The 112,445-nt window shown below is 58.5% G+C and carries 108 protein-coding genes, 2 tRNA genes, 2 other RNA genes and 3 pseudogenes (2 of these 115 running past the window's edge); 57 read left to right on the top strand and 58 right to left on the bottom strand.

Going from position 1 to position 112,445, the window contains the following annotated elements; genetic code table 11:
- Window positions 1–124, top strand: partial view of a cob(I)yrinic acid a,c-diamide adenosyltransferase gene (cobO, locus tag MC269_RS08375; RefSeq protein WP_239954821.1) — the end only. It extends 467 nt beyond the left edge of the window; only the last 124 of its 591 coding nucleotides appear in the window; the start codon falls outside the window, past its left edge; it ends in the stop codon at window positions 122–124.
- Between the two features lie 643 nt (window positions 125–767).
- Here cobO and rluB read toward each other — a convergent pair.
- On the bottom strand, window positions 768–1,649 hold the full coding sequence (gene rluB, locus MC269_RS08370; protein WP_239954820.1) for a 23S rRNA pseudouridine(2605) synthase RluB: 882 nt from the start codon (window positions 1,647–1,649) through the stop codon (window positions 768–770).
- A gap of 284 nt (window positions 1,650–1,933) precedes the next feature.
- Between rluB and MC269_RS08365 the strand changes: the two genes are divergently transcribed.
- Both MC269_RS08365 and MC269_RS08360 read left to right on the top strand, forming a co-directional pair.
- Window positions 1,934–3,280 carry an MFS transporter gene (locus MC269_RS08365; protein WP_239954819.1) on the top strand — a complete coding sequence of 449 codons (1,347 nt, stop codon included), beginning with the start codon at window positions 1,934–1,936 and terminating at the stop codon, window positions 3,278–3,280.
- Between the two features lie 635 nt (window positions 3,281–3,915).
- On the top strand, window positions 3,916–4,563 hold the full coding sequence (locus MC269_RS08360; protein ID WP_239955094.1) for a serine protease: 648 nt from the start codon (window positions 3,916–3,918) through the stop codon (window positions 4,561–4,563).
- Between the two features lie 8 nt (window positions 4,564–4,571).
- On the opposite strand, the gene MC269_RS08355 is transcribed toward MC269_RS08360, so the two are convergent.
- Both MC269_RS08355 and MC269_RS08350 read right to left on the bottom strand, forming a co-directional pair.
- Window positions 4,572–5,192, bottom strand: coding sequence for an L-threonylcarbamoyladenylate synthase (locus tag MC269_RS08355; RefSeq protein WP_081138085.1), 621 nt, complete (start codon window positions 5,190–5,192; stop codon window positions 4,572–4,574).
- Between the two features lie 13 nt (window positions 5,193–5,205).
- Window positions 5,206–6,108, bottom strand: a complete 903-nt coding sequence (locus tag MC269_RS08350) for a PHP domain-containing protein (RefSeq protein WP_239954817.1) — start codon at window positions 6,106–6,108, stop codon at window positions 5,206–5,208.
- Window positions 6,109–6,369: 261 nt separating this feature from the next.
- On the opposite strand from MC269_RS08350, the gene MC269_RS08345 reads away from it, so the two are divergent.
- From MC269_RS08345 to MC269_RS08320, 6 genes and pseudogenes are all read left to right on the top strand, one after another.
- Complete coding sequence (locus MC269_RS08345) at window positions 6,370–7,932, top strand: anthranilate synthase component 1 (protein ID WP_081138081.1); 1,563 nt, start codon at window positions 6,370–6,372, stop codon at window positions 7,930–7,932.
- Window positions 7,932–9,526 (top strand): annotated as a pseudogene (trpD, locus tag MC269_RS08340) (bifunctional anthranilate synthase glutamate amidotransferase component TrpG/anthranilate phosphoribosyltransferase TrpD). Before MC269_RS08345 ends, trpD begins: the two are co-directional and overlap by 1 nt.
- Before the next feature lie 2 nt (window positions 9,527–9,528).
- Window positions 9,529–10,890 carry a bifunctional indole-3-glycerol-phosphate synthase TrpC/phosphoribosylanthranilate isomerase TrpF gene (gene trpCF / locus MC269_RS08335; RefSeq protein ID WP_239954813.1) on the top strand — a complete coding sequence of 454 codons (1,362 nt, stop codon included), beginning with the start codon at window positions 9,529–9,531 and terminating at the stop codon, window positions 10,888–10,890.
- Between the two features lie 42 nt (window positions 10,891–10,932).
- A complete protein-coding gene (gene trpB / locus MC269_RS08330) occupies window positions 10,933–12,123 on the top strand; it encodes a tryptophan synthase subunit beta (protein ID WP_081138072.1) in 1,191 nt (396 codons plus the stop codon).
- Window positions 12,123–12,929 carry a tryptophan synthase subunit alpha gene (gene trpA, locus MC269_RS08325; RefSeq protein WP_239954811.1) on the top strand — a complete coding sequence of 269 codons (807 nt, stop codon included), beginning with the start codon at window positions 12,123–12,125 and terminating at the stop codon, window positions 12,927–12,929. Before trpB ends, trpA begins: the two co-directional genes overlap by 1 nt.
- Window positions 12,930–13,072: 143 nt before the next feature.
- Window positions 13,073–13,387: a BON domain-containing protein gene (locus MC269_RS08320; RefSeq protein WP_081138067.1), complete on the top strand. Its 315-nt coding sequence runs from the start codon at window positions 13,073–13,075 to the stop codon at window positions 13,385–13,387.
- Between the two features lie 44 nt (window positions 13,388–13,431).
- Here MC269_RS08320 and ompW read toward each other — a convergent pair whose 3' ends face one another.
- Window positions 13,432–14,064, bottom strand: coding sequence for an outer membrane protein OmpW (gene ompW, locus MC269_RS08315; protein ID WP_239954810.1), 633 nt, complete (start codon window positions 14,062–14,064; stop codon window positions 13,432–13,434).
- A gap of 253 nt (window positions 14,065–14,317) precedes the next feature.
- On the opposite strand from ompW, the gene MC269_RS08310 reads away from it, so the two are divergent.
- The 7 genes and pseudogenes from MC269_RS08310 (at window position 14,318) to yciA (ending at window position 18,446) form a co-directional block, all read left to right on the top strand.
- The gene (locus tag MC269_RS08310; protein WP_239954809.1) at window positions 14,318–14,722 is read left to right on the top strand and encodes a YkgJ family cysteine cluster protein; all 405 of its coding nucleotides are present in this window, start codon (window positions 14,318–14,320) and stop codon (window positions 14,720–14,722) included.
- Window positions 14,723–14,955: 233 nt separating this feature from the next.
- Window positions 14,956–15,648 (top strand): hypothetical protein, encoded by a 693-nt coding sequence (locus MC269_RS08305; RefSeq protein WP_239954808.1) that lies wholly within the window; start codon window positions 14,956–14,958, stop codon window positions 15,646–15,648.
- A gap of 238 nt (window positions 15,649–15,886) precedes the next feature.
- On the top strand, window positions 15,887–16,366 hold the full coding sequence (locus tag MC269_RS08300; protein ID WP_239954807.1) for a type VI secretion system tube protein TssD: 480 nt from the start codon (window positions 15,887–15,889) through the stop codon (window positions 16,364–16,366).
- Between the two features lie 113 nt (window positions 16,367–16,479).
- Window positions 16,480–16,608 (top strand): annotated as a pseudogene (locus tag MC269_RS08295) (YkgJ family cysteine cluster protein); the annotation flags it as partial.
- Between the two features lie 27 nt (window positions 16,609–16,635).
- Window positions 16,636–17,370 carry a YciC family protein gene (locus MC269_RS08290; RefSeq protein WP_239954805.1) on the top strand — a complete coding sequence of 245 codons (735 nt, stop codon included), beginning with the start codon at window positions 16,636–16,638 and terminating at the stop codon, window positions 17,368–17,370.
- Window positions 17,371–17,421: 51 nt separating this feature from the next.
- Window positions 17,422–17,961: a septation protein A gene (locus MC269_RS08285; protein WP_239954803.1), complete on the top strand. Its 540-nt coding sequence runs from the start codon at window positions 17,422–17,424 to the stop codon at window positions 17,959–17,961.
- Window positions 17,962–18,023: 62 nt separating this feature from the next.
- The gene (gene yciA, locus MC269_RS08280; RefSeq protein WP_081138049.1) at window positions 18,024–18,446 is read left to right on the top strand and encodes an acyl-CoA thioester hydrolase YciA; all 423 of its coding nucleotides are present in this window, start codon (window positions 18,024–18,026) and stop codon (window positions 18,444–18,446) included.
- A gap of 29 nt (window positions 18,447–18,475) precedes the next feature.
- On the opposite strand, the gene tonB is transcribed toward yciA, so the two are convergent.
- Entirely contained in the window at window positions 18,476–19,219 is a 744-nt protein-coding gene (tonB, locus tag MC269_RS08275; protein WP_239954801.1) for a TonB system transport protein TonB, read from the bottom strand.
- Between the two features lie 202 nt (window positions 19,220–19,421).
- Between tonB and MC269_RS08270 the strand changes: the two genes are divergently transcribed.
- Window positions 19,422–19,718 carry a YciI family protein gene (locus tag MC269_RS08270; protein ID WP_033790364.1) on the top strand — a complete coding sequence of 99 codons (297 nt, stop codon included), beginning with the start codon at window positions 19,422–19,424 and terminating at the stop codon, window positions 19,716–19,718.
- Here MC269_RS08270 and MC269_RS08265 read toward each other — a convergent pair.
- The 10 genes from MC269_RS08265 to MC269_RS08220 form a co-directional block, all read right to left on the bottom strand.
- A complete protein-coding gene (locus MC269_RS08265; RefSeq protein WP_239954799.1) occupies window positions 19,715–21,592 on the bottom strand; it encodes a PglL family O-oligosaccharyltransferase in 1,878 nt (625 codons plus the stop codon). The two genes, MC269_RS08270 and MC269_RS08265, sit on opposite strands and share 4 nt — an antisense overlap.
- Before the next feature lie 54 nt (window positions 21,593–21,646).
- On the bottom strand, window positions 21,647–22,486 hold the full coding sequence (locus tag MC269_RS08260) for a hypothetical protein (protein WP_239954797.1): 840 nt from the start codon (window positions 22,484–22,486) through the stop codon (window positions 21,647–21,649).
- A 33-nt stretch (window positions 22,487–22,519) separates the two neighbouring features.
- Window positions 22,520–23,056 (bottom strand): fimbrial protein, encoded by a 537-nt coding sequence (locus MC269_RS08255; protein WP_239954796.1) that lies wholly within the window; start codon window positions 23,054–23,056, stop codon window positions 22,520–22,522.
- A gap of 9 nt (window positions 23,057–23,065) precedes the next feature.
- Entirely contained in the window at window positions 23,066–23,551 is a 486-nt protein-coding gene (locus tag MC269_RS08250) for a fimbrial protein (protein WP_239954794.1), read from the bottom strand.
- Window positions 23,552–23,562: 11 nt separating this feature from the next.
- Window positions 23,563–24,099: a fimbrial protein gene (locus MC269_RS08245; protein ID WP_239954792.1), complete on the bottom strand. Its 537-nt coding sequence runs from the start codon at window positions 24,097–24,099 to the stop codon at window positions 23,563–23,565.
- 64 nt (window positions 24,100–24,163) lie between these two features.
- Entirely contained in the window at window positions 24,164–24,922 is a 759-nt protein-coding gene (locus MC269_RS08240) for a fimbria/pilus periplasmic chaperone (RefSeq protein WP_239954791.1), read from the bottom strand.
- 5 nt (window positions 24,923–24,927) lie between these two features.
- A complete protein-coding gene (locus tag MC269_RS08235) occupies window positions 24,928–26,823 on the bottom strand; it encodes a fimbria/pilus outer membrane usher protein (protein ID WP_239954790.1) in 1,896 nt (631 codons plus the stop codon).
- A 24-nt stretch (window positions 26,824–26,847) separates the two neighbouring features.
- A complete protein-coding gene (locus tag MC269_RS08230; RefSeq protein WP_239954789.1) occupies window positions 26,848–27,456 on the bottom strand; it encodes a FimD/PapC N-terminal domain-containing protein in 609 nt (202 codons plus the stop codon).
- Between the two features lie 41 nt (window positions 27,457–27,497).
- Window positions 27,498–27,998, bottom strand: coding sequence for a fimbrial protein (locus tag MC269_RS08225; RefSeq protein ID WP_239954788.1), 501 nt, complete (start codon window positions 27,996–27,998; stop codon window positions 27,498–27,500).
- 54 nt (window positions 27,999–28,052) lie between these two features.
- The gene (locus MC269_RS08220) at window positions 28,053–28,586 is read right to left on the bottom strand and encodes a fimbrial protein (RefSeq protein ID WP_239954787.1); all 534 of its coding nucleotides are present in this window, start codon (window positions 28,584–28,586) and stop codon (window positions 28,053–28,055) included.
- Between the two features lie 855 nt (window positions 28,587–29,441).
- On the opposite strand from MC269_RS08220, the gene MC269_RS08215 reads away from it, so the two are divergent.
- Window positions 29,442–29,612, top strand: a complete 171-nt coding sequence (locus MC269_RS08215; RefSeq protein ID WP_239954786.1) for a hypothetical protein — start codon at window positions 29,442–29,444, stop codon at window positions 29,610–29,612.
- A gap of 28 nt (window positions 29,613–29,640) precedes the next feature.
- Here MC269_RS08215 and MC269_RS08210 read toward each other — a convergent pair whose 3' ends face one another.
- On the bottom strand, window positions 29,641–29,814 hold the full coding sequence (locus tag MC269_RS08210) for a YciY family protein (RefSeq protein ID WP_094078491.1): 174 nt from the start codon (window positions 29,812–29,814) through the stop codon (window positions 29,641–29,643).
- A gap of 161 nt (window positions 29,815–29,975) precedes the next feature.
- On the opposite strand from MC269_RS08210, the gene cls reads away from it, so the two are divergent.
- On the top strand, window positions 29,976–31,436 hold the full coding sequence (gene cls, locus MC269_RS08205; protein ID WP_239954785.1) for a cardiolipin synthase: 1,461 nt from the start codon (window positions 29,976–29,978) through the stop codon (window positions 31,434–31,436).
- Window positions 31,437–31,475: 39 nt separating this feature from the next.
- Window positions 31,476–31,805, top strand: coding sequence for an HI1450 family dsDNA-mimic protein (locus MC269_RS08200; RefSeq protein ID WP_201789474.1), 330 nt, complete (start codon window positions 31,476–31,478; stop codon window positions 31,803–31,805).
- Between the two features lie 634 nt (window positions 31,806–32,439).
- On the opposite strand, the gene oppF is transcribed toward MC269_RS08200, so the two are convergent.
- The 7 genes from oppF to MC269_RS08165 all read right to left on the bottom strand — a co-directional run bounded on the left by oppF (window position 32,440) and on the right by MC269_RS08165 (window position 41,015).
- A complete protein-coding gene (gene oppF / locus MC269_RS08195) occupies window positions 32,440–33,441 on the bottom strand; it encodes a murein tripeptide/oligopeptide ABC transporter ATP binding protein OppF (protein ID WP_239954784.1) in 1,002 nt (333 codons plus the stop codon).
- Complete coding sequence (locus tag MC269_RS08190; protein ID WP_239954783.1) at window positions 33,438–34,451, bottom strand: ABC transporter ATP-binding protein; 1,014 nt, start codon at window positions 34,449–34,451, stop codon at window positions 33,438–33,440. Before MC269_RS08190 ends, oppF begins: the two co-directional genes overlap by 4 nt.
- A gap of 11 nt (window positions 34,452–34,462) precedes the next feature.
- On the bottom strand, window positions 34,463–35,371 hold the full coding sequence (oppC, locus tag MC269_RS08185; protein WP_239954782.1) for an oligopeptide ABC transporter permease OppC: 909 nt from the start codon (window positions 35,369–35,371) through the stop codon (window positions 34,463–34,465).
- A 14-nt stretch (window positions 35,372–35,385) separates the two neighbouring features.
- Window positions 35,386–36,306, bottom strand: coding sequence for an oligopeptide ABC transporter permease OppB (oppB, locus tag MC269_RS08180; protein ID WP_081138032.1), 921 nt, complete (start codon window positions 36,304–36,306; stop codon window positions 35,386–35,388).
- A gap of 93 nt (window positions 36,307–36,399) precedes the next feature.
- On the bottom strand, window positions 36,400–38,037 hold the full coding sequence (oppA, locus tag MC269_RS08175; RefSeq protein ID WP_239954781.1) for an oligopeptide ABC transporter substrate-binding protein OppA: 1,638 nt from the start codon (window positions 38,035–38,037) through the stop codon (window positions 36,400–36,402).
- 148 nt (window positions 38,038–38,185) lie between these two features.
- Window positions 38,186–39,802: an ABC transporter substrate-binding protein gene (locus MC269_RS08170; RefSeq protein ID WP_239954780.1), complete on the bottom strand. Its 1,617-nt coding sequence runs from the start codon at window positions 39,800–39,802 to the stop codon at window positions 38,186–38,188.
- A 565-nt stretch (window positions 39,803–40,367) separates the two neighbouring features.
- Entirely contained in the window at window positions 40,368–41,015 is a 648-nt protein-coding gene (locus MC269_RS08165) for a YchE family NAAT transporter (RefSeq protein WP_081138227.1), read from the bottom strand.
- A gap of 429 nt (window positions 41,016–41,444) precedes the next feature.
- On the opposite strand from MC269_RS08165, the gene adhE reads away from it, so the two are divergent.
- Window positions 41,445–44,123, top strand: coding sequence for a bifunctional acetaldehyde-CoA/alcohol dehydrogenase (adhE, locus tag MC269_RS08160; RefSeq protein ID WP_239954779.1), 2,679 nt, complete (start codon window positions 41,445–41,447; stop codon window positions 44,121–44,123).
- A gap of 62 nt (window positions 44,124–44,185) precedes the next feature.
- Here adhE and tdk read toward each other — a convergent pair whose 3' ends face one another.
- Window positions 44,186–44,803 (bottom strand): thymidine kinase, encoded by a 618-nt coding sequence (gene tdk / locus MC269_RS08155; protein WP_239954778.1) that lies wholly within the window; start codon window positions 44,801–44,803, stop codon window positions 44,186–44,188.
- Window positions 44,804–45,238: 435 nt separating this feature from the next.
- Between tdk and hns the strand changes: the two genes are divergently transcribed.
- On the top strand, window positions 45,239–45,646 hold the full coding sequence (hns, locus tag MC269_RS08150; protein ID WP_081138020.1) for a histone-like nucleoid-structuring protein H-NS: 408 nt from the start codon (window positions 45,239–45,241) through the stop codon (window positions 45,644–45,646).
- A gap of 84 nt (window positions 45,647–45,730) precedes the next feature.
- Here the strand turns inward: hns and MC269_RS08145 are convergent, their stop codons facing one another.
- From MC269_RS08145 to rssA, 5 genes and pseudogenes are all read right to left on the bottom strand, one after another.
- The gene (locus tag MC269_RS08145) at window positions 45,731–46,738 is read right to left on the bottom strand and encodes an NAD-dependent epimerase (RefSeq protein ID WP_239954777.1); all 1,008 of its coding nucleotides are present in this window, start codon (window positions 46,736–46,738) and stop codon (window positions 45,731–45,733) included.
- A gap of 14 nt (window positions 46,739–46,752) precedes the next feature.
- The gene (locus tag MC269_RS08140) at window positions 46,753–48,093 is read right to left on the bottom strand and encodes a UDP-glucose/GDP-mannose dehydrogenase family protein (protein WP_081138016.1); all 1,341 of its coding nucleotides are present in this window, start codon (window positions 48,091–48,093) and stop codon (window positions 46,753–46,755) included.
- Window positions 48,094–48,115: 22 nt separating this feature from the next.
- Window positions 48,116–49,024, bottom strand: a complete 909-nt coding sequence (galU, locus tag MC269_RS08135; RefSeq protein ID WP_033746712.1) for a UTP--glucose-1-phosphate uridylyltransferase GalU — start codon at window positions 49,022–49,024, stop codon at window positions 48,116–48,118.
- A 193-nt stretch (window positions 49,025–49,217) separates the two neighbouring features.
- Entirely contained in the window at window positions 49,218–50,234 is a 1,017-nt protein-coding gene (gene rssB, locus MC269_RS08130; RefSeq protein WP_239954775.1) for a two-component system response regulator RssB, read from the bottom strand.
- A 99-nt stretch (window positions 50,235–50,333) separates the two neighbouring features.
- A pseudogene (gene rssA / locus MC269_RS08125) lies at window positions 50,334–51,238 on the bottom strand (patatin-like phospholipase RssA).
- A 93-nt stretch (window positions 51,239–51,331) separates the two neighbouring features.
- On the opposite strand from rssA, the gene MC269_RS08120 reads away from it, so the two are divergent.
- From MC269_RS08120 to xthA, 7 genes are all read left to right on the top strand, one after another.
- Complete coding sequence (locus MC269_RS08120; RefSeq protein WP_239954774.1) at window positions 51,332–51,787, top strand: YchJ family protein; 456 nt, start codon at window positions 51,332–51,334, stop codon at window positions 51,785–51,787.
- 54 nt (window positions 51,788–51,841) lie between these two features.
- Entirely contained in the window at window positions 51,842–52,690 is an 849-nt protein-coding gene (gene purU, locus MC269_RS08115) for a formyltetrahydrofolate deformylase (protein ID WP_081138008.1), read from the top strand.
- Between the two features lie 145 nt (window positions 52,691–52,835).
- Window positions 52,836–52,920 (top strand) — tRNA-Tyr (locus MC269_RS08110).
- A 45-nt stretch (window positions 52,921–52,965) separates the two neighbouring features.
- Window positions 52,966–53,050: transfer RNA gene (locus MC269_RS08105), tRNA-Tyr, on the top strand.
- A gap of 42 nt (window positions 53,051–53,092) precedes the next feature.
- A non-coding RNA gene (locus tag MC269_RS08100) (RtT sRNA) lies at window positions 53,093–53,221 on the top strand.
- Window positions 53,222–53,263: 42 nt separating this feature from the next.
- Window positions 53,264–53,392: non-coding RNA, RtT sRNA (locus tag MC269_RS08095), on the top strand.
- Between the two features lie 190 nt (window positions 53,393–53,582).
- On the top strand, window positions 53,583–54,389 hold the full coding sequence (gene xthA, locus MC269_RS08090; protein ID WP_239954773.1) for an exodeoxyribonuclease III: 807 nt from the start codon (window positions 53,583–53,585) through the stop codon (window positions 54,387–54,389).
- Between the two features lie 29 nt (window positions 54,390–54,418).
- On the opposite strand, the gene MC269_RS08085 is transcribed toward xthA, so the two are convergent.
- The 3 genes from MC269_RS08085 to MC269_RS08075 all read right to left on the bottom strand — a co-directional run bounded on the left by MC269_RS08085 (window position 54,419) and on the right by MC269_RS08075 (window position 57,370).
- Window positions 54,419–54,697 (bottom strand): YnjH family protein, encoded by a 279-nt coding sequence (locus tag MC269_RS08085; RefSeq protein ID WP_239954772.1) that lies wholly within the window; start codon window positions 54,695–54,697, stop codon window positions 54,419–54,421.
- Between the two features lie 26 nt (window positions 54,698–54,723).
- Window positions 54,724–56,643 (bottom strand): DNA topoisomerase III, encoded by a 1,920-nt coding sequence (locus MC269_RS08080; protein WP_081142642.1) that lies wholly within the window; start codon window positions 56,641–56,643, stop codon window positions 54,724–54,726.
- Between the two features lie 175 nt (window positions 56,644–56,818).
- Window positions 56,819–57,370, bottom strand: coding sequence for an NAD(P)H nitroreductase (locus tag MC269_RS08075; protein ID WP_081142640.1), 552 nt, complete (start codon window positions 57,368–57,370; stop codon window positions 56,819–56,821).
- Window positions 57,371–57,542: 172 nt separating this feature from the next.
- On the opposite strand from MC269_RS08075, the gene sppA reads away from it, so the two are divergent.
- The 3 genes from sppA to pncA all read left to right on the top strand — a co-directional run bounded on the left by sppA (window position 57,543) and on the right by pncA (window position 61,126).
- The gene (sppA, locus tag MC269_RS08070; protein WP_239954771.1) at window positions 57,543–59,402 is read left to right on the top strand and encodes a signal peptide peptidase SppA; all 1,860 of its coding nucleotides are present in this window, start codon (window positions 57,543–57,545) and stop codon (window positions 59,400–59,402) included.
- A gap of 84 nt (window positions 59,403–59,486) precedes the next feature.
- Window positions 59,487–60,500: an asparaginase gene (gene ansA, locus MC269_RS08065; RefSeq protein WP_081142636.1), complete on the top strand. Its 1,014-nt coding sequence runs from the start codon at window positions 59,487–59,489 to the stop codon at window positions 60,498–60,500.
- 17 nt (window positions 60,501–60,517) lie between these two features.
- Window positions 60,518–61,126 (top strand): bifunctional nicotinamidase/pyrazinamidase, encoded by a 609-nt coding sequence (gene pncA, locus MC269_RS08060; RefSeq protein ID WP_239954770.1) that lies wholly within the window; start codon window positions 60,518–60,520, stop codon window positions 61,124–61,126.
- A 38-nt stretch (window positions 61,127–61,164) separates the two neighbouring features.
- Here pncA and MC269_RS08055 read toward each other — a convergent pair whose 3' ends face one another.
- Window positions 61,165–61,446: a YeaC family protein gene (locus tag MC269_RS08055; RefSeq protein ID WP_081142632.1), complete on the bottom strand. Its 282-nt coding sequence runs from the start codon at window positions 61,444–61,446 to the stop codon at window positions 61,165–61,167.
- A gap of 2 nt (window positions 61,447–61,448) precedes the next feature.
- Window positions 61,449–61,859, bottom strand: coding sequence for a peptide-methionine (R)-S-oxide reductase MsrB (gene msrB, locus MC269_RS08050; RefSeq protein WP_081142630.1), 411 nt, complete (start codon window positions 61,857–61,859; stop codon window positions 61,449–61,451).
- Window positions 61,860–62,200: 341 nt separating this feature from the next.
- Between msrB and gapA the strand changes: the two genes are divergently transcribed.
- Together gapA and MC269_RS08040 are read left to right on the top strand one after the other, a co-directional pair.
- Window positions 62,201–63,196, top strand: a complete 996-nt coding sequence (gapA, locus tag MC269_RS08045) for a glyceraldehyde-3-phosphate dehydrogenase (RefSeq protein ID WP_081142628.1) — start codon at window positions 62,201–62,203, stop codon at window positions 63,194–63,196.
- 73 nt (window positions 63,197–63,269) lie between these two features.
- Complete coding sequence (locus MC269_RS08040) at window positions 63,270–64,145, top strand: D-hexose-6-phosphate mutarotase (protein WP_239954769.1); 876 nt, start codon at window positions 63,270–63,272, stop codon at window positions 64,143–64,145.
- Between the two features lie 56 nt (window positions 64,146–64,201).
- Here MC269_RS08040 and MC269_RS08035 read toward each other — a convergent pair whose 3' ends face one another.
- Entirely contained in the window at window positions 64,202–65,053 is an 852-nt protein-coding gene (locus tag MC269_RS08035) for an aldo/keto reductase (protein ID WP_239954768.1), read from the bottom strand.
- 72 nt (window positions 65,054–65,125) lie between these two features.
- On the bottom strand, window positions 65,126–65,875 hold the full coding sequence (locus MC269_RS08030) for a MipA/OmpV family protein (RefSeq protein ID WP_239954766.1): 750 nt from the start codon (window positions 65,873–65,875) through the stop codon (window positions 65,126–65,128).
- 420 nt (window positions 65,876–66,295) lie between these two features.
- On the opposite strand from MC269_RS08030, the gene yeaG reads away from it, so the two are divergent.
- The 6 genes from yeaG to MC269_RS08000 all read left to right on the top strand — a co-directional run bounded on the left by yeaG (window position 66,296) and on the right by MC269_RS08000 (window position 75,040).
- The gene (yeaG, locus tag MC269_RS08025) at window positions 66,296–68,230 is read left to right on the top strand and encodes a protein kinase YeaG (protein ID WP_081142620.1); all 1,935 of its coding nucleotides are present in this window, start codon (window positions 66,296–66,298) and stop codon (window positions 68,228–68,230) included.
- A gap of 90 nt (window positions 68,231–68,320) precedes the next feature.
- Window positions 68,321–69,598: a YeaH/YhbH family protein gene (locus MC269_RS08020; protein ID WP_081142618.1), complete on the top strand. Its 1,278-nt coding sequence runs from the start codon at window positions 68,321–68,323 to the stop codon at window positions 69,596–69,598.
- A 249-nt stretch (window positions 69,599–69,847) separates the two neighbouring features.
- Window positions 69,848–71,575 (top strand): potassium/proton antiporter, encoded by a 1,728-nt coding sequence (locus tag MC269_RS08015; protein WP_239954765.1) that lies wholly within the window; start codon window positions 69,848–69,850, stop codon window positions 71,573–71,575.
- A 75-nt stretch (window positions 71,576–71,650) separates the two neighbouring features.
- Entirely contained in the window at window positions 71,651–71,884 is a 234-nt protein-coding gene (locus MC269_RS08010) for a DUF1480 family protein (RefSeq protein ID WP_081142614.1), read from the top strand.
- Window positions 71,885–72,266: 382 nt separating this feature from the next.
- Entirely contained in the window at window positions 72,267–73,733 is a 1,467-nt protein-coding gene (wbaP, locus tag MC269_RS08005) for an undecaprenyl-phosphate galactose phosphotransferase WbaP (protein WP_081142612.1), read from the top strand.
- 113 nt (window positions 73,734–73,846) lie between these two features.
- Entirely contained in the window at window positions 73,847–75,040 is a 1,194-nt protein-coding gene (locus tag MC269_RS08000) for a multidrug effflux MFS transporter (protein WP_239954764.1), read from the top strand.
- Here MC269_RS08000 and dadX read toward each other — a convergent pair.
- Complete coding sequence (dadX, locus tag MC269_RS07995) at window positions 75,033–76,103, bottom strand: catabolic alanine racemase DadX (RefSeq protein WP_239954763.1); 1,071 nt, start codon at window positions 76,101–76,103, stop codon at window positions 75,033–75,035. The two genes, MC269_RS08000 and dadX, sit on opposite strands and share 8 nt — an antisense overlap.
- A 17-nt stretch (window positions 76,104–76,120) precedes the next feature.
- Window positions 76,121–77,422 (bottom strand): D-amino acid dehydrogenase, encoded by a 1,302-nt coding sequence (locus MC269_RS07990; protein WP_239954762.1) that lies wholly within the window; start codon window positions 77,420–77,422, stop codon window positions 76,121–76,123.
- Window positions 77,423–77,928: 506 nt separating this feature from the next.
- Here MC269_RS07990 and MC269_RS07985 point away from each other — a divergent pair.
- Window positions 77,929–79,464: a SpoVR family protein gene (locus MC269_RS07985; protein WP_081142605.1), complete on the top strand. Its 1,536-nt coding sequence runs from the start codon at window positions 77,929–77,931 to the stop codon at window positions 79,462–79,464.
- 222 nt (window positions 79,465–79,686) lie between these two features.
- On the opposite strand, the gene fadR is transcribed toward MC269_RS07985, so the two are convergent.
- On the bottom strand, window positions 79,687–80,406 hold the full coding sequence (fadR, locus tag MC269_RS07980; protein ID WP_081142604.1) for a fatty acid metabolism transcriptional regulator FadR: 720 nt from the start codon (window positions 80,404–80,406) through the stop codon (window positions 79,687–79,689).
- Between the two features lie 203 nt (window positions 80,407–80,609).
- On the opposite strand from fadR, the gene nhaB reads away from it, so the two are divergent.
- Both nhaB and dsbB read left to right on the top strand, forming a co-directional pair.
- Window positions 80,610–82,139 carry a sodium/proton antiporter NhaB gene (gene nhaB, locus MC269_RS07975; protein ID WP_239954761.1) on the top strand — a complete coding sequence of 510 codons (1,530 nt, stop codon included), beginning with the start codon at window positions 80,610–80,612 and terminating at the stop codon, window positions 82,137–82,139.
- A gap of 117 nt (window positions 82,140–82,256) precedes the next feature.
- Complete coding sequence (gene dsbB, locus MC269_RS07970; RefSeq protein WP_239954760.1) at window positions 82,257–82,787, top strand: disulfide bond formation protein DsbB; 531 nt, start codon at window positions 82,257–82,259, stop codon at window positions 82,785–82,787.
- A 35-nt stretch (window positions 82,788–82,822) separates the two neighbouring features.
- On the opposite strand, the gene MC269_RS07965 is transcribed toward dsbB, so the two are convergent.
- The 3 genes from MC269_RS07965 to MC269_RS07955 all read right to left on the bottom strand — a co-directional run bounded on the left by MC269_RS07965 (window position 82,823) and on the right by MC269_RS07955 (window position 84,579).
- Window positions 82,823–83,269, bottom strand: coding sequence for a YcgN family cysteine cluster protein (locus MC269_RS07965; protein ID WP_239954759.1), 447 nt, complete (start codon window positions 83,267–83,269; stop codon window positions 82,823–82,825).
- A 67-nt stretch (window positions 83,270–83,336) separates the two neighbouring features.
- The gene (locus MC269_RS07960) at window positions 83,337–83,996 is read right to left on the bottom strand and encodes a fumarylacetoacetate hydrolase family protein (protein WP_239954757.1); all 660 of its coding nucleotides are present in this window, start codon (window positions 83,994–83,996) and stop codon (window positions 83,337–83,339) included.
- A gap of 307 nt (window positions 83,997–84,303) precedes the next feature.
- Window positions 84,304–84,579: a YcgL domain-containing protein gene (locus tag MC269_RS07955; RefSeq protein ID WP_081142600.1), complete on the bottom strand. Its 276-nt coding sequence runs from the start codon at window positions 84,577–84,579 to the stop codon at window positions 84,304–84,306.
- Between the two features lie 154 nt (window positions 84,580–84,733).
- On the opposite strand from MC269_RS07955, the gene minC reads away from it, so the two are divergent.
- From minC to minE, 3 genes are read left to right on the top strand one after another with little or no spacing between them, the layout of a single operon-like run.
- A complete protein-coding gene (gene minC, locus MC269_RS07950) occupies window positions 84,734–85,438 on the top strand; it encodes a septum site-determining protein MinC (protein WP_081142599.1) in 705 nt (234 codons plus the stop codon).
- 33 nt (window positions 85,439–85,471) lie between these two features.
- Window positions 85,472–86,284, top strand: a complete 813-nt coding sequence (minD, locus tag MC269_RS07945; protein WP_033746633.1) for a septum site-determining protein MinD — start codon at window positions 85,472–85,474, stop codon at window positions 86,282–86,284.
- A gap of 3 nt (window positions 86,285–86,287) precedes the next feature.
- Window positions 86,288–86,557 (top strand): cell division topological specificity factor MinE, encoded by a 270-nt coding sequence (gene minE / locus MC269_RS07940; protein ID WP_081142598.1) that lies wholly within the window; start codon window positions 86,288–86,290, stop codon window positions 86,555–86,557.
- A gap of 53 nt (window positions 86,558–86,610) precedes the next feature.
- Here minE and rnd read toward each other — a convergent pair whose 3' ends face one another.
- The 5 genes from rnd to MC269_RS07915 form a co-directional block, all read right to left on the bottom strand.
- A complete protein-coding gene (rnd, locus tag MC269_RS07935; protein ID WP_239954755.1) occupies window positions 86,611–87,732 on the bottom strand; it encodes a ribonuclease D in 1,122 nt (373 codons plus the stop codon).
- 99 nt (window positions 87,733–87,831) lie between these two features.
- On the bottom strand, window positions 87,832–89,508 hold the full coding sequence (gene fadD, locus MC269_RS07930) for a long-chain-fatty-acid--CoA ligase FadD (protein ID WP_143806333.1): 1,677 nt from the start codon (window positions 89,506–89,508) through the stop codon (window positions 87,832–87,834).
- A 208-nt stretch (window positions 89,509–89,716) separates the two neighbouring features.
- Window positions 89,717–90,307, bottom strand: a complete 591-nt coding sequence (locus MC269_RS07925; RefSeq protein WP_081142594.1) for a Slp family lipoprotein — start codon at window positions 90,305–90,307, stop codon at window positions 89,717–89,719.
- 59 nt (window positions 90,308–90,366) lie between these two features.
- Entirely contained in the window at window positions 90,367–91,065 is a 699-nt protein-coding gene (gene tsaB, locus MC269_RS07920) for a tRNA (adenosine(37)-N6)-threonylcarbamoyltransferase complex dimerization subunit type 1 TsaB (protein WP_239954754.1), read from the bottom strand.
- A 53-nt stretch (window positions 91,066–91,118) separates the two neighbouring features.
- Window positions 91,119–93,026, bottom strand: a complete 1,908-nt coding sequence (locus MC269_RS07915) for an ATP-dependent DNA helicase (RefSeq protein ID WP_239954753.1) — start codon at window positions 93,024–93,026, stop codon at window positions 91,119–91,121.
- Between the two features lie 123 nt (window positions 93,027–93,149).
- Between MC269_RS07915 and MC269_RS07910 the strand changes: the two genes are divergently transcribed.
- Window positions 93,150–93,494 carry a RidA family protein gene (locus tag MC269_RS07910; RefSeq protein ID WP_081142588.1) on the top strand — a complete coding sequence of 115 codons (345 nt, stop codon included), beginning with the start codon at window positions 93,150–93,152 and terminating at the stop codon, window positions 93,492–93,494.
- Window positions 93,495–93,509: 15 nt separating this feature from the next.
- On the opposite strand, the gene MC269_RS07905 is transcribed toward MC269_RS07910, so the two are convergent.
- Window positions 93,510–93,698 (bottom strand): YoaH family protein, encoded by a 189-nt coding sequence (locus tag MC269_RS07905; protein ID WP_239954752.1) that lies wholly within the window; start codon window positions 93,696–93,698, stop codon window positions 93,510–93,512.
- Between the two features lie 109 nt (window positions 93,699–93,807).
- Between MC269_RS07905 and pabB the strand changes: the two genes are divergently transcribed.
- From pabB to MC269_RS07885, 4 genes are all read left to right on the top strand, one after another.
- On the top strand, window positions 93,808–95,169 hold the full coding sequence (pabB, locus tag MC269_RS07900) for an aminodeoxychorismate synthase component 1 (protein ID WP_239955093.1): 1,362 nt from the start codon (window positions 93,808–93,810) through the stop codon (window positions 95,167–95,169).
- The gene (locus MC269_RS07895) at window positions 95,166–95,732 is read left to right on the top strand and encodes a CoA pyrophosphatase (RefSeq protein ID WP_239954751.1); all 567 of its coding nucleotides are present in this window, start codon (window positions 95,166–95,168) and stop codon (window positions 95,730–95,732) included. Before pabB ends, MC269_RS07895 begins: the two co-directional genes overlap by 4 nt.
- Before the next feature lie 189 nt (window positions 95,733–95,921).
- The gene (locus MC269_RS07890) at window positions 95,922–97,286 is read left to right on the top strand and encodes an L-serine ammonia-lyase (RefSeq protein WP_081142582.1); all 1,365 of its coding nucleotides are present in this window, start codon (window positions 95,922–95,924) and stop codon (window positions 97,284–97,286) included.
- Window positions 97,287–97,492: 206 nt separating this feature from the next.
- Entirely contained in the window at window positions 97,493–99,055 is a 1,563-nt protein-coding gene (locus tag MC269_RS07885) for an EAL domain-containing protein (RefSeq protein ID WP_239954750.1), read from the top strand.
- Between the two features lie 78 nt (window positions 99,056–99,133).
- On the opposite strand, the gene MC269_RS07880 is transcribed toward MC269_RS07885, so the two are convergent.
- Window positions 99,134–100,702: a TerC family protein gene (locus tag MC269_RS07880; RefSeq protein ID WP_081142578.1), complete on the bottom strand. Its 1,569-nt coding sequence runs from the start codon at window positions 100,700–100,702 to the stop codon at window positions 99,134–99,136.
- Window positions 100,703–101,204: 502 nt separating this feature from the next.
- On the opposite strand from MC269_RS07880, the gene manX reads away from it, so the two are divergent.
- The 4 genes from manX (at window position 101,205) to MC269_RS07860 (ending at window position 104,415) form a co-directional block, all read left to right on the top strand.
- The gene (manX, locus tag MC269_RS07875; protein WP_239954749.1) at window positions 101,205–102,173 is read left to right on the top strand and encodes a PTS mannose transporter subunit IIAB; all 969 of its coding nucleotides are present in this window, start codon (window positions 101,205–101,207) and stop codon (window positions 102,171–102,173) included.
- Window positions 102,174–102,233: 60 nt separating this feature from the next.
- Window positions 102,234–103,034, top strand: coding sequence for a PTS mannose/fructose/sorbose transporter subunit IIC (locus MC269_RS07870; protein WP_033747932.1), 801 nt, complete (start codon window positions 102,234–102,236; stop codon window positions 103,032–103,034).
- A gap of 15 nt (window positions 103,035–103,049) precedes the next feature.
- Complete coding sequence (locus MC269_RS07865) at window positions 103,050–103,895, top strand: PTS mannose transporter subunit IID (protein WP_081142574.1); 846 nt, start codon at window positions 103,050–103,052, stop codon at window positions 103,893–103,895.
- A 61-nt stretch (window positions 103,896–103,956) separates the two neighbouring features.
- A complete protein-coding gene (locus MC269_RS07860) occupies window positions 103,957–104,415 on the top strand; it encodes a DUF986 family protein (RefSeq protein ID WP_081142572.1) in 459 nt (152 codons plus the stop codon).
- On the opposite strand, the gene rlmA is transcribed toward MC269_RS07860, so the two are convergent.
- From rlmA to MC269_RS07835, 6 genes are all read right to left on the bottom strand, one after another.
- Window positions 104,412–105,209 carry a 23S rRNA (guanine(745)-N(1))-methyltransferase gene (rlmA, locus tag MC269_RS07855; protein ID WP_239954748.1) on the bottom strand — a complete coding sequence of 266 codons (798 nt, stop codon included), beginning with the start codon at window positions 105,207–105,209 and terminating at the stop codon, window positions 104,412–104,414. The two genes, MC269_RS07860 and rlmA, sit on opposite strands and share 4 nt — an antisense overlap.
- Window positions 105,210–105,346: 137 nt before the next feature.
- Window positions 105,347–105,556 (bottom strand): transcription antiterminator/RNA stability regulator CspE, encoded by a 210-nt coding sequence (gene cspE, locus MC269_RS07850; RefSeq protein WP_003852684.1) that lies wholly within the window; start codon window positions 105,554–105,556, stop codon window positions 105,347–105,349.
- A gap of 81 nt (window positions 105,557–105,637) precedes the next feature.
- Window positions 105,638–105,712 (bottom strand): DUF2627 domain-containing protein, encoded by a 75-nt coding sequence (locus tag MC269_RS07845; RefSeq protein WP_370661853.1) that lies wholly within the window; start codon window positions 105,710–105,712, stop codon window positions 105,638–105,640.
- Window positions 105,713–106,036: 324 nt separating this feature from the next.
- Window positions 106,037–106,168 (bottom strand): hypothetical protein, encoded by a 132-nt coding sequence (locus MC269_RS18775; protein WP_256461759.1) that lies wholly within the window; start codon window positions 106,166–106,168, stop codon window positions 106,037–106,039.
- Window positions 106,169–106,235: 67 nt separating this feature from the next.
- Window positions 106,236–107,246 carry an MBL fold metallo-hydrolase gene (locus tag MC269_RS07840; RefSeq protein ID WP_239954746.1) on the bottom strand — a complete coding sequence of 337 codons (1,011 nt, stop codon included), beginning with the start codon at window positions 107,244–107,246 and terminating at the stop codon, window positions 106,236–106,238.
- A 27-nt stretch (window positions 107,247–107,273) separates the two neighbouring features.
- Window positions 107,274–107,537 (bottom strand): YebO family protein, encoded by a 264-nt coding sequence (locus MC269_RS07835; protein WP_239954745.1) that lies wholly within the window; start codon window positions 107,535–107,537, stop codon window positions 107,274–107,276.
- A 209-nt stretch (window positions 107,538–107,746) separates the two neighbouring features.
- Between MC269_RS07835 and MC269_RS07830 the strand changes: the two genes are divergently transcribed.
- Entirely contained in the window at window positions 107,747–107,983 is a 237-nt protein-coding gene (locus MC269_RS07830) for a YobH family protein (protein WP_239954744.1), read from the top strand.
- 292 nt (window positions 107,984–108,275) lie between these two features.
- Here the strand turns inward: MC269_RS07830 and kdgR are convergent, their stop codons facing one another.
- Complete coding sequence (kdgR, locus tag MC269_RS07825) at window positions 108,276–109,067, bottom strand: DNA-binding transcriptional regulator KdgR (protein ID WP_081142722.1); 792 nt, start codon at window positions 109,065–109,067, stop codon at window positions 108,276–108,278.
- A 189-nt stretch (window positions 109,068–109,256) separates the two neighbouring features.
- Here kdgR and MC269_RS07820 point away from each other — a divergent pair, with 189 nt between their 5' ends.
- A complete protein-coding gene (locus MC269_RS07820) occupies window positions 109,257–110,636 on the top strand; it encodes an MFS transporter (RefSeq protein ID WP_239954743.1) in 1,380 nt (459 codons plus the stop codon).
- Between the two features lie 55 nt (window positions 110,637–110,691).
- Here MC269_RS07820 and htpX read toward each other — a convergent pair whose 3' ends face one another.
- Entirely contained in the window at window positions 110,692–111,573 is an 882-nt protein-coding gene (gene htpX / locus MC269_RS07815; protein ID WP_081142720.1) for a protease HtpX, read from the bottom strand.
- A 198-nt stretch (window positions 111,574–111,771) separates the two neighbouring features.
- Window positions 111,772–112,445 carry the 3' portion of a carboxy terminal-processing peptidase gene (gene prc, locus MC269_RS07810; protein ID WP_239954742.1) on the bottom strand. The gene runs 1,363 nt beyond the window's last position, so only the last 674 of its 2,037 coding nucleotides appear in the window; its start codon lies beyond the right edge, outside the window; its stop codon occupies window positions 111,772–111,774.

The raw sequence follows: 112,445 nt of genomic DNA, 5'->3' as shown, positions 1-112,445 counted from the left end.
GATCCTTACCGGACGCGGCTGCCATCGGGCGCTGCTGGAGGCTGCGGATACCGTAACCGAGATGCGCCCGGTGAAGCACGCCTTTGACGCGGGCATTCAGGCGCAGCAGGGCATCGACTGGTAGGCAAAAAAAAACACTGCTCGAGACCGTATAATGCTTGTCAGTTAGGCACAGGGTGCTCACGCAGTCTGGTGCCGTTCAGGGACGGGCGGTCCTCGCGCCGCTGACGCGGTACCTTCACGCCATTCGTCTGCCTCACGGACCGGTGGGGATGGAACATCCCTGTTCCAGCCCCACCTTTCGCCCGCTTCCCTGCTGGCTCTCCTGGCAGCCTCATTCTGTTCAGCGCTGCGAAATGCCCGCCCCTGAGCGGCACCAGCCTGCTGGCCAGCTTTTGTGTGCGCTGCTGGAAAAGAACAGCAGCGTTTCTACTGCTACAAAGGGCACCCTGTCTGAGGCCACCGCACCTCCTCTGCTGTAGAGGGCTATTCGCAGCGCTGAGGCGGAAACGTTGTGCCAGGAGCCTGTCGCAGGGAGGCGACAGGCAGTTCGGGTAGGCCTGGATGGCCGTACCCGAACGGTCCGTCCGGCACGACGTTGCAGCCGAAGGCACCGCGCAGCGGCGCGAGGACGGCCCGGCAGCAGAGGAGGTGCAGTGGCCCGCACCAGCATGCTCACACGCGCATAAGAAAAGGCCGCTATTTAGCGGCCTTACCTGAACATGATCTTAACTGACAAACATTAAGCTCGAGAGCTGCGTGTTTTATTAGCCGCGTTTGCTGCCGCCGCCGCCGCTGCGTCGGCCATTGCCGCTCACCTGCGTGTGGCGCTTCACGGCGCGACGGATCTGATTCGCCTTGGTGCGGCGACGATCTTTCTCTACCGCCAGCTTAGTGACCGTTTCGTCATCCATGCCTACCAGCGAGCGCAGGTAGTTAACGGCTGCCAGATCCATTTCCATCCAGCCGCCGCGCGGCAGGCCTTTCGGCAGATTGATGTCGCCATAGCGCACGCGCATCAGACGGCTGACCTGCACACCGACCGCTTCCCACAGACGGCGCACTTCACGGTTGCGCCCTTCGGTCAGGGTAACGTTGTACCACTGGTTGACCCCTTCGCCGCCGGCGAAGCGCAGGGTTTTAAAGGCTGCCGGGCCATCTTCCAGCTGCACGCCTTTGCTCAGCTGGCGAATTTTATCATCATCCACCTGACCAAATACGCGTACCGCATATTCGCGCTCAACTTCGCGGCTCGGGTGCATCAGGCGGTTCGCCAGTTCGCCGTCGGTGGTGAACAGCAGCAGGCCGCAGGTGTTGACGTCGAGACGCCCAACCGCGATCCAGCGCGAGCCGCGCAGGCGCGGCAGACGGTCGAACACCGTGGGGCGACCTTCCGGATCGCTGCGGGTGCAGAGTTCGCCTTCGGGTTTGTAATAGGCCAGCACGCGGCACACTTCCGTCGCCGACTCGGCGATAGAAACCAGATGGCCGTCGATACGGATCTTCAGGGATTTGTCATTTTCAACGCGGTCGCCCAGCGTGGCGAGTTTGCCGTCGACGCTGACGCGGCCGGCGGCGATTTTTGCTTCGATTTCACGACGGGAACCGTGGCCTGCACGTGCCAGGACTTTCTGTAACTTTTCGCTCATAGCGGCCTCACTGTCGCCTTCCCAGGCGTCATTTGGGTTAAAATTCTTTAAAATCAATAGCTTAAGTTATGATGTTCCGCTCATTATACCTTTAATTTACTGATTTGTAACCTGCTTTATCAGCGCCTCGGCGGCTGGCTGGCTCAGCGGAATAACAGGCGAGGATAGCAGCTCTCCCTCATGTTTACACCACTGCTCGCTTTATTAACAACTGTGATCATCTTCGCAACAACTTTTCGTGCAGACTTGTATGGTAGCGCATCCTCTGACAATACGGATAGCTTATGACTGCCTTCACCTCTTCCTCCGCGCAGGCCACCGCCGACGCGGACAGCAAACAGGTCATCCGCCGGGTCGCCAGCGCCTCTGCTATCGGCACCGCAGCGGAATATTACGACTTCTTCGCCTATGGCACCGCCGCGGTGCTGTTTTTCGGCCACCTCTTTTTTCCCAGCGATAATCCGCTGGTCAGCACGCTGGCTGCCTTCGCCACCTACGCCGTCGGCTTTCTGGCGCGGCCGATTGGCGGCATTATTTTCGGCCATATCGGCGACAAGGTGGGACGCAAAAAGGCGCTGGTCGCCACCATTCTGATTGTCGGCCTTGGCACCTTTTGCATCGGCTTACTGCCTACCTACGCGACCATCGGCATCTGGGCGCCGGTCTCGCTGATCGCCATCCGCCTGCTGCAGGGATTCGGCGTTGGCGGCGAGCAGGCGGGCGCGGTGCTGATGACGGCAGAATATGCGCAGCCGGCGCGGCGGGGATTCTACGCCAGCTGGGTGCAGGTGGGCGCACCGGCCGGCTTTTTGCTGCCGCTGGCGCTGTTCGCGATCCTCAACGCCCTGTTGAGCGCCGATCAGATGATGAGCTGGGGCTGGCGCGTGCCTTTCCTGCTGAGCGCGCTGCTGGTGATCGTCGGCCTGTTTATCCGTCTGCGCATTGACGAGTCACCGGTTTTCGCCGAGATCCGCGCCACCAAAGCGGCGGAGTCGCGGCCGTTAAAAGAGGTTATCCAGGCGCATCCTGGCCTGGTGATCAACGGCGTGGCGGCAAAGCTGATCGAAGCCTGCGCCTTTGCACTGTTGACGGTGATTATTCTGGCCTGGGGCAAGGCGAATCAGCTCGACAGCACTCTGCTAATGGAGAGCATGATTGTCGCGGTGATACTGGAAATTTTCGCTATTCCGCTGATGGGGGCGCTCTCCGACCGCATCGGCCGCAAGCCGGTCTATCTGATGGGCGCGCTGCTGATTGTGCTGTCGATCGTGCCTTTTTTCCTTGCGCTGCAGCAGAACAGCTACTGGCTGACGCAGATCGCCATGATCGTGGCGCTGACGCTGGGCCACAGCATGTGTTACGCGCCGCAGGCCTCGTGGTTCCCGGAGCTGTTTCCCACCCATATCCGCTGCAGCGGCATCGCCGTTATCTGGCAGACCGGCTCGCTAATCGGCAGCGGCATTCTGGGTCTGGCCGCCGTGAAGATTTTGCAGCTGACGGGCGGTCACTGGTATGGACTGGCGATCTATGTCGGCGTGCTGGGCGTGATTTCGCTGGTCGGGCTGGCGCGTCTGCCGGAAACAGCCCCCGCAAAACGCCGCGGGGAGTATCACAGCTGGCAACGCCGCTAAGTTTTTCTTTCCTTTACCTTTGTTGCCGTCCGCCCGGGCGGCAACCCGCGCGCCCTTCTCGTCCGGTTTGTTGCCTGTTTTATCGCCAACCTGTTGAAGCTAAAATGCTTTTTCCAACAGCGCTCAGGTGCCTGCCGCTAATATATCGCGCTCGCCCGCCATTGATAAGGCAAATGCAACAGTTTAAAGAAGGTTAAGCTTAATCGCGCTTTTTTCGCTGTTTTTTTATCTGTCCCGGAAGAATCCTACAGTATCAAATGCTGCATGTTTGCCTTTGAATAAGTCATTTATCGCGCAAACACGCTCAACGCCTCTTTTTTTAAGCGCAGATTGCATTACCACCCTATTTATCCGCCTTTCCTTTTAAGATTAATCTTAATCGATTGTCGTCAGATGAATTATGGGTAAAATCAGAGCCAGAAACGCAAAATATAACTTTCGTATTATTAATCTTAATTAGGGATTAGCGCGAAAGTTATTAACAATGCCTTAACTCAATTTTTGCAGTTTCTTTAAAATATAAACCGGCGCTACCGGAACTGCAGCGTTAATACGGCTTAGTGATGAGCCTGAAATTGCATGTCAAAAGTCTTCACCAGGGATTTTCCGACATGCCAGCCAAAAAGATACTCACCATGAGAAAACTGTTCTTGTGGCCGGCGTTTGCTGCGCTGGCGCTGAGCGGTTGCTCTGTGGGCCATACCGAATACAGCCGTTCGGCAATGCAGCACGTGGACATGAGCTTCACGGGCATTCCAACGATTCTCGGTCTCGGCACGCTGGGCAGCAGCATCCCTATTACGCCTGAATACAGTCTGACCGCGGCGCACGTGGCGAAATTTGCCGTGCAGCGCGTTAAGGCGTATCACCCCTATTGCGACCTGGCAATTATTTATCACAAAAACGACGCAGCGACTCTGGCTAAATTCCGCAGCGGCAACGTGGGCGACCCGGTAAAAATGTACGGCTACAGTTTTATATCCGCTATGCCGGTGGAGTCGTCGGGCACCAATTTAGCGCGCACCGCTATTCGCAACAGCTGGAATAAAAAACCCTGTATGGCGATGGCGTCTAATGCGGGCGTCATAAAAGGCATGTCGGGCGGTGCGGTCTATAACGCCGACAATACGCTTGGCGGCGTTATTGTCGGCTTCAGCGACCAGATAAAAAGCAACCGCAGTGGCAAAACCGTATTAAAGGATGTGTCGCTCTATATCCCTTATTCCGATTTTCAAAACTGGCTAAAACAGAATATCGGCCAGGCGGCGCAGCGCGGCGCCTGACCCGAGAGTTACAGGAAAGGTCGGGTATCGCCTGACCCTTCGCGCACGATGGTCGGCGCGTCGCTGGTGAGATCGACCACCGTGGTCGGCTGCTGGCCCAGCGTGCCGCCGTCGATGATTAAATCGACCAGCTTGCCGATGCTGTGCTGGATCTCTTCCGGATCCGACTCGGTAAAGTCGTTGCCTGGCAGGATCAGCGAGGTCGACATCATCGGCTCGTTGAGCGCCTCCAGCAGCGCCAGCGCGATAGGGTTCGACGGCACGCGCAGGCCAATGGTTTTGCGCTTGTCGTTCATCAGGCGGCGCGGCACCACTTTGGTCGCTTTCAGAATAAAGGTGTAGCTGCCTGGCGTGTTGTTTTTCAGCAGGCGAAACGCGCTGTTGTCCACCTGCGAGTAGTTGGAGATTTCCGACAGGTCGCGGCACATCAGCGTGAAGTTGTGGTTACCGTCCAGCTGACGAATACGGCAGATGCGCTCCAGCGCGTTTTTCTCTTCCAGCCGACAGCCCAGCGCATAGCCGGAGTCGGTGGGATAGACGATCACGCCGCCCTTATTGAGGTAGTCGACGGCCTGAGAGACCAGGCGCGGCTGCGGATTGTCCGGGTGAATGTGAAACAGTTGACTCATAAAAAACCTCGTATCACCTGTCGGTGTCTGAGCCTGCGGGCGCCAGCGCCGGGAAACGTTCCCACACCGGCTCAACGCCGGCCGGCAGCCAGAGTTTGCGGCCCAGCTCAATCCACGGACAGGGTTGATGAAAATCGGAACCTTGTGATGCGGCCAGGCTGGCGTCGCGGGCGTACTGCGCCAGCTGCGTGCGCTCGTTCGGCGCCTGCTGACACTGCGCCACTTCCATCGCGTCGCCGCCCGCTTCGCGAAAATGCGCCACCAGGCGCTTCAGCCATTTTGCCGACAAACCGTAGCGGCCTGGGTGCGCCAGCACCGCGCAGCCGCCAGAATGATGAATGGCATCAATGGCTTGTTTAATTGTACACCATTGTGGCGGCACATAGCCGGTTTTGCCGCGCGCCAGATAGCTTTTAAACACCTGCGCCACCGTGTCGGCCTTGCCCTGTTCGATAAGAAAGCGGGCAAAGTGGCCGCGTGTGATCACGCCGCCATCCGCCAGCCGGGCGGCGCCTTCCAGCGCGCCAGGGATGCGCGCCTTCTCTAGCCGTTCGGCGATCAGCTCCGCGCGCGCCTGACGGCAGCGCGCCTGCTCCGCCAGAAAAGCAGTGATGGCCGGATGATCGATGTCGATGTTCAGCCCGACGATGTGGATCTCATGGTTTTCCCATAGCGTCGAGGCCTCTACGCCCGCCAGCACTTTCAGCGGCAAGGCCTGCTCCGCCACGGCGCGCTGCGCCGCCGCGACCCCCGCCACGCTGTCGTGATCGGTGATCGCCAGCACGCCGACGCGCATGGCGACGGCGCGCTGCACCAGCGCCTCCGGTGTCAGCAACCCGTCGGACGCGCGCGTGTGGCTGTGTAGATCGTAAAGCGGAAAACGGGCTATCTCGTTCAAAAAATACCTCTGCTGCATATTGGCGCGGCCAGCATGATAACGATTTTCGGCGCGGGTGAAAAAGCGTATTGACTTTTCCGCGCTGAACCCGTTAACTAGTACACAAGTTCACAACTAAACGGGTTCTCTCTCATGGCGACGATTTTGATGCTTTCTGCAGGCTGGTGGCGCGATGTTTCCCCTGACGGGCGACGTCGAGCACCTCATGCGTAACGCTGTGCAGAGACCCGAGCCCGCTTAAAGCGGGCTTTTTTTTAGGCGAATTTCAGAGAGACCACCATGCCAAATGCGAAACCTACAGTGAAGTTGATTACCGGCACCGCGCCCTACCGCGAAGATCCGGCCGCAGTGTTTCATCAGTTATGCGGCGCACGTCCGGCTACCCTGCTGCTCGAGTCGGCGGATATCGACAGCAAACGTAATCTGAAAAGCCTGCTGATCGTCGACAGCGCGCTGCGCGTCAGCGCCATGGGCGCCAGCGTCACGGTGCAGGCGCTGTCAGAGAATGGCCGCGCGCTGCTGCCGCTGCTCGACGCGGCGCTGCCCGCCAGCGTCACCATCGCGGCACGTCCCGACGGTCGCGAACTGACTTTTCCCGGCGCTGACGCCGTGCAGGATGAAGACTCCCGCCTGCAGGCGCTGTCGGTGTTCGACGCGCTGCGTCTGATCCCGCAGCTGGTCAACGCGCCGGCCGACGAACGCGAAGCGGTGCTGCTGGGCGGCCTGTTTGCCTATGACCTGGTGGCCGGTTTTGAGGATCTGCCAACGCTGGAGAATCAGCAGCGCTGCCCCGACTACTGCTTCTATCTGGCGGAGACGCTGCTGGTGCTCGACCACCAGACGCGCAGCGCGAAATTACAGGCGAGCCTCTTCTGCCCCTCCACCAGCGAATTCCAGCGCCTGCAAAGCCGTATCGAACAGCTGCACGGCCAGATGCTGCAGCCCGCGCCAGCGCTGCCGGTGCAGAAGGTCGAGCAGATGGCGCTGAGCGTCAGCCAGAGCGATGAAGACTACTGCGCCACCGTGCGCCAGATGCAGGAGGCGATCCGCATCGGCGAGATCTTCCAGGTGGTGCCGTCGCGCCGCTTCTCGCTGCCCTGCCCGTCGCCGCTGGCCGCCTATGAGACGCTGAAGAACAGCAACCCCAGCCCCTATATGTTCTTTATGCAGGATCAGGATTTCGCGCTGTTCGGCGCCTCGCCGGAAAGCTCGCTGAAATATGACGCCACCTCGCGTCAGATTGAGATCTACCCGATTGCCGGCACGCGCCCGCGCGGCCGCCACGCCGACGGCTCGCTGGACCGCGACCTCGACAGCCGCATCGAGCTGGAGATGCGCACCGATCACAAAGAGCTGGCCGAACACCTGATGCTGGTGGATTTGGCGCGCAACGATCTGGCGCGCATCTGCGTGCCGGGCAGCCGCTACGTCGCCGACCTGACCAAAGTCGACCGCTACTCCTTCGTGATGCATCTGGTGTCACGCGTGGTCGGCACGCTGCGCGAAGATCTCGACGTGCTGCACGCCTACCGCGCCTGCATGAATATGGGCACCCTGAGCGGCGCGCCGAAGGTGCGCGCCATGCAGCTGATCGCTGCGGCAGAAGGCACGCGACGCGGCAGCTACGGCGGCGCGGTTGGCTACTTTACCGCGCATGGCGATCTCGACACCTGCATCGTGATCCGCTCCGCCTGGGTAGAGGACGGCGTCGCCACGGTTCAGGCGGGCGCGGGCGTGGTACTCGACTCCAGCCCGCAGGCCGAAGCGGACGAAAGCCGCAACAAAGCGCGCGCCGTGCTGCGCGCCATCGCCACCGCCCATCACTGCAAGGAGATTTTCTGATGGCCGATATCCTGCTGCTCGATAACATCGACTCCTTTACCTATAACCTCGTTGATCAGCTGCGCGCCTTCGGCCACAACGTGGTGATCTATCGCAACAACGTGCCGGCCGCCCTGCTGGTAGAGCGTTTACAGCGCATGGAAAACCCAGTGCTGATGCTTTCGCCGGGCCCTGGCGCGCCGAGCGAGGCTGGCTGCATGCCGGCGCTGCTGCAAACCCTGCGCGGACAGCTGCCGATTATCGGCATCTGCCTCGGCCATCAGGCGATCGTCGAGGCCTATGGCGGCCACGTCGGCCAGGCGGGCGAGATCCTGCACGGCAAAGCCTCCGCCGTGGATCACGACGGCGAAGCGATGTTTGCCGGGCTGAGCAATCCGCTGCCGGTGGCGCGCTACCACTCGCTGGTGGGCAGCAACACGCCGGCGGAGCTGACCGTCAACGCCAGCTTCAACGGCATGGTGATGGCGGTGCGCCACGACGCCGATCGCGTCTGCGGCTTCCAGTTCCATCCTGAATCCATCCTGACCACTCAGGGCGCTCGTCTGCTGGAACAGACGCTGGCCTGGGCGCTGGCGCCATCACAGGGAGAATGATCATGCATGCCATTCTGGAAAAACTCTATCAGGCGCAGACGCTGACGCAGGGCGAGAGCCACCAGCTATTCAGCGCCATCATTACCGGCCAGCTGGAACCGACCCAGCTCGCCGCCGCGCTAATCGCCATGAAGGTGCGCGGCGAGTCGCCGCAGGAGATCGCGGGCGCCGCCTGCGCGCTGCTGGAGGACGCCAAACCCTTTCCGCGTCCCCACTACGCCTTTGCCGATATCGTCGGCACCGGCGGCGACGGCAGCAACAGCATTAATATCTCGACCGCCAGCGCCTTCGTCGCTGCCACCTGCGGGCTGAAAGTGGCAAAGCACGGCAACCGCAGCGTCTCCAGCAAGTCCGGCTCGTCCGATCTGCTGGCGGCGTTCGGCATCGATCTCGCGATGCCCGCTGACCAGGCGCGCGCGGCGCTGGACGATCTCAACGTCTGTTTCCTGTTCGCGCCGCAGTACCACACCGGTTTTCGCCATGCGATGCCGGTGCGCCAGCAGCTGAAAACCCGCACCCTGTTCAACGTGCTTGGCCCGCTGATCAACCCGGCGCGACCGCCGCTGGCGGTGATTGGCGTCTACAGCCCGGAGCTGGTGCTGCCGATCGCCCAGACGCTGAAGGTGCTGGGCTACCAGCGCGCCGCGGTGGTGCACGGCGGCGGCATGGACGAGGTGGCGCTGCACAGCGCTACTCATGTCGCCGAGCTGCGCGACGGGGAGATCACCCGCTATCAGCTCACGCCGGAGGACTTCGGCTTCGGCTTCCATCCCAAGGAGGCGCTGGCGGGCGGCACGCCGGAAGAAAACCGTGACATTCTGACACGTTTACTTCAGGGTAATGGCCAGCAGGCCCATGAGGAAGCGGTCGCCGTCAACGTGGCGATGTTGTTGAAAGTATTCGGTCATGAAGATTTGCGTGAAAACGCGCAGCGTGCGCTCCAGGCCATCCGCAGCGGACAAGCCTATGAGCGCGTTGTCGCTCTGGCAGCAAGAGGGTAACCATGCAAGGCACGATTCTAGAAAAAATTGTTCAGGACAAAGCGCAGTGGGTTGAGGCGCGCAAAGCGCAGCAGCCGCTCGCCACCTTTCAGGATGCGCTGCAGCCCGCCGGCCGCAGCTTCTATCATGCGCTGCAGGGCGCGCGCACCGTGTTTATCCTTGAGTGCAAAAAGGCGTCGCCCTCCAAAGGGCTGATCCGCGACGATTTCGATCCGGCGGCCATTGCCGGCATCTATCGCCACTACGCCTCTGCCGTGTCGGTGCTGACCGATGAAAAATATTTCCAGGGCAGCTTCGATTTTCTGCCGATCGTCAGCGCGGCGCTCACCCAGCCGGTGCTGTGCAAAGACTTTATTATCGACCCTTATCAAATTTATCTGGCGCGCCACTACCAGGCAGATGCCATTCTGCTGATGCTGTCGGTGCTGAACGATGAAGAGTATCGTCAGCTCGCCGCCGTGGCGCACAGCCTGAAGATGGGCGTGCTGACCGAGGTGAGCAACGAAGCGGAGCTGGAGCGCGCCATCGCGCTGGAAGCGAAGGTGGTCGGCATCAATAACCGCGATCTGCGCGATATGTCGATCGATCTCGACCGCACGCGCCAGCTGGCGCCGCGTCTGTCGCACGGCGTGACGGTGATCAGCGAATCGGGCATTCATAACTATGCGCAGGTGCGCGAGCTGAGCCACTTCGCCAACGGCTTTCTGATTGGTTCGGCGCTGATGGAAGAGCCGGATCTGGCGGGCGCGGTGCGCCGCGTGCTGCTGGGCGACAATAAAGTGTGCGGCCTGACGCGCGCCGATGACGCCCGCGCGGTCTATGAGGCGGGCGCTCTTTACGGCGGCCTGATTTTCGCCGAGGGTTCGCCGCGCCGCATCGATAGCGCTCAGGCACAGCAGGTGATGGCAGGCGCGCCGCTGCGCTACGTCGGGGTGTTCCGCAACGCCGCAATAAGTGACATTGTCACGCAAGCGAGCGCGCTTAAGCTGCACGCCATCCAGCTGCACGGCGACGAAGATCGCGCCTTTGTGGCCGAGCTGCGCGCCGCGCTGCCGGCCGAGGTTGCCATCTGGAAAGCGCTGAGCATTAAAAGCGCACTGCCGACGCGCGACTGGCCGCACGTTGACCGCTACGTGTTTGACAACGGCAACGGCGGCAGCGGCCAACGCTTCGACTGGTCGCTGCTGCAGGATCAGGATTTAAGCGACGTGCTGCTGGCCGGCGGCCTGGGCGCGGATAACTGCGTAGAAGCGGCGCGCCTTGGCTGCGCGGGCCTCGACTTCAACTCCGGCGTAGAAAGCGCGCCTGGCATCAAAGATGCCAGCAAAATCGCGGCGGTGTTCCGCACGCTGCGCGCCTACTGATTTGTCAGGTCCGCTGTGGCGGGCCCAAAAGGAAATGAAACCATGACACTACTGAATCCCTACTTTGGCGACTTTGGCGGTATGTACGTGCCGCAGATCCTGATGCCGGCGCTGCGCCAGCTGGAAGCCGCGTTTGTCGACGCGCAGAAAGATCCGGCGTTTCAGGCGGAATTTACCGACCTGCTGAAAAACTATGCGGGACGCCCGACGGCGCTGACGCTGTGCAGCAACCTGACAAAAGGCACCAAAACGCGCCTCTACCTGAAGCGTGAAGATCTGCTGCACGGCGGCGCGCATAAAACCAACCAGGTGCTGGGCCAGGCGCTGCTGGCGAAGCGTATGGGCAAAAACGAAATCATCGCCGAAACCGGCGCCGGCCAGCACGGCGTCGCCTCAGCGCTGGCGTGCGCGCTGCTCGGCATGAAGTGCCGCATCTATATGGGCGCGAAAGATGTCGAGCGCCAGTCGCCCAACGTCTTCCGTATGCGGCTGATGGGCGCCGAGGTGATCCCGGTGCACAGCGGCTCCGCCACGCTGAAAGATGCCTGTAACGAGGCATTGCGCGACTGGTCGGGCAGCTATGAGACCGCACACTATATGCTCGGCACCGCGGCGGGTCCGCACCCTTTCCCGACTATCGTGCGCGAGTTTCAGCGCATGATCGGCGAAGAGACCAAAGCGCAGATTCTGGAAAGAGAAGGACGCCTGCCGGATGCGGTTATCGCCTGTGTCGGCGGCGGCTCGAACGCTATCGGCATGTTTGCCGACTTTATCAATGATGAAAAGGTCGGTTTGATCGGCGTCGAACCGGCGGGTCACGGTATTGAAACTGGCGAGCACGGCGCGCCGCTCAAGCATGGTCGCGTCGGCATCTACTTCGGCATGAAGGCGCCGATGATGCAGACGGAAGAGGGACAGATCGAAGAGTCTTACTCTATTTCAGCGGGTCTCGACTTCCCGTCCGTGGGTCCGCAACACGCGCATCTCAACAGCATCGGCCGCGCCGAGTACGTGTCGATTACCGACAACGAAGCGCTGGCGGCGTTTAAAACGCTCTGTCGGGCGGAAGGCATCATTCCGGCGCTGGAGTCGTCGCACGCGCTGGCCCACGCGCTGAAGATGATCCACGACAATCCTGAAAAAGAGCAACTGCTGGTGGTCAACCTCTCCGGCCGCGGCGACAAAGACATCTTCACCGTTCACGATATTCTGACTGCGCAGGGAGAAATCTGATGGAGCGTTATCAACAGCTGTTCACGCGTTTACAGGCGAAGAAAGAAGGCGCTTTCGTGCCCTTCGTTACGCTGGGCGATCCCTCGCCGGAACTGTCGTTAAAGGTGATCGACGCGCTGGTCGCGGGCGGCGCCGACGCGCTGGAGCTGGGCATTCCCTTCTCCGATCCATTGGCGGACGGCCCGACCATCCAGAACGCCACCCTGCGCGCTTTTGCCGCCGGCACCACCACCGCGCAGTGCTTCGAGCTGCTCAGCAGCGTGCGTCAAAAATATCCCGATCTGCCCATTGGCCTGCTGATGTACGCCAACCTGGTATTTAGCAACGGCATCGACGCCTTCTACGCGCGCTGCGCCGAGGCGGGCGTCGACTCGGTGCTGGTGGCGGACGTGCCGGTCGAGGAGTCGGCGCCGTTCCGTCAGGCCGCGCTGCGCCACGGCATCGCGCCTATTTTTATCTGTCCGCCCAACGCCAGCGACGATCTGCTGCGCGAGATCGCCTCTCACGGCCGCGGCTACACCTATCTGCTGTCGCGCGCTGGCGTGACCGGCGCGGAAAATCGCGCCAGCAGCCTGCCGCTGCAGCATCTGATCGACAAGCTGCGCGAATATAATGCCGCGCCGCCGCTGCAGGGGTTCGGCATCTCAGAACCGGCGCAGGTTAAAGAGGCATTAGGCGCGGGCGCGGCGGGCGCGATCTCTGGCTCGGCGATCGTGAAGATCATCGAGCAGTACCATGCGCAGCCGGAAGAGATGCTGGCAAAGCTCACCGCCTTCGTCAGCAGTCTGAAAGCCGCCACCCGCTAAGCTTTTCATGCCCTGTCGCACGCCAGGGCATGATTTCTCACTCTTTTTTACATCCCGACGTTGCCGCTTTCGCTTTTCCCGCCCACACTTATTTTGCGCCGTTATGGTAACGGCGCATCTTGTTTGAGACAGGGAGAGAAGCAATGAAACTGTTTAAAGTCCTTGCAGGCGCGCTGGCCGCCGTTGTGGTCGCACTGACGCTGAGCGCCTGTGCGCCTACCGCGAAGCAGGAAGGCACCGGGGGTTATATCGACGATACGGTGATCACCACCAAAGTCAAAGCACAGCTGCTGAATGACGATGAACTCAAATCGCGTGAAATCAACGTCGAAACCTTTAAGGGCCGGGTGCAGCTAAGCGGCTTCGTCAGCTCGCCGCAGATGGCTAACCGCGCGGTAGAAGTAACGCGTACCGTGAAGGGCGTGAAGTCTGTTGTGAATAATATGCAAATTAAGTAACGCTAAAAGAAAAAAGGCCGCGAATGATTCGCGGCCTTTTTTTATCAGAAGCGGTAGCCCGCGCCGAAAAAGAAGACAAAGGGATCGATGCGCGTATCGATATTCTGCTGTTTTCCGCCCGCCTTAAATTTCACTTCCGTATCGATATCCATATACCAGAGCGAGGCGTTCAGCATCCAGTCGCGGTTAATCTGGTAGTCGAGCCCCACCTGGCCCGCCACGCCCCACGAATCTTTTACGCTGAGGTCGCTCAGGCCGGCATCACGCCCGGTTTGATTGAAATCGGCATCGTAAAAGGTGGTGTAGTTAATGCCGACGCCCACATAGGGACGCACCTTGCTCTGGCTGTCGAAGAAGTAATACTGCGCCATCAGCGTCGGCGGCAGTTGACGCACCGTCGCCAGCGTGCCGGTTGCCCCCAGCCCGACTTTATGGCGGAACGGCGTCGCCGCCAGCAGTTCAACGCCGACGTTATCGGTCGCCATCCAGGTAAAAGTCAGGCCGAGCTGGGTATTGTTGCTGACATCGAAGCCGCCCATGCCCAGCACGTTGTCGGAGCCTTCAGTGGGACGCACCGTTGCGCTGCCTGCACGCATAAAGAAATCGCCCGCCTGGTGCGCCAGCGCCAGCTGCGGTAAAGCCATAGCCAGAAGAAACGCGCATTTAGTCAGTTTCATAATCACTCCTTTGCACAAAAAAAATAGAGATAAATATGCTTGCTGGTTATGGGCAACGTTCTAGCGTGATTTGGCAAAAAAAGCATCCAAATCAACTGCCCTAAAGCGCTTATAAAACAAAGGATTGATTCAGATCAATTTAGGCACCGCTGACAGGCGCGAAATTCCTCTTGAAGAAATTTATCAGCGTGATTATTTTGATTTTTCCCCGTGTTGATTTTGGTTCGATGCCTCAGGAGTGGCGGGCGATCAAATGAGCGATAATTCCAACCTATGCATGACCTGCGGCGCCTGCTGCGCCCACTTCCGCGTCTCTTTTTACTGGGCGGAAGCCGATGACGCCGGCGGCGTGGTGCCGGCTGACCTGACCGAGCCGTTAAACCTGATGATGCGAGCGATGCGCGGCACCAACGCGCGCGAACCGCGCTGCGTGGCGCTACAGGGCGAGCCGGGCGGCTGCGTCTCCTGCGGCATCTATGCGCAGCGCCCGTCGCCCTGCCGCGAGTTCGCCATGTCGGGCGAAAATGGCGTTTATAATGAAGCCTGCGATCGCGCCCGCGCCCGGTATGGCCTGCCGCCTCTTTATCACCCTTCTGGCTTTATGGCAGAAAAACCGCATCAGCCCAGTGAAGGTGCCGGTTATATCAGCGACAATTAAATGCTTTACATGAAGCAGTAAAGGCTCTGTTTATGAAAGCAGAGCCTTTAAATAACAATGCTTCTCAATTGAGGATATATTACCGCCTTAACCTTACGCATGCCTGTTTACATAGCGAACCGCTCGCCTTACCTTAGTAAAATTCAATGCCTGCCTCTTTCTGATCTGCCGTTCGCAATATATTCGACGGACAGTCAATCTTACAAAAGGGATCCAGCCAAAAGGACAAGGAGATGTATGACAAAAATGGCCTTATTGATTACTTGCAAGCTAACAATATACTGGCATTAAAACTTGATCATGCTGTGACAGGCGTGGCAGGAAAAGTATCAAAGCAGATCGAAACAGTAGGGAAAGGTGTTACGCGTTTAGTTTACTACACATCCTGCTTCACCGATGAATATAACGATGTTTGCCAACAGCAAAAGAGAGAGGACATTCGATTCAGAGATGCTGCCTATAAAATAGCAAATCATATTGATGTAGTTTATGAGATGCTAAAACTATACTTTGAAGAAATACTCAGATATAAAACATCGAATCAACTAGAATACATCAAGCAATCTCTAATGGCGGTAAATGTCCATATCGCCGCCAGTTCGCTTACCAGCGCTGGCTTTTATTTGGCTGTAGCCAGTGCTGTGCGAATTGGTTTAAACCTTAGTCTGGCGTTAAGCGCGCTCGCAGGTAGATGGGGCGTTCGAGGTATGGCGACTATCGGGATTTATGGTGTTGTACAACAGGCTGCGGAAAGTGCTCATCGTCTGCAAATACAATTCCCTGCCTATTACGCTGCACTCTATGCGCAAGAACTTGAGATGCTCTATTTTCTCATTGAACCCGTTTTCAAAAAGGCAGGTGCCATCGAGGCACAATGGGCCTCAGAGCACGACATTTCGGGTATTATCAGCAGGATGATACAATAGGATATGTTGGATTATATTAAGCGTTTCCTACGGTGGCAAGGACGAATCTTTTTCTCGACATATGGCCCGGCAGTGCTAACCCTTTTTTTTGCTTTGCTGCAGGCGCATTTCTTTCCCGGCAGTCCAGTATGGCCGATAGGTCTTTTCTTTATAGTCATAATGATTATCTTTAGTCGTTACGTGAAGTAATGAATAGTCAATAAATATTTGAATCAATATCTATTAATAAGGACGTGACATGTCAACACCCGCACATCTATGGCTTGAAGATGAAAACGGCTCACCGATTGTTGGCGGTTGTTTAATGCCGCTACGTATTGGATCTGTCGAATTAAAATCTTTCTCGCACGGCGTCACTATACCGGTTGATCCCTCCTGGGGGAAACTGACGGGCACCCGCGTTCACCGGCCTGTCACCATCGTTAAAGAGTTCGATAAAACCACGCCACTGCTTTACCGAGCGGTGTGTGAAGGTCGCACCCTGAAAAAAGCCACCATCAGGATGTATCATATTCTGGAATCGGGCATTGAGGCAGAATATTTTAATATCATTTTAGAAAACGTCAAAATCACCACGGTTTCGCCCTACCTCTCCCCAACAGGCCTCAGCAGCACACATTTAGAGACGCTGGAACTGCGCTATGCAGCGATCACATGGAAATATGTGGAAGGAAATATCATCTATCGCGATACGTGGAACGACCGCGCCACTGCATAGTAAAGTTTAAGAGCAGCGTGATGAATGACAAAGAGGGTCTTATTGATAACTTGCCGGCGTATAAATTAGCCGCGCCAGAAGCGTTATGCACCTGCGCATGATGTTCACAATGCAATGAAGTCTGTGCCCATGCCCGTTACGCCCTACCGCCCCTTTTTCATCCTTCTTTACCTTCCATGACAGAAAGTTATCGCGCGGCGGGTGCCAGCGCCGGGCCAGACCATGTACAATCGCCGGGTTAATTAACCCGGTTCCACCAAGGAGTGTACATGTCTATCACGGCGAGCTCGTTATACCGTGACACAGGAAATTTCTTCCGCCACCAGCTGCTGACCATTGTGCTGATGTCGTTACTGACGGCGTTTATCACGGTTATTCTGGTGCACGCGTTTACCCCGGGCGGCGAGCAGCTGGCCCAGCTTCAGCAGGGGGACACCAGCGCCTCCTCGCTGTTTGAACTGGTGCAGAACATGTCGCCGGAGCAGCAGCGCATTCTGCTGCGCGCCTCGGCAGCCGGCACCTTCTCCGCGCTGATCGGCAATACGCTGCTGCTGGGCGGCATGCTCTGCCTGATCCCGATGGTCTCTGACGGACAACGCGTCAGCGCGCTGCGCGCCATTGGCGCCTCCGCCCCGCTGCTGCCGAAGCTGCTGCTGCAGACCTTCCTGATTACCCTGGTGGTCCAGCTGGGCTTTATGGTGCTGATGGTGCCGGGCGTGATGCTGGCGATCCTGCTGTCGCTTTCGCCGGTGATCCTCGCCAGCGAAAAAAGCGGCATTTTTGCCGCGATGCGCGCCAGCTGCCGTCTGGCATGGAAAAACCTGCGCCTGATCGCGCCAGCGATCGTGCTCTGGCTGCTGGCGAAGATGGCGCTGCTGTTCGCCTCATCCTCGCTGAGCGCGCTGCCGGACAACGCGCTGGCAATCGGCGTGACCGCCATCGGCAACCTGATTTCCGCGCTGCTGATTATCTATCTTTTCCGGCTTTATATGCTGGCCCGTTAAGCCCGTCGCGCCTGCGGGCGCGGCTTTTACCCTGTCTGAACTGGAATGCCTATGAAGCAGTTACTCGATTTCCTTCCTTTAGTGGTCTTCTTTATTTTTTACAAGCTCTACGACATCTTTGTCGCCTCCGGCGCGCTGATCGTCGCCACTGGCCTGGCGCTGGTGGTGAGCTGGGTGCTCTATCGCAAGCTGGAGAAGATGACCATCGTCACCTTCGTGCTGGTGGCGGTGTTCGGCACCCTGACGCTGGTTTTCCATAACGATGAATTTATCAAATGGAAGGTCACGGTGATCTACAGCCTGTTCGCGCTGGCGCTGCTCTACAGTCAGTTCTTTATGGCGCAGCCGCTGATCAAAAGCCTGCTGGGCAAAGAGATCCAGCTGCCGGAAACCAGCTGGCGTCGCCTCAATGTCGCCTGGGCGCTGTTCTTCCTCGCCTGCGGCCTGGCGAATATCTACGTGGCGTTTTGGTTGCCCGAAGCCTTTTGGGTTAACTTTAAGGTGTTTGGTCTGACCGCACTGACCCTGCTGTTTACCCTGATTAGCGGCGTCTACATCTGGCGACAGATGCCACAACAAGAAGAAAAATAATATTCCGCCCTGACCGGGCATTGCTGGCGCAGCGCGCCTTCACCTGCAGAAGAAGTGGAGCGATGGACGAAAAACATAAGTTGCCGCAAGGCGAAATGGTGTTGCGTACCCTGGCGATGCCGGCGGACACTAACGCCAATGGCGATATTTTCGGCGGCTGGCTGATGTCGCAGATGGACATGGGCGGCGCGATCCTGGCGAAAGAGATTGCCGAAGGTCGCGTGGTGACGGTGCGCGTTGACGGTATGTCGTTTCTTAAGCCGGTGGCGGTGGGCGACGTGGTGAGCTGCCATGCGCGCTGCATACGCACCGGGACCAGTTCGATGACCATCAACGTCGAAGTGTGGATCAAAAAAGTCTCATCTGAACCGATTGGACAAACCTACTGCGCCACCGAGGCGGTGTTTATCTATGTCGCGGTGGATAATCAAGGCAAGTCGCGGCCGCTGCCGCCGGGGCGAGCCAATATCGCGCCGGATGAGTAATAAAAAAGCGGTCATCTGACCGCTTTTTTTTATTCGATGCTGGAGCCGCCGTTGATGTTGAAGACGATATTCATCGTCAGATTTTTACCCGGACGGCCAGGCTGATAGCGCCACTGCTTCATCGCCTGCTTCACTTCGCGCTCAAACATATTGCGCGGCTGGGCGGAGAGAATGGTGACATTTTCCACCCGGCCGTCGTCGCCTACGTCGAACTGCACTCGCACGCGTCCCTCAATGCGCAACGCCAGCGCGCGCGTGGGATAGCCCGGCTTAGAGACGCTTAGCGCCTTCGGCCCCTGCGACACCGACTGAGTTGGAGACGGAGCTGATTTTGGCGCACTGGTGGGTTTTGCCTGGGTGGTCGGCGCGTCCTGTTTAAAGGGATTTTCCTGCGGCTTCGCCTCCTGACGCGGTTTGACCTCGCGCTTGTGCTCGACTTTAGGTTTGGGCTTCGGTTTAGGCTTCGGCTTTGGCTGCGGCACCGGGATCGGCACCGGTTCAGCCTTAGGCGGCTCTGGCACCGGCTGCGGTTCCGGCACCGGCTCTGGCTCAGGCTGGGGTTCCGGCTGCGGCTGCTCGACCACCGGCGCGGGCTCAGGCTGCACTTCCGGCGCCACCAGACTGACGCTGATCGGCTGCGAGGTTTTCGGGACGTTGATAACCTGATGAAACGAGGCATAAAGAATGCCGGCGATAACGGCCCCGTGCAGCGCTACAGAGAGCAGCACGGAAACAGGCGTACGTTTTGGAATGGGCATTGTCAACGTGGTCATAGCAGTCGCAGTTAAAGAATTGAGGGGAGATTTTAAATGCAAATAGCAATCAGTTTCAATAACTGCTGAAAAATGAGGGCAGAGACCGCCTTTTTTAACCCCGCCTGCGGCCCATTTGGTTCATCCTTATCTTTCGTTTGCACTCTTATTTACGATCCCTTACCGTGTTGCGGAAACAGGATAAGCCAATGGGGGCTTCTAAGTGCTGTACATCATTTACGCTGAAGATAACGCTGATTCTCTGGAAAAACGCACCTCGGTGCGCCCTGCTCATCTGGCGCGCCTGCAGCTGCTGCAGGATGAAGGCCGTCTGATCGTCGCTGGGCCGATGCCGGCTGTCGACAGCAACGACCCTGGCGTTGCGGGTTTTACCGGCTCAGCGATTATCGCCGAGTTCAGCTCGCAGGAAGCCGCGCAGGCCTGGGCGGAAGCCGATCCCTACATCGCTGCCGGCGTTTACAAAAACGTATCGGTAAAACCGTTTAAACGCGTCTTTTAATCCTTTTCCCGGCGGCGGCCGCCCTGTTCTGCGCGGCGGAACCGCCTGTCGCCGGGAAAGGCCCGCTGCGCGCGTATCGCTAACGCCGCGGCTTCCCGCCTTTTGCCCTCAAAACGCGCGATGCGTATCGCCGCGTCATAAACTCCCGCATCCTGCCACACCTGCAGATAACGCTGGCTCCATGCCAGATAGCGCTGAAGATCGCGCGGGTTGCGGCTGCGGTTGTAGTCGATCAGCAGCGCGCTGTGCTGATCAAAGTCGTAACGCTGATACTGGGTGATCTTTTCGTTGAGCGGCAGCGCTGGCAGCGCGCGCAGGCCGTGACGCTCCGCCTGCGTCAGCTGCTGCTGCACGCCTAGCCCCTGCGCCAGCAGCAGAATAGCCGCCAGCAGCGGCGGGCCGCACAGCGCCAGCCTCAGGCGCGCGTTGCCGGGAGCGGCGATCGCGACCGGTTCCGGCTGGCCGATCCTGATAAACAGCAGCAGCAGCAGCAGATGCGCGGCTGACTGATAGAGCGGATACTCGAGCTGGGTATGCAGCAGGATCGGCAGCAGCATTGCGGCGGTCGGCGCAGCCAAAGCGGTGGCGTCAGAGGAGAACGCCGTGCGCAGGATGGAACAGAGCAGCAGCAGAAAGCCCGCCAGCGCCACCACGCCCCCTTCCGCCCAGACGTAGAGCAGTTCGTTATGCGGATGCGTAATATAGTTACTGATGCTTAGCCCCGCATGGGCCCGTCCGTCCGGCCACCTCTGCTCAAAGCTGCCAAGGCCGCTGCCGCGCCACGGGTGTTGCGCGATCAGCGCCAGCGTGCCGCGCAGCAGCGTGATGCGCTCCAGCGTGGAGTTAAGATGCACAAAGTCGTGGCCTGCCGCCGTCTGCACGGGCGGCGCGGGCGGGCTGGCGGGTGTCTCCTTGCCGTGCGGCCAGCAAAACAGCAGCGTGGTCAGCAGGCCGACCAGAAAGATCGCCGCCTGACGCCGTCGCGCAACGGGATTTCGCCGCGCGCGCCACAGCGCGCCGAGCAGCGCGGTGCCCACCAGCGCAGCGGAAATCGCTATCGCCCGCGCGGGCAGCGCGGCGTTGACCAGCACCAGCAGCGTCGCCAGCAGCAGCGCGGCAAGGCAGCCCGCCCGCGAACGCGGCGTGTCGCCCGCCGTGATGTCGGGCGACATCAGGCTGAGCAGCAATAGCGCGCTGACGGCACCGATCGCCCCGACCCGACTCTGCGCCAGCAGCAGGGTCAGGATCAGCAGCATCTGGCAGCCCAGCAGCGCCCACCACATCAGCCCCTCGCGCCGCAGCGCAAATGCGAACCAGACCGCGATGGCATAGCCGCTGGCGAGAAAGCTCGCCAGCAGATTGGGCTGCTGGAAAATGCCGTAGGGGCGACCGCCCAGCCGCGTCATATTATATTCCATCAGCTGGCGCGCCTGTTCCGGCCAGCCCGCCTGAAACAGGCTCAGCGCCGCCTCCAGCAGCGCCGCCAGCAGGATCATCGCCAGAATGCGCTGCTTCTGCGTCTGGCTCAGCTGCAGCCGCTGCAGCGCCAGGCTCACCAGCAGCGCGCCCCACAGGCCTGCCAGCCGCGGCAGCGCGTTTTGCCAGAAGAGCGCTGGCGTCCAGAGCAGCGGCAGCGTCATCAGCACCACCGCCGCCGTCATCAGCCGGCCCTGGCGCGTTACCGGGCGTGCCGCGCCCTCTATTTCGTTCACGGTCGCCAGCAGCACGATACTCAGCATCGCTATCCAGCTCAGGATGTTCAGCGGCAGGGTTAAACCAGAGCCGCCCATATTCGCCTGATAGCGATGCATGGCGATAAAATAGAGGCCCAAAACGCCGCTGAGCGCTGGGCCTGCAAGATTTTTGATACGCATTTTACGCTTCCCGCCGGGCGCTATGCGCAGTGCTCGGCGTTAACAAAGACGACATCAGGGAATGGCGAGCAGCAAAATTGCCGAGCCGGAAAAGGCGCCCGCTTCCGGCGATCCGGAGACCAGCGCTTCGCTGCTGACGGTAAACGGCGTCGCCACGCCGCTGGTGACGTTGAAGGTTTTGCCTGCCGTGGCGCTGTCGCCGTTAAGCGTCAGTTTGGCGACAATGGAGTTGTCACTGCGCAGCGGCACCTGATCGCTCTCGTCGCTGGGGTTAAATAACCACAGCTGCACCGCCATATCCTTGCTGCAGGTCACCGACGAGGTTTTGCTGATCACCTTACCGTTGAGGCTGGCGGCCGTCACGGAACCGTAGTCGAGGGTGATATCGCCATCCAGCTTGCAGCTGCCGACCGGCGGCGGCGCCAGGCCGCAGACCGAGCCGGGAAACAGGTAGCGGGGATCAGTGTCGACAACGTAGCCCGCCACGCTCGTCACATAGAAAAGGCCCACGCACTCTTCGGCCAGCACCTCGCCGGTGTGGTGGGTCTGACCCACGTTGGGCAGCGGATGGGCGGCAATCCACATCTTGCGCACGTCACCAATGGTTGGCGCCGCGCCGATATTGATGCTCTTAAACGTGTTATCAATGGTTCCGCCATTTCCATTGGCGAAATGCCGGTGGTTAACGTGCAGCCAGCAGTAGGGGCTGCCGTAGCAGGGGTTGGGCTGTGCATCATCCTCCGTGCTCCAGGAGGAGATAGAGTAGTCGTAATAAATCGTGTTTCCCGAGCCTGGCGTGCCTGTCTCTTTCGTGATGTAGCTGAATATCTTAGCATTGACCGGCAGGACAAAACTGCACAGCAGGGCGGTAATGACACAGATAAGTTTTTTCATAATTAACCTACTCGGTGAAGATGTTGAAGCGCGCTACGGGTAGCTCAGCGTCAGGGTGGCAGTGGCGGTGAAGTCGCCCGGAACGATATTTTTTTGCCGGATAGCCTCTGGCTCACCTTCCACCCAGGCGGCAAAGCTCAGCACATTTTCACCGCTGGTCAGGGCGCGGGCTGTTGACGGCCGATCGAGCGGCAGGGCGTTGCCTTCACCGTCCGCCAGCCCGAGCGCAATGCCTGAGGCGCTGCCGACCTCAGGCAGCAGATAGCCCGCGAGCTGCGGATCCTGCGTGCCGGTGAAGGTGGCCGTGACGCTGCTGCTGACGCGCGTGTCGCACCCTTCCAGATGCAGGCTAAACGACGTGGTGGCGGAGCGGGCGCTGTACAGGTCGCGGGCGTTAATTGCGCCCATATGCACCTGCAGAGATCTATCGCCGTCGAGTATCGTACAGGGCAGTTCAGTCAGGTTGCCGTGGAAGCTAAGGTTCTCTTGCGTCACGCCCTGCGCCGCGGCCGTTGCGTCAGCCGCCAGCCACAACACGACGCCGGTTAACATCCCTGCGGTGAGACGCATCGCTGCTCCTTACTGATAAAACGCCTGTAGCGTCGCGCTGGCGGAAAATTCACCGGTGGCCAGCGCCGCGTCGCTGCTTTTGACCGGCACCGCGCTGAGTTTCGGCGGCGCATCAAGCGTAACTGGCATCTGATCGGCCAGCTTATAGGCTTCGCTGTTCTGCTTGATTTCAATCGCCAGCCCGTCAACGCTGGTATTCAGGTAGCCTGCGTTAAAGCTGGCCGCCTGCCCGGTAACTGAGAGATAGAGCTGATGCTGGGTATCCGTGCCGTCACAGACGATTTTATAGTCAATGTCTTTTTCATAATTCACGCCGTCGATTTTGTTAATGCCGACGTTGCCGAACTCGACGTTGATCGGCTGATTATCGTTAATGGTGCAGGAGGGAAAATCGACCAACGTGCCATGAAAGAGCATATTTTCATCGGCGGTGGCGTGAAAACCGATCAGGCTGAAAAGCACCGCCAGCCCACTGTTGATATAAGAACGTTTCACTCTGTTATTCCTTATTGCAGATTTACCATCAGGGTTGCGCCTGCGCTAAATTCACCGGGCGCGAGCGTGGCGCCGGTGCGTTTCACCGGCACCGCCTGTAACGCTGGCAGCGTGGGATACGTAAAGCTCATCGCCTCGCCGATGTTCACCTTGCTGCCGTCGTGCTGCAGCTCGACGCCCAGATCGCCCATATTGGTTTGCAGCGCGGCGGCGTCAAAATCGGTGGCGTTGCCCTCAATGCTTAACGTCATCTCGTTGCTGCTGTTGCCGCTGCAGGTGACGCTGTACTCCACCTGCTGCATGAAATGCGTGCCGTCAATTTTGCTGATGTTCAGGTTATCGCCGAAGTTAACGTCGATGGGCTGATTGTTATTGATGACGCACGGCGGCGCCTCAAGCAAAATGCCTTTGATGGTGACGGTCACCGTGCCGTTATCCGCGCCGTCACGCAGCGCCGGTAGCCTGGCCCCGATGGCGGGCGCGGCGGCCATCAGCATGGCGCCCGCCAGAAGCGCGCCTCCGCTCAGGCGATAAAAAGCACTGTTCATTTTTTACTCCTGAAAGTGGGGCGTCTGGAACGCCCGATGCTGTTGCTGACCGCCTTTGCTACCGTCAGCCTTTTACCCGCTCATCTTTGACCACTTTGCACTGGCCGCCGCTGCAGCTGAAGGTCAGCACCATGCTGCCGCCGTAGTCGTTGATATAGACCACGGCCGGCGAGGCGCCGAGCTGCGCGGCGCTGACGCCCAACGACGCCTGCCCTTTTGGTGCCACCATCACCGGTTTGAAGCCGCCGTTTTGCGCGCTACGCGCCCCGGAACCGGCGGAGACCAGCGTAATGTAGTAAGGCGTCGGGTTATTGACCCGGTAGCTGTCGCCCTGACGGGTCAGGGTCAGCTGCTCCTGGAAAGGCGTTGCCATCTGCGCGCGGGTCTGCTGAATCGCCTTCGGGCGATAGAAGAACTTCACGCGCGTCTGCAGCGCCAGCTGCAGGGTATTCGGCTCTTTGCTGCGCGGCGGGATCTCACGCAGGTTGAAATAGTAGAGCGTCTCGCGATCCTGCGGCAGTGAGGCGGCCTGCGGCAGCGCCTTGATGGAGAGCTGGCTGCTGCTGCCCGGCTCTACGCGCTGCAGCGGCGGCACCACCACCAGCGGCTGGGTGATTTTATGGCCGCTGCTGTCCTCCAGCCACGACTGCGCCAGGAAGGGCAGCTGCGTGTTTTCGTTGTGGATGGTGAGGGAAAGCGACTTTTCGCCGCCGGGAAAAATCACGCGCGTGCGGTCCAGCGCGATCGCTGCCACCGCCTGCTGTGCGGCGAAAAGACCGGCCAGCAGACCGGCGATCAGGGTGAGTTTATTGAGCTTCTGCATTTGTCTTACCTTTTCTCTGTATTGATGTTCTTGCTCTGCCCTGCAGTAGCAGGCTGCGCCGACAGCGGTCGGCACGGCAGCAGCAGTGAGATCACGTCCAGATTGTGCGGCAGCGTAAAGGTACACTGCGCTTTCCCGTCCCAGTGGACGTCCATGCGTTCATCGGGATTCATCCCGCTCAGCCAGGTATTGCCGTTGTCGCCTACCAGGCCGGTCTGTTGACCTTTCTTGTTCATGATGGTGGCACCGAACGGCGCGCTGCTGCCATCCTGTAAGTTCACCACCGCCATCGCTTTTTTCCCCGCCAGTACGTCGAAGCGACGGTAGCCGATGGCGCCTTCGGTGAGCGTTGCCTGCGTCACCGAACGCAGCGCGTCGACGTTGTCGTTCAGGTGGTCAAGATCGATGCTCGCTTCATTGTGGTAATAGCTGGTGATATCGCTGATCACCGCCACGCCCAGCCGGTTAGTGTTAATGGTGCTGCCGTAGCCGTGCACCGGCACGCCGCTGATGCCGTCGGTGTCCAGCATCAGGCGCGTGCCGCCCGCCTGGCCGATGCGGTGCAGCGCCGCGCCGTGACGCGTGGCGGTTAATCCGCCGCGCATCGTCATGCCGCCAGAAACATAGCTGCCCTGCTGCCAGCTGAGGCTGCCGCTGGTTTCGGCCAGGTCGCCCTGATGATCGAACGAGGCGTTGCCGGTGGCGCCGCCGCTGCCGCCGCCGGCGCTGACCTGATAGCTGTTATGTTCGTCCAGCACATCGAAGTAGCTGGCGGTCTGGCTGACGCGGCCGTTCAGCGCGCTGGCGGAGTAGCTCAGCGTATTGTTGTTACCTATTGGCAGTGACAGGGTTAAATAGCCGCCCTGATCTTTTACGTTCTGATAGCTGTTGCGATACACCGACAGCGCCACGCTGATATTTTTATAGCTGCCGATATCGAAATATTTTGACAGCGCCAGGGAGTAGCGCAGGCTGGGTTCGGCGCCGCTCCAGTAGGTCTGGCGGCTGAGGTTGACATAGCTGCTCAGCCCGACAGAGGGAAACTGCTTGTTCAACGACACCGTGTACATCTCTTTACTGCCGCCGCTGGCCAGCCCGCTTTCGCGCGCGTCGAGAAACTCGCTAAGGCTCATATAGGTGCGCTGTGAAAAACGGTAGCCGGCAAAGGTCACCGAGCTGTGGATCGCATCGAACGATTTCGAATAGCTCAACCGATACGAGTTGCCGGTGGTTTGCCCTTGATTCGCCAGATCGGCGCGCGACAGCGAGGCATCCAGCGAAATCGCGCCCAGCGCCAGCAGGTCGCGCCCCATCCCCAGCGAGAGCGCATTGTAGTCGCTGCCGCCCATTGCGCCGCCGTAGAGCGACCAGCCGTTGTTGACGCCCCAGGAGAACTCGCCAGAGGCGAACAGCGGGCCGTTTACGCGATGCTTCAGATCGTCGGGGCGACCGGCCGCGACTTTATAGCGGATCTGGCCCGGACGGCTGAGGTAAGGCACCGACGCGGTATTGACCTGAAACTTCTGCACCGATCCATCTTGCTCCTGCACCACTACATCCAGCGTGCCGTGCGTCGCTTCGCTCAGCGACTGGATGCGGAACGGTCCTGGCGCTACCTGGCTTTCATAGATCACGCGCCCCTGCTGCGAAATCGTCACTTTGGCGTTGCTGTGCGCCACGCCGGTCACTTCCGGCACATAGCCGCGCAGGTTCGGCGGCAGCTGATTATCGTCGGAGATCAGTCGCACGCCGCTGAAGCGCGGGTTATCAAACAGATCGGAATCGAGATAGTCCTCACCAATCACCAGCTTCGCGCCGAGGCTGCGCACCGCGCGGTAGAGGTAATAGCGACTCCACTGCCACTGGGTATCGCCGCTGCTGCCGCTGCCGGTGCGCTGCACGCCCTGCCAGTCGGCGCGCAGGCGCTAGGGGCCGAAATTGGCGCCGACGGTGCCGTTGCCGCTGATGTTCTGGCTTGAGGCGGTCTCGCCCATACCATGAATGCTTTGCAGGCTCAGGTTGTAGTCCGCCAGCACGCCGGCGATGCCGTCATCCCAGCGCGACGGCGGATCCCAGGTGGCGCTGGCGTACTCCAGATAGGCCTGTGGAATGCTGATATTCAGCGCCTGCGCCGCCAAATCGCCCTTCACGCTCATGCCGTTCAGTAAGGGATTTTGCAAATTAAGACACTGACCGTCGTGCCACCAGGTGAGCTTTTTCGCCACCTCAGGCTTAAAGCCAATGTGCTCGACCAGCTTTTTGGTGAGGCACGGCTCGCTGTCATGTTCATCCTGTTCAGACGGCAGATAAGTAATGCTTTCCTCTTGCAGGCTGCTTTTGTTGAGATGCACCGTCATGGTGTAGTCACCTGGCATCACATAGCCCGCACGGGAAAACTGACTTAAATCGATATTCTTCTGATCGTTCACGTCCAGCACATCGGTATTGAACTGAATGTCATTATCCGCTGCGACAGTCACCGACGGTGCGATCAGCGCCAGCAGCACGCAACAGGTAAGGTGTTTAATCCGCATGGTTTTCGTCTTTTGTTTGCCGTTATCCGTTCAGGCCAGCGTCAGAAATAGTTGAGCCTGAAATGAAGCACCGAACGCGCAGCGACCTTCTCGTTCAGCCGATGGGTCGAAGGTTGCAACCTGAAGTGCAGCGTGTGATTGCCGTGGGTCAGCTCATCCGGTGCCAGCGGCACATCCGCCTGAGCAACGCGACCTTTAACATCAGTCACGGCGAGCGCCATGCCCTGCTGCGCGTCGCGTACGGTGACATCGTCGTCCGCGTCGCCGTCAAAGGTGGCGATAAATTGTCGCCAGTCCGGCAGACGCGCGTCATGGTGCTCGACGTCGCAATCCCTGAGCTGGATGCTGAAGGCCTTATGGCTGCCGCCCAGGCGGATGCTCTGGCTGGCGCTGTCAGACCCAATGGAACAGGGAGAATCCAGAATGTTGCCTTCCATAAACACACGGGTGGCCTCGTGATTTTTGCCGGCGGCGACGGCGGCCGTCGCGCAGAGCAGAGTCAGGCCTAACGCCGCAGTGATGTTGATTAACGCTCCTGACATATCGCACCTCGCTGAAAAAGCAGGCCTGCCACCAGGCAGGCCTGGGGCCGACTCTTACTGATAGGTAAAGGTCACGTCAGATACCGCGCTGAAGTCGCCCGGCGTCACCGCTGAAGCGCCGTCGCCTTTCAGCTGCGCGGCGAAGGTCAGGGTGTTGTCGCCGTCGCTCAGGTTCTGTGCGGCGGTCGCTTTGCCCAGGGTGACGGTTTTGCCGTCGGCCAGGATCGCGATGCCTGCGCCAGACGCCTGGCCGCTGCCCAGAGAAAGCAGTGAGCTGTCGTTCGGATCCGCCGCGCCGCCAAAGGTCACTGTCACGGTTTTCATCGTGGCGGTGTCGCAGTTGGTCAGATCGAAGTGGAACGGATGTGCATCGGAGGTGCCGCCATCTTTCAGCAGGTGAGCGGCGATGCTGCCCATCGCCACGTGCTGATCTTTTGAATCAGGCGTCAGCGAGCAAGGCGCGTTGGTGATGCTGCCGTCGAAATAGACGTGGGTGCTGTCGGTTGCGGTATCGGTGCCCGCCATGGCGCTGCCCGCGGCCATTGCCAGACCCATTCCCAGTAAAACGGCTACTTTATTGAATTTCATGATGACTCCATCAGGTTGTACGCGCATCGTTATTGATGCAGAACGGTTTGCGGCGTTAACGGCCGCAGAAAAGGTGGGTTAACGCTGTGTGCAGCCACTCCACCCTGGGTTTCGGCAGCCCTTAATCCTGTTTTAAAGGCGAAGAAAGCCCTCAACCAGAAACGCAATCATTGCGCTGGCTGTTGCCAAATCCCTGTTTTTCACACGATGAAATTGATCTTAACCAAATCGGGACTTGCTTATAAAAAGTCTCTTTTTGACCAGGACCCGGTTTCGTGTGGCGTATTAATATAGATTTACTGGAAACCGATCAACGGCGAGAAATACAGACTGAAATCGAAATTTAATCGGCGCTGGCTATCAAGTTATTTTCGCAATCCCCGAAAAGTGAAGGAAATGTTCGATGCCGGTCAAATTTATATAAATATCAACATATTAAACATTCCAAAACTGGAGTTAAGGTTGAATTAAACACACAAAATAACCACACATCAGGAACAAAAATCGCTGCTGCACGGTTACGACATAACGACAACCTGATGGCTATTTAAATAGCGTTTATAAAAGCATTTCTGTTTGCATATTGCCGGATTGATAACGACAGAATAGCGTTTAGACAGGGTTTAACTTTTGCGTCTAAATAAGCAGCTGGAGACGCCTTTTTACTGCGTTCTTTTATTTCGTTGACCTGATCTCTGCTTATAAAGCGCTAACCTGCTTCGCCGCAGCCAGGCGCGAAAAATGTAATGCCTTAATCAGAGGGATTGACTTCGCAGTTGCAGGCGGACAGGGTATTATCGCGCGCCGACCTGGCCACAGGCGTAACAGGACGAGAAGCACCCGAGGAGAAAAAAGATGCAGATTGTGATTCTGGCGCTGCTGGCGCTGGTGATGGGGTTGATTGCGAGCGCGCTGCTGATCTGGCGCCGTCACGGCTGGAAAAGTAAAAAGCAGATCATTGTGATGCTGATCGTACTGGCGGCGGCGGCGCAGATAGTGAATGTGGTGCTGGTGTTAAAAAGATAAAAAAAAGCCGCCCTGGCGGCGGCTCTTCTCAGATATTCTGCGTGATAAAGAGAATCGAACGGCGCTGCTGCTGCGCCAGCTGATGGCGAATGGCGTGGATGCGGCTGTAGCGACGCGACTGCCCTTCCAGCCAGCGGGCGCGGCGGCGATGCGCCTGACGCAACATTCTCCAGCGAGCCACTTCATTTCTGCTTTTTTTCATCACTCTCTCTCCGGCTTCGACATCACGCGGCCGCATTATAAACATCTTCACGCCAATGCCAACTCGGATTTCTTATCGAACCCCGGCGGCGATTTGGGGTTTCGCTGTCGCCTGACAGCACGTAAACTTCTCTGACCAAGCGCGAACGGGATGTCCACTTAATGACCACCTTTTATACGTTAATCAGCTGGTTGCTGCTGTTCGGTTACTGGCTGCTGATTGCCGGCGTTACGCTGCGTATTCTGATGAAGCGACGCACGGTGACCTCCGCGATGGCCTGGCTGCTGATCATCTATATTATTCCGCTGGTGGGCATCATCGCCTACCTCTCCTTTGGCGAGCTGCATCTGGGCAAGCGCCGCGCGGAGCGCGCGCGCACCATGTGGCCCGCCACGGCAAAGTGGCTGAGCGATCTCAGACAGCGCAGCCATATCTTCGCCACCGAACACAGCGACGTGGCGCGCTCGCTGTTTCAGCTTTGTGAGAACCGCCAGGGCATCGCCGGGGTAAAAGGCAACCAGCTGCAGCTGCTTACCAGTTCGGACGACGTGATGCAGGCGCTGATCCGCGATATTCAGCTGGCGCGCCACAATATCGAGATGGTGTTCTATATCTGGCATCCCGGCGGGCTGGCGGACGAGGTCGCCGAGTCGCTGATGGCGGCGTCGCGGCGCGGCGTGCACTGTCGCCTGATGCTCGACTCGGCCGGCAGCGTCACCTTTTTTCGCAGTCCCTGGGTCGGCATGATGCGCAACGCCGGCATCGACGTGGTCGAAGCGCTGCAGGTGAGCCTGCTGCGTGTGTTTCTGCGCCGCATGGATCTGCGTCAGCACCGCAAAGTGGTGCTGATTGATAACTATATCGCCTACACCGGCAGCATGAACCTGGTGGATCCGCGCTACTTTAAACAGGATGCGGGCGTCGGTCAGTGGATCGATCTGATGGCGCGCATGGAGGGTCCGGTGGCGACCACCATGGGCATCGTCTACAGCTGCGACTGGGAGATCGAAACCGGCAAGCGCATTCTGCCGCCGCCGCCCGACGGCAATATTATGCCGTTCGAGCGCGAGAGCGGCCATACGGTGCAGGTTATCGCCTCCGGCCCCGGCTTTCCGGAAGATATGATCCATCAGGCGCTGCTGACCGCTGTCTATTCGGCGCGCGAGCAGCTGATCATGACCACGCCCTACTTCGTGCCGAGCGACGATCTGCTGCACGCCATCTGCACGGCGGCGCTGCGCGGCGTCGAGGTCAGCATAATCGTGCCGCGCCACAACGATTCGCTGCTGGTGGGCTGGGCGAGCCGCGCCTTTTTCAGCGAGCTGCTGGAGGCGGGCGTGAGGATCTACCAGTTCGAAGATGGTTTGCTGCACACCAAGAGCGTGCTGGTGGACGGGCAGCTGAGCCTGGTCGGTACGGTCAATCTCGATATGCGCAGCCTGTGGCTCAATTTCGAGATCACGCTGGTGGTGGACGACGCCGGCTTCGGCAGCGACCTCGCCTGCGTGCAGGATGACTATATCGCGCGCTCGCGCCTGCTGGACGCGAAACGCTGGACAAAACGTGCCTGGTGGCAGCGCATCGTTGAACGACTGTTTTACTTCTTTAGCCCTTTACTGTAAAACGAGCGGAAATTGCAACGCGCCTGAGGGCAGACGGGACTGATGATGGATTTAAACAATCGCCTTACTGAAGATGAAACGCTGGAGCAGGCTTACGATATTTTTCTTGAGCTGGCAGGCGATAACCTCGATCCGGCGGATATCATTCTTTTCAACCTGCAGTTTGAGGAGCGCGGTGGCGCCGAGCTGTTCGATCCGTCGGAAGACTGGAAAGAGCATGTCGACTTCGATCTCAATCCCGACTTTTTCTCCGAAGTGGTGATTGGTCTGGGCGAGGCGGACGGCGAGCCGATTACCGATGTCTTTGCGCGCGTGCTGCTGTGCCGCGAGAAAGACCACAAGCTGTGCCATATTCTCTGGCGCGAGTAAGCCATACGCATAAAAGAAGCGCCGGGCAACTGCCTGTAATGCTTGTCTGTTAAAGTCATTTTCAGAAAAGGCCGCTATTTTCATAAAATAGCGGCCTTTTCTTATATACGTGTGAGCATGCTGGTGCGGGCCACGGCACCTCCTCTGCTGCCGGGCCGTCCTCGCGCCGCTTCGCGGTGCCTTCGGCTGCAACGTCGTGCCAGCCGGACCGTTCGGGTACGGCCATCCAGGCCTACCCGAACTGCCTGTCGCATCCCTGCGACCGGCTCCTGGCACAACGTCTCCGCCTCAGCGCTGCGAATAGCCCTCTACAGCAGAGGAGGCGCAGTGGCTTCAGACAGAGTGCCCTTTGCAACAGCTCGCACGGAAGCTGGCCAGCAGGCTGGGGCCGCTCTGGGGCGGGCATTTCGCAGCGCTGAACAGAGTGAGTCTGCCAGGAGAGCCCGCAGGGATGCGGGCGAAAGGTGGGGCTGGAACAGGGATGTTCCATCCCCACCGGTCCGTCAGGCAGACGAATGACGTGAAGGGACCGCGTCAGCGGCGCGAGGACCGCCAGCCCCTGAGCGGCACCAGACTGCGTTATCATCACATGCTTAACTGACAAGCATTACGGGTAACTGCCCGGCGTTTTTATTTACAGCGGATCCACCTTCAAACAGGAGACCGCATGGCGGAAGCTCCCTTCCAGCAGCGGCCGGGTTTTGGCGCACTCCGGCCCGGCAATCGGGCAGCGGGTGCGGAACACGCAGCCTGACGGCGGATTGATCGGCGACGGCAGCTCCCCTTCCAGCAGCTGGATCTGCTTGTTCTTCTCCAGATCGGGATCGGGGATCGGCACCGCCGACATCAGCGCGCGGGTGTAAGGGTGCTGCGGATTGTTATAGACCGCGTCATAGGTGCCCAGCTCCACCGCATGGCCGAGGTACATCACCAGCACGCGGTCGGAGATATGCTTCACCACCGCCAGATCGTGGGCGATAAAGATCAGCGACAGCCCCATCTCGCGCTGCAGCTGCTGCAGCAGATTCACCACCTGCGCCTGAATCGAGACGTCGAGCGCCGAAACCGGCTCGTCACAGATAATCAGCTTCGGCTCAAGGATCAGCGCGCGCGCAATGCCGATACGCTGGCACTGGCCGCCGGAGAACTCGTGCGGATAGCGGTTGATCAGGTTTGGCAGCAGCCCGACCTTCATCATCATATTTTTGACGCGATCTTTCACTTCCTGACGCGCCATCTTCGGATGATAGGTACGCAGCGGCTCGGCGATAATATCGCCGATGGTCATGCGCGGGTTGAGCGAGGCCAGCGGATCCTGGAAGATCATCTGGATATCGCTGCGCGCCTTGCGCCACTCCTCTTCGCTCTGGCCCAGCAGATCGCGCCCCAGCCAGGCGACGCGCCCGTCGGTGGCCTTCACCAGGCCAATGATAGCGCGCGCCAGCGTTGATTTGCCGCAGCCGGACTCGCCGACCACGCCTAAGGTTTCGCCTTCGTAGAGGCGCAGGCTGACGCCGTCCACCGCCTTCAGCGATTTCGGCGGCTGCCAGAACCACTGGCGGCCATCTTTAATGTCGAAATGCACCTTGAGATCGGCGATCTCCAGCAGCACTTTTTTCTCAGCGACGGTACTCATACTAACTCCTCCACCGGCTTAAAGCAGGCGCGCAGGCGCCCTTCGCCGAACGGCAGCAGCGGCGGCAATTGGGTGCAGATTTCCATCGCATGCGGACAGCGCGGCTGGAACGGACAGCCCTGCGGCAGGCGCAGCAGGTTCGGCGGGTTGCCGGGAATGGTGGTCAGGCTCTCTCCTTCGGCGTCCAGGCGCGGCACCGCGCTCAGCAGGCCGATGGAGTAAGGATGCGCCGGCTGATAGAAGACGTCGCGCGCGCGGCCATACTCCATGGTGCGGCCGGCGTACATCACCAGCACCTTGTCGCAGATGCCCGCCACCACGCCGAGATCGTGGGTGATCATAATAATCGCGGTGTTGAACTCGCGCTTCAGCTCGTTGAGCAGCGTCATGATCTGCGCCTGCACGGTGACGTCGAGCGCCGTGGTTGGCTCATCGGCGATCAGCAGCTTCGGCCGGCAGAGCAGCGCCATGGCGATCATCACGCGCTGACGCATCCCGCCGGAAAACTCGTGCGGGAACATCTTCATACGCTTGCGCGCTTCCGGCATTTTCACCGCGTCGAGCATGCGCACCGACTCTTCGAACGCCTGCGCGCCGCTCATCCCCTTGTGCAGCTTCAGCACCTCCATCAGCTGGTCGCCGACGCGCATATAGGGATTAAGCGAGGTCATCGGGTCCTGGAAGATCATCGCAATCTGCTCGGCGCGCAGCCTGTTGAGCGCTTTTTCCGGCAGGTTGAGGATCTCTTTGCCGTTAAACAGCGCCGTGCCGCCGATGCGGCCGTTTTTCGCCAGCAGGCCCATCAGGGCGAACGCCGTCTGCGACTTGCCGGAACCCGACTCGCCGACGATGCCCAGGGTTTCGCCGGCGCGCAGCGAAAAGTTCAGGTCATTGACCGCCGTGACGTCGCCGTCATGGGTCTGGAAGGTGACGCGCAGGTCTTTTACTTCCAGTAACAGGTCGCTTCCCGCGCGGGCAGCCATTGCTGGCTGAAATTCATGAATAGTCATCGGGAAACTCCTTAGCGATCTTTCGGATCGAGGGCGTCACGCAGGCCATCGCCGATAAAGTTGAAACAGAACAGCGTCACCACCAGAAAACCGGCTGGAAACAGCAGCAGCCACGGCGACACTTCCATCGAGTTGGCGCCGTCGCTGAGCAGCGCGCCCCAGCTGCTGAGCGGCTCCTGGGTGCCGAGGCCGAGGAAGCTCAAAAAGGATTCGAACAGGATCATGCTCGGCACCAGCAGCGAGGCGTACACCACCACCACGCCCAGCACGTTCGGTACGATATGGCGCAGCACGATGTTAACGGTAGAGACGCCGCCGACGTGCGCCGCTTCGATAAACTCTTTGCGCTTCAGGCCCAGCGTCTGGCCGCGCACGATACGCGCCATGTCGAGCCACGACACCATGCCGATGGCGGCGAAGATCAGCAGAATATTACGGCCGAAAAAGGTCACCAGCAGGATCACGAAGAACATAAACGGGAAGGAGTTCAGGATCTCCAGGATACGCATCATCACCGAGTCGGTTTTGCCGCCGAGATAACCAGCGAGCGAGCCGTACAGCGTGCCGACCAGCACCGCGATCAGCGCCGAGGCGATGCCGACCATCAGGGAAATACGCCCGCCGATGGCGACGCGCACCAGCAGATCGCGCCCCGACGAGTCGGTGCCGAACCAGTGGCCTGAGGTGGTGTCCGGCGCGGCGGACATCATGCCCCAGTCGGTATCGTCATAGCTAAACTGCGCGAACATCGGGGCGAAAATCACAAATAGCGTAATCAGCACCAGCACCAGCAGGCTGATCAACGCGGCGCGGTTATGGATAAAACGGCGTCGCGCATCCTGCCACAGGCTACGTCCTTCTACCTCCAGCTTTTCGCTGAAGGCGTCAAGCGCTTCGCTGTTTTTCTTACTCAACATCATCGCCAGCTCCAGCGTTAGTAACGGATCTTCGGATCGATGACGGCGTAGAGCACGTCGACGATCGCGTTGAAAATAATGGTCAGCACCCCGACCAGAATGGTCAGGCTCATCACCAGCGAGTAGTCGCGGTTCAGCGCGCCGTTGACGAACAGCTGGCCGATGCCCGGCAGGCCGTAAATCGACTCAATCACCATCGATCCGGTAATGATGCCGACAAAGGCGGGACCGAGGTAAGAGAGCACCGGCAGCAGCGCAGGCTTAAGCGCATGGCGCAGCACGATGCGGCGCAGCGGCAGCCCTTTGGCGCGCGCGGTGCGGATAAAGTTGGAGTGCATCACCTCGATCATCGAGCCGCGAGTAATACGCGCGATGCTGGCGATATAGGCGAGCGAGAGCGCCACCATCGGCAGCACCATATAGCGCAGCTGCCCGCCGTTCCAGCCGCCGCCGGGCAGCCATTTCAGGGTGATGGCAAAGAGCAGCACCAGCAGCGGCGCCACCACAAAGCTGGGTATCACCACGCCGGTCATGGCGACCCCCATCACCGCGTAATCCCACAGGCTGTTCTGCTTCAGCGCCGCGATGACGCCCGCCGTGACGCCGAGGATCACCGCCAGCACAAAGGCGGCGAGGCCCAGTTTAGCGGAGACCGGAAAGGCGTGAGAGACCAGGTAGTTCACCGTGTAGTCTTTATATTTAAACGAGGGCCCGAAATCGCCGTGCGCCAGCTGGATCAGGTAATCCAGATACTGCTTGCCGATGGGATCGTTCAGATGGTATTTCGCTTCGATGTTCGCCATCACTTCCGGCGCCAGCGTGCGTTCGCCGGTAAAGGGGCTGCCGGGCGCGAGGCGCATCATAAAGAAGGAGATGGTGATGAGCACGAAGAGCGTCGGGATCGCTTCGAGCAGTCGACGCAGGATAAATTTTAACATTGCCGTACCTACCAGGCTTATTGCTTCACAAAGCGTACAAAGTACATAAAGGCGACGCGTCGTGCGTCGCCTTTGCCGATAGCCTGTTTGCTATTAGTGTTTGATAATATAGAAGTTCTTATCGAGCGTTTTATCCAGCGGATCTTTACCGGTGTAGCCGCCGACATAAGGTTTCACCAGGCGCGCGTTCACGTAGTAGTAAACCGGCACGATGGTGCTGTCCTTATCCATAATCTGCTCTGCTTTGGCATAATCCGCCGCGCGCGCCTTGTCGTCTGCCGCCTTGATCGCATCGTGGATCACTTTGTCGAACTCGGCGCTCTTATAGTGCGACGTGTTGTTGCTGCTGTCGGAGAGCATGGTGTTCAGGAACGAGGTCGGCTCGTTGTAGTCGGCGCACCAGGCGGCGCGCGCCACGTCGAAGTTGCCCTGATGACGCGTATCCAGGAAGGTTTTCCACTCCTGGTTCTCCAGCTTGATGTTGACGCCGATATTTTTCTTCCAGATCGAAGACGCGGCGATTGCCAGCTTTTTATGCAGATCGGAGGTGTTGTAGAGCAGGTTGAAAGTCAGCGGCTTGTCGGCGGTGTAGCCCGCTTCCGCCAGCAGTTTCTTCGCCTCTTCGTTACGCTTGTCCTGCGACCATTTGAACCAGTCCGGCGGCAGAATATCCATGCCGTCAGTGGCCGGCGGCGTGTAGCTGTAGGCCGGCAGCTGACCCTGCGCCAGCACTTTGTTCACGATGATATCGCGGTCCAGGCCCAGCTTGAGCGCGGCGCGCACGCGCGGATCGGTAAACGGCGCTTTCTGGTTGTTGATTTCGTAGTAGTAGGTGCAGAGGTAGGGATCGACATGCAGCTCTTTGCCGTTTTCACGCTGCAGCTTTTTGAACAGCTCGATCGGCATGTTGTTGTAGGTCATGTCACTGCCGTTTTCCGAGAAGTAGCGGTTAACGTCGCTCACTTCAGAGTTGATCGGCAGGAAGGTCACCTTGTTCAGCACGGTGTGTTCGTTGTCCCAGTACTGCGGGTTGCGCACCAGGGTAATACGTTCGTTGATAACGTGCGCTTCCAGCTTGAACGCGCCGTTGCCGACCCAGTTCTGCGCCTGCGTCCACTGATCGCCGAATTTTTCAATCGCCGGCTTATAGACCGGAGACATCACGGAGTTGATCAGCAGCTTGTAGAAATAGGGAACCGGCTCGCTCAGGGTCACCTGCAGGGTGTGGTCGTCCAGCGCTTTGACGCCCAGATCCGAGGTCGGTTTTTTGCCGGCGATAATGTCGTCGACGTTTTCAATATGACCATACTGCAGATAGCTGGCGTACGGCGAGGCAGTTTTCGGATCGGCCAGACGCTGCCAGCTGTAGACGAAGTCCTGCGCGGTCACCGGCTCGCCGTTCGACCATTTGGCGTTGCTGCGCAGATGGAAGGTCCAGACTTTAAAGTCTTTGTTTTCCCATTTCTCCGCCACGCCAGCCACCGGATGGCCGTCGCTGTCGCTGACCAGCAGCCCTTCATAGAGATCGCGCGTCACGTTATCTTCCGGCACGCCCTCGATTTTATGCGGATCCAGCGACTGGACTTCATCGCCGTTGCCGCGCACCAGCTCCTGTTTCGCCGCCAGTTCAACTCCTGCCGGAACCGTTGCCGCCAGTGCATTCCCTGCCAGTGCGCCCATTGCTGCCAGAACGCCTGCAGCAATCAGGCTTTTTTTCGTGATGTGGTTCATTATTACACTCCAGTTTTTTATCTTCACCGACGCGGCAAGCCGCGTCGGCGTCCCCCGTTAGCGGGTTCCTCATTTTGGCTGAGGATAGCTGTCTGCCCCGAAAGGCGTCAGCACTGCCAGCTGCCTGACTTATGTTGTCGGGTCAGCCTCAGTGCTTTTTAATGAAGTAATACTTCAGATCGGTCATATCGAGCGGGTCTTTGCCGGTAAAACCGCCTGTCCAGGGTTTCACCAGCCGCACGCTGACGCGGTAATAAACTGGCACAATCGCCGAGTCGTTGTCGAGTTGTGCTTCAGCCTGTTGATAGAGTGCGGCGCGCGCCGCCTCGCTGCTGGCGGACAAGGTCTGCGCCAGCAGGCGGTCGTAGTGGTCGCTGTGGTAAAACGCGGTGTTGATAGAGGCGTTACCGATCAGCATATTCAGGAACGTCGACGGTTCGTTGTAGTCGGCGCACCAGGTGGCACGCACCACGTCGTACTGCGCCTGATGCCGCGTCTCCAGCAGGGTTTTCCACTCCTGATTTTGCAGGCTGACCTGCGCACCAAGATTCTTTTGCCACATCGAGGCGGCGGCGATCGCCTGCTTCTTGTTTTGATCCGAGGTGTTGTAGAGCAGCGTAAAACGCAGCGGATGCTGCGCGTCGTAGCCCGCCTCGGCCAGCAGCTTTTTCGCCGCCGCGTTGCGCTCCGCCTGGCTCCAGCGGAACCAGGCCGGCGGCGTCAGCGAGATGCCCGCCGTCGAAGGCGGCGTCAGGCTATAGGCGGGGATTTGGCCCTGCCCCATGATTTTCTGCGTAATGATGTCGCGGTCCAGCGTCAGCTTGATAGCGGTGCGTACACGTGCATCGTTGAACGGCGGTTTTTTATTATTGATTTCATAGTAAAAAGTACAGAGCAGCGGGCTGACTTTTACCTCATCGCCCAGTTCGCTTTGCAGCTTGTGGAACAGCTCGGGCGGCACCACGCTGTTGGTCATATCGGTGTTGCCGCTGCGGTAGCGGTTGACATCGTTATGGTCCGACTCGATCGGCAAAAAGGTGCCCTGCTCAATCACCGTGTGGGCGTTATCCCAGTAGGCGGGATTGCGCTTCAGCACAATCTTCTCGTTAATCACCCAGTCGCTGAGCAGATAGGCGCCGTTGCCGACAAAGTGCTCGGGACGCGTCCAGCCGTCACCCCACTTTTCTACCGTCGCCGCCTTGACCGGCGAGAGCGCGGCGTTGGCCAGCATCGAGACAAAGTATGGCACCGGCTCGCTCAGCGTCACCTGCAGATGACGATCGTCGAGCGCCTGAATACCGAGGCGGTCAGGCGCGGCTTTGCCGGCCAGGATAGCATCCACATTGCTGAGATGCGCCGCCTGAAGATAGCTGGCATAGGGCGAAGCGGTTTTGGGATCGGCGAGACGTCGCCAGCTGTAGACAAAATCGTGCGCGGTGACCGGCGTGCCGTCGCTCCATTTCGCGTTGTCGCGCAGAGTGAAGGTCCAGACTTTGCCGCCCTCGTTTTGCCAGCTCTGCGCCACGCCCGGCACGATCGCGCCGTGGTTGTCGGTGGTGACCAGTCCTTCCAGCAGGTTGGAAATAATGCGCGACTCCGGCACCCCTTCAATTTTTTGTGGATCGAGGGAGGAGACTTCGGTGCCGTTATTAATCACGATATGTTGCGTGGCGGCGAGTTCAGTGCCTGGCGGTACGGTCGCGGCGGTCGCCGCGCCGGTCAGGATCATTACGCTGAGCGACAGCGGCGTCATCTTCCATTTCATCAAAAAAGTTAACCCTTCTTCATAAGCCCTTTAGCTCATAAGCAAGAAGCGTTCTCACTTTGAGACCAAATGAAAAACTAATGCGCCGAAAATTAGCAGAACGTCTGCTCCGCCGACAAAGTAAAAATAACAAAAATGTTACCTGATTCTCTTTTATCACGTCTGCCAGAAGTAAGGTAGCGTTAATTTTTGCGCAAAAATAACGCTTATCACCCTGTTTATGCTCGATTTTACGGCTTTATCCGTCAGAACTGGCTCTTTATCTCGCTTTCGACAGGCGGTATGCGCAACCCTTCTGTTTTTTTCTTCTTTGCGAAAACAAAAAGCAGGTAATTGCAGATTTCATGCCAGTTTATGGCGATATTTTTCGCTGGGCTGAAATTTTATGGTGTGAGAATAATCACAGCGGAGGAAGCGGTCACGCGGGGAGCGGTTTAGCGCAGTAATTTGTTTAATAATTTTTGATGCCTGTTAAGACCTAAGAATAATTGCCTTAAAAAGGTGCAATAAAACGAATAATTGCACCAATTAAAGGCAGATGAGCATTTGCGGCGGAAATTAAGCGCTAGTTAACCAGGCCGGGAAACAGCGCCTTAATGCCAGTGACGACAAATTCGATGCCCAGCGCCATCAGCAGCAGGCCCATAATACGGGTGATGACGTTGATGCCGGTCTGACCCAGCACGCGCACCATTAGCGGCGCGGCGCGAAACAACAGCCAGCAGCAAAAGGCGAACAGCGCAATCGCCACGCTGAAGCCCAGCAGGTTTTGCCAGCTGTGATAGCGGGTGCTCCAGACAATGGTCGAACTGATGGCGCCGGGGCCGGCCATCAGCGGCAGCGCGAGGGGCACCACGCCAATACTCTCCCTGATGGCGGTTTCTGACTTCTCCTGTTTGTTTTGCTTATCCTCGCCCAGCTTGCCGCTGATCATCGACATGGCGATGGTCACCACCAGAATGCCGCCCGCAATACGGAATGAGTCAATGGAGATGCCGAAGATATGCAGAATGGCGTCGCCGAGAAACAGTGAGGTCCAGAGAATAATAGCGACCGCAAGGTTGGCGGTCATATTGGTTTTATTGCGTTCAGCCACCGCCTGATAGCTGGTCATGCTGATAAAAACCGGGATGATGCCGACTGGATTCACCAGCGCGAACAGGCCCACAAAGAATTTGATATAGCCAGACAGATCAAGCAAAGCAGGGTTCACGGTTCGCTCCGATGAGGGAAATGAAATCGCGCCTAATTTACGCAAAAACTGGCCGGTTAACCAGTCAGTGGAACAGAAAATTCTGCTGCGTAACGCGGGTAAAGAGAGTTTGCCATGCCGGGCTGAGCCGCGTAAGCAGGCGAAAAAACGGCAGGCCCCTCTGGCAGGCGAAAAAGAGCAAAAACCCCTGCTGAATGGTGTCAGCTTGGGATTAAATTGATCTGCATCAATATTCCTCTACCTCATTCCAGGTAATCTTTTCCCATCGAAAGCGATCGGCAACGTTTTCACCCGCGTGCGGAAACTCTTTCAGTAAACCAACAGAAATGCTGGCTTTTTGGCTTAAGCCAACATAATAGCGCTGCGTGACTATAATCATGGCTCCAGGCAGGTTTACTAACAGAGTTTAACTTCCTTCAGGAGAGCACCATGGCCGTAACTAATGTCGCTGAACTTAACGCACTGGTCGAACGCGTAAAACAAGCACAGCGTGAATACGCCAACTTCACTCAAGAACAGGTTGACGCTATCTTCCGCGCTGCCGCCCTCGCCGCTGCCGATGCCCGTATCCCTCTCGCCAAAATGGCGGTCGCCGAATCTGGCATGGGTATCGTCGAAGATAAAGTTATTAAAAACCACTTTGCCTCAGAATATATTTACAACGCCTATAAGGATGAAAAAACCTGCGGCGTGCTCGCAACCGACGACACCTTTGGCACCATCACTATCGCCGAGCCGATTGGCCTGATCTGCGGTATTGTACCGACCACCAACCCGACCTCCACCGCGATTTTCAAAGCCTTAATCAGCCTGAAAACCCGTAACGGCATTATCTTCTCGCCGCATCCGCGCGCCAAAGAAGCAACCAATAAAGCGGCGGATATCGTGCTGCAGGCCGCCATCGCCGCTGGCGCACCAAAAGATATCATCGGCTGGATCGACGCGCCGTCTGTCGAGCTCTCGAATCAGCTGATGCATCACCCCGATATCAACCTGATCCTCGCGACCGGCGGACCCGGCATGGTGAAAGCCGCCTACAGCTCAGGTAAACCGGCCATCGGCGTCGGCGCAGGCAACACGCCGGTGGTGATCGACGAGACCGCGGATATCAAACGCGCCGTCGCCTCGATTCTGATGTCCAAAACCTTCGACAACGGTGTAATTTGCGCCTCGGAGCAGTCTGTTATCGTGGTCGACTCTATCTACGACACGGTGCGCGAACGCTTCGCCAGCCACGGCGGCTATCTGCTGCAGGGCGATGAGCTGAAGGCGGTGCAGAACGTGATTTTGAAAAACGGCGCGCTTAACGCTGCCATTGTTGGTCAGCCCGCGTTCAAAATCGCCGAAATGGCAGGCATCAGCGTGCCGCCCAGCACCAAGATCCTGATTGGCGAAGTGAAGCTGGTGGATGAATCCGAGCCTTTCGCCCATGAAAAACTCTCCCCGACGCTGGCCATGTACCGCGCCAAAGATTTCGAAGACGCCGTGGCGAAAGCGGAGAAACTGGTGGCGATGGGCGGTATCGGCCATACCTCCTGTCTCTATACCGATCAGGATAACCAGAAGGCACGCGTCAACTACTTCGGCGACCGCATGAAAACCGCGCGTATTCTGATCAACACCCCTGCCTCGCAGGGCGGTATCGGTGACCTGTACAACTTCAAACTGGCACCGTCGCTGACGCTGGGCTGCGGTTCATGGGGCGGCAACTCCATCTCTGAAAACGTGGGACCCAAACACCTTATCAATAAGAAAACCGTGGCCAAGCGAGCAGAAAACATGTTGTGGCATAAACTTCCCAAATCTATCTACTTCCGCCGCGGCTCGCTGCCGATTGCGCTGGAGGAGGTCGCCAGCGATGGTGCAAAACGCGCCTTTATCGTGACCGACCGCTTCCTGTTCAACAACGGCTATGCCGACCAGGTCACCCGCGTGCTGAAATCCCACGGCATCGAAACAGAAGTCTTCTTCGAGGTTGAAGCGGATCCGACCCTGAGCATTGTGCGCAAAGGCGCTGAGCAGATGAACAGCTTTAAACCTGACGTCATCATCGCGCTCGGCGGCGGTTCCCCGATGGACGCGGCGAAAATCATGTGGGTGATGTATGAGCATCCGGAAACCCACTTTGAAGAGCTGGCGCTGCGCTTTATGGATATCCGCAAACGTATCTATAAATTCCCGAAAATGGGCGTGAAGGCGCGCATGATTGCTGTCACTACCACCTCAGGCACCGGTTCAGAAGTGACGCCGTTCGCGGTGGTGACCGACGACGCCACCGGACAGAAATATCCGCTGGCTGACTACGCGCTGACGCCGGATATGGCGATTGTCGACGCTAACCTGGTGATGGATATGCCGCGTTCGCTCTGCGCCTTCGGCGGTCTGGATGCAGTGACCCACGCGCTGGAAGCCTACGTCTCCGTGCTGGCTAATGAATATTCCGACGGCCAGGCGCTGCAGGCGCTGAAGCTGCTGAAAGAGAACCTGCCGGCCAGCTATCGCGACGGCGCAAAAAATCCGGTGGCGCGCGAACGCGTGCACAACGCGGCAACCATTGCCGGTATCGCCTTCGCCAACGCCTTCCTTGGGGTGTGTCACTCTATGGCGCACAAGCTGGGCTCTGAGTTCCATATCCCGCACGGTCTGGCGAACGCCCTGCTGATTGGCAACGTTATCCGCTACAACGCCAACGATAACCCGACCAAACAGACCGCCTTCAGCCAGTATGACCGCCCGCAGGCGCGTCGTCGCTACGCGGAAGTGGCAGATCACCTGGGCCTGTCGGCGCCTGGCGACCGCACCGCGCAGAAAATCGAGAAGCTGCTGGCGTGGCTGGATGAGATGAAAACGCAACTGGGTATCCCCACCTCCATCCGCGAAGCCGGGGTGCAGGAAGCGGACTTCCTGGCAAAAGTCGATAAGCTGGCCGAGGACGCCTTCGACGACCAGTGCACCGGCGCCAACCCGCGCTACCCGCTGATCGCCGAGCTGAAACAGATTATGCTCGACACCTTCTACGGCCGCGAATATGTTGAACCCTTCGCCGATACCGCCCAGGCGCTTGCGGCGCAGCCGGTAAAAGAGGTGAAAAAAGCGAAAAAAGCCTGATACCTCGCGCTTAAGAAAAAACCCGCCTCGGCGGGTTTTTTTATGCGCTTAAGCTGGCGGCGTCAGAGGGGTTTCTGCTGGCCGTATATCGCCGCCAGCGAGCCTTGCTCGATCGCCTGCTTATAGTGCTTGCGGCACACCGAGATGTAGCGCTCATTGCCGCCAATCACCACCTGTTCCCCTTCGCTGAAGGGGCGACCCTGTGCGTCGAGTCGCAGCACCATGCCCGCTTTACGCCCGCAGTGGCAGACGGTTTTCAACTCCACCAGCTTGTCGGCCCAGGCGAGCAGATACTGGCTGCCGACGAAAAGCTCGCCGCGAAAGTCGGTGCGCAGCCCGTAGCAGAGCACGGGAATATCGAGATTATCCACCACGTCAGAAAGCGCCTTGACCTGGTCGCGCGTCAAAAACTGACACTCGTCGACCAGCACGCAATGAACCGGCTCGCGGGCGTGCTCGCTCGCGATCTCCTCATCCAGTCGCGTCTGCGCGTTGAACAGCGCCGCCGGCGAAGAGAGGCCAATGCGCGAGCTGACTTTACCCGCGCCGAAACGATCGTCGATCTCCGCGGTGTAGACCAGGGTTCTCATGCCGCGTTCCTGATAATTGTAAGAAGACTGTAATAACGCGGTGGATTTCCCTGCATTCATTGCGGAATAATAAAAATAGAGCTGAGCCATTAGCGTGATTTCTCAAAGCATTGCAAACCGAATGCGCGGAATTCTATCACAGTTAAAGCCAAATTATGGCGGCGTTTATCGTCTACAGGCTGTTTACAACTTCGCCAGCGAGGGATAAAAAAAACCGCTTCGTCTGTTTGCCACGGTTTAAACATTAGCGGCAGGAAGTATTGTAAAAATGTTCAGCGCCGCACACAGCTCATCCTTCTGCCTGCTGGCATTGCTCGCTGACCTGATTTTAACGTTTCGGATTCTTCATAAAGTGCTGAGGCGTGAATATCAACCACATTATCGTTTGTTTTGATTAAAGCACGACGCGAAGTTTAATTATCAATCTTTCACGTTGTCTTTATTTTACTATTGCAGTAATTTTTAGCCGCCACTATTATTAGCTGGCAGAACACCTCTTCATTAATATATTCAGAGATCAGGACAATGAGCGAAGCACTAAAAATTCTTAATAATATCCGTACATTACGCGCACAGGCTCGAGAGTGTTCACTGGAAACGCTGGAAGAAATGCTGGAAAAACTCGAGGTCGTGGTTAATGAACGCCGCGAAGAAGAGACGCATGCTAAAGCAGAAAGCGAAGAACGCACGCGTAAGCTTGAGCAATACAGAGAAATGCTGCTGGCGGATGGAATCGATCCCAATGAGCTGTTAAGCGCAATTACTGAAACCAAAGCACCGGGTAAAACAAAACGCGCAGCGCGTCCAGCTAAATATCAGTATGTCGATGAGAATGGCGATACCCGCACCTGGACCGGTCAGGGCCGTACGCCAGCCGTCATCAAAAAAGCAATGGAAGAAGAAGGCAAACAGCTGGACGACTTTTTACTGTAATAACGGGTAGGCTTCTCTCATTTGGGCCACATGCGTTATGTGGCCCGCACATCATCTAAGAAAGGGAGCTCAGGCTCTCTTTTATCAGACCTTATAAAACTCGCGATACCAGTTAACGAAGCGTTTCACGCCCTCTTCGACGCTGGTGTGCGGTTTAAAGCCAATTGCCTGATATAACGCCGCGGTATCCGCGCTGGTTTCCAGCACGTCGCCAGGCTGCATCGGCAACAAATTCTTGCGGGCGGTGACGCCGAGCGCTTTTTCAATGGCCTCGATATATTTTATCAGGCTCAGCGGCTGACTGTTGCCGATGTTATATACGCGATAAGGCGCAGAACTGGTGGCCGGCGAGCCGGTTTCAACCGTCCAGTTTTCATCTTTTTGCGGAATAACATCCTGCAAACGAACAATCGCCTCGGCGATATCATCAATATAGGTAAAGTCGCGCTTCATTTCGCCGCGGTTATAGACGTCGATGGCTTCACCGGCGATCATCGCGCGGGTAAATTTAAACAGCGCCATATCCGGACGTCCCCAGGGGCCGTAAACGGTAAAAAAACGCAGCCCGGTGGTCGGCAGCTGATAAAGATGAGAATAGGTATGCGACATCAGCTCATTGGCTTTTTTGGTCGCCGCATAGAGCGATACCGGATGATCGACGCTGTCGTCGGTAGAAAACGGCATCTTGCGGTTCAGGCCGTAAACCGAGCTGGAGGAAGCGTAGAGCAGATGTTCGATTTTATGGTGTCGACACCCTTCGAGAATATTTAAATGACCGATAAGGTTTGCGTCTGCATACGCGTGCGGGTTGTCGATGGAATAGCGTACGCCAGCCTGCGCGCCCAGATGAATGACGCGTTGAAAAGCGTATTTGTCGAAAAGCGAAGCAATGGCGGCGCGATCCGCCAGCTCCATTTTAATAAAGGTGAAGCCAGGGTGCTGCGCGATTAAATCCAGACGGGATTGTTTCAGGCTGACATCATAATAGTCATTCAGATTATCGATGCCGACAATCTGGTGACCGGCGGCCAACAGGCGTTGAGTGACGTGAAATCCAATAAAGCCTGCGGCACCGGTTACCAGAATGTTCATAATTCCCTCGTTAATTACGCAATTTGAATAGACGCTCCGCGGCCGATTGCATAATAAACGAAACCGCGCTTGCTGATACGCTCTGGATCATACAGGTTGCGCCCATCAAAAATCACGGGTTGTTTCAGGGAATTTTTAATCACGTCGAAGTCCGGCGCACGGAAGTTTTGCCACTCCGTACAGATCACCAGGCCATCCGCGCCCTGCAGCGCCGCTTCTTTGGTGCCCATCAGCTTCAGATCGCTGCGGTGGCCATAGATGCGCTGCGCTTCGTCCATCGCTTCCGGGTCGAACGCCTGAACGCTTGCGCCTGCTTCCCACAGCGTTTCCATCAGGACACGGCTGGAGGCTTCACGCATATCGTCGGTGTTCGGCTTGAACGACAGCCCCCACAGGGCGAAGGTTTTCCCGCTCAGATCGTCGCCGAAATGGCGCTTGATAAAAGCAGGCAGCTTGGTTTTCTGGCTGTCGTTGACGTCTTCCACCGCCTGCAGCAGGCGCGGTTTATAGCCAATCGACTCGGCGGTACGGATCAGCGCCTGCACGTCTTTCGGGAAGCAGGAGCCGCCGTAGCCGCAGCCCGGATAGATAAAGTGGTAGCCGATACGTGAATCGGAGCCAATGCCCTGACGCACTTTCTCGACGTCCGCACCCAGGCGCTCGGCGAGGTTGGAAATCTCATTCATGAAGCTGATTTTGGTCGCCAGCATGCAGTTTGCCGCGTACTTGGTCAGCTCCGCGCTGCGGATATCCATCACGATCATACGATCGTGGTTGCGGTTGAATGGCTCATACAGCTCACGCAACAGCTCTTCGACTTCGTCGTTGTCGGTACCCACCACGATGCGCTCAGGACGCATGCAGTCGTTAACGGCGGCGCCTTCCTTCAGGAATTCCGGGTTGGATACCACGTCAAAGGTCAGCTCGACGCCGCGATCGCGCAGGGTCTCTTCCATTACGCGACGCACTTTATCCGCCGTTCCCACCGGAACCGTGGATTTATCGAGCACCACCTTGTGATCCTGCATGTGCTGCGCAATGGTACGAGCAACGGCGGTCACATATTTAAGGTCAGCCGAACCGTCCTCATCCGGCGGCGTACCCACGGCGATAAACTGCATAACGCCGTGATTTACGCCCTCTTCCGCATCGGTGCTGAACTTGAGACGACCCGCCTCATAGTTCGACATCACCAGCGGCGTCAGGCCGGGTTCGAAAATGGGGATGATGCCTTTTTTCAGGTTTTCGACTTTTTTTGCGTCGACATCAATGCAGAGAACGTCATGTCCGACTTCGGCCAACACCGCAGCCTGAACCAGACCGACATAGCCGATACCAAATACAGTGACTTTCATTGAGTTATCCTGTGTTTATGAATTACTTTTTATTGCCAACTGCGCTATCGAGCCACTGAGAAAAATCTTTGCCCAGCACCGGATGGCGAACACCGTACTCAACAAATGCCTGCATATAACCGAGTTTGTTACCGCAGTCATGGCTTACACCTTTCAGGTGGTAAGCTTCTACCGTCTCTTTCTCCATCAGCATGGCGATTGAGTCGGTCAGCTGAACTTCGCCGCCTGCGCCCGGAGGGGTTTTTGCCAGCAGCGGCCAGATGTCCGCAGAGAGCACGTAGCGACCCACAACCGCAAGGTTGGACGGCGCTTCAGTGGCTTTCGGCTTCTCAACCACGCCCACCATCGGCGCGCTGTCGCCCGGCTGCAGCTCTGCGCCCTGGCAGTCGACCACGCCGTAGGCGGTCACGTCCGCGACCGGCTCAACCATGATCTGGCTGCGGCCTGACTCGTCGAAACGGCTCAGCATTTCCGCCAGGTTGTCTTTGGTCGGGTTGGATTCATATTCGTCGATGATCACGTCCGGCAGGATCACCGCAACTGGCTCGTCGCCAATCAGCGGATGCGCGCACATAACGGCATGGCCCAGACCTTTTGCGATGCCCTGACGCACCTGCATGATGGTGACGTGCGGCGGACAGATAGACTGGATTTCATCCAGCAGCTGACGCTTCACGCGTTTTTCCAGCATCGCTTCCAGCTCGAAACTGGTATCGAAGTGGTTTTCAATGGAGTTTTTAGAAGAGTGCGTAACCAGCACAATTTCGTTAATTCCTGCTGCGATGCACTCGTTAACGACATACTGAATTAACGGCTTATCAACCAGGGGTAACATCTCTTTCGGAATCGCTTTAGTGGCAGGCAGCATACGCGTGCCCAAACCTGCTACTGGGATTACCGCTTTTTTTACTTTGGACTTATAGGCAGACATCAAGATACCTCTCTTATAGGCCGTTCAAGTTAATACTTGATATGTCGGTTGAAATTCGGAAATGAGTATATCAGTTACCATCGAACGGATTTATCCTGGAAGGAGTCAATCCGCAGAATTTAAGACTATTACCCAAGTGTAAAGCTAACCTCTGGACCTGTCTTCAGCGCCTGAAGAAATTAAATTTTTCCGCTTATTCTTCAGCCGCTAACATCAGACGGATCCTGCCGCCAGCGCCCCAGACGTGGCACTGCCAGCTGTCAGCGCGCTGGCTGATTTGGTTAAGATGGGTGCTTCCCATAGTGCCAAGGGGAACGCCATTACTGAGTTGAATTTGATGGGCGTGAACGTGGAGCGTGGCGTTTAATCCCGCCGACACCAGGATAAGGTTTTGCTGCGTACGATGGTAATAGCCGACCAGCAGTGGAAACTGGCCGCTCAGATTGGCCTGACGCAGCAGTAGATTCACCTGGCGCAGCAGGCCGTTGAGTTCCGGCAGACGCTGTTTTTGCCCGGAAAGCTGCTCCTGCAGCAGACCGTTGAACAGCGCGCGCAGCAGCAGCGCGGCCAGCACGCCGTTATCCCCGGCGCGCGTGACGTCAAGGCAATAAAAGGCGAGATCTTTATCGGAGAGCGCCGCGATATCCAGCACCAGCCCCGGCTGTTCGGCCATGGTGAGCTGGCGATAGTTAATGCGACAGTTCGCCACGGTTTGCTGCACCGGCGGCTGAAGCTGCTTCAGCAGTTTTGCCGCGGCGGCGGGATCGCGCACCAGCGCATCCCAGTCCTGAAAGAGCTGCTCATCCTCTTCCACCTTGGAGGTGAACATCGAGGGATAGAGGCATTCATAAACCGCTTCGCGAAAACGCTCGAAATTTTTCAAAGGCTTAAGCAGCACGTCCTGCACGCCGAGGCGCAGCACATGCGCGATATCCGCCATATTTTCCGTTGCTGAGATAATCAGAATCGGCACGCTGTTGCCGCGCGTGCGTATATGCTCGACAAACTGGATGCCGTTCATGCGCGGCATCTCCAGATCGCAGATCACCAGATCGACATCCTGCTGCTGCAGCTGACCGATTCCATCAATGCCGTCGCCGGCTTCAAACGTGCTGGCGCCGAGCGCCAGCAAGAAGTTGTTTACCATAGAACGGAAAACGACCTCATCTTCGACAATGAGTATCTTTTTGCCGATTAGTGGTTTCTCCATTCTTTCCCCCTGCGTACCAGATCAATCAATAGTGGTTCATAAAACGCAGTTGCGCCTTTCAGAATAAGCCGAAGTAACACCTGTGAATGAACAACCTGATTATCTGTTACGCACCAGCGGTAATAGTTCATCCATTTTTTTCTCAACGGCAGCCTTGCCTGCCTCGATAGCCTCTTCAGCGCGATGAAAGTCCAGCGTCGAAATCTGCGGACAAAACGGCTGTATCAGCACATCGGGCGGATCGCCTGCCATACGGTTGCGCTTCAGGCGATTTTCCAGCACCTGGATGGATGTCGACATAATCTCCATCGCACCCGGCGTTTGCGTTGCGCGACGGTGAGTCAGCCCCACCAGCCGCTGTCGTATTTTTGTGGCCCAGCTTAACGTGGCGGCCGACACCGCCTCATCGCCGCTTTGCGGCGTGACAGACAGCAGATCCTGCTGCATCAGATGAGCGTCATGCTGCAGATCCACGGCGATGACGATATCTGCCCCCAGCGCCCGCGTAAGCGAAACGGGTACGGGGTTCACCACCGCCCATCCACCAGCCAGTAACCATTGTAGCCGACAGGCGGCAATAAGCCTGGCATACTACAGGACGCGCGCACAGCCTGATGCAGATCGCCCTCGGTGAGCCACAACTCCCGGCCGGTACTTAAATTGGTTGCCACCACGCCAAAAGGCTTGCCGCAGTGCTCCAGCGCATCCTGCGGGATCAGCTGACGGACATGGTTAAATACCCGCTCGCCGCGCAGCAAACCGCCGCGCTGCCAGGAGAGATCCATCAGACGGATCACATCCCAGTAGCGAAACGCGCTGACCCACTTTTCCATCTGCGGCAGCCGGTCGTTCACCCAGGCCGCGCCAACCAGCGCGCCGACTGAACACCCCGCCACCACGTCGATTTGCACGCCCGCTTTCGTCAGTGCGTTAATGACGCCAATGTGCGCCCATCCTTTGGCTGCGCCTGAGCCTAACGCCAGTCCTGTTTTAACCTGTCTCATTTGCCCTCTGCTGCCGCCCTCTGCGCGTAGATTCACAGCGCCGGGTCGGCTACCATATGGCGTCATTATTTTTTATCGCCAACAGGAGTCAATGTGACCGAAACCTGTCCCTGCTGCAGCGGAAAGCAGTATAGCCTATGTTGCGCTCCCTACCTGACGGGCGACGCCTTACCCGAAACCGCGGAGAAGCTAATGCGCTCGCGCTATACCGCTTACGCCCGGCAAAACGTCGAGTGGCTGATTGCCAGCTGGCATCCCAGTCAGCGTATTCCTGAGATGGCGCAGCGATTGTCTGAAAGTTTTGCCGCGACCGAGTGGCTGAGCCTGAATGTAACCTGTTGTAATCATGGAAGCCATGAGAATGAAGCTTTCGTCACTTTTTTTGCGCGTTACCGCGAAAATTCGCAGATAAGGGCTATCCATGAGTGTTCTCGCTTTCTTCGCGAGGATCATCGCTGGTACTATGTTGACGGAATCGCGCCTCAGGTGGGGCGCAACGATCGCTGTCCATGTGGCGCCGATAAAAAATACAAGAAATGTTGCGGCTGAACAGCATACGGCCCAACGGTTTTACCCCATCGCTTTGACAGGACTTTGATCGAGATGCAAGCGCAACCTATGCAACGAAAAGTTTTACGTACCATTTGCCCTGACGCGAAAGGTCTCATCGCTAAAATCACCAATATTTGCTACAAGCACGAGCTGAATATCGTGCAAAACAATGAGTTCGTTGATCATCGCACCGGGCGCTTTTTTATGCGCACCGAACTTGAAGGCATCTTCAACGATAATACGCTGCTGGCGGATTTAGACAGCGCCCTGCCGGTGGGTTCCACGCGCGAACTGCACAGCGCCGGCCGTCGCCGCGTGGTGATTCTGGTGACGAAAGAGGCCCATTGCCTGGGCGATCTGCTGATGAAAAGCGCCTTTGGCGGGCTGGATATGGAGATTGCCGCGGTTATCGGCAACCATGACACGCTGCGCTCGCTGGTAGAACGTTTCGATATTCCGTTCGTGCTGGTGAGCCATGAAGGCCTGTCGCGCGAAGAGCACGACAACCGCATGGCGGACGAGATCGATCGCTATCAGCCGGACTATGTGGTGCTGGCGAAATATATGCGCGTACTGACCCCGGCGTTCGTGCAGCGCTACCCGAACCAGATCATCAATATTCACCACTCCTTCCTGCCGGCATTTATCGGCGCGCGCCCCTATCACCAGGCTTACGAGCGCGGCGTTAAGATCATCGGCGCCACGGCGCACTACGTGAACGATAATCTGGATGAAGGTCCAATCATTATGCAGGATGTGATTAACGTCGATCACAGCTATACCGCCGAAGAGATGATGCGCGCCGGACGCGACGTCGAGAAAAACGTGCTCAGCCGCGCGCTCTATAAAGTGCTGGGACAGCGCGTGTTTGTCTACGGCAACCGGACGATTATTCTTTAAGCAGCCGCGGCGCTGAATTGTGTGCGAATGCAGCGCCGCGGGCAAAAAGTGGGCAAACGGTTCACATTTTTCAGTTGGGCGCTTTACACGCTGACCGCATTTGGTATGATGCGCCCCGCTTTAAGGCACAATGATTCAGGCCAGTGGTGGGATTCCCGAGCGGCCAAAGGGAGCAGACTGTAAATCTGCCGTCACAGACTTCGAAGGTTCGAATCCTTCTCCCACCACCATCTGAATCCTATGTTCGCCTTACCGGTCATTATCAGCATTTCCCAGGTGGGATTCCCGAGCGGCCAAAGGGAGCAGACTGTAAATCTGCCGTCACAGACTTCGAAGGTTCGAATCCTTCTCCCACCACCATCCTTGTAGAATCTCTTATATCAAACACACTCACCTGACTTACCCGAAACTTCGGGGAGAACGATGAGAAGCTTCGACCGAAGGTTCGGGTCGAGCGCAGCGAGACAACGCGCGCAAGCGCGGCCCGAAGGGTGAGGTGCAACGCGCCGAATAATCCTTCTCCCACCACCATCCTTGTATAGTCTCCCTTGTTAAACATACTCTCCTGCATTTCCCGGCACTTCGGGGAGAAGGATGAGAAGCTTCGACCGAAGGTTCGGGTCGAGCGCAGCGAGACAACGTGCGCAAGCGCGGCCCGAAGGGTGAGGCGCAACGCGCCGAATAATCCTTCTCCCACCACCATCCTTGTAGAATCTCTTATATCAAACACACTCACCTGACTTACCCGACACTTCGGGGAGAACGATGAGAAGCGTCGACCGAAGGTTCGGGTCGAGCGTAGCGAGACAACGCACTTTCCCTCCTCCTCATGACTTTTCCGTTAAAACTCGCTACCATCCGCCGCAACATTTGCAGAACACGGTTCCACGCCATGAAATTTGTCTCATTCAACATCAATGGGTTGCGCGCCCGTCCTCATCAGCTTGAAGCCCTGGTCGAACAGCACCAGCCAGACGTCATCGGCCTGCAGGAAACCAAGGTGCATGACGATATGTTTCCGCTTGAAGAGGTGGCAAAGCTCGGCTATCACGTCTTCTATCACGGGCAAAAAGGCCACTACGGCGTGGCGCTGCTGACCAAAGCGGAACCGGTGGCGGTTCGCCGCGGCTTCCCCGGCGACGACGAAGAGGCGCAGCGCCGCATCATCATGGCGGATATTCCCAGCCTCATCGGCGACATCACGGTGATCAACGGCTACTTCCCGCAGGGCGAAAGCCGTGACCATCCGACCAAATTCCCGGCGAAAGAGAAGTTCTATCGCGATCTGCAGAGCTACCTGGAGCAGAGTCTGCTGGCAGATAAGCCGGTGCTGATCATGGGCGATATGAACATCAGCAGCACAGATCTTGATATCGGTATTGGCGAAGAGAGCCGTAAACGCTGGCTGCGCACCGGCAAATGCTCTTTCCTGCCGGAAGAGCGCGAGTGGATGGATCGTCTGATGCAGTGGGGTCTGGTGGATACCTTCCGCGCGCAGAACCCGGCGGTCAGCGACCGCTTCTCATGGTTCGACTACCGCTCAAGAGGCTTCGACGACAATCGCGGTCTGCGCATCGACCTGCTGCTGGCCAGCCAGCCGCTGGCCGCCCGCTGTGTAGAAACCGGGATCGACTACGATATCCGCAGCATGGACAAACCGTCCGACCATGCGCCGGTCTGGTCAACCTTCCAGCTGTGATAGCGCGGCGTGGCATCGCGCCACGCCGCTTATTTAACGATTTTCCAGATCAGCGGATTGGTGCCGAGCACCTTTTCATCGCGCGCGCACTGCAGCAGTACCCCTTCCGACTTCACCACTGCGCCCTCGCTGTAGTTGCGGTTTTCAAAAATACAGCACTGCTGGCAGCTGGGTGCGCTGTTCTGATTTTGCGTCCAGACTTCAGGCGGCAGATCCACCACCACATCGGTGTTGCCGCCCGCGCTGCTGTTCTGCCCATATCCGTGTGAAACAGTCGCCGCAGCAGCGCCGCTAAACAGCGCTGCCATCAACCATAAACCCGCGCAATAACGCATTATTCGCTCTCCTTCACTTTTCGTTTCGCTGTGCGTTTTGGACGCTTTTTCTGCCCTGAAGCGGGCAGGCCGCGGAAGGCTATCGCGCTGGGCTGCTGGCGCGCCTGCTGGATCAGGTCGGTCAATGTGCCGACCAGCGGCTGCATGAACTCCTCGTAGCGGCACGCTTTTTCGCTGATCCGCGTCAGCGTGGATTCCCACTGCGCCGTCATATCGGGACGCGCCGCCAGCTCCGGCAGCGAGTGGATCAACGCGCGTCCCGCAGGCGTGGCGTTGATATAGCGCCCGTTTTTCACCAGAAACGCGCGACGGAACAGCAGCTCGATAATCCCGGCGCGCGTCGCCTCCGTGCCTAAACCATCGGTCGCACGCAGCACTTTCTTTAATTCTTTATCCTGCACAAAGCGGGCAATGCCGGTCATGGCGGAGAGCAGCGTGGCGTCGGTAAAGGGGCGCGGCGGCTGCGTCTGCTTCGCCAGCACTTCGCCGCGCTCGCACAGCAGCCGATCGTCTTTCGCCACTACCGGCAGCGGCGTGCCGTCATTCTCCTCGTCGCGCTCTTTGCTGCCCAGCAGCGCGCGCCAGCCCGCCTCGGCCAGAAAGCGCGCTTTGGCAACAAATTTGCCACCGGCGATATCCAGCTCAATGACGCACTTGCGGAAAATCGCATCAGGGCAAAACTGCATCAGATACTGGCGCGCAATCAGCGCATAGACGTTCTGCTCGTTCTCCGTCAGGCGCACCGCGCTGGCGCGCGCGGTGGGGATAATGGCGTGATGCGCGTCGACCTTTTTGTCATCCCAGCAGCGGTTGCGGCGGTCGGCGCTGAAGTCGTCCGGCGGCGTCATCGCGCCCGCGTGCGCCTGAATTGCCTTGAGCACCGCGTGACGGCCGGCAAAATGCTCCTCCGGCAGATAGCGGCAGTCGGAGCGCGGATAGGTGATCAGCTTATGGGTTTCATAGAGCTTCTGGCAGGTGTCCAGCACCGTCTGCGCGCTCAGCCCGTAGCGCTTCGCCGCCTCAATCTGCAGGCTGGAGAGCGAAAACGGCAGCGGCGCGCCCTCGCCCTCGCGCTTGTCGTTATAGTGGGTAACGACGGCGGGCTGACCGGCGATACGCGCCACGACGTGATCCGCCAGCGCGCGATGCAGCAAACGACCCTCTTCGTCCTGCCAGGGCTCGCAGGCGTCGCTGGGCACCCAGCTGGCGACAAAACGCTGCTGGTCAGGCGTAACGATATGCGCCTTCACCTCGAAATAGTCTTTGGGAATGAAGTTTTCAATCTCTTCGTCGCGGCGCACCACCAGCCCCAGCACCGGCGTCTGCACGCGTCCTACCGACAGCACGCCGTCATAGCCCGCATTGCGGCCCAGCAGCGTCCAGGCGCGCGTCATATTGATGCCGTAGAGCCAGTCGGCGCGCGCACGCGCCAGCGCCGAGACGCAGAGCGGAATGAATTCGCGGTTTTCACGCAGCCGTCCGACCGCGCGCTCTACCGCCTGCGGATTGAGGTCATTGATCAGGCAGCGCTGCACGCGTCCGCGTTTTTCCGCCGGCAGCTGAAGATAGTCCAGCACCTCATCCACCAGCAGCTGACCCTCGCGATCCGGGTCGCCGGCGTGCACCACTTCGCTGGCCTGTTTCAGTAGCTTCTCAATCACTTTAAGCTGCTTCGCCACCGAGGGACGCGGCTGCAGCTGCCATTTTTGCGGGATAATCGGCAGGTCGGCCAGCGACCAGCGCGCGTAGCGGCTGTCGTAGCTGTCCGGCTGCGCCTGCTCCAGCAGATGCCCGACGCACCAGGTGACGACCTGATCGTCGCCGCAGGCGATAAAGCCGTCGCCGCGGCGATGAGGTTTGGGCAACACATCGGCGATGGCGCGGCCCAGGCTGGGTTTTTCCGCAATAAACAAACGCATGGGTCAGAGAGATCCTTTACTTCAGGGTATAAGGGCCATTCGGCTAACGCACAGAGGCGCAGCGCTATCTTAGACGTTTCCGCATACGGAGGTAAGCTCTGGCGGGTCACTTCTGGATCGGTCGCACAGGATCCGCGCAACCCGCCGCGCTGGCATGAAAAGAGGGAATTATCCGCTAGAAATAACGAACAAAAGGCGTGGTGTCGGGATGGATCACGGTGGTGCTGGATTTAAGCTGCGGCGTGCCGAGATAGAGAAAGCCGACAATAGCGTCCTGTTCGCGGCAGTCGAAGGCGCTGCGCACCCGCGCGTTATCGGTCCAGGGGCCGCTGCGCCAGATGCCGTTAAAGCCCTGCGCCGCCGCGGCCATCTGCATCGCCATCACCGCGCAGCCCGCCGACACCACCTGCTCCCAGCGCGGCACCTTCGGGTGATCTTCACAATGGGCAACCACAGTGATAATCATCGGCGCGCGAAACGGCGAGCGCGCCGCTTTATCAATCGCCTTGTCGTCCAGCTGCGCCTCGCGCGCCGCCTCTTCCAGCAGTCGGCTGAGTCGCTCGCGCCCTTCATTCTCGACGATAACGAAGCGCCACGGCTGCAGCGTACCGTGATCCGGCGCACGCATCCCGGCGCGGATAATGTTCTGCAGACTTTCGCCGGCCGGCGCCGGCTCGGTCAGGCGCGACGCTGAGCGACGATTAACCAGCAATTCAAGTGCATCCATGATTTTCTCCTGATGTCATAACGCGTTAGCTAATCCTGGCACAGCCTGATCTTTTGTAACAGTCCGCCGCGATTTCCTGCTGACATTTTCCACGCCGCTCTTTAGGATGAGGGCGTCATGGAGGGCGGAGCCGCGCGGCGACCGCTTTCCGCTAGCGAAAATGGAGAGTCTGATGCGCACATTGTGGCGAATTATTGCCGGTCTGTTCCGATGGACATGGCGAGTGCTGAATTTTATCAGGGAGTTTATTCTTAATCTGTTCCTGATCCTGTTGATTCTGGTCGGCGTCGGCATCTGGCTGCAGGTCAGCGGCTCCGGCAGCAGCGCGACGCCGGTGCAGCAAGGCGCGCTGCGCGTCGATCTTACCGGCGTCATTGTCGATAAGCCTTCGGTCAGTAATAAGCTGAGCAAACTGGGCCGACAACTGCTGGGCGCCAGCAGCGATCGCCTGCAGGAAAACTCGCTGTTTGACGTGGTTGACGCCATTCGTCAGGCGAAAGGCGACAAAAACATTAAAGGCATGGTGCTGGATCTGCGCGACTTCGCCGGCGGCGATCAGCCCTCTCTGCAGTATGTCGGCAAAGCGCTGCGCGAGTTCCGCGACAGCGGCAAGCCGATTTATGCGCTGGGCGACAGCTACAGTCAGGCGCAGTACTACCTGGCCAGCTACGCCAGCAAAATCTACCTCTCGCCGCAGGGCACCGTAGATCTGCACGGTTTTGCCACTAACGGCCTCTACTATAAAACCCTGCTGGACAAGCTGAAGGTTAACTCGCACGTATTCCGCGTCGGCACCTATAAGTCCGCGGTCGAGCCTTTCCTGCGCGATGATATGTCGCAGGCGGCGCGCGACGCCGACAGCCGCTGGGTTGGTCAGCTGTGGCAGAACTACCTCACCACCGTGGCGGGCAACCGTCAGATCACGCCGGATCAGCTCTTCCCCGGCGCGGCGGCGGTAATTGCCGGTCTTGAAGCGGTAAACGGCGATACCGCCAAATATGCGCTTAACAACAAGCTGGTGGATGTGCTGGACAGCCGCGCGGCGGCCGATCAGGAGCTGGTGAAAACCTTCGGCTGGGATAAGGCCAACAACGACTATCACAGCGTCAGCATCTATGACTACAACGTCAAACAGCCCACCCAGCAGGACGGCAATATCGCCGTGGTGATGGCGAGCGGCGCGATTATGGACGGCGAAGAGACGCCCGGCAACGTCGGCGGCGACACTACCGCCGCGCAGATCCGCGACGCCCGCCTCGACCCGAAAGTCAAAGCGATTATCCTGCGCGTCAACAGCCCTGGCGGCAGCGTGACGGCCTCTGAGGCGATCCGCGAAGAGCTGGCGGCGGCGCATGCGGCCGGTAAGCCGGTGGTGGTGTCGATGGGCGGCATGGCGGCCTCGGGCGGCTACTGGATCTCGACCCCGGCGGACTACATTATCGCCAGCCCAAGTACCCTGACTGGCTCTATCGGCATTTTTGGCGTCATCAACACGCTGGAGAACAGTCTCGACAGCATCGGCGTACATACCGACGGCGTCGCCACCTCGCCGCTGGCGGATGTTGCCTCCACCAAAGCGCTGCCGACCGAGGTTCAGCAGCTGATGCAGCTGACGATTGAAAACGGCTACCGCAACTTTGTCGGCCTGGTCGCCGCCTCGCGTCATAAGACGCCGGAGCAGATCGACGCTATTGCACAGGGTCACGTCTGGACCGGCAGCGACGCGAAGGCCAATGGTCTGGTGGACGCGCTGGGCGACTTCGACGATGCGGTGAAAAAAGCGGGCGAACTGGCGAAGGTCGCAACGCCGCAGCTCACCTGGTATCAGGATCAGCCGGGCATGTTCGATATGCTGCTGAACCAGGTGAGCGCCTCGGCGCAGACTGTGTTGCCAAACGCGCTGAAAGTCTGGCTGCCGACGCCGATGCTTGACGTCATGAGCGCCATGAAGCAACAGCCTGGCCTGCTGAATAACCTCAACGATCCGCAAAATCGCTACGCCTTCTGCCTGAACTGCGGCGAAGTGCGATAAAGCTCGCAGCCCGGTCGTTGATCGGGCTGCTTTTCCCCCGCTTTCCCCTTATACTGCGCGTTTTACGGCAAGTCTGAGTTTCTGATGCAAAAGAAAAATATCTATGTCGCCTACACGGGCGGCACCATCGGCATGCAGCGCTCTGCACAGGGCTATATCCCGGTTTCAGGCCACCTGCAGCAACAGCTGGCGAATATGCCCGAGTTCCACCGGCCTGAAATGCCTGATTTCACCATTCACGAATACGATCCGCTGATCGACTCCTCGGATATGACACCGGAAGACTGGCAGTCAATCGCCGAAGATATTCGACAAAATTATGATCGTTACGATGGATTTGTTATCCTGCATGGAACCGATACCATGGCGTTCACCGCCTCGGCGCTGTCGTTCATGCTGGAGAATCTGGCGAAACCCGTGATCGTCACCGGCTCACAGATCCCGCTGGCGGAGCTGCGCTCCGATGGCCAGCAAAACCTGCTGAATGCGCTTTACGTGGCGGCCAACTATCCCGTTAACGAAGTCTCGCTGTTTTTTAATAACCAGCTCTATCGCGGCAACCGGACCACCAAAGCGCATGCGGACGGCTTTAACGCCTTTGCGTCGCCTAACCTCTCCGCGCTGCTGGAGGCGGGCATCCATATTCGTCGGCTGAATACCCCGCCTGCGCCGCAGGGCAACGGGCCGCTAAAGGTGCACACCATTACCCCGCAGCCGATTGGCGTGGTGACGATTTATCCGGGCATTTCGGCGGACGTGGTGCGTAACTTCCTGCGTCAGCCGGTGAAGGCGCTGATCCTGCGCTCCTACGGCGTCGGCAACGCGCCGCAGAACGCCGAGTTTCTTGCCGAGCTGCAGCAGGCGAGCGATCGCGGCATTGTGGTGGTGAACCTGACCCAGTGTATCTCGGGTAAGGTGAACATGGGCGGCTACGCCACAGGCAACGCGCTGGAACATGCGGGCGTGATCAGCGGATTTGATTTAACAGTGGAAGCCGCGCTGACCAAGCTCCACTTTTTACTGAGCCAGGATCTTTCCTGCGACCAGATTCGCGCCAGGATGCAGCAGAATTTGCGCGGTGAACTGACCGAAGATTAATTACGGAGCAACCTGTTATGAAGCAGGCCCTCATCATCATTGATATACAGAACGATTTTTGTCCCGGCGGCCCAATGGCCGTGCATGAAGGCGATATGACCGTGCCGGTGGCCAATCGCTACGCGCGCCAGTTCCGCGCGCGCGGCGACTGTGTGCTGGCGCTACAGGACTGGCACCCCGCCGACCACGGCAGTTTCGCCTCGGTCTCCGGCGAGCCGGTTTATACGCTGGGCGAACTGAACGGCCTGGCGCAGATCTGGTGGCCGGATCACGGCATTCAGGGCTCTGCGGGCGCTGAACTCCATCCCGGTCTCGATCGCAACCTGATCGACGCCGTGTTTCATAAAGGTCAGGATGTCGACGTCGACAGCTACAGCGCCTTTTTCGACAACGGTCACCGGCGTAAAACCGAGCTAGACAGCTGGCTGCAGGCGCGCGGCATTACCCGTCTGGTGATGCTGGGGATCGCGACGGATTACTGCGTGAAGTACAGCGTGCTGGATGCGCTGGAGCTGGGCTATCAGGTCACGGTGGTGAAAGAGGGCTGCCGCGGCGTCAATCTCAGCCCGGAAGACAGCGAAATTGCCTTTGCCCAGATGAAGGCGCAAGGCGCCGTGCTGATCTAGCGCAAGGCAATCAGGCCGACGGCGCGTCGGCCTTATGTTTAATGCAGATTGATGCGGGTAATCTCTGCGTCGATGCCGAACTCTTCCTTCAGCTCTCGCTTCGATTTCGTCACCATCTCCCCGCCCTGACCAATCGTCATATGCTGCGGCGTCGCGTTGTGACGCGCCTGATAGAGCATCACCAGCTGCAGGCAGTTGTCGCGCTGCTCCTGCGTTAGCGCCACGCCATCCGGCCATTTGCCGGTTTCTACTGCCGTTGCCAGCCGCTGATACACCTCTGGCGTCATGGCGTCGACCACTGCTTCAAGCTGCTGTTTCATGATTACCCCTGCGTCTCGTCGCCCTGCTCATCGGTAAAACTCAGCGACGCCGAGTTGACGCAGTAGCGCTCGCCGGTGGGCTGTGGGCCGTCCGGGAAAACGTGTCCCAGATGCGCGTCACAGCTGTTGCAGCGGATCTCGATACGATGCATGCCGTGGGAATCATCTTCAAGATAGCGAATCGCGTCGTCGGCGACCGGCTGATAAAAGCTCGGCCAGCCGCAGCCCGAGTCATATTTCGACTCAGAGAGAAACAGCGGCGCATTGCAGACCAGACAGTGGTAGATGCCTTCCTGTTTATTGTGCAGAAGCGCGCCGCTGAACGGCGGTTCGGTGCCGCGCTGCTGCGTGACATAGCGCTGCATTTCAGACAATTGCGCAATTTTTGCTTCGGATGCGGTTTCTTTAGCCATTTGAGTGGTTCCGGAGAGTGTCATTCTGAAAAAATCGACTACTATTCTAACAAATGAATAACAATGGCGTTTTTTTTTTCGTGCTTAGTTGTCTGAGTTTCCTTTCACAGCGCAGATTTGTGACCTCGATCACCTTTTGCTAATGGTATCCCTTTATATTCAGCGATCGGGTTTTGGCATCATCTCCATACCTCAGTTGCGCAAGCGGTTGCGCAACAAATTATTCCTGTTGAACGGATTGACCTGTCGCAACTATTGACACGATTCCGCTTGACGCCTGGTAAGGTTTTTGTAATTTTACAGCCAACCTTTTATTCACTAACAAATAGCTGGTGGAATATATGACTATCAAAGTAGGTATCAACGGTTTTGGTCGTATCGGCCGTATCGTTTTCCGTGCTGCTCAGCAGCGTTCTGACATCGAAATCGTTGCGATCAACGACCTGTTAGACGCCGACTACATGGCTTACATGCTGAAGTACGACTCAACGCACGGCCGCTTCAACGGCACCGTTGAAGTGCAGGACGGCGCGCTGATCGTAAACGGCAAAAAAATCCGCGTTACCTCTGAGAGAGACCCGGCTAACCTGAAGTGGGACGAAGTGGGCGTGGACGTGGTTGCTGAAGCGACCGGTATCTTCCTGACCGACGAAACCGCACGTAAACACATCACCGCTGGCGCGAAAAAAGTTGTGCTGACCGGTCCGTCTAAAGACGACACCCCGATGTTCGTGCGCGGCGCTAACTTCGACAAATACGCAGGCCAGGACATCGTGTCTAACGCCTCTTGCACCACTAACTGCCTGGCACCGCTGGCGAAAGTCATCAACGACAAATTCGGCATCGTCGAAGGTCTGATGACCACTGTTCACGCCACCACCGCTACGCAGAAAACCGTTGACGGCCCGTCTCACAAAGACTGGCGCGGCGGCCGCGGCGCATCTCAGAACATCATCCCGTCTTCTACTGGCGCAGCGAAAGCCGTGGGCAAAGTCCTGCCGGAGCTGAACGGTAAACTGACCGGTATGGCATTCCGCGTACCGACCCCGAACGTATCCGTGGTTGACCTGACCGTACGTCTGGAAAAAGCCGCGTCTTACAAAGAAATTTGTGCAGCGATCAAAGCCGCTGCCGAAGGCGAAATGAAAGACGTGCTGGGCTACGTTGAAGACGACGTGGTATCTACCGATTTCAACGGCGAAGTGCTGACTTCAGTATTCGACGCCAAAGCCGGCATCGCGCTGAACGACAACTTTGTGAAACTGGTTTCCTGGTACGACAACGAAACTGGCTACTCAAACAAAGTTCTCGACCTGATCGCGCTGGTTGCTAAATAAGCAAACCGGTCAGAAGACAACAAGGGCGACTTCGGTCGCCCTTTTTTTTCGTAGCAACAGGAAGGATTCGGTTATGCAAGATAAAATTTTCTCCCTGCCGGTGGTGAAACAGATCTCCCCTTACCTTTCGCAGCGTCAATTGGGCGATCTGCCGGTGATTGTGGTGAGTCACCCCCAGGTTCGCGCGGCGGTGACGCTGCAGGGTGCGCATCTTATCGCCTGGCAGCCGAGCGGAGAAAAGCCGGCGATCTGGCTGAGCGAAAAGTCGCTTTTCTCTCCGGGTAAGGCGATTCGCGGCGGCGTGCCGATCTGCTGGCCGTGGTTCGGGCCCGAGGGCGAACCGGCGCACGGTTTCGCGCGCAATCAGCCCTGGACGCTGTCGGCGCACGACGAGAATGAAGAAAACGTGATGCTGACCTTTGTGCTGGAAAGCAACGCGCAGACCAAAAAGCTGTGGCCGCATGACTTTACGCTGTTCGCCCGCTTCCGTCTCGGCAAGCACTGTGAAATCGAGCTGGAGGCGCACGGCGATTTCAACGCCACCGGCGCGCTGCACAGCTATTTCCAGGTGGCCGATATCGCTGGCGTCGAGGTAAGCGGGCTGGGCGCGCGCTTTATCGACAAGGTAGAGAACAACAGCGAACGGGAATCGACCGGCAAACAGACCTATCCAGGTCGCATCGACCGCGTCTTCACGCAGCCGGAAGATTGCTCTCTGATTCAGGATAGCCAGGGGCAGCGGGTGATTGAGGTTTATCACCACCATCACAGCGACGTGGTGACCTGGAACCCTGGCGTCGAGCTGTCGTGCAGCATGGCGGACATGGCCAACGACGGTTATAAAACCATGGTGTGCGTCGAGACGGCGCGCATCAGTAAGCCAATGCGCAGCGCAGACGAGAAGCCGGCGCGGCTGGCGACCACCTTCCGCCTGCGGCAGAAGGCTTAATGCCGTTGAGAGTGTTTTTGCGGGTAGCTGGCTACCCGCTCAGTAAACGCCGACGGTTAAACCACATCCAGCGCCATTTTGCGCTGCGGCGGCGGGAAGGCTTTATTGATGCGCGCCAGCTCATCGTCGCTTAGCCGGATCTGCAGCGCCGCCGCATTCTCGTTGACGTGCGCCTGCGAGCTGGCTTTCGGAATCGCCATCACGCCCTCTTTGCGGATCACCCAGGCCAGCAGCAGCTGCGCCACGCTAATCCCCTTCTGCTGCGCAATCTCCACCAGCGTCGAGTCAGCGAAGAGCGCCTGACGTAGCCTGCCCGCCTGTGCCAGCGGACAATAGGCCATTACCGGCATCTGACGCTGCTGACACTCTGGCAGCAGGTCGAATTCAATCCCGCGCGAAGCGAGATGATAGAGCACCTGGTTGGTGGCGCAGCGCGCGCCGCCCGGCTCGCTCAGCAGCTCCTGCAGATCGTCGACGTCGAAATTAGAGACGCCCCAGCGCAGAATCTTCCCCTGCTGCTGCAGCCTCTCCATGGCGCGGATGGTCTCCTCCAGCGGCACATTGCCCCGCCAGTGCAGCAGATAGAGGTCGAGCCGATCGGTGTCGAGCCGCCGCAGGCTGCGCTCGCACGCCTCAACGGCGTCGACTTCCCCCGCGTGCCAGGGATAGACTTTCGAGACGATGAAGGCGCTGTCGCGTCGGCCGCGCAGCGCCTCGCCTACCACCTCTTCCGCTCCGCCTTCGGCATACATTTCCGCGGTGTCGATCAGCGTCAGACCCGCATCCAGCCCCGCCTGCAGCGCCGCCACCTCTTCACCGCGTCGCGCGGCCTCTTCCCCCATATACCAGGTGCCCTGACCAATAGCGGGTAACCGCGTGCGGTCATCAAAAGCGATCGTTTTATCCATCTCTCTTCTCCTGCATCAAATCAGGGCACCATTAGGGTGCCAGCGTTCGCCGCTCGCCCGTTATGGTCGGCGCTAGAAGGTGTAGCTGATACCGGTCCAGAGCGTGGTCTGTCCGCTCTTGTCGATCATCGGGCTGTCTTTGATTTCGCTGTCAAAGCGGGTATAGCGCCCCACCAGGCTGGCGTTCCACTGCGGGGAGATCTGATAGCTGGCGCTCAGCTCGACGTAGGGCGACCAGCTGTCGTCAGGCTGATAGCGATTAATGCCGGTGCGCGCGGACTCGTGGCTGGAGACGCCATAGTAGTAGCGGTTCTGATTTGCGCTGTTCCACATCGCGCCGACGCCTGGCGTCAGGCTGAAATCGCCAAAATTGAAGCGATAGAGGTAGGTCAGATCCCAGATAATGCCGTTGCTGTTGTTCAGCACGTCGCCCAGCAGCGCGGTGCGCAGAATGCCCCACTCTGCCATATGGCTATAGGTGGCACCGCCCATCAGCGTCATCCGGCGCTTATCGAGATCTTTCATATCGCCGAGGTCGTTCTCGCCGGGATCGTACTGCTGCGGCGAGCCGAGCAGCGTCAGGGAGAGCTGGTTCTGCGGATCTTTCCACAGGTAGTAGCCGCCCTGCAGGCTGCGGAACCAGAAGTTCTCCCCTTCGTAATTAATCACCGGGATCGGCAGATAGCGATCCTGGCCACCACGATAGGGAGACTGCGCGTAAATCACTGATGCGCCAAGCGACAACGATTCAGCGGCAGCGGTATTAACAAAAAAAATACAAGGAATAAGGGCGCTAAGCGCTTTAAGTTTGAATTGGTTCACAATTTATTTCTTCCATAAATATAAAAATCACCACGAAGTTTAACGATTTTTGCTCGCCGGTTTAACCATTATCTGAGGTGCGCGCTGAGAGAGCGGCTGAAAGCGCCACATCTGCCGGATTCTACTCTCTTTTCCCCTTAATTTTGGCCAGTCTGGCTTTGCAACAATCTGACTTTGTTATTGATATATCGCCAAATAGTAAAATTATGCGGAGGAAATTTCCTAAATGCCTTCTACAGTTAACAGTAAGCCATGAGTCATTGTCAGAGCAGAGTAACCATAAAAAGTGTGTATCCCGATAACAAGAGATCAGGTTGGCATAAGGGTTGCTGTACTCAAATGAGAATATCTTCCGGGAGCTGCAAGAGCCTTTAATTACGCTCCTTTACCTGTGCTAAAAACGAAAGGACGGGCATCGCTATGAATATATTCGATCACTATCGTCAGCGTTATGAAGCTGCCAAGGACGAAGAGTTCACACTGCAGGAATTTCTGACCATCTGTAAACAGGATCGCAGTGCATACGCCAACGCTGCAGAGCGACTTTTAATGGCTATAGGTGAGCCAGTAATGGTCGACACTGCTCAGGAGCCACGCCTTTCCAGAATATTCTCCAACCGTGTGATTGGCCGCTATCCGGCCTTCGAAGAGTTCTATGGCATGGAAGAAGCGATAGAACAGATTGTCTCTTACCTGAAACATGCGGCGCAGGGTCTGGAGGAGAAAAAACAGATCCTTTATTTACTGGGCCCGGTAGGCGGCGGTAAGTCCTCGCTGGCGGAGCGGCTGAAATCGCTGATGCAGCGCGTGCCGATTTACGTTCTCAGCGCCGACGGCGAGCGCAGCCCGGTTAACGATCATCCGCTTTGCCTGTTCAACCCGCAGGAAGACGCCAATATTCTTGAAAAAGAGTACAACGTGCCGCGTCGCTATCTCGGCACCATCATGTCGCCGTGGGCCGCCAAGCGCCTGCACGACTTCGGTGGTGATATCACCCGCTTCAAGGTGGTGAAGGTCTGGCCGTCGATTCTCGAGCAGCTGGCCATCGCCAAAACTGAGCCTGGCGACGAGAACAACCAGGATATCTCCGCGCTGGTGGGTAAGGTGGATATCCGCAAGCTGGAGAACCACGCGCAGAACGATCCCGACGCCTATGGCTACTCCGGCGCGCTGTGCCGTGCCAACCAGGGCATTATGGAGTTCGTGGAGATGTTTAAGGCACCGATCAAGGTGCTGCACCCGTTGCTGACCGCGACGCAGGAAGGAAACTATAACGGCACCGAGGGGATCTCCGCCCTGCCGTTTAACGGCATTATCCTCGCCCACTCCAACGAATCGGAATGGGTGACCTTCCGCAACAACAAAAACAACGAGGCGTTCCTTGACCGTGTTTACATCGTCAAAGTGCCTTACTGCCTGCGGGTCTCCGAAGAGATCAAGATCTACGAGAAGCTGCTCAACCACAGTGAGCTGGCCACCGCGCCCTGCGCGCCCGGCACGCTGGAGACCCTGGCGCGCTTCTCTATCCTGTCGCGCCTGAAAGATCCGGAAAACTCGAGCATCTACTCGAAAATGCGGGTCTATGACGGCGAAAGCCTGAAGGACACCGATCCCAAGGCCAAATCCTGGCAGGAGTATCACGACTATTCGGGCGTCGACGAAGGGATGAACGGTCTGTCAACGCGCTTCGCCTTTAAGATCCTGTCGCGCGTGTTTAACTTCGACCACAACGAAGTGGCGGCGAACCCGGTGCACCTTTTCTATGTGCTGGAGCAGCAGATTGAGCGCGAGCAGTTCCCGCAGGATCAGGCAGAGAAGTATCTGGAACACCTGAAAGGCTATCTGATCCCGAAATACGCCGAGTTTATCGGCAAAGAGATCCAGACCGCTTATCTGGAGTCCTACTCTGAATATGGCCAAAACATCTTTGACCGCTACGTGACCTACGCCGATTTCTGGATCCAGGATCAGGAGTATCGCGATCCCGATACCGGACAGCTGTTCGACCGTGAGTCGCTGAATGCGGAGCTGGAAAAAATCGAGAAGCCGGCCGGGATCAGCAACCCGAAAGATTTCCGCAATGAGATTGTCAACTTCGTGCTGCGCGCGCGCGCGCAGAACAACGGGCGCAATCCCAACTGGACCAGCTACGAGAAGCTGCGCACCGTGATTGAGAAGAAAATGTTCTCAAACACCGAGGAGCTGCTGCCGGTGATCTCGTTCAATACCAAAACCTCCACGGATGAACAGAAGAAACATGATGATTTCGTCGAGCGCATGATGGAGAAAGGCTATACCCGCAAGCAGGTGCGTCTGCTGTGCGAATGGTATTTGCGCGTGCGTAAATCGTCATAATCACACCGCGTAAGCACGTTGATGCGCTGGCATTAATACCCATAAGGTCGGGCTGCTGCCCGACCTGCTTACAACGTTTGGGGGAATTTTATGGCCTATTTCATCGATCGGCGACTTAACGGCAAGAATAAAAGCGCAGTCAACCGACAGCGCTTTTTGCGCCGTTATAAGTCGCAAATCAAACAGTCGATCTCCGAGGCCATCAATAAACGCTCGGTGACCGACGTTGAAAGTGGCGAGTCCGTGTCGATTCCAGTTGACGATATTAACGAGCCGATTTTCCATCAGGGGCGCGGCGGCAGCCGTCATCGCGTTCATCCCGGCAACGATCACTTCGTGCAAAACGATCGTATCGAGCGTCCGCAGGGCGGCGGTGGCGGCGGCGGAAGCGGTCAGGGCAACGCCAGTCAGGATGGCGAAGGTCAGGATGAGTTCGTTTTCCAGATTTCCAAAGATGAGTATCTCGATCTGCTGTTCGAAGATCTGGCGCTGCCGAATCTGCGTAAAAACCAGCATCGCCAGCTGAACGAGTACAAAACCCATCGCGCCGGGTTCACCTCTAACGGCGTGCCCGCCAATATCAGCGTGGTGCGCTCGCTGCAAAACTCGCTGGCGCGGCGGACCGCGATGACGGCGGGTAAGCGGCGCATGATGCATGAGCTGGAAGAGGCGCTGACGGCGATTGAGAAAGCGGAGCCCGCTCAGCTGCTGGAAGAGGAGCGCCTGCGCAAAGAGATCGCCGAGCTGCGCGCGCGTATCGAGCGGGTGCCCTTTATCGACACCTTTGACCTGCGCTACAAAAACTTCGAGAAGCGCCCTGAGCCCTCCAGCCAGGCGGTGATGTTCTGCCTGATGGACGTCTCTGGCTCGATGGACCAGGCGACCAAGGATATGGCAAAACGTTTTTACATCCTGCTCTATCTGTTCCTGAGCCGGACCTATAAAAACGTCGACGTAGTCTATATCCGCCACCACACGCAGGCCAAGGAAGTGGATGAGCAGGAGTTCTTCTACTCGCAGGAAACCGGCGGCACCATCGTCTCCAGCGCGCTGAAGCTAATGGATGAGGTGGTCAAGGAACGCTACGATCCGGCGCAGTGGAATATCTATGCGGCGCAGGCGTCGGATGGCGACAACTGGGCCGACGATTCGCCGCTGTGCCATGAAATCCTGGCGAAAAACATTTTGCCGGTGGTGCGCTACTACAGCTATATCGAGATCACCCGACGCGCGCATCAGACCCTGTGGCGCGAGTATGAGCACCTGCAGTCGGTGTTTGATAACTTCGCTATCCAGCACATTCGCGAGCCGGAAGATATTTACCCGGTATTTCGCGAACTGTTTCACAAACAGGCGGCAGAAGCCTGACGCTCTGAGCCGGTCGCTGACCGGCTTTTTCTTCAATCCCGCGAATACATGCTAAAATACCCGCCATTAATCCCCTTGACGAACAATGCCTTTTTTTTGCACATTAAGGCAGTGCTTTAATCGAAAAACAAAGCGGTAAAATTAGAGTTAATGCACCGACAACTTACTGATTACGCATCGTCTTTTTTTGATGCCTGGCCATTCCCCGCGACAGCCGCTACCTGAACGTCGTAACCGCAGGAGACCACATTGAACCACAACATTGTCTATAGCCTTTTTATTATCGGTTCTGTGCTGGTAGCCGCGAGCATTTTACTCAGTTCTTTTTCCTCCCGTCTGGGCATTCCTATCCTGGTGATCTTTCTGGCGTTAGGCATGCTGACCGGCGTCGACGGCATTGGCGGCATCGCCTTTGACAACTACCCCGCCGCTTACCTGATCTCCAACCTGGCGCTGGCGGTGATCCTGCTGGACGGCGGCATGCGCACTAAAGCCAGCTCCTTTAAGGTGGCGCTCGGCCCGGCGCTGTCGCTGGCCACGGTCGGCGTAATGATTACCGCCGGCCTGACCGGCGTCGCGGCCGCCTGGCTATTCCGCCTCGACCTGATGCAGGGTTTTCTCATCGGGGCGATTATCGGCTCCACCGACGCCGCCGCGGTCTTCTCGCTGCTGGGCGACAAAGGGCTAAACGAACGCGTCAGCTCAACGCTGGAGATTGAGTCGGGCAGCAACGATCCCATGGCGGTGTTTTTAACCATTACGCTGATTGAGATGATTCAGAAAGGCGAAACCGGGCTGGACTGGATGTTCCTGGTGCATCTGGTGCAGCAGTTCGGTCTGGGCATCGTGCTGGGACTGGGCGGCGGCTGGGCGCTGCAGCAGCTGATCAACCGCATTAACCTTGCCACCGGCCTCTATCCGCTGCTGGCGCTCAGCGGCGGCATTCTGGTGTTCGCCCTGACCACCATGCTGGAAGGCAGCGGCATTCTGGCGGTCTATCTGTGCGGCTTTCTGCTCGGCAACAGCCCGATTCGCAACCGACACGGCATTCTGCAAACCTTTGACGGCATGGCATGGCTGAGCCAGATCGGCATGTTTATCGTGCTCGGCCTGCTGGTGACACCGTCCGACCTCTGGCATATCGCGGTGCCGGCGATGCTCCTGTCGCTGTGGCTGATTCTGGTGGCGCGTCCCCTGTCAATTCTGGTGGGCCTGCTGCCGTTCCGCGGCTTTACCGGACGCGAGCGCATCTTTATCAGCTGGGTCGGCCTGCGCGGTGCGGTGCCGATTATCCTCGCGGTCTTCCCGATGATGGCCGGGCTGGAAAACGCCTCGCTCTATTTTAATATCGCCTTCTTTGTGGTGCTGGTGTCGCTGATGCTGCAGGGCACCTCGCTCGGCTTTGCCGCGAAAAAAGCGCGCGTGGTGGTGCCGCCGACCGCGTCGCCTGTCAGCCGCGTCGGGCTGGATATCCACCCGGAAAACCCCTGGGAGCAGTTCGTCTATCAACTGAGCGCCGATAAATGGTGCGTCGGAGCGGCGCTGCGCGATTTGCAGATGCCGCGCGAAACCCGTATCGCCGCGCTGTTTCGCGATAACGCGCTGATGCACCCTAACGCCAACACCCGCCTGAAAGAGGGCGATGTCATCTGCGTGATTGGCCGCGAGCGCGATCTGCCTGCGCTGGGCAAAATGTTCAGCCAGTCACCCCCGGTGGCGCTCGATCAGCGTTTCTTCGGCGACTTTATTCTCGACGCCGACGCGCGCCTGCACGACGTGGCGCAGATTTACGGGCTGGAGCTGGATGAAGAAACCAACCAGCAGCAATCGCTGGGCCAGCTGGTGATGAGCATGCTTGGCGGCACGCCGGTGGTCGGCGACCATGTCGAGTGGAACCATCTGACCTGGACGGTGGCGGAAAAAGAGGACAACCGCATCGTTAAAATCGGGGTGCGGGTCGCGGAAGAGCGAGAATAATCCGATACGCTGCGGCTCGATATTCCGGCGGAAACAGCTATGCTGATTATTTAACCCAGCAAACGGGAGAACGTTATGGGACACGTCGTGAAAATTGGCCGTTATGAGATTATCGATGCCGAACTCGACAGCGATAATTTGCAGACCGTCAGCATCCCTTGTCAAACCAATCCCGGCCTGAGTTATCAGCTCGACGGCTGGGATCATGAAACCAGCGTGCCGGCCTGGATTGATGGCGAGCCGGTAGATTTAGAAATTGCGCATTACGATAAACAGCAAGACCAGTGGGTATTAAAAAAACCTGCCTGAGCCGCTATTTTCCCCGCCAGCGACCATTCCTGGCGGTAATTCCGAAAAAGCGTCCTAAAATATTTGGTTATTTCCGGTTATCCTGCCAGTTTAAGCAACTATTTCATCAACTTACGTGAACAAAACTTTAGGCAAAAAAAGGTTTTTAGGATTTGTTCCGTATTAACTCTGTCAAATATCTCCTGCATACTCTTATTCGTTGCTGCAGCTTTTCGTGATAATCATCACGTAAATGTGTTATCTCCTCACTGCAGCCTGTATGGCTCTAACGACTGTAATGAACTGAAAGCGCGTTATTTTGCTTTTTCAGATGTCCACTCCTGAGCGCGTACTTGATTCTGGTCAGGCCATCTTTTACTGAAGAAAAAAGAGAGCAGGTGTTATGGCAAGTACATTGGTGATGAATGATGCGAGCCGCTCATGGAGCGGAACGCGAAAAAATATCCTCGCAAAACTGGCGTTAAGCTTTTCCGACCTGATTGCCCTTAATCTGGCCCTGTTTTTATCGGCGGCGACTATTCAGGGGATCTGGGGCGATCTCGATGCGTTTATTCCGCCTCATCAAATCGAATACCGTTTTATTGCGCAGTTTGCGCTCTCTGTTTTGTGCACCGCCTATTTTTGGATGCGCATGCGTCACTACACCTACCGCAAGCCCTTTTGGTTCGAGCTGAAGGAAGTTATTAAAACCCTGTTTGTCTTTTCGCTGCTGGATCTGGCGCTGATCGCCTTTTCCAAGTGGGACTTTTCGCGCATGGTCTGGCTCTTTAGCTGGACGTACGCGCTGCTGCTGCTGCCGCTGATGCGTGCCGGCGTCAAGCGCGCCATCAACCGCGCCGGCCAGTGGCAAAAAGAGACCATTATTATCGGCTCGGGCAAAAACGCCATGGAAGCCTATGCCGCGCTGCAGAGCGAAGAGATCCTCGGCTACAACGTGCAGGCGTTTATCAGCACCGACGACGAAACCCTTCCCTCGTCCGTCAACGGCGTGCCGATGATCAAACAGCAGGATATCAACTGGCAGACCATCGACCGCGAAAACGTGCAGTTTATTGTCGCCACCGAGTTCGAACAGCAGGCAGTGCGCGACACCTGGCTGAAGTTTCTCTCTAAGATGAACTGCCGCTCGGTCTCGGTGATCCCGACCCTGCGCGGCGTGCCGCTCTACGGCACCGATATGTCGTTTATCTTCAGCCATGAAGTGATGATCCTGCGCGTCAGCAATAGCCTGGCGAAACGCTCCTCGCGCTTCCTCAAGCGCTGCTTCGACATCGTGGTGGCGTCGATGCTGCTGCTGTTTCTGGCGCCGGTGTTCGGCCTGCTCTGCTATATGGTGAAACGCGACGGCGGCAACGCCATCTACGGCCACGAGCGTATCGGCCAGAACGGCGAGAAGTTTAAGTGCCTGAAATTCCGCTCGATGGTGACCAACTCGAAAGAGGTGCTGGAAAAGCTGCTGGCCACCAGCGAAGAGGCGCGCGCCGAATGGGACAAAGACTTTAAGCTGAAGAAAGATCCGCGCGTCACCAAAATCGGCGGCTTCCTGCGCAAAACCAGCCTCGATGAGCTGCCGCAGCTGTGGAACGTGATCCGCGGCGAAATGAGCCTGGTCGGCCCGCGTCCGGTGATCGAAGCGGAGCTGGAGCGCTACGCGGGCGACGTGGACTACTACCTGATGGCAAAACCGGGCATGACCGGCCTGTGGCAGGTCAGCGGACGCAACGATATCGACTACGATACGCGCGTCTACTTCGACTCCTGGTATGTGAAAAACTGGGCGCTCTGGACCGATATCGCCATTCTGTTCAAAACCGCCGGCGTAGTGCTGCGCCGCGACGGCGCCTACTAAGCGCGATGCCGATGCCCGCTTAGCAGCGGGCATCGCAATTTCCTCTTTTCTTTTCGCCCCCAACTCATTACCCTTCCCGCTTGTTTTAACAGGACGTTCACCCTCTGGTTTTTATGCAAAAATTTACCCTGATGCTGTTGAGCCTGGTGCTGCTGGCGCCGCTGGGCATCGATCTCTATCTTCCTACCCTGCCGGATATCGCCCTTGGCCTGAATACGCCGGTGAGTCTGATCCAGACCACCATTCCGATCTTTCTGCTGGTGATGGGCTTAGGGCAGCTGGTGACCGGCCCGCTGGTGGACAACTACGGCCGCAAGCCGATCGCGCTGCTGGGACTGGCGCTCTACGTGGTTGGCAGCGCCGTCGCCGCCACCGCCAGCAACTGGCCGATGTTTCTCTCGGCGCGGCTGATCCAGGGCTGCGCGGTGTGCTGTAGCGCGGTAGTGGCGTTCAGCGGCGTGCGCGATCGCCTGAGCGGCGACGCCGCGGCGCGCGCCTACGGCTTTCTCAACGGCGCGCTCAACATCGTGCCCGCCCTGGCGCCGCTGCTGGGCGGCCTGCTCGCCAGCGCCTTCGGCTGGCGCGCGCCCTTCTGGTTTCTCTGCGCCTATGGCCTGCTGATTGCGCTGATCGTGCTGCTCTGGCTGCCGGAGACGCGCCCCGCCGATACGCTGCGGGTCAGGGGCGTGCCGCTGGCGCAGTATGGCGCTATCCTGCGCCAGCCGCGCTTTCTTGCCTTCGCCTTTGCCAATGCCGGCGCGCTCGGTATGGTGCTGACCTATGTGTCGCTGGCGCCGCAGGTGCTGATGAACGAAGGCGGCCTGACGCCGATTCAGTTCTCGTTCGCCTTTGGTGCCAACGGTTTCTGGATTATGCTGGTGAGCGCCTTCGTCAATAAAACCATCCGCAAAGCGGGACGGCCGTTCTGTCTGGCGATGGGTTTTGTCACCATGCTGGCGGGCGCGCTGCTGCTGTTCGCGGGGATGCATCTGCTGCCGCAGACGATGCAGACGCACTGGGCGCTCTATATGCTGCCGGTCGCCGTGTCGGTGGCGGGTCTGGCGTTTACCGTCGGTCCGGCCACCAGCTATGCGCTGGAACCTTATCAGCAGCAGGCTGGCGTGGCGGCGGCGCTACAGGGCTTTATTCAGATGGCGGGCGGCGCGGCGGGCAGCCTGCTGATTGTTATGCTGCCGGTGGCGGAAAAGAGCGCGCTGGCGTTGATGATGCTGGCGGGCGCAGCGCTGGCACTGATCGCCTGGCGCTGCAGCAAAAAAATGCACGGTTCGCTGACCGCGCTTAAATAACCTTAACCGGCACGCGCGGCGCCAGCGCGCACATCAGCTCATAGCCTACCGTGCCGGCCGCTTTCGCCACCCGATCGATTTTCACCTGTTCGCCCCACAGCTCAACCTGCGAACCGATGCCGGCCTGCGGGCACGGGGTTAAATCCACCGTGATCATATCCATCGAGACCGCGCCGACCACCTGCGTCATCACGCCATCCACGCACACCGGCGTGCCGTTGGGCGCGTGGCGCGGATAGCCGTCGGCATAGCCGCACGCCACCACGCCGATGCGCTGCGCCTGCTGCGCACGGTAGCGATAGCCGTAGCCGACACCGTCGCCAGGGCTGAGCTGCTGAATGCCGATGATTTCGCTGCTCAGGGTCATCACCGGCTTCAGGCCGGTGCTGGCGATATCCTGCCAGTCGCCGCTGGGCGAGGCGCCATAGAGAATAATGCCGGGTCGCACCCAGTCATAGTGCGCTTCCGGATGCCAGAGCGTGCAGGCGGAGTTAGAGAGCGAGCGCGGAATAGCCAGCCCTTCGGCGGCTTGCTCAATGCGCTCTAGCGGCGCCACCAGCCCGGCGGGATTTTCCGCATCGGCAAAGTGCGCCATCAGAGTGATATCGCCGACGTTAGGCAGCGTCCGCAGCTTCTGGTAAGCGCCATGCGCCTGCTCGGGACGAAAGCCGAGCCGGTTCATGCCGCTGTTGACCTTGAGGTAGATATCCACCGGCGCGGAGAGCTGTGCCTCCGCCAGCGCCTTGATCTGCCAGTTGCTGTGCACGCTGGTGGTCAGGCGATAGCGGTCGATGAGCGCCAGATCCTCCTGATGAAAAAAGCCCTCCAGCAGCAGGATCGGTTTGCGCCAGCCGCTGTCGCGCAGCAGTATCGCCTCTTCCATATTGAGTAACGCAAAGCCGTCGGTTTGCGACAGGCTCTCCCAGACCCGGCTCAGGCCGTGGCCGTAGGCATTGGCCTTGACCACCGACCAGACGCGCGCGTCGGGCGCCGCCTGGCGCACGATCGTCAGATTGTGACTCAGCGCCTGCCGATCGATGGTGGCAAAAACGGGACGTGACATACCTCTCTCCCTGAAAGTTAACGCGTGGCGTTCGCGTTGCGTAATGGTGCTGATGACGGCGCAAAACCGGGCAGATAGCGCAGCACCGACAGATCGTCGGCGGCAATCGCCGGGGTTTTGCCGCTGATAAGGTCCGCTAGTAGCTGACCGGAGCCGCAGGCCATGGTCCAGCCCAGCGTGCCGTGTCCGGTATTCAGATAGAGATTGCTGAGCGGCGTCGGACCGACAATCGGCGTTCCGTCTGGGGTCATTGGACGCAGGCCGCTCCAGAAGCTGGCCTGTTCGATATGACCGCCTTCAGGATAAAGATCCCGCACCACCATCTCCAGCGTTTCCCGACGGGCGGGCAACAGTTTGTTGTTAAAACCAACAATTTCCGCCATGCCGCCGACGCGGATACGGTTGTCGAAGCGGGTCACCGCCACCTTATAGGTTTCATCAAGAATGGTAGAGACCGGCGCGGCCTCCGGGTTCTTCACCGGAATGGTCAGGGAGTAGCCTTTTAGCGGATAGACCGGGATATCGAGAATATGCTTCAGCAGCGCGGTCGAGTAGGAGCCGAAAGCAACCACATAGCTGTCGCCTTTAATCACCTCGTCGCCACACTTGACGCCATAGATGCGGTTGCCTTCGCGCAGCAGCTGATCGACCGGGGTATTGAAGCGGAATACCACACCCGCCTCCTGCGCCATTCGCGCCAGCTTCTGGGTGAAGAGCTGGCAGTCGCCGGTTTCATCGTTGGGCAGGCGCAGCCCGCCGGTCAGCTTGTGCTGGGTGGTTGCCAGCGCCGGCTCGACGCGCGCCAGCTCATGCGCCTGCAGCAGCTCGTAGGGCACGCCCGCCTCGCGCAGCACCTCGATATCTTTACTGGCGCTGTCGAACTGCTGCTGGGTGCGGAACAGCTGCAGCGTGCCGCCCTGCCGTCCTTCATAGGCGATGCCGGTCTCTTCGCGCAGCGCCTTCAGGCAGTCGCGGCTGTATTCGGCGATGCGCACCATACGGCTTTTATTCTGTTGGTAGTGCTGCATGTCGCAGTTGCGCAGCATGTTCCACATCCACTCCAGCTGGAAGCTGCTGCCGTCGAGGCGAATAGCCAGCGGCGCATGGCGTTGAAACATCCACTTAACCGCTTTCAGCGGCACGCCCGGCGCGGCCCAGGGCGCCGCATAGCCAGGGGAGATCTGTCCCGCATTGCCTGCGCTGGTCTCCAGCGCGGCATCGGGCTGGCGATCCAGCACTGTTACCTGATGGCCCGCGCGCGCCAGATACCAGGCGCTCGCCACGCCCACCACACCACTACCCAGAATCACTACGTGCATATCGCCCCCACCGGCAAATTCAATAGCATAATTCACTAGACCAGAGCGTGATACCAGCGCATTCCAACCTGCTGGCTGCCGCCCTTACCTTATTAACTTATTTCACATGTTTTTCACTTTTTCAGACACTAAAATCTTATGCCTGAGACAAAATCAGTAACTTATGCGCCTTTTCACCCTTTCTTAGCAGTTAATCATAGCGCAACCGGCATTATTCACTTATTTCAGGAGAATAAGCCGACGCCATATAATCCTCTTATAAACAGCGTTTTATGCTGGCGCCAGGCGTTTTAACCCTACATCAGCTCATCAAATGCTTTAGCTGCCTTTTCTGGATGATTTTGTGCCGAATAATTCAGTTGAGTTCCGCAATCAGATAAGTAACAGTGGGCTATCATTGAAGTGTTCGCCTGTTTTTGGGGTTCTCTTTCTTAGGGATGAGCCTTGAAATTACCGAAACCGGCTGCTCGCAACGGGCAGGCCTGTTTGCAAAACAGAGGTGCGCTATGACGACAATCTTTGACGATCCGATTAAGGACAGCAAACGACTCAGCGATGGACCGGACTGGACATTTGATTTGCTTGATGTCTACCTTGCGGAAATTGACCGCGTAGCCAAGCTCTACCGACTCGATACCTATCCCCACCAGATTGAAGTGATCACCTCCGAGCAGATGATGGACGCCTACTCCAGCGTCGGTATGCCGATCAATTACGCTCACTGGTCGTTTGGCAAGAAGTTTATCGAAACCGAGCAGCGCTATAAGCACGGGCAGCAAGGGCTGGCGTATGAGATTGTCATCAACTCCAATCCCTGCATCGCCTATCTGATGGAAGAGAACACCATGACCATGCAGGCGCTGGTGATGGCGCACGCCTGCTACGGCCATAACTCTTTTTTTAAGAATAACTATCTGTTCCGCAGCTGGACCGACGCCAGCTCGATCGTCGATTATCTGCTGTTCGCGAAGAAATATATTTCCGACTGCGAAGAGCGTTTTGGTGTTGAGGAAGTGGAGCGTCTGCTCGACTCCTGCCATGCGCTGATGAATTACGGCGTCGATCGCTACAAGCGTCCGCAGAAGATCTCCTTACAGGAAGAGAAAGCGCGGCAGAAGAGCCGCGAAGAGTACCTGCAAAGCCAGGTGAATACGCTGTGGCGTACCCTGCCGCGCCGCGAGAAAGAGGCGGTGCACGTCGAGGCGGCGCGCTATCCGTCGGAGCCGCAGGAGAATTTGCTCTATTTTATGGAGAAGAACGCGCCGCTGCTGGAGCCGTGGCAGCGTGAGATCCTGCGCATCGTGCGCAAGGTGAGCCAGTATTTCTATCCGCAGAAGCAGACGCAGGTGATGAACGAAGGCTGGGCGACCTTCTGGCACTACACTATCCTCAATCATCTTTATGACGAGGGCAAAGTGTCGGATCGCTTTATGATCGAGTTCCTGCACAGCCATACCAACGTGGTGTTTCAGCCGCCCTATAACAGCCCCTGGTATAACGGTATTAACCCGTACGCGCTGGGCTTCGCCATGTTCCAGGATATTAAGCGTATCTGTCAGTCGCCGACGGAGGAGGATCGCTACTGGTTCCCGGATATCGCCGGCTCTGACTGGCTGGAGACGCTGCACTTCGCCATGCGCGAGTTCAAGGATGAGAGTTTTATCAGCCAGTTCCTGTCGCCGAAGGTGATGCGTGACTTCCGCCTGTTTACCGTGCTGGACGACGATCGCAATAATTATCTGGAGATCGCCGCTATTCACGATGAAGCGGGCTATCGCGCCATCCGCCAGCAGCTTTCCGCGCAGTATAATCTGAGCAATCTCGAGCCAAATATTCAGGTTTACAATGTTGACCTGCGCGGCGACCGTTCCCTGACGCTGCGTTACGTGCCGCAAAGCCGCACGCCGCTCGACAAAAGCCGCCGCGAGGTGATGAAGCACGTACATCGGCTATGGGGATTCGACGTGAACCTCGAGCAGCAGAATGAGGATGGCAGCGTCGAGCTGCTGGACCGCTGTCCCACGCGTGGCAATGCGCTGTAAGGAAAAGCCCTAAAAAAACCGGACGCTGTCCGGTTTTTTTATGCCTGTGAGTCAGGCGCGGTCGCGGGTAGCATGAACAGATCGCAAAGTCGCTCAAGGCGTCCCTGCGCGCTCGGCCCGCGGCATCCCTGCCGCGGGACGCTTTGCTCTTCTGTTCATGCTACCCGCTTCCTGAGCAGCGGTGCGGCCTGAAAAAAAACCGGACAGCGTCCGGTTTCAGTTTTAGCGCTTGCTGCCTAAATCTTCCGGCATGCTTTTCTGCATGCTGTGCCAGATCTCGCCGCTGCGACGACCGTAGTCGCGCACCGTGTCGACAATCTGATCCTGCGACGGCTCTTTCACGCACAGCGTTTCCAGCCGCGCATAAAAGTTGCGCGCCAGCTCGCGCGCTTCGGGATTAGAGAAATAGTAACGGCCGACGCGGGTGTAGAGCCCCTTCAGACCATTCAGGATCAGCCCGTAAATCGGGTTGCCGGAGGCGAAGGCCAGCCCGCGAAACACGCGATAGTCGAGTTCGGTATAGGCGTCAGCCTGATCCTCGATGCCGGAGACGCTCTCCAGCACGGCGCGCGCCTTATCGGGATGGTGACGCAGCGCGCGGCTGATAAAAATCGAGGCGATATTGGTGCGCACCGACAGCAGATTATCAATCAGCACCGGCACGCTGTCGTGATCGAGACGCGCCAGCGTCTCAAGAATATTCAGGCCGGAGGTTTCCCAGAAGTCATTCACGCGCGTCGGTTTGCCGTGCTGAATGGTTAACCAGCCGTCGCGTGCCAGGCGCTGCAGCACTTCGCGCAGCGTGGTGCGGGTCACGCCGATCAGTTCAGAAAGCTCACGTTCAGCAGGAAGGATCGACCCCGGAGGAAAGCGGCTGTTCCAGATGCTTTCAATAATATACTCTTCAGCAAATCCCGCAGGGCTCTGCGCCTTAATGACCATAGCGATGTTTTCTCGTTGCTTTCTTTGTCGAAATGGCACTCATCATACCAGACGCCCTGGAGCTGTTATAGACTGCGCAAGGATTAAAAGCGCGCGCTGGCGCAAAAATCAGCAGCCGCGCGCAATCCTGCAAGGCACGGTTGCGTCACCTGATGGCGCTGATTACCCTTTCACTCTCTCTACTTTGCACAGGACATTTCGCCATGGAGATCACCTGGGGCCAGGCGCTGCATCGCAACTTTCTCGGCCAGTCGCCCAACTGGTACAAAATGCTGCTGCTGGCATTTCTGATCGTCAATCCGCTGCTGTTCTTCTTTGTCAGCCCGTTTCTCGCCGGCTGGCTGCTGATCGCCGAATTTATCTTCACCCTCGGCATGGCGCTGAAGTGCCATCCGCTGCTGCCCGGCGGTTTGCTGACGCTGGAGGCGATCGTCATCGGCATGGCCAGCGCCGAGCAGGTCAAGCAGGAGCTGGCCGGCAATCTGGAAGTGCTGCTGCTGCTGATCTTTATGGTGGCCGGCATCTTTTTTATGAAACAGCTGCTGCTGTTCGTCTTTACGCGGCTGCTGCTGACGCTGCGATCCAAAGTGTTGCTCAGCCTCACCTTCTGCCTGGCGGCCGCGTTTCTTTCCGCCTTTCTCGACGCGCTCACCGTGGTCGCGGTGGTGATCAGCGTCGCCGTCGGCTTCTACCAAATCTATCATCGCGTCTCGTCCGACCCAGACTACGCCGCCGAGGCGCATCAACAGCGCGCCACGCTGGAACAGTTCCGCGCCTTTTTGCGCAGCCTGATGATGCAGGCGGGCGTTGGAACGGCACTGGGCGGCGTGATGACCATGGTCGGCGAGCCGCAAAATCTGATTATCGCCCATGCGGCGGGCTGGGACTTTGCTGGCTTCTTCCTGCGCATGGCGCCGGTGACGGTGCCGGTGCTGCTGTGCGGCATTCTCACCAGCCTGCTGGTGGAACGCTTTCGCCTCTTCGGCTATGGCGCCACGCTGCCGGATGAAGTACGCGCCATTCTGCTGCAGAGCGAACGCGAGGCGGCGGCGCAGCGCACGCGTCAGGATCGCCTCCGGCTGTGGATCCAGGCGGCTATCGGCGTCTGGCTCATCGCCGCGCTGGCGCTGCACCTGGCGGAAGTCGGCCTGATCGGGCTTTCGGTTATCGTGCTCGCCACCTCGCTGTGCGGCGTGACGGACGAGCACACCATCGGCCAGGCCTTTACCGAAGCGCTGCCCTTTACCGCGCTGCTGACGGTCTTTTTCGCCATCGTTGCCGTAATTGTGCAGCAGCAGCTCTTTAGCCCGCTGATCGCCTTTGTGCTGCAGGCTGAGCCGCACGCGCAGCTCAGCTGGTACTACGTGTTTAATGGCCTGCTCTCATCAATATCCGACAACGTGTTTGTAGGTTCGGTGTTTATCAACGAGGCAAAGCAGGCCTTTAGCCAGGGCGCGATCGACCTGCAGCAGTATGAGCTGCTGGCCGTCGCCACCAATACCGGCACCAACCTGCCCTCGGTGGCGACGCCCAACGGCCAGGCGGCGTTTCTGTTTCTGCTGACCTCGGCGCTAGCGCCGCTGATTCGGCTCTCCTATGGGCGGATGGTGTGGATGGCGCTGCCCTTTACCGTGGTGATGTCGCTGGTCGGCTTCGCCTGCCTGCACTGGCTGCTGGTGCCAATGACCGAAACCCTGCAGCTGTGGGGGTGGATCGCCGCCCCGCAGATGTAAATAGCTGCCCTGGATCAGCTTAAGCCCAAAATGACCAGGATTTTCGCCCGTGGCGGGCTGGCACCGCCGCGCTTTTGGTTTACACTGCGGGGCATTACCATTTACAGGGAAAGCAAGATGTTGCGATATCTCAATCAATCTTCGCGCGGTCGTGCCGCCTGGCTGCTGCTGGCGTTAACGGCGCTGGCGCTGGAGCTGGTGGCGCTGTGGTTCCAGCATGTGATGGGACTGAAGCCGTGCGTGATGTGCATTTATGAGCGCTGCGCGCTGTTCGGCGTGATGGGCGCGGGCATCGTTGGCGCTATCGCGCCAAAAACCCCGCTGCGCTGGGCTGGTTTGCTGATCTGGATCTACAGCGCCTGGGAAGGGCTGCGCCTCTCCTATGAGCATACGATGATCCAGCTGCATCCCAACCCGTTCACCACCTGCGATTTCGCCGCACGTTTTCCCGCCTGGCTGCCGCTGGATAAATGGCTGCCGTCGGTGTTCGTCGCCAGCGGCGACTGCGCGGAGCGCGGCTGGAGCTTCCTGACCCTAAGCATGCCGCAGTGGATGATGGTGATTTTCGCCGCTTACCTGATTGTCACGCTGCTGGCGCTGATCGCCCAGCCGTTTAAGCCTAAGCGCCGCGAGCTTTTTTCCCGCTAAAAAAATCAGGCTGCCGAGAGGCAGCCTGTTTTGTATCAGCCGTTGCGGTCAGGACGATCGATAATGTGATCCTCCCAGTCGCGCACTTCGCTTTCCCGCACCGCGATGTAGCGCACCGAAATACGCTGCGCGTGCATCGCCGACTTTGAGCCGCTCTGCAGCGGATGCCACGCCGGCAGCCCTTTTCCCTCGCCCAGCAGACGATAGGCGCAGGTGCGCGGCAGCCAGTTAAACTGCGTCAGGTTTTCACGCGTCAGCTTAATGCAGTCCTCTTCATACTCGAAGCGGCGCTCATAGTTGCGGCACTGGCAGGTTTTAATATTGAGCTGGTTGCAGGCGACGTTGGTGAAGTAGATTTCGTCGGTGTCGGCATCCTGCAGTTTATTGAGGCAGCACTGGCCGCAGCCATCGCACAAGGATTCCCACTCGTCGTCGTTCATTTGATCGAGGCGTTTAGTCTGCCAGAAAGGAAGTTCACTCATGATGGCGGCGTCCGGGTTAGTCACAAAACCGCACCTTATATCGGGTCAGGCGCGGCGTTGCAAGTTTTTACAGCACGCGCGTGCTGATGCCGTGTCCCGCCAGCGAGACTTCCAGCGTGTCGCCGGAGCGCATCGGGCCAACGCCTTCCGGCGTGCCGGTCAGCACCACGTCGCCTGCGCGCAGGGTAAAGTACTGACTCATATGGGCGATAAGCGGCAGGATCTGATGGATCATCTCTGAGGTTCTGCCGTGCTGACGCACCTCGCCGTTGACCACCAGCTTGAGTTCGGTATCCTGCGGGTCGCCTGGAAACTCTGCCGCGGGAATAAAGCCAGAGAGCGGACAGGAATTATCGAAGCCTTTCGATTTTTCCCACGGCTGGCCCGCTTTTTTAAAGCCCGCCTGCAGATCGCGCAGGGTTAAATCGAGCGCGACGCCATAGCCGGCGATCGCTTTCGCCACGTGCTCTTCACCGGCCTGCTTCAGGGTAGCGCCAATCAGCACCGCCAGTTCTACTTCGTGATGCACCTCACCGAACGCGGAGGGAATAGAGAGCGGCTGGCGCAGATCGCAAAGGGCGGTCTCCGGCTTGATAAAAATTACCGGCTCGGTTGGCGTGGCGCTGCCCATTTCCTTAATGTGTTTCGCATAGTTGCTGCCGACGCAGACGACCTTGTTCACCGGAAAATCCAACAAGGCGCCCTGCCAGTTACGATGCTGATACATGCTAATCCCCTGCTCTGGTTGGTTGTGATGCCAGCGACGCCGGCACGTTGAGGTTTGCGCTTCAGCGGGTCTGCGCCCGCCGTGACGGCCATAATAAGATGGTTTAGCAAAGATTAGTGTGCGTAAATTGTCAAAAAAGCGTGAATATATGCTGCCGGAGCGGTGAATTTATCGCCACTGCATTGTCAATAAAGAATATTGACCAGTAAAAGGCGCGATAATCGCGCCATTATTTTGCTGCAAATCGTTATATATAATTATGCTGAGAAAGCGAGAAGCACTGATTATATTTACAGATGAATCTGAATTAATCTTTTTTTCCCGTCTCAAGATGAACTTTCAGCAAACTTTCGACCGGCGGCGGCATCTGCAAATAATAGCCCTGTTCGCTAAGCGCCTGTTTCACTTTATTGATGTCGGCGTTGGCCAGCCGATCGCGCTTGTCCAGCGTCAGCACCATCGCCAGTTGAGGCTTGCCGAAGCCGCGCAGCAGCGCTTCGGGCACACGGGAGAAATCGTCCTTTTTTTCAACGTAAAGATAAGTCTGCTCACGGTTCGGGCTTCTGTAGATCACACAAAACATATTTTTTACTCGAATAATCCTGGATGGTGGCTTGCCTGGAAATAACAGTAACTATAACATGCTTGCAGAACTTCGAATATTCACCGGACGAGCTGAAATGATGATTTTATCGACGTTTGTTCGCCGGGCGAGAAAACAGGACTGAGTGGGACAGATGTCACAAACGCCAATCGAATTCAAAGGTAGCAGTTTTACCCTGTCTGTTGTTCATCTGCACCATCCCGAACCTGACGTGATCCGCAAGGCACTTCAGGACAAAATCGATCAGGCGCCCGCTTTTTTAAAAAATGCGCCGGTGGTACTTAACGTGGCGGCGCTGAGCGGCAACGTCAACTGGAAACAGCTGCAGCAGGCGATTGCCGCCACCGGCCTGCGCATCGTCGGCGTCAGCGGCTGCAAAGACGAGGCGCTGAAGCGCATGATTGCCCGCGCCGGCCTGCCGGTGCTGGCGGAAGGCAAAGAGAGCAAGCCGCGCAGCGAAGCGCCTGCGCCTGAGGCGCAGCCCGTGGTACCCGCTGAGCCGCCGGCCAGCAAAACGCGCATCGTCACTACGCCGGTGCGTTCCGGCCAGCAGATTTACGCGCGCAATGCTGACTTAATCGTTACCAACAGCGTAAGCGCCGGTGCCGAACTGGTCGCCGACGGCAATATTCATATTTACGGCATGATGCGAGGACGCGCGCTGGCAGGCGCCGGCGGCGACCGCAACAGCCAGATTTTTTGCACCAACCTGGCAGCAGAGTTGGTCTCTATCGCCGGTGAGTACTGGATCATGGATCAAATCCCGGCGGAATTTTTTGGTAAAGCCGCGCGCCTCAGCCTCGAAGAGGGCGCGCTGACTATCCAGACACTTAATTAGGCCCCTTTTCTTCTGTTAAGGAAATCAACATTTATGGCACGCATTATTGTAGTTACATCCGGTAAAGGGGGCGTTGGCAAGACCACGTCAAGCGCGGCCATCGCCACCGGTTTAGCGCAAAAAGGCAAAAAGACGGTTGTCATCGACTTCGACATTGGTCTGCGTAACCTGGATCTGATCATGGGGTGCGAGCGCCGCGTGGTGTACGACTTTGTTAACGTTATTCAGGGCGACGCCACGCTGAATCAGGCGCTGATCAAAGACAAGCGCACCGAGATGCTGCATATTCTGCCCGCTTCCCAGACGCGTGACAAAGACGCGCTTACCCGCGAAGGCGTGGAAAAAGTGCTGAACGACCTGGCGGCGATGGATTTCGACTTTATCGTCTGCGACTCCCCGGCGGGGATCGAAACCGGCGCGCTGATGGCGCTCTACTTTGCTGACGAAGCGATTATCACCACCAACCCGGAAGTCTCGTCGGTGCGCGACTCCGACCGCATTCTCGGCATTATCGCCTCTAAGTCGCGCCGCGCCGAGAACAGCCAGGAGCCGGTGAAAGAACATCTGCTGTTGACCCGTTATAACCCTGGCCGCGTCAATCGTGGCGATATGCTGAGCATGGAAGACGTGCTGGAGATCCTGCGCATTCCGCTGGTGGGCGTCATTCCGGAAGATCAGTCGGTGCTGCGCGCCTCTAACCAGGGCGAGCCAGTGATCCTCGACACGAATTCCGACGCCGGCAAAGCCTATGCTGATACCGTAGATCGCTTACTCGGTGAAGAACGCCCCTTCCGCTTTATTGAAGAAGAGAAGAAGGGTTTCCTGAAACGCCTGTTCGGGGGATAAACCATGGCATTACTCGATTTCTTTTTATCCCGGAAGAAGAACACTGCCAACATAGCCAAGGAAAGGCTGCAGATTATCGTGGCAGAACGCAGAAGGGGCGACAGTGAGCCCCACTATCTTCCGCAGCTTAAGCGCGACATTCTGGAAGTGATTTGCAAGTATGTGAAGATCGATCCCGATATGGTCACCGTTCAGCTTGACCAGAAAGGCGACGACATTTCTATTCTGGAGCTTAACGTCACGCTGCCGGAGACGGAAGAAGCGACCAAATGACCGCGTCTGTTTCCTGATATTCCCCTGCTTCAGAGCAGGGGAATGTTTTTGCGTCAGATCTGCGACAGAATCGCCTCGATGCGGGTTTTGAACAGATCGCCGCGCCAGCCTGCCAGCAACTCCGGCACGCGCGTTTGCGGTTTTAGCCCCCAGTGCTGGCTCAGCACCTGGTTAATCTGACGGCGCGACGCCAGCAGCTCCTGACTAAAGCCGCTCTCCTCGCTGACCTCCTGCACCAGCGCCTTGATCGCTTTGAACACGCTTTTGTAGTGCGGATGATCCACCAGGTTGCCCAGCGGCGGCGGCAGTGCCTCTTCCGGCAGCGCCTGCGCCTCAGCCAACAGCGCCACCAGGGTTTTGCCGTGGAAGCGGATCTCATGGCCGGAAAGGCCCAGATGATCCAGCTCGCCCAGCGAACCCGGCATAAAGCGCGCCACTTTCCACAGGTTCTCTTCGCGCACCACGAAGTTTACCGCCATATCTTTTTCGCGCGCGACGTTGAGGCGCCAGGCGGCGAGCAGCTGCAGCGCCGCCAGCTGACGCGGACGCAGCTGCCAGGCGTTGGTGATATCGCGCCAGGCCTCCTGCGGCTGCAGCACGTCGAGGCGACGCTGGCAAAGCTGATCGCACTCGCTGAGCGCCGCGGCCATATTGCCCGCCTCTTCGGTCATCGCCATCAGCTGATGGGCGATCGGCAGCAGATAGTGCACGTCGGCCGCCGCATAGTCGCACTGACGCTGCGTCAGCGGACGCGCCAGCCAGTCGGTGCGCGATTCGCTCTTATCCAGCGTGGTCTGGGTGAAGTGCGCCACCATCGCGGCGAAGCCCCACGACAGCGGCTGGCCGCTAAAGGCCGCCAGAATCTGGGTATCGATCATCGGCTGCGGCAGCACGCCGAAACGGTGCAGAAAAACCTCGAGATCTTCGCCGCCGGCGTGCAGAAACTTTTTCACCTGGGTGTCGCTCAGCAGCGCGATAAACGGCGACCAGTCGCTGATGGTAAGCGGATCGATCAGCACCAGCTGCTCGCCATCAAACAGCTGGATCAGCCCCAGCTGCGGATAGTAGGTGCGGGTGCGGACAAATTCGGTATCCAGCGCCACAGCCGCATGCTGGCGAGCCTGCTGGCACACGGCGGCCAGTTGGTCATTTTGGTCGATCAGGGAATAATTCAAATCGCTTTTTCACCGCGACAGACTGCGCGCGGCGCTCCATCTCATCATCAATAAAAACGCCGGACGTCGCCGGCGTTCAACCAGAAATCTGGCCTGCGTTCAGCTTGCGCTGCGCCTGGCCTCGTCACGCAGTTCGCGGCGCAGGATTTTCCCTACGTTGCTTTTCGGCAACTCGTCGCGGAACTCGATAATTTTGGGGACTTTATACCCTGTCAGCTGTCGGCGGCAGTGGTCGAGCAGCTCCTCTTTGGTCAGGGACGCCTCTTTTTTCACCACGCAGACCTTGACCGCCTCGCCCGACAGATCGCTCGGCACGCCGATCGCCGCCGCCTCGCGCACCTTGGGGTGCTGCATTAAAACATCTTCAATCTCATTGGGATAGACGTTAAAGCCCGAGACGAGGATCATATCTTTTTTGCGGTCGACGATACGGATAAAGCCCTGAGGGTCAACGGTAACAATATCGCCGCTGAGGAGCCAGCCATTTTTCAGCACCTCCTCGGTGGCCTCCTGGCGCTGCCAGTAGCCTGCCATCACCTGCGGCCCGCGGATCCAGAGTTCGCCCGGCGCGCCAGGCGCGGCGTCGTTACCCTCGTCGTCGACGATACGCACATCGGTCGAGGGCACCGGCAGGCCGATGCTGCCGGTGTGCTCGGTGATGTCATAGGGGTTGACCGACACCAGCGGCGAACACTCGGTCAGGCCATACCCTTCCAGCAAATAGTGGCCGGTGAGCTTTTCCCAGCGCTCCGCCACTGCCTTCTGCACCGCCATGCCGCCGCCTGCCGAAAGGCGCAGGGTGGAAAAGTCGAGCTTATGAAACTGCGGCTCGTTGAGCAGCGCGTTGAACAGGGTATTGACGCCGGTAATAGCGGTGAAGGGAAACTTCGCCAGCGACTTCACAAAGCCGGGAATATCGCGCGGGTTGGTAATCAGCAGATTTTGCCCGCCCAGCTCAAGAAACAGCAGGCAGTTCACCGTTAGCGCAAAGATATGATAGAGCGGCAGCGCGGTGACCACCGCCTCTTTGCCGTCGCGCAGCAGTTTGCCGTAGGTCGCCTTGGTCTGTTCGAGGTTGGCCTGCATATTGCGGTGGGTCAGCATGGCGCCTTTGGCGACGCCGGTGGTGCCGCCGGTGTACTGCAGAAAAGCGAGATCATCATTGGTGACGTTAGGGCGCTGATAGCGCAGCGTTTCGCCCTGTTGCAGCGCCTGACGCAGCGTGACCGCGCCGGGCAGATGGTACTTCGGCACCATCTTTTTGATGTACTTCACCACGAAATTTACCAGCGTCGCCTTCACCGGCTTAAGCTGATCGCCGAGCCGCGTCAGGATCACATGCTTTACCGCCGTTTCCGCCACCACTTTTTCAAGGGTATGGGCAAAGTTGGAGACGATAACGATGGCGCTGGCGCCGCTGTCGTTGAGCTGATGCTTGAGTTCGCGCGGTGTATAAAGTGGATTGACGTTGACCACCACCATGCCGGCGCGCAGCACGCCGAACAGCGCCACGGGATACTGCAGCAGATTGGGCATCATCAGCGCGACGCGATCGCCCTTTTTCAGCCCCAGCCCGGACTGCAGCCAGGCGGCGAAGGCGCGGCTTTTTTGCTCCAGCTGACGATAGGTAATCGGCTGCCCCATGTTGATAAAGGCGGGTTGGTCAGCATAGCGCTGTGCGGCCTGTTCAAACAAATCGACCAAAGAGGTATAACGATCCGCATTAATCTCGGCAGGCACATCAGCCGGATAGCGTTTCAGCCAGACCTTATTCAAGGGTTCACCTCGATATTCATGTTGTTTTTCCATTGCTGCCTCAACCCATTCAGCCTGTTAACAATATTTTAACTCATTGTACCAGCCTGCCCGATCCGGCATGCTGAGGTTGCGAAGCGCATCACTAATTTTTCCACCCGCTTATTCGCGGCAATAAAAAGCCCGGTCGCGGCAGCCGCGGCCGGGCCTGAATCTGGTTAATAACGGCTTATTCGGTCAGGATAGTTTCCACCTGCGCCGGTCCGCTGCTCATGCCCCAGTAGGGATTGGGTCCCCAGTAGCCGGGATGGTGACGCGTCGGGCCATACCAGATATAGGGATCGATGGGCTGCGGCGGCGTGTTGATCTGCTGGGTCAGATGCCAGCGCTGGTAGCCGCGCACGTCCACCACCACAAAGTTGTAGCTCGCCGCGCCGATGGTGCCCTTCTCGGTGCCGCGAATGGTGCCCAGCACGGTGACATACTGGTTACTGACGTCGGTGGGGTCGACGAAGTTGTTAATGTCAGCGTAGATGCGCCCGACCGAAGCGGCCCCTAAGCGCGGACGCGCGCTCTCGTCCAGCGGCTGGGTGGCGATCTCCAGCCGGGTTTTGCCGTTGAGATTAGTTACCTTGACCACTTTGCCGCCGAAACGCGACTCCTGACCGACAAACAGCGCCGGATCGTTCATCACGCGCACTAAATCCTGCTGAGGAAGCGCAGAGCTTCCTTTAATCGCATCCGGCACCGTGACGCAGCCGCTCAGCAACAGCGCACAGGCTAACAACATACCGGACAGACCTTTTTGACACACTGACATAGGCATTCTCCTAAAAGATGTTGATTAGACTGGCGCCAGAGCAATAAGTTGCGCCGCGATCAGCGGCCCGGCAACTTTTTCCACGTCACTTCATTGCGCAGGTAGGTCGGCTCGGCATGCTCCGGCGCCACGGTGTCGCCGCGCTGCCAGGCCTGCTGCGCCAGCGGCAGCATATCTTCCGCCGTGGGCAGCTCGACGCCGCTCGCTCTGAGCGTCAGCGCGTGGCCCTGCTGCAGCTGCGGCCAGGCCTGCCAGCCGGTGCCGGCGGTAAACCATTCCCCTTCCAGCGCCTGCATGCGCGCCAGCGCCGCCTCCGGTGACAGCACGCTTTCGCTCGCCTCGCCCTGCCAGATGCCCTGCTCGTCGCGCTGATACTCTGCCCAGTAGACTTCGCCCATGCGCGCGTCGATGGCCGTCAGCACGCGCGTGGCGCCCTGCTGACGGAACGCGCCCTGTGCCAGCGTCGCCAGCGTCGAGATGCCGATCATCGGCAGCATGGCGCCGAGCGCCAGGCCCTGCGCAATGCCGATGCCGATGCGCACGCCGGTAAAGCTGCCGGGACCGCGGCCGAACGCCAGCGCGTCGAGCGCCGTCAGCTCCAGCTGCTGCGCCTGCAGCAGCGCCTCGATAAACGGCAGAATGCGCTGCGTGTGGTCGCGCGGCGCGATTTCAAAACGGGCGTCGATCTGCTGCTGATTAAGCAGCGCGGCTGAACAGGCTTCTGTCGCAGTGTCCAGCGCCAGGATTCGGGAAGACATAACAACCTCGGGTGATTTTAAACGGCGCGCATGGTAGCACAGCCAGTGGAAAATTACTTTTTCGCTTGCTGCGTGAAGGCGATGGCGCGGGCCAGATCGCGGGTGCGCGGCGTCGGCGGCAGGCTGTTTAAAAACAGCGCGCCATAGGGACGCGACACCAGCCGCTGATCGCAAATCACCAGCACGCCGCGATCGTCGGTGTCGCGGATCAGGCGTCCTACACCCTGCTTCAGGGTGATCACCGCATCCGGCAGCTGCACGTCGCTGAAGGGGTCGCCGCCGCGCAGGCGACAATCTTCCATGCGCGCCTTAAGCAGCGGATCTTCCGGCGAGGTAAACGGCAGCTTGTCGATGATCACCAGCGACAGCGCGTCGCCGCGCACGTCGACGCCCTCCCAGAAGCTGCTGGTCGCCACCAGCAGCGCGTTGCCCGCCTCGATAAACTGCTTCAGCAGTTGGCCTTTACTGGTTTCGCCCTGCACCAGCACCGGCAGCGTCATGCTGGCGCGAAACTCCGCCGCCAGCTCGCGCATCATCAGGTGTGAGGTGCAGAGAAAGAAACAGCGTCCTTTATTGGCGTCGATCAGCGGCTTCATCATGCGCGCCAGCTGACGCGCGCCGCCGGGGCGATTCGGCTCCGGCAGGTTGCGCGGCACGCAGAGCAGCGCCTGACGCGCGTAGTCAAACGGACTGTTGAGGATCAGGGTTTTCGCCGTGCTGACGCCGAGCCGATCGGCAAAGTGGCTCATCTCTTCGTCAACCGCCAGCGTGGCGGAGGTGAAAATCCACGCCGCTTTGCGCGCGTCCATCACCTCGCGAAAGCGTTCCGACACCGAAAGCGGCGTCAGAGCGAGGGTAAAATGGCGCGAGGTGCATTCATACCAGTAGCTGAAGCCCGGCTCATTCACGGCACGCAGCCGCTTGAGGCGCCCGCGATAAAGCGCGGCGCGCTCAAAGGCCGCGTCGAGCAGCGCCGAACGTCCCAGCGACAGCTTGATGACGTCGTAGCAGAGTTCCAGCGCGTCATCGAGCAGCGTAAACATGCGCTGAATATTGTTGTCGGCGAAGAGTTCGCGCAGGTTGCCGCGATAGCCCGGCTCGCCCAGCGTCAGGCGAAAATCCTGCGCGCACTGCGCGAGGCGATCCGCCGATTTTTGCAGCTGCTGCACGTCGCGCACCTCGGTGCGGTAGGCGATGGCGATATCCTTTGCCAGATCGAGCAGCTGGCGGCTAGAGAGCTGCTGACCGAAATACTGGCTGGCGATATCGGGGATCTGATGCGCCTCGTCGAAGATCATCACGTCAGCTTCCGGGATCAGCTCGGCAAAGCCGCTCTCTTTCACCACCAGATCGGCCAGAAACAGATGATGGTTTACCACCACCACGTCGGCGTCCATCGCGCGCTTGCGCGCCTTGACCACAAAGCAATCTTTATAAAGCGGACAGTCGCTGCCGAGGCAGTTGTCGTTGGTGCTGGTGACCAGCGGCCAGATGGGGCTGTCTTCGGTGACGCCGCCGCAGCTGCTGATATCGCCGTCAATGGTTTGCGACGACCAGCCGCGCAGGGTCACCAGATCGCCCAGCGCCTGAGCATTGAGATCGCCGCCCGCCATCGACTGCTGTTCCAGCCGCTCAAGGCAGAGATAGTTGGAGCGCCCCTTCAGCAGGGCGGTTTTACCGGTAAAGTTCAGGGCTTTTGCGATGGTCGGCAAATCGCGGCCATACAGCTGATCCTGCAGCGCTTTCGATCCAGTGGAAACAATCACTTTTTTTCCGGCGCGCAGCGCCGGGGCAAGATAGGCGTAGGTTTTACCCGTCCCGGTTCCAGCCTCTACCACCAGCTCGCCGCTGCTCTTCACAGCCTCTTCTACCGCCTGCGCCATTTCACGCTGCGCCTCACGCGGCTTAAAGCCGCTAATCGCCTGCGCCAGCGCGCCATCTACTGCAAAATCGTCCGCCACACTTCCTCACCCGTTTCGGCAAAAACACTGTAATTATGTCAGTATTCCACGCCCCACTCCACAACTGATGACAGCACGCCCCCTGTTGTGCCAGGCTATCGGCTGGAAAAATAAGGAGAAACCATGACGATTACTCGTATCGATCCGGAACACCGCATGTCGGAAGCCGTTATTCACAACGACACTGTCTACTACACCAGCGTGCCGGAGAACCTCGACGCTGACGCTGAAGCGCAGACCGCCAACGCGCTGGCGGTGATCGACGCGCTGCTGACGCGCGTCGGCTCAGACAAGAGCAAGATCCTCGACGCGACGATTTTTCTGGTGGAGAAAGCGGATTTCGCGGCGATGAACCGCGCGTGGGACGCCTGGGTGTCGCCCGGCAACGCGCCGGTGCGCTGCACCGTTCAGGCCGGGCTGATGAACCCGAAATATAAGGTGGAGATTAAAATTATCGCGGCGCTGTAGCCGCCGCGCCGCGCCTCAGGCCTCATCCTCGTCTTCATCTTCAAAGCGCGCCCGGATCTGCTCGCCCTTGTGCGTCTGGCGGATCTCCTGCGCCACCTGGGCAATCGCCTCTCCGCTGGAGAGGCCGCCCGCCATCAGCTCCTGAATGCGTTCCACCGCCTGCTGCTGCTGTTCGTGGGAAAGTGCCGGTAAACCTGTAAACATAATTCACTCCTGGTTGCGAGGCCGGCATTATTCCATGCGGAACAAAGAGGTGCCAGCCGGGAAAAAATATGGCAGGCTAGCGCCCTTACTGCTGTCAGATTTTTGCCGGATCATGGTCTCAACGCTCAGTCTACACTATACGCGGGATGCGCTCAGCGCGCGTTTCGCCCCGATATCGCACCTGCCCTGGGCGATGCTGCTCACGTCCGGCCATGCCGACCATGCAGATAACCGCTTCGATATTCTCACCGCCGATCCGCGCGCCACGCTGGTCACCGAGGGCGATGTCACCATTCTTGAGGCGGACGGTGTGACGCTGCGCTCAGCCGAGGACCCGCTGCGGCTGGTGCAGCAGCAGTGCGACGCGCTCGGCCTGCGCCCTGACAGCCGCGACGATTTGCCGTTTCAGGGCGGCGCGCTCGGCCTGTTCGGCTACGATCTCGGTCGCCGCTTTGAACGCGTGCCGCAGCAGGCGGCGGACGATCTCACCACACCGGATATGGCGGTCGGCCTCTACGACTGGGCGCTGATCGCCGATCACCATCTGCAGCGCCTGACGCTGGTGTCGCTGAACGACGCGCAGGCGCGGCTGCGCTGGCTGCAGCAGTGGCCGACGCGCGACGCCGCGCCCTTCTCGCTCACCAGCGCCTGGCGATCCAACCTGAGCTACAGCGACTACGCCGCGCGCTTTCACGCGGTGCAGGCCTATATTCAGGCGGGCGACTGCTATCAGGTCAACCTGGCGCAGCGCTTTCAGGCGCACTATCAGGGTGATGAGTGGCAGGCGTTTTGCCGACTCAACGCGGCGAACCGCGCGCCGTTCAGCGCCTTTTTGCGCCTGCCTGACAGCGCCATTCTCAGCCTGTCGCCGGAACGCTTTCTGTCGCTGAAAGGCGATGAGATCGAAACCCGGCCGATCAAGGGCACGCGGCCGCGCGCCGCCGATGCCGATCTCGACCGGCGGGAGGCGCTGGCGCTGGCGCAGTCAGAGAAAGATCGCGCCGAGAATCTGATGATTGTCGATCTGCTGCGCAACGATATCGGCCGCGTCGCCGTGCCGGGCTCGGTCAGCGTGCCGCAGCTGTTCGTGGTAGAGCCTTTTCCGGCGGTACACCATCTGGTCAGCACGGTGCGGGCGCGTCTGCCGGCCGCGCTGCACGCCAGCGATCTGCTGCGCGCCTGCTTTCCCGGCGGATCCATCACCGGCGCGCCAAAAATTCGCGCCATGGCGATCATTGACGAGCTGGAGCCGCACCGCCGCAACGCCTGGTGCGGCAGCATTGGCTATCTCAGCCTGTGCGGCCATATGGACACCAGCATTACCATCCGCACGCTGATCGCGGAGCGGCAGCAGCTGTTCTGCGCGGCGGGCGGCGGCGTGGTGGCCGACAGCGAGCTGGACGCCGAATATCAGGAAACGCTGCATAAAGTCAGCCGCATTCTGCCTGCGCTGGCTGGAGACGTGACATGAGCCCGCTGACGCTCGACGACTTTCTGACCCGCTTTATCCTGCTGCAGCCGGAAAAACCGCAGCGGTCGCCCGTTGGCCGTCAGGCGGCGGTGCTGGTGCCGATCGTCGCGCGTGAGACGCCGGGCCTGCTGCTGACGCGCCGCTCGCGTGAGCTGCGCAAGCACGCCGGCCAGGTCGCCTTCCCTGGCGGCATGCAGGACGCGAGCGACGCTTCGCTTATCGCCACCGCGCTGCGCGAGGCGCAGGAAGAGGTCGGCATCGATCCTCGTCAGGTAAAGGTGATCGGCCAGCTCGCGCCGGTGACCAGCAGCACCGGCTTCCGCGTCACGCCGGTGGTCGGCATCATTGCACCGGATATCGCGCTGCACATTAATCCCGACGAGGTAGAGAGCGCCTTTGAGATGCCGCTGGAAGAGGCGCTGCGCCTTAACCGCTACGCCGAGCTGGAGGTGCATCGCGCCGGGCTGCGTCATCCTGTCTGGCTCTCGGTTTACCAGGAGTATCTGGTCTGGGGCATGACGGCCGGCATTATCCGTTCCCTCAGTGAGCAGATCGCGTTCTGACGCCCGCTTTTCCCCGCCTTTCCGCCGCCAAATAGCCTGCCGCTCGCTGTGGTCAGAGATAACTATTTCTCGCGCGAAAGATTAGTTTATTTCATGCGAAAAGGCGCTCATTTCCCCGGGTCGACGATTACTATTAGCGCCATAAACTGCCCCGGCAGAGATAAAAATTTTTTGTGAGGAGTGTCGCCTGTGATTAGTGTTTTTGACATGTTCAAAGTGGGCATCGGCCCGTCGAGTTCCCACACGGTGGGTCCGATGAAAGCGGGCAAAGAGTTTGTCGATCTGCTGGCTGAACAGGGAAAACTTCAGCAGGTGACACGCATCGCCGTGGATGTCTACGGCTCGCTTTCGCTGACCGGCAAAGGCCACCATACCGATATCGCCATTATTATGGGGCTGGCGGGCGCGTCGCCGGCCACGGTGGATATCGACGCCATTCCCGCTTTTATTAAAGATGTCGAGCAGCGCGAACGGCTGCTGCTGGCGAACGGCGCCCATGAAGTTGATTTTCCGCGCGAAGGCGGCATGGTATTCCGCAGCGAAAACCTCTCTCTGCATGAGAACGGCATGCGCCTGCTCGCCTTTGCGGGCGACCTGCTGATCTTAAGCAAAACCTACTACTCTGTCGGCGGCGGCTTTATCGTCGACGAAGAACACTTTGGCCAGTCGGCGCTGGATGAAGTGAGCGTGCCCTGGCCGTTCCACTCCGCCAAAGAGCTGCTGGCGCACTGCCGCGAAACCGGCCTGTCCCTCTCCGGCCTGGTGATGAAGAACGAGCTGGCGCTTCACTCGCGCGACGAGATCCGCGACTACTTTACCGACGTCTGGCAGACCATGCAGGCCTGTATCGATCGCGGCCTTAATACCGAAGGCGTGCTGCCAGGTCCGCTGCGCGTGCCGCGCCGCGCCGCGTCGCTGCGTCGTCTGCTCACCTCATCGTCGAAACACTCCAACGATCCGATGAACGTTATTGACTGGATCAATATGTTCGCGCTGGCGGTGAACGAAGAGAACGCCGCCGGCGGCCGCGTCGTCACCGCACCGACCAACGGCGCCTGCGGCATCGTGCCGGCGGTGCTCGCCTATTACGATCACTTTATCGAAAGCGTCACCCCCGATATTTTTATCCGCTATTTCCTCGCCTCGGGCGCGATTGGTATTCTCTATAAGATGAACGCTTCTATCTCCGGCGCGGAAGTCGGCTGTCAGGGCGAAGTCGGCGTGGCCTGTTCCATGGCCGCCGCCGGGCTGGCCGAACTGCTGGGCGCCAGCCCGGAGCAGGTGTGCGTCGCGGCGGAGATCGGCATGGAGCATAACCTCGGCCTGACCTGCGATCCGGTCGCCGGCCAGGTGCAGGTGCCCTGCATCGAACGCAACGCCATCGCCTCGGTGAAGGCGATCAACGCCGCGCGTATGGCGCTGCGCCGCACCAGCGAGCCGCGCGTCTCGCTCGATAAAGTGATCGAAACCATGTATGAGACCGGCAAAGATATGAACGCCAAATACCGCGAAACCTCGCGCGGCGGCCTGGCGATTAAAGTTCAGTGCGACTAATCAGAGTGAGCGGCGTCGACCCGCTGCCGTCAGGCCTAGCTCATAACGGCGATTAACGGTAGAGTAATGTTTCGCGCGACCTTTTCAGGTCGCGCGGTTTTTTCAGTAGCGCTTTTTTTCTGAAGCATGGCTAAACCTTAACAGAGCCATGCCGATAACAACCCCGTTATCCTTGCTTTTATTTGGTCTGTGGAAGGTGGTTACTGATGCTTTTGGCCCAGCAATATGTTGGACAGTTTCGCCGTAAGCGACTGCTTATCGCGTTGGTGATCGCCGTTGTGGTTTTGATGTTGACGCTGGCTTTCCGCTTTTTTGAAGAGAAATCGCGCATTGAGCAGCAGTCGCTCGATTTTGCCGATAGCGCCATTCAGCGCTTTGACCGCATGTTTTCGCCGCTCGACGTTTCGGCCAACAATACGCTCGGCCTGGTGGGCGTGCCCTGTCAGGATGTGCGCTTTCCGCTGATCGAAAAAATCTCCGCGCTGCAAACGGTGCGCGCCATCCTGCTGGTGGAAAACGACACCATCTACTGCTCCAGCATTTACGGCCCGCGCGCCATTCCCTTTAGCCAGACCTATCCCGAGCTGGCGATCAATAACCAGCGCATGATGCTGGCGACCGATAACTATCTGCTGAAGGGGTCGCCGATCCTGCTGCTCTGGACGCCTAAATCGCTTGATAACCGCTCCGGCATTTTGCAGGTGATCAATATTGAGCTGATGAGCACCTATCTGCTGGAGCCGCAGCTGCCGTGGGTAGAGCGCGCCATTTTTAACGTTGGCGGCGAGAGCCTGGAGTATGGCAACCCGCTGATTGAGCCGACGGCGCCCTCGGAAGACGAAGTGAGCTACGATCAGGCCTCGCTGCGCTATCCCTTTACCATTACGCTGTATGGCCCGTCGCCGGCGCGGCTCGCGCTGTCGACTCTGCCATCGCAGCTGCCGCTGGCGCTGCTGCTGAGCCTGCTGATCGGCTATATCGTCTGGCTGGCAACGGCGAATCGCATGAGCCTGAGCTGGCAGATCAGCTACGGCATTACCGCGAATGAATTTATGGTCTATTGTCAGCCGCTGATCAATGCGCAGAGCGGCGACTGCGACGGCATTGAGCTGCTGCTGCGCTGGCATAACGCGCGCCAGGGCTGGATCCCGCCCGACGTCTTTATTCCGCTGGCCGAGCGAGAGAACCTGATTGCGCCGCTGACGCGCTTTGTCATCGATAAAGCGGTGGCGCAGCTGCCCACTCTGCCGCGCTGTCCTTCGTTCCATATCGCCATTAACGTCGCCGCCAGCCACTTTCGCGACCGCGCCATCGTCGAGGATTTGCAGCAGCTGTGGTGGCCGGCGAATCCGCTGCCGAAGCTGGTGGTGGAGCTGACGGAGCGTGACGCGCTGCCGGTAGTGGATCAGAAGGTGATTTCGCAGCTGCACAGCATCGGCGTGCGGCTGGCCATCGACGACTTCGGCACCGGCCACAGTTCGCTCTCCTATCTGAAGGATTTGCAGCCGGACGTGCTGAAGATTGACAAGATCTTCACCGCCGCAATCGGCACCGACGCGATTAACGCCACCGTCACCGATATGGTGATCTCGCTGGCGCAGCGTTTGAATATCAGCCTGGTGGCGGAAGGCGTGGAGACCGCCGAGCAGGCTGACTACCTGCGCGAGCGCGGCGTGGATCTGCTGCAGGGCTATTTTTACGCGCGGCCGATGCCGATTGAGGACTTCCCCGCCTGGCTGGCGCAGCATCAGGCGCGGCTGACTTCGTGACGTTCAGGTTTTAACAAACGGCGCACAGACGTTACTAAGCGCATGACAGCAAAACGGCGCTTTCGCGCCGTTTTCTCTTTACTGCTCCTCTTCCTCATCCTCGTGCGGCTTATCTTTCGTGACGCGCACCAGGTCGACGCGATAGTCGGTCGCCTGCAGAATGGTAAAGTGCAGCGGCGGCAGGTCGATAACCTCGCCCGGCAGCGGCAACTGCCCTTTCTGACCAATCAGCAGACCGGCCAGCGAGGCGTGATCCTCCTCGGGATCTACCAGATCGTTGACGTCGAACAGCTGCTGCAGCGAATGCAGGTCGGTGCCGCCCTTGACGATCCAGCCGTCGCCGTCGGCAATGATATCCGGGGTTTCATCCTCGTCCGGGAACTCGCCGGCAATCGCTTCCAGCACGTCCAGCGGCGTAATCAGCCCCTGCACCACGCCGAACTCGTTGGTGACGATAACAAAGCTGCCTTTGGCACGGCGCAGCACGCCGAGCAGATTAATCGGGTCCAGGGTTTCCGGCACCACGATAGCGGGCGAACGCGCAGCAAAGGTGGCGACGTCCATGCCGTGCTCGATCGCCACCAGCAGCTCTTTGGCGCGCACCACGCCGACGATCTCGTCCAGCTCGCCGCGACAGACCGGGAACAGGCTGTGCGGCGTGTCCAGCAGCTGAATGCGGATCTCATCCAGCGGACGCGCCACGTCCACCCAGGAGATGTCGCCGCGCGGCGTCATAATGCTGCGGATAGAGCGCGACGCCAGCGTTAGCACGCCGTTGATCATGTAGCGCTCTTCATCTTTAAACGCCTCCTGCGGCATCGCCTGCGTCAGCGGCGACTCTTCGCTGATGGCAGGCTGCGCCGCGCGCTGGCGTCCCCCCATCAGGCGCAGGATCGCTTCGGCGGTGCGCTCGCGCATCGGACGATGCGCCTGATGACGCATAAAGTTGCGGCGCGCGATCTGGTTAAACAGCTCGATAAGGATCGAGAAGCCGATCGCCGCGTAGAGATAACCCTTCGGAATATGAAAGCCAAAGCCTTCCGCCACCAGCGACAGGCCGATCATCAGCAGGAAGCTGAGGCAGAGCACCACCACCGTCGGATGCGCGTTGACGAAGTTGGTCAGCGGCTTCGAGGCGAGCAGCATCACACCCATCGCAATCACCACTGCCGTCATCATAATCGGCAGATGGTTGACCATGCCGACCGCCGTGATCACCGCATCAAGGGAAAAGACCGCGTCCAGCACCACAATCTGCGTCACCACCGCCCAGAAACTGGCGTAGCTGCGGTTGCCCTGATGCTCAAGCTGACGGTTCTCCAGCCGCTCGTGCAACTCCATCGTTGCCTTAAACAGCAGGAACACGCCGCCCACCAGCAAGATCAAATCACGCCCGGCAAAGCTAAACTCGCCTACGCTAAATAACGGGCGCGTCAGCGTCACCATCCAGGAGATCAGCGACAGCAGGCCCAGACGCATTACCAGCGCCAGCGACAGGCCAATCAGGCGCGCCTTGTCACGCTGCTTCGGCGGCAGCTTGTCAGCCAGAATGGCGATAAACACCAGGTTGTCGATGCCCAGGACGATTTCCAGTACGACAAGCGTTAATAAACCAGCCCAGATTGAGGGGTCGAAGAGAAATTCCATTACAGACTCCTGAATGAGAGACAGATTGAACGATATCGTGCCAGCGTCTGAGGACGTGACAGAAAGGCAATCGGGTGAACTACGGGAACGCCGTCAGGCGTGAGAGAAGGCGCGGATGCGCGCATCAAAGTGGTTAAGCGACGTCGGTGACGATCCATAAAGGTGGGCTGAAACCCGTTACTCCTGAGTAATAAACAGATCGTTAATGTAACAGCCCAGTAAATTACGTCAAAAAATTTTCTTTCATTTACAAATGATTCAGCGGTTACACCATAGTAATAATGCGATGTAGCGATTCAGCCGTCGGATTACTGACGACCGTCACATAAATTATTTTTTCGCGCACTAAAATAAATCGCGACTGACTGTTCTACATAAAACGTCTTGAGAATACCCCATCTATACAGATGATTTGCCTACGCTTGTCCAGGGATAACCGTAGCGATAACTCATAACGGTTCGTCGACTCCAGACGAATCTCTTTAGCGAACGGAGGTAGCAAGTGACCATTGCGATAGTAATTGGTACACACGGCTGGGCAGCCGAGCAACTGCTTAAAACCGCAGAGATGCTGTTGGGCGAGCAGGAGAACGTCGGATGGATCGACTTTGTGCCCGGCGAGAATGCAGAAACGCTTATTGAAAAATATCAGGCGCAGCTGGCGCAGCTCGATACGTCGAAAGGCGCGCTGTTTTTGGTCGACACCTGGGGAGGCAGTCCCTTCAACGCGGCCAGTCGCGTGGTGCTGGACAAAGAGAATTACGATGTTATCGCCGGGGTTAATATTCCGATGCTGGTGGAAACCCTGATGGCGCGCGACGACGATCCCACCTTCGCTGAGCTGGTCGCCATCGCGGTGGAAACCGGCCGCGAAGGGGTAAAAGCGCAGAAAACCCCGCTGGCCGCCCCGCCCACACCGGCCGCCGCGCCGGCCGCACCCGCTCCGGCACAGCCCGCCACCCCGCTCGCGCCAGGCGAACATATGAAAATCGGCCTGGCGCGTATCGACGACCGCCTGATCCATGGCCAGGTGGCGACGCGCTGGACCAAAGAGACCAACGTCACGCGCATTATCGTCGTCAGTGACGAAGTAGCGAAAGATCATGTGCGCAAAACCCTGCTGACGCAGGTGGCGCCGCCCGGCGTCACCGCGCACGTGGTGGACGTCGACAAGATGGTGCGCGTCTGGAACAACCCAAAATATGGCCGCGACCGCGTGATGCTGCTGTTTACCAATCCCACCGACGTGCTGCGCGTGGTGGAACAGGGCGTCGACATTAAGTCGGTCAACATTGGCGGCATGGCGTTTCGCCAGGGCAAAACCCAGGTCAACAACGCCGTTTCGGTCGATGAAAAGGATATTGCCGCCTTCCGCAAGCTTAACGAGCGCCACATTGAGCTGGAAGTGCGTAAGGTGTCAAACGATCCAAAACTGAAAATGATGGACCTGATCGCGAAGGTCAACGCGTAAAAAGCCGCCAGCTGCGCCTGCGGGCCAGTTAACGCTATCCTCCTGAGGAGAAGGGATATGATGGAAATAACCTCGCTACAAATCATCCTGATATTTATCGTCGCCTGTATTGCGGGTATGGGGTCGATTCTGGATGAGTTTCAGTTTCACCGTCCGCTGGTGGCCTGTACCCTGATCGGCGCCGTGCTCGGCGATATGAAAACCGGCATTATCATTGGCGGCACGCTGGAGATGATCGCGCTGGGCTGGATGAACATTGGCGCCGCCGTGGCACCCGATGCGGCACTCGCCTCAATCATCTCCACCATTCTGGTTATCGCTGGCGGACAGAGCGTCGGTGCAGGTATCGCGCTGGCGATCCCGCTGGCAGCGGCAGGCCAGGTGCTGACGATTATCGTGCGCACCATTACCGTCGCTTTCCAGCACGCGGCCGATAAGGCGGCGGAAAAAGGCAACCTGACGGCGATTTCGTGGATCCACGTCTCGGCGCTGGTGCTGCAGGCGATGCGTATCGCCATTCCGGCGCTGATCGTGGCGATTTCCGTTGGCACCAGCGCGGTGCACAGCCTGCTCAGCTCGATCCCGGAAGTCGTGACCAACGGCCTGAATATCGCAGGCGGCATGATCGTCGTGGTCGGTTACGCCATGGTCATCAACATGATGCGCGCCGGCTATCTGATGCCGTTCTTCTACCTCGGCTTCGTCACCGCGGCGTTCACCAGCTTCAACCTGGTGGCGCTGGGCGTCATCGGCGTGGTGATGGCGGTGCTCTATATCCAGCTGGCGCCGAAATATAACCGTGTGGCGGGTGCGCCAGCGGCTGGCCCGGCCAATAACGATCTCGACAACGAACTCGACTAAGGAACAGGTGACAACATGGTTGATACAACGACAACGCCAAAAAAACTCACTGCTGGCGATATTCGCGGCGTGTTTCTGCGGTCGAATCTGTTTCAGGGTTCATGGAACTTCGAACGTATGCAGGCGCTGGGCTTCTGTTTCTCGATGGTGCCGGTGATCCGCCGCCTCTATCCGGAAAACAACGAGGCGCGCCGTCAGGCGATAAAGCGCCACCTGGAGTTCTTTAATACCCATCCCTACGTGGCCGCGCCGGTACTGGGCGTCACCATGGCGATGGAGGAGCAGCGCGCCAACGGCGCGGCGATCGACGATGCCGCCATCAACGGCATTAAAGTGGGGCTGATGGGGCCGCTGGCTGGCGTCGGCGACCCGATTTTCTGGGGAACCGTGCGTCCGGTTTTCGCCGCGCTCGGCGCCGGCATCGCCATGAGCGGCAGCCTGCTCGGACCACTGCTGTTCTTTGTGCTGTTTAACCTGGCGCGCCTGCTGACCCGCTATTACGGCGTGGCCTACGGCTATCGTAAAGGGATCGATATCGTCAGCGACATGGGCGGCGGCTTCCTGCAGAAACTGACAGAGGGGGCGTCGATTCTCGGCCTGTTTGTCATGGGCGCGCTGGTGAACAAGTGGACGCACGTCAACATCCCGCTGGTGGTGTCGCGCATTACCGATCAGACCGGGAAAACCACCGTCACCACGGTGCAGACCATCCTCGATCAGCTGATGCCGGGCATCGTGCCGCTGTTGCTCACCTTCGCCTGTATGTGGCTGCTGCGGCGCAAGGTCAACGCGCTGTGGATTATCGTCGGCTTCTTCGTCATCGGTATCTTCGGCTACTGGATCGGCCTGCTGGGCCTGTAGTTCCCTTGCCGGGCGCGCCGCGCCCGGCCTCTTCCCCGCCGCATCGCACCAGGAGCACTGGATGACACTCACGGACAGCCTCATCGCGCTCTGCATCGCCGCGCTGCTGCTTTTTGCACTCTATAACGACCTTATCCTGCCGCGCCGCAAAGGGCCGACGCGTTTAAGCGTGGCGCTGCGACGCAGACACAAGATCGACAGCCTGATATTTATCGGGCTGCTGCTGATTTTGCTGTGGAATAACGTCACGCATCAGGGGCCGCAGCTGACCACCACGCTGCTGATGGTGCTCCTCTTCCTCGCCTTCTGGCTGTTCTGGCTGCGGCGCCCCACGCTGCTGATGAAGGGCGAAGGACTTTTCTATGGCGGCGTCTGGATAGCGTATGACCGCATTCAGGGTCTGAATCTCTCCGAGGATGGCATTCTGGTGATGCAGCTGGAGCAGCGCCGCCTGCTGATCGCCGTGCAGCAGCTTGACGATCTGGAACGCATCTATCACCAGCTGGTGGACGCGCGTTAGTCGCGACGCCACACCGTCAGACGGAAATCGGCGTCGCAGTCAAAGGTCTTCGACGCCTGCAGCTCGCCCCACACGGAAGGTTTGGCGCGCCAGGCGAAAGGCGTCATCTGCAGCAGCGTTGCCGCCGCCTCGCCGCTCAGCTGCATAGCGTAGCGCAGCGACTGCTGCGTCTCTTCGCTAAATCCGCTGTAGCGCTTCTCTTCCGGCGCATGCAGCTGTACCTCGCGGTAGATTAACGCCTTAAACTGCTGAAGATGATGCGCGCCGGGCGTGACGGTAAGCAACACGCCGCCGGGCTTGATCACGCGCGTCAGCTCCGCTTCATTACAGGGCGCGTAGATGCGCACCACCGCGTCCAGCGAGGCGTCGGCAAAGGGCAGGCGCTGGCTAGAGGCGACGCAAAACTGCACTTCTGGATAGCGCTTTGCCGCCAGACGGATAGCGTTTTTGGCGATGTCGAGCCCGTAGACCTGCGCGCCGAGCGCGCTGAGCGCCGCGGTGTAATAGCCCTCACCACAGCCGATATCGAGTAGCGCGCCCGCCTCGCGCAGTCTGTCGCGCAGCAGCGTCACCACGCCGTCGCGCAGCGGCTGATAGTGGCCCGCCTGCAAAAATTCGCGCCGCGCCTGCATCATCTCTGCGCTGTCGCCCGGCTCGCGCGAGCCTTTATGCTGAACGGGCAACAAATTGAGATAGCCCTCTTTCGCCTGATCAAACTGATGGCGGTTTTCACAGCGCCAGCTGCGGTTTTCGGGCTGCAAAGAGCGTTGACAGAGGGGGCAAATCAGCAACATACGGACTCCATTATCACGAGCGCCGCAGTGTACTCCGTTCGCGCTCTTATCGAAAGCGCAAAGAAAAAGCCCCGGTCAGATGACCAGGGCTTTACGGATTCGTTTTCAGTGGTGCATGGCACCGAGCTGGCACGAAATCAGATAGCGGTTACGTTGACTGCAGCCGGGCCTTTCTGGCCGTCCTGAATTTCGAACTCAACGCTTTGGCCTTCAGCCAGGGTTTTGAAACCGTTGCCCTGGATAGCGGAGAAGTGTACGAACACATCTTTGCTACCGTCAGCTGGGGTAATAAAACCAAAACCTTTAGACTCGTTGAACCACTTAACCTGACCTTTAATCTTTGCCATTTTGCAAATTCCTTAGAGTGTTTATTTTGCCCGAAGGCAGACCTACAGAGAAACCAGAGACGTTACTGAATGAGGCACTAATTAAGGTTCGGCAAGGAAGCGGTATTCAACGTCAACGTTTTTACTCGTAACTTCTTTACTGAAGATGCCATACATAAACAGAACTGTACCTCGTTTGACCCACGAATTGTTATCACATATCCGCAAATTAATGGCAAGGCATTTTTAATCGGTGCCGGACGCGCTGCACAAAATTTGCAAAGAGGAGACACACTTTGTTCATTCTGGTACATAAGCTGAGCATGCCGTAGCCGAAAAAAACCTGCTCATCAACCTGCTGATGAGGAGAATAACGTAGCGGATTACCGCGCCTTCGTCCAACCTTGTTCACTGTAACGGGCTAATATACAGCAAGATTATTGCAATTCTATGGCATTGACTTTCCCTAAGCGAAACCGCAAAAGCGAAACGACGCATTTTTTATCCGGTTTTCTTCCCGCCATCCCTCTTTTCGCTGGCACCGTTAATTAATACTTTTGCACCAAAATCAGGAAAATAAAATTTAGCCTTGCCCCAATTAAAAGCAGAGTGGTGCTTATTAGTTATTACCATTTATTCTTTGATCCTGAATAAAAGATCAATTGAAATCCCCGGGCCAGCCAGGGATAACCCGCGCGCTTTAGGAATTTTCCTGGGTTATATTCCGCAAGGCTCGGCTCTCTCCTATTCTCCATGCCGCAAAGCGGCCATTATCTTCACCGCTGCGCTGGATGGCGCGCGATAATTCTGCGGGCGGCTCATCGAGCGATTCGTCCGCCAGCTCGAACACGCCCCAGTGGATCGGCAGCGTCAAAGGCTGACCCATTACGCGCCATAATGAGACCGCATGGTCGGGATCCATATGGCTGCTCTGCATGAACCATTTCGGTGCATAGGCGCCGATGGGCAGCGCCGCCAGATTGAATGGACCGAGCCGGCGCGGGATCTCCGCCAGATTTTCGGAAAAACCACTGTCGCCGGAGAACCAGAAATTCAGCGACGGGCTGCGCACCACCCAGCCGCACCACAGCGAGCGGTTGCGATCGTAGAGCGTGCGCATGCTCCAGTGACGCGCCGGCACGGCGGTCAGCGACAGCTCCTCTTGCTCCAGGCTTTGCCACCAGTCGAGCTGGCGCACATGCCGCGCACCGCGTCGGGTAAACCAGCCCTGCAGCCCCAGCGGCACCACGAAGGTGACGTCGGGAAAGCGGCGGATAATGCGCCTGACGGTTGCGGAATCGAGATGGTCGTAGTGATTATGGGAGATCAGCACGTAGTCGAGGCGCGGCAGATCGTGGATGCGCAGCGGCGGCGGGGTTTTGCGTTTCGGACCGGCAAAAGGCAACGGCGAGGCGCGCGTCGAGAGCGCGGGATCGATCAGCAGATAGCGCTGGTTGAGGCGCAGCAGCATTGCCGCGTGGCCTAGCCACCAGACGCGGTCGTCGACGCCAGAGAGATCGGCGCGCTGCCACCAGCGCGTCTGAAAATCGTCATAGCCCGCCTGCGGCGGAAAAGGCAGCCCCGCTGCTTTGCGCTCTTTGCGCCAGCGGTCGAGATCGCCCGGCTGGCGCGGATCGGGCTCCAGATTGCGGAACCCCTCTGGCGTGTGATGCGCTTTGCTGCCGTCGTACCAGGGATTTTGCCAGGCCATGCTGCCTCCTTGCGGATGGGATAACGGTTAACGTTCCGGGATCAGGCGAATGAAATCGCGTTTCTCTTCCTGCTGCTCTGTTTGCTCGCCGTGCTGCGTGTCGACCAGCCGACGCAGCAACGCATTCTGCTTTTTCTGCTCCTCCAGCAGCTGGTTCAGCAGCGCGATCTGCTCGCTGGCGCGGACGCTGGCCCGGTTAACAAAAAACCAGGCGATAAACGCCACAATAATGATGATCGCCAGCACGCCATAGTTAAACAGCGGATCAGAGGTTGCGGCTAATTCGTTCATAACTGCCTCAAAAACGTAAAAAAATCGATGGCACGATTCTACCCGTTGCGGGCGCGGCTGGCGAGGCTGCGCGGTGCATTGCAGAATTCCCTGAATCTCCGGCTTTCGGCAATCTCCGATCGCGTCAGGAGACAAAGCGCGGCAAGCTGTTAATATTACGGGCGGCAGCAAACAGTGGACAGCTGCGTTATGTATCACATGGAGACAAAATGAAACTCTTTATCCGGGCGATCGTTCTGCTCGCCGTTATCTGGATTGCCATGCTGTTTACCGGCTACGGCGTGCTGACCGGCAGCAATAAAAACGCGGCGGGTCTGGGCCTGCAGTGCAGCTATCTGACCGCGCGCGGCCTGATTACCGCGCAGTACCTGCATACTGACAGCGGCGTGGTTGGCGTGACGGATTGTCCGCTGCTGAAGAAGAGCGGCGAGGTGATCGACAACTAAGAGACGCGTGTGCTTGTCAGTTAAGCACAGGGGATAACGCAGTCTGGGGCCGCTCAGGGGCGGGCGGTCCTCGCGCCGCTGACGCGGTACCTTCACGCCATTCGCCTGCCTGACGGACCGGTGGGGATGGAACATCCCTGTTCCAGCCCCACCTTTCGCCCGCTTCCCTGCGGGCTCTCCTGGCAGACTCATTCTGTTCAGCGCTGCGAAATGCCCGCTCCTGAGCGACCCCAGCCTGCTGGCCAGCGTCCGTGAGCGCTGCGGGAAAGGGCCGCGGCCCGCTTTTTTTTGTTCAGAAGGCGTAGTGGTGATAGCCCATCTCAGCGGAGAGCGTGCGCGCCGCGCGATGCAGCATCGCCACATAGTCGCTTTTCGCCTCTTCTGAGAAACGAATCGTCGGGAAAGAGATGCTCAGGCCGGCGATCACCACGCCGAAGCGGTCGAAAACCGGCACGGCGATGCAGCGCAATCCCTCTTCCTGCTCTTCGTTATCTTCGCCGAAACCCTGCGCTTTCACCTGATCCAGCACCGCGATCAGCGCCTCGCTAGAGACGATGGTGTTGGCGGTGCTGCGCTTGAACTCGACATCTTTCAGGATCTCCTGGACTTCGGCGCGGTCGCGCCAGGCGAGCAGCACTTTGCCGATTGCCGTGGTATGCAGCGGATTGCGGCGCCCAATGCGCGAGTACATGCGCAGATTGTAGAGCGAGTCGATCTTATGGATGTAGACGATGCTGTCCTCTTCCAGCGCGCCGAGGTGAATCGTCTCTTTGGTCAGGCGGGAGAGTTCACGCATCTGCACGTCGGCGCTGCGGATCAGATCGACGTTCTGCAGCGCTTTCGCGCCCAGCTCAAACAGCTTCAGCGTCAGGGAATATTTTTCGCTCTCCCCTTCCTGCGTCACATAACCCAGCGCCTTCATGGTTTGCAGAAAGCGGTAAACGGTGCTTTTCGACATCATGACGCGCTGCGCCAGCTCGGTAATGCCGTGGTCGCGCTCTTCGCCCAGCGCCTGCAGAATGCCGAACACCTTCATTACAGAGGAAACGGCGTCGGGTTGTTTATCGTTTTCACTGGCGGCCATCGCGCACCCTTTTTTAAAATCGTTTTAATAAAATCGGAACAGTTAATCAATATAGCGCGTCGCCGCGCGCTACACCATCGCCTCACGCGCAATGCCCGCCGTTAAACACCCTTTTTTACGGTAAAAACGGTGCGCGCCGCCACACATTTGGTTAGCATGATGATATTCACCCACTTTACTTATCTCTCTATGTCCCCTACACCTTTTCAGGATAGTTTGCCCGTGCCGCAGCGCTACGGCGCAATTTTCACCATTGCGCTGGGCATTATGATGGCGGTGCTGGATGGCGCCATCGCTAACGTCGCGCTGCCGACGATTGCACGCGAACTGCAGGCCAGCCCGGCGCAGTCGGTGTGGATCGTCAATGCCTATCAAATCGCCATTGTCGCTTCGCTGCTGTCGCTCTCGTTTCTCGGCGATATGCTCGGCTATCGCCGCGTTTATCAGGTCGGTCTTGGCCTGTTTATCCTTACCTCGCTGTTCTGCGCCCTCTCTTCGTCGCTCTCGATGCTGACGCTGGCGCGCGTGCTGCAGGGCTTTGGCGGCGCGGCGTTGATGAGCGTCAATACGGCGCTGATCCGCATCATCTATCCGCAGCGCTATCTGGGGCGCGGCATGGCGATCAACTCGCTGGTGGTAGCGGTCTCCAGCGCCGCCGGGCCGACCGTGGCGGCGGCCATCCTGTCGTTCGCCAGCTGGAAGTGGCTGTTTTTGATTAATGTGCCGCTTGGCGTAATTGCGCTGTGGCTGGCGCTGCGTTTTCTGCCCGACAACAGCCAGAAAGCGAAAAGCCAGAAGTTCGACGTGCCGAGCGCGCTGATGAACGCGCTCTTTTTTGGCCTGCTGATCTACGCGCTGACCAGCTTCTCTCAGGGAGAGCACCCGGCGCTGGTGCTGGCTGAAGGGGTGGTGCTGGCGATCGTCGGCTGGTTCTTCGTGCAGCGCCAGCAGCGGCTGCCGGTGCCGCTGCTGCCGGTCGATCTGCTGCGCATTCCGCTCTTTAGCCTCTCAATCTGCACCTCCATCTGCTCGTTCTGCGCGCAGATGCTGGCGATGGTGTCGCTGCCCTTTTTCCTGCAAAACGTGCTGGGACGCGATGAAGTGGCGACCGGCCTGCTGCTGACGCCCTGGCCGCTGGCCACTATGGTGCTGGCGCCGATTGCCGGCCGGCTGATCGAGCATGTTCACGCCGGGCTGCTCGGCGGGCTGGGCCTGGCGCTGTTCGCGGCGGGGCTGTTTCTGCTGGCGCTGCTGCCGGCGCAGCCGCAGGACTGGGATATTATCTGGCGTATGGCGCTGTGCGGCGCCGGGTTCGGCCTGTTCCAGTCGCCTAACAACCACACCATTATCTCCTCCGCTCCGCGCAGCCGCAGCGGCGGTGCCAGCGGCATGCTCGGCACTGCGCGCCTGCTGGGTCAGAGCAGCGGCGCGGCGCTGGTGGCGCTGATGTTCAATATGTTCGACCAGAGCGGCACGCACGCTTCGCTGATCCTGGCCGGCGCCTTCTCCAGCGTCGCCGCGCTCTTTAGCCTGTCGCGCCTGTCGCAGAAACGCGCCGAGGCGCAGTAAAGGCCGCGCATAAAAAAGGCGACTCCGGGGAGTCGCCTTTTTACTGGCGGCGCGGTTACTTCAGATACTGACCGCTGCGCAGCGCTTCAATACGTTTATCCAGCGGCGGATGCGACATAAACAGCTCGCTCAGCGACTTGTTTTTGCCGTTGATGCAGAACGCCATCATGCTGCTCGGCTCCTGCGGCTCATAGCTGGTTTTCAGACGCTGCAGCGCGGCGATCATCTTCTCGCGGCCCACCAGCTTCGCTGAGCCAGCGTCGGCGTGGAACTCGCGGTGACGCGAAAACCACATGGTGATGATGCTGGCCAGAATACCGAACACCAGCTCCAGCACCGTCGCCACCGCAAAGTAGACCAGCGGATTGCCGTTGCTGCTCTCCTCGCCGTCGCGGTTGCCGGAAAGAAAGCCCGACGCCACCTGCGCGATAATGCGCGAGATAAAGATCACGAAGGTGTTCACGATGCCCTGAATCAGGGTCATGGTGACCATATCGCCGTTGGCGATATGCGCGATCTCGTGCGCCAGCACCGCTTCCGCTTCGTCGCGGCTCATGTTCTGTAACAGGCCGGTAGAGACGGCGACCAGCGAGGCGTCGCGGCGCGCGCCGGTGGCGAAGGCGTTGATATCGGGCGCATGGTAGATCGCCACCTGCGGCATGGCGATGCCCGCCTGCTGCGCCTGCTGGCCCACGGTCTGCATCAGCCAGCGTTCCGTCTCATTACGGGGTTGTTCAATCACTTCACCGCCGACCGAACGCAACGCCATCCACTTCGACATCAGCAGTGAAACAAACGCACCGCCAAAGCCAAACAGGCCTGCCATAATCATCAGGCCCTGAACACTGCTTGACTGGATCCCGGTGAGGCTGAGGATCAGCCCAAAGACCAACATCACAGCTAAGTTGGTCACCAGGAAAAGAGCAATACGCATCATAAAAGTTAATCTTCCTCAGTTGTTCATGCGCTGACTGCGCGGATCCCTATCCTAGGGTCATCGCGGCGCATTTCAAGCGACCTTAAGCTTTAAGTGTCTAAAAAGACATAACTTTACATTCTGTCACGCCTGGCGCACGCGGCCGGGTTGAGGGCAAAAAAAAGCACCGCGGCGCGGTGCTTTTCCAACCCGGTGCGCTTACTGCGCGGCGGGTGCGGACGTCGACTTATCCAGCTGCGCCAGATCGTTGGCGATGCGGACCGTCTCGTCGAGGTAAGGATCGGGCTCTTTATAATCCTTCGGCAGATCGTCCAGGCTCTTCAGCGGCTTTTTACCTTCGGCCTGATAGCGCGCATTGATACGCTCCAGACGCAGCGCATCTTCTTCGTGGTTCTCTTTCTCGCGCTGGGCAAGATTGAGCGACACGATATTGCGCTTGTCCTTCATCGCGTTAAAGCGCGCGATATCTTTCATGATGTACTGGAACTCGCGATCCTCGGCGATACGCGCCTCGTGCTGTTTGGTCAGCTGCGCCACCAGCGGCTTGACGTCGCCGGTTTTGCTGTAGGTGGCCGCGTTGATGCTGTCCCAGGGCAGCGCGTTATCTTCGAACTTCTCGCCGGTTTCCGCCGCTTCCACGCCGGTCGGCATCAGCAGATCCGGCGTGACGCCTTTACGCTGAGTGCTGCCGCCGTTGATGCGGTAGAACTTCTGAATGGTGTACTGCACGGAACCGAGCGCAGGCCATTCAGGACGCAGCATCTGATCGTAGATGCGGTTCAGCGAGCGGTACTGCTGCACCGTGCCTTTGCCGAAGGTCGGCTCGCCGACGATCAGCGCGCGACCGTAGTCCTGCATCGCCGCTGCGAAAA

The organism is Pantoea sp. Z09 (assembly GCF_022394795.1).
Lineage (GTDB): Bacteria > Pseudomonadota > Gammaproteobacteria > Enterobacterales > Enterobacteriaceae > Pantoea > Pantoea latae.
This window is presented reverse-complemented; position numbering and strand designations above follow the sequence as displayed.

What these genes read in the sequence shown, in the direction of transcription:
- rluB (WP_239954820.1), bottom strand. Translation starts at nt 1,649, where the DNA reads ATGAGCGAAAAGTTACAGAAAGTCCTGGCACGTGCAGGCCACGGTTCC.
- MC269_RS08365 (WP_239954819.1), top strand. Translation starts at nt 1,934, where the DNA reads ATGACTGCCTTCACCTCTTCCTCCGCGCAGGCCACCGCCGACGCGGAC.
- MC269_RS08360 (WP_239955094.1), top strand. Translation starts at nt 3,916, where the DNA reads ATGAGAAAACTGTTCTTGTGGCCGGCGTTTGCTGCGCTGGCGCTGAGC.
- MC269_RS08355 (WP_081138085.1), bottom strand. Translation starts at nt 5,192, where the DNA reads ATGAGTCAACTGTTTCACATTCACCCGGACAATCCGCAGCCGCGCCTG.
- MC269_RS08350 (WP_239954817.1), bottom strand. Translation starts at nt 6,108, where the DNA reads ATGCAGCAGAGGTATTTTTTGAACGAGATAGCCCGTTTTCCGCTTTAC.
- MC269_RS08345 (WP_081138081.1), top strand. Translation starts at nt 6,370, where the DNA reads ATGCCAAATGCGAAACCTACAGTGAAGTTGATTACCGGCACCGCGCCC.
- trpCF (WP_239954813.1), top strand. Translation starts at nt 9,529, where the DNA reads ATGCAAGGCACGATTCTAGAAAAAATTGTTCAGGACAAAGCGCAGTGG.
- trpB (WP_081138072.1), top strand. Translation starts at nt 10,933, where the DNA reads ATGACACTACTGAATCCCTACTTTGGCGACTTTGGCGGTATGTACGTG.
- trpA (WP_239954811.1), top strand. Translation starts at nt 12,123, where the DNA reads ATGGAGCGTTATCAACAGCTGTTCACGCGTTTACAGGCGAAGAAAGAA.
- MC269_RS08320 (WP_081138067.1), top strand. Translation starts at nt 13,073, where the DNA reads ATGAAACTGTTTAAAGTCCTTGCAGGCGCGCTGGCCGCCGTTGTGGTC.
- ompW (WP_239954810.1), bottom strand. Translation starts at nt 14,064, where the DNA reads ATGAAACTGACTAAATGCGCGTTTCTTCTGGCTATGGCTTTACCGCAG.
- MC269_RS08310 (WP_239954809.1), top strand. Translation starts at nt 14,318, where the DNA reads ATGAGCGATAATTCCAACCTATGCATGACCTGCGGCGCCTGCTGCGCC.
- MC269_RS08305 (WP_239954808.1), top strand. Translation starts at nt 14,956, where the DNA reads ATGTATGACAAAAATGGCCTTATTGATTACTTGCAAGCTAACAATATA.
- MC269_RS08300 (WP_239954807.1), top strand. Translation starts at nt 15,887, where the DNA reads ATGTCAACACCCGCACATCTATGGCTTGAAGATGAAAACGGCTCACCG.
- MC269_RS08290 (WP_239954805.1), top strand. Translation starts at nt 16,636, where the DNA reads ATGTCTATCACGGCGAGCTCGTTATACCGTGACACAGGAAATTTCTTC.
- MC269_RS08285 (WP_239954803.1), top strand. Translation starts at nt 17,422, where the DNA reads ATGAAGCAGTTACTCGATTTCCTTCCTTTAGTGGTCTTCTTTATTTTT.
- yciA (WP_081138049.1), top strand. Translation starts at nt 18,024, where the DNA reads ATGGACGAAAAACATAAGTTGCCGCAAGGCGAAATGGTGTTGCGTACC.
- tonB (WP_239954801.1), bottom strand. Translation starts at nt 19,219, where the DNA reads ATGACCACGTTGACAATGCCCATTCCAAAACGTACGCCTGTTTCCGTG.
- MC269_RS08265 (WP_239954799.1), bottom strand. Translation starts at nt 21,592, where the DNA reads ATGCGTATCAAAAATCTTGCAGGCCCAGCGCTCAGCGGCGTTTTGGGC.
- MC269_RS08260 (WP_239954797.1), bottom strand. Translation starts at nt 22,486, where the DNA reads ATGAAAAAACTTATCTGTGTCATTACCGCCCTGCTGTGCAGTTTTGTC.
- MC269_RS08255 (WP_239954796.1), bottom strand. Translation starts at nt 23,056, where the DNA reads ATGCGTCTCACCGCAGGGATGTTAACCGGCGTCGTGTTGTGGCTGGCG.
- MC269_RS08245 (WP_239954792.1), bottom strand. Translation starts at nt 24,099, where the DNA reads ATGAACAGTGCTTTTTATCGCCTGAGCGGAGGCGCGCTTCTGGCGGGC.
- MC269_RS08240 (WP_239954791.1), bottom strand. Translation starts at nt 24,922, where the DNA reads ATGCAGAAGCTCAATAAACTCACCCTGATCGCCGGTCTGCTGGCCGGT.
- MC269_RS08230 (WP_239954789.1), bottom strand. Translation starts at nt 27,456, where the DNA reads ATGCGGATTAAACACCTTACCTGTTGCGTGCTGCTGGCGCTGATCGCA.
- MC269_RS08225 (WP_239954788.1), bottom strand. Translation starts at nt 27,998, where the DNA reads ATGTCAGGAGCGTTAATCAACATCACTGCGGCGTTAGGCCTGACTCTG.
- MC269_RS08220 (WP_239954787.1), bottom strand. Translation starts at nt 28,586, where the DNA reads ATGAAATTCAATAAAGTAGCCGTTTTACTGGGAATGGGTCTGGCAATG.
- MC269_RS08215 (WP_239954786.1), top strand. Translation starts at nt 29,442, where the DNA reads ATGCAGATTGTGATTCTGGCGCTGCTGGCGCTGGTGATGGGGTTGATT.
- MC269_RS08210 (WP_094078491.1), bottom strand. Translation starts at nt 29,814, where the DNA reads ATGAAAAAAAGCAGAAATGAAGTGGCTCGCTGGAGAATGTTGCGTCAG.
- cls (WP_239954785.1), top strand. Translation starts at nt 29,976, where the DNA reads ATGACCACCTTTTATACGTTAATCAGCTGGTTGCTGCTGTTCGGTTAC.
- oppF (WP_239954784.1), bottom strand. Translation starts at nt 33,441, where the DNA reads ATGAGTACCGTCGCTGAGAAAAAAGTGCTGCTGGAGATCGCCGATCTC.
- MC269_RS08190 (WP_239954783.1), bottom strand. Translation starts at nt 34,451, where the DNA reads ATGACTATTCATGAATTTCAGCCAGCAATGGCTGCCCGCGCGGGAAGC.
- oppC (WP_239954782.1), bottom strand. Translation starts at nt 35,371, where the DNA reads ATGATGTTGAGTAAGAAAAACAGCGAAGCGCTTGACGCCTTCAGCGAA.
- oppB (WP_081138032.1), bottom strand. Translation starts at nt 36,306, where the DNA reads ATGTTAAAATTTATCCTGCGTCGACTGCTCGAAGCGATCCCGACGCTC.
- oppA (WP_239954781.1), bottom strand. Translation starts at nt 38,037, where the DNA reads ATGAACCACATCACGAAAAAAAGCCTGATTGCTGCAGGCGTTCTGGCA.
- MC269_RS08170 (WP_239954780.1), bottom strand. Translation starts at nt 39,802, where the DNA reads ATGAAATGGAAGATGACGCCGCTGTCGCTCAGCGTAATGATCCTGACC.
- adhE (WP_239954779.1), top strand. Translation starts at nt 41,445, where the DNA reads ATGGCCGTAACTAATGTCGCTGAACTTAACGCACTGGTCGAACGCGTA.
- tdk (WP_239954778.1), bottom strand. Translation starts at nt 44,803, where the DNA reads ATGGCTCAGCTCTATTTTTATTATTCCGCAATGAATGCAGGGAAATCC.
- hns (WP_081138020.1), top strand. Translation starts at nt 45,239, where the DNA reads ATGAGCGAAGCACTAAAAATTCTTAATAATATCCGTACATTACGCGCA.
- MC269_RS08145 (WP_239954777.1), bottom strand. Translation starts at nt 46,738, where the DNA reads ATGAACATTCTGGTAACCGGTGCCGCAGGCTTTATTGGATTTCACGTC.
- MC269_RS08140 (WP_081138016.1), bottom strand. Translation starts at nt 48,093, where the DNA reads ATGAAAGTCACTGTATTTGGTATCGGCTATGTCGGTCTGGTTCAGGCT.
- galU (WP_033746712.1), bottom strand. Translation starts at nt 49,024, where the DNA reads ATGTCTGCCTATAAGTCCAAAGTAAAAAAAGCGGTAATCCCAGTAGCA.
- rssB (WP_239954775.1), bottom strand. Translation starts at nt 50,234, where the DNA reads ATGGAGAAACCACTAATCGGCAAAAAGATACTCATTGTCGAAGATGAG.
- purU (WP_081138008.1), top strand. Translation starts at nt 51,842, where the DNA reads ATGCAAGCGCAACCTATGCAACGAAAAGTTTTACGTACCATTTGCCCT.
- xthA (WP_239954773.1), top strand. Translation starts at nt 53,583, where the DNA reads ATGAAATTTGTCTCATTCAACATCAATGGGTTGCGCGCCCGTCCTCAT.
- MC269_RS08085 (WP_239954772.1), bottom strand. Translation starts at nt 54,697, where the DNA reads ATGGCAGCGCTGTTTAGCGGCGCTGCTGCGGCGACTGTTTCACACGGA.
- MC269_RS08080 (WP_081142642.1), bottom strand. Translation starts at nt 56,643, where the DNA reads ATGCGTTTGTTTATTGCGGAAAAACCCAGCCTGGGCCGCGCCATCGCC.
- MC269_RS08075 (WP_081142640.1), bottom strand. Translation starts at nt 57,370, where the DNA reads ATGGATGCACTTGAATTGCTGGTTAATCGTCGCTCAGCGTCGCGCCTG.
- sppA (WP_239954771.1), top strand. Translation starts at nt 57,543, where the DNA reads ATGCGCACATTGTGGCGAATTATTGCCGGTCTGTTCCGATGGACATGG.
- ansA (WP_081142636.1), top strand. Translation starts at nt 59,487, where the DNA reads ATGCAAAAGAAAAATATCTATGTCGCCTACACGGGCGGCACCATCGGC.
- pncA (WP_239954770.1), top strand. Translation starts at nt 60,518, where the DNA reads ATGAAGCAGGCCCTCATCATCATTGATATACAGAACGATTTTTGTCCC.
- MC269_RS08055 (WP_081142632.1), bottom strand. Translation starts at nt 61,446, where the DNA reads ATGAAACAGCAGCTTGAAGCAGTGGTCGACGCCATGACGCCAGAGGTG.
- msrB (WP_081142630.1), bottom strand. Translation starts at nt 61,859, where the DNA reads ATGGCTAAAGAAACCGCATCCGAAGCAAAAATTGCGCAATTGTCTGAA.
- gapA (WP_081142628.1), top strand. Translation starts at nt 62,201, where the DNA reads ATGACTATCAAAGTAGGTATCAACGGTTTTGGTCGTATCGGCCGTATC.
- MC269_RS08040 (WP_239954769.1), top strand. Translation starts at nt 63,270, where the DNA reads ATGCAAGATAAAATTTTCTCCCTGCCGGTGGTGAAACAGATCTCCCCT.
- MC269_RS08035 (WP_239954768.1), bottom strand. Translation starts at nt 65,053, where the DNA reads ATGGATAAAACGATCGCTTTTGATGACCGCACGCGGTTACCCGCTATT.
- yeaG (WP_081142620.1), top strand. Translation starts at nt 66,296, where the DNA reads ATGAATATATTCGATCACTATCGTCAGCGTTATGAAGCTGCCAAGGAC.
- MC269_RS08020 (WP_081142618.1), top strand. Translation starts at nt 68,321, where the DNA reads ATGGCCTATTTCATCGATCGGCGACTTAACGGCAAGAATAAAAGCGCA.
- MC269_RS08010 (WP_081142614.1), top strand. Translation starts at nt 71,651, where the DNA reads ATGGGACACGTCGTGAAAATTGGCCGTTATGAGATTATCGATGCCGAA.
- wbaP (WP_081142612.1), top strand. Translation starts at nt 72,267, where the DNA reads ATGGCAAGTACATTGGTGATGAATGATGCGAGCCGCTCATGGAGCGGA.
- MC269_RS08000 (WP_239954764.1), top strand. Translation starts at nt 73,847, where the DNA reads ATGCAAAAATTTACCCTGATGCTGTTGAGCCTGGTGCTGCTGGCGCCG.
- dadX (WP_239954763.1), bottom strand. Translation starts at nt 76,103, where the DNA reads ATGTCACGTCCCGTTTTTGCCACCATCGATCGGCAGGCGCTGAGTCAC.
- MC269_RS07990 (WP_239954762.1), bottom strand. Translation starts at nt 77,422, where the DNA reads ATGCACGTAGTGATTCTGGGTAGTGGTGTGGTGGGCGTGGCGAGCGCC.
- MC269_RS07985 (WP_081142605.1), top strand. Translation starts at nt 77,929, where the DNA reads ATGACGACAATCTTTGACGATCCGATTAAGGACAGCAAACGACTCAGC.
- fadR (WP_081142604.1), bottom strand. Translation starts at nt 80,406, where the DNA reads ATGGTCATTAAGGCGCAGAGCCCTGCGGGATTTGCTGAAGAGTATATT.
- nhaB (WP_239954761.1), top strand. Translation starts at nt 80,610, where the DNA reads ATGGAGATCACCTGGGGCCAGGCGCTGCATCGCAACTTTCTCGGCCAG.
- dsbB (WP_239954760.1), top strand. Translation starts at nt 82,257, where the DNA reads ATGTTGCGATATCTCAATCAATCTTCGCGCGGTCGTGCCGCCTGGCTG.
- MC269_RS07965 (WP_239954759.1), bottom strand. Translation starts at nt 83,269, where the DNA reads ATGAGTGAACTTCCTTTCTGGCAGACTAAACGCCTCGATCAAATGAAC.
- MC269_RS07960 (WP_239954757.1), bottom strand. Translation starts at nt 83,996, where the DNA reads ATGTATCAGCATCGTAACTGGCAGGGCGCCTTGTTGGATTTTCCGGTG.
- MC269_RS07955 (WP_081142600.1), bottom strand. Translation starts at nt 84,579, where the DNA reads ATGTTTTGTGTGATCTACAGAAGCCCGAACCGTGAGCAGACTTATCTT.
- minC (WP_081142599.1), top strand. Translation starts at nt 84,734, where the DNA reads ATGTCACAAACGCCAATCGAATTCAAAGGTAGCAGTTTTACCCTGTCT.
- minD (WP_033746633.1), top strand. Translation starts at nt 85,472, where the DNA reads ATGGCACGCATTATTGTAGTTACATCCGGTAAAGGGGGCGTTGGCAAG.
- minE (WP_081142598.1), top strand. Translation starts at nt 86,288, where the DNA reads ATGGCATTACTCGATTTCTTTTTATCCCGGAAGAAGAACACTGCCAAC.
- MC269_RS07925 (WP_081142594.1), bottom strand. Translation starts at nt 90,307, where the DNA reads ATGTCAGTGTGTCAAAAAGGTCTGTCCGGTATGTTGTTAGCCTGTGCG.
- tsaB (WP_239954754.1), bottom strand. Translation starts at nt 91,065, where the DNA reads ATGTCTTCCCGAATCCTGGCGCTGGACACTGCGACAGAAGCCTGTTCA.
- MC269_RS07910 (WP_081142588.1), top strand. Translation starts at nt 93,150, where the DNA reads ATGACGATTACTCGTATCGATCCGGAACACCGCATGTCGGAAGCCGTT.
- MC269_RS07905 (WP_239954752.1), bottom strand. Translation starts at nt 93,698, where the DNA reads ATGTTTACAGGTTTACCGGCACTTTCCCACGAACAGCAGCAGCAGGCG.
- MC269_RS07895 (WP_239954751.1), top strand. Translation starts at nt 95,166, where the DNA reads ATGAGCCCGCTGACGCTCGACGACTTTCTGACCCGCTTTATCCTGCTG.
- MC269_RS07885 (WP_239954750.1), top strand. Translation starts at nt 97,493, where the DNA reads ATGCTTTTGGCCCAGCAATATGTTGGACAGTTTCGCCGTAAGCGACTG.
- MC269_RS07880 (WP_081142578.1), bottom strand. Translation starts at nt 100,702, where the DNA reads ATGGAATTTCTCTTCGACCCCTCAATCTGGGCTGGTTTATTAACGCTT.
- MC269_RS07870 (WP_033747932.1), top strand. Translation starts at nt 102,234, where the DNA reads ATGGAAATAACCTCGCTACAAATCATCCTGATATTTATCGTCGCCTGT.
- MC269_RS07865 (WP_081142574.1), top strand. Translation starts at nt 103,050, where the DNA reads ATGGTTGATACAACGACAACGCCAAAAAAACTCACTGCTGGCGATATT.
- MC269_RS07860 (WP_081142572.1), top strand. Translation starts at nt 103,957, where the DNA reads ATGACACTCACGGACAGCCTCATCGCGCTCTGCATCGCCGCGCTGCTG.
- rlmA (WP_239954748.1), bottom strand. Translation starts at nt 105,209, where the DNA reads ATGTTGCTGATTTGCCCCCTCTGTCAACGCTCTTTGCAGCCCGAAAAC.
- cspE (WP_003852684.1), bottom strand. Translation starts at nt 105,556, where the DNA reads ATGGCAAAGATTAAAGGTCAGGTTAAGTGGTTCAACGAGTCTAAAGGT.
- MC269_RS18775 (WP_256461759.1), bottom strand. Translation starts at nt 106,168, where the DNA reads ATGGTAATAACTAATAAGCACCACTCTGCTTTTAATTGGGGCAAGGCT.
- MC269_RS07840 (WP_239954746.1), bottom strand. Translation starts at nt 107,246, where the DNA reads ATGGCCTGGCAAAATCCCTGGTACGACGGCAGCAAAGCGCATCACACG.
- MC269_RS07835 (WP_239954745.1), bottom strand. Translation starts at nt 107,537, where the DNA reads ATGAACGAATTAGCCGCAACCTCTGATCCGCTGTTTAACTATGGCGTG.
- MC269_RS07830 (WP_239954744.1), top strand. Translation starts at nt 107,747, where the DNA reads ATGAAACTCTTTATCCGGGCGATCGTTCTGCTCGCCGTTATCTGGATT.
- kdgR (WP_081142722.1), bottom strand. Translation starts at nt 109,067, where the DNA reads ATGGCCGCCAGTGAAAACGATAAACAACCCGACGCCGTTTCCTCTGTA.
- MC269_RS07820 (WP_239954743.1), top strand. Translation starts at nt 109,257, where the DNA reads ATGTCCCCTACACCTTTTCAGGATAGTTTGCCCGTGCCGCAGCGCTAC.
- htpX (WP_081142720.1), bottom strand. Translation starts at nt 111,573, where the DNA reads ATGATGCGTATTGCTCTTTTCCTGGTGACCAACTTAGCTGTGATGTTG.